At 69.1% G+C, this 111235-nt stretch carries 121 protein-coding genes, 1 pseudogene and 1 riboswitch (2 of these 123 only partly in view); of the genes and pseudogenes, 46 read left to right on the top strand and 76 right to left on the bottom strand.

Features of this window, described 5'->3' with window-relative positions; genetic code table 11:
- From SZ60_RS07725 to hisD, 3 genes are all read right to left on the bottom strand, one after another.
- Positions 1–672 carry the 5' portion of a quinone-dependent dihydroorotate dehydrogenase gene (locus tag SZ60_RS07725; RefSeq protein WP_255349706.1) on the bottom strand. It extends 381 nt beyond the left edge of the window, so the window shows 672 of its 1053 coding nt (coding positions 1–672); the start codon lies at positions 670–672; its stop codon lies off the left edge, out of view.
- Entirely contained in the window at positions 669–1151 is a 483-nt protein-coding gene (gene nrdR, locus SZ60_RS07720; protein WP_043594933.1) for a transcriptional regulator NrdR, read from the bottom strand. Before nrdR ends, SZ60_RS07725 begins: the two co-directional genes overlap by 4 nt.
- 83 nt (positions 1152–1234) lie before the next feature.
- Entirely contained in the window at positions 1235–2545 is a 1311-nt protein-coding gene (hisD, locus tag SZ60_RS07715; protein ID WP_043594932.1) for a histidinol dehydrogenase, read from the bottom strand.
- Between the two features lie 33 nt (positions 2546–2578).
- Here hisD and SZ60_RS07710 point away from each other — a divergent pair, with 33 nt between their 5' ends.
- Complete coding sequence (locus SZ60_RS07710) at positions 2579–3097, top strand: flavin reductase family protein (RefSeq protein WP_043594931.1); 519 nt, start codon at positions 2579–2581, stop codon at positions 3095–3097.
- Between the two features lie 75 nt (positions 3098–3172).
- Here the strand turns inward: SZ60_RS07710 and dnaE are convergent, their stop codons facing one another.
- The 21 genes from dnaE to SZ60_RS07605 all read right to left on the bottom strand — a co-directional run bounded on the left by dnaE (position 3173) and on the right by SZ60_RS07605 (position 27491).
- Positions 3173–6637: a DNA polymerase III subunit alpha gene (gene dnaE / locus SZ60_RS07705; protein ID WP_043595066.1), complete on the bottom strand. Its 3465-nt coding sequence runs from the start codon at positions 6635–6637 to the stop codon at positions 3173–3175.
- A gap of 98 nt (positions 6638–6735) precedes the next feature.
- Positions 6736–7659 (bottom strand): RluA family pseudouridine synthase, encoded by a 924-nt coding sequence (locus SZ60_RS07700; protein ID WP_043594930.1) that lies wholly within the window; start codon positions 7657–7659, stop codon positions 6736–6738.
- Positions 7656–8327, bottom strand: a complete 672-nt coding sequence (gene lspA / locus SZ60_RS07695) for a signal peptidase II (RefSeq protein WP_052505240.1) — start codon at positions 8325–8327, stop codon at positions 7656–7658. The genes SZ60_RS07700 and lspA overlap by 4 nt, the downstream gene beginning before the upstream one ends.
- Before the next feature lie 4 nt (positions 8328–8331).
- Positions 8332–9108, bottom strand: a complete 777-nt coding sequence (locus SZ60_RS07690) for a DivIVA domain-containing protein (protein WP_043595064.1) — start codon at positions 9106–9108, stop codon at positions 8332–8334.
- A gap of 145 nt (positions 9109–9253) precedes the next feature.
- Complete coding sequence (locus SZ60_RS07685) at positions 9254–9556, bottom strand: YggT family protein (RefSeq protein ID WP_043594929.1); 303 nt, start codon at positions 9554–9556, stop codon at positions 9254–9256.
- 93 nt (positions 9557–9649) lie between these two features.
- A complete protein-coding gene (locus SZ60_RS07680) occupies positions 9650–10177 on the bottom strand; it encodes a cell division protein SepF (RefSeq protein ID WP_043594928.1) in 528 nt (175 codons plus the stop codon).
- 37 nt (positions 10178–10214) lie between these two features.
- Complete coding sequence (locus tag SZ60_RS07675) at positions 10215–10913, bottom strand: YggS family pyridoxal phosphate-dependent enzyme (protein WP_043594927.1); 699 nt, start codon at positions 10911–10913, stop codon at positions 10215–10217.
- Positions 10914–10919: 6 nt separating this feature from the next.
- Positions 10920–12080: a cell division protein FtsZ gene (gene ftsZ / locus SZ60_RS07670; RefSeq protein ID WP_043594926.1), complete on the bottom strand. Its 1161-nt coding sequence runs from the start codon at positions 12078–12080 to the stop codon at positions 10920–10922.
- 138 nt (positions 12081–12218) lie between these two features.
- Positions 12219–13229, bottom strand: a complete 1011-nt coding sequence (locus tag SZ60_RS07665; protein WP_231567076.1) for an FtsQ-type POTRA domain-containing protein — start codon at positions 13227–13229, stop codon at positions 12219–12221.
- A 175-nt stretch (positions 13230–13404) separates the two neighbouring features.
- Positions 13405–14835 (bottom strand): UDP-N-acetylmuramate--L-alanine ligase, encoded by a 1431-nt coding sequence (gene murC / locus SZ60_RS07660; protein ID WP_043594925.1) that lies wholly within the window; start codon positions 14833–14835, stop codon positions 13405–13407.
- The gene (locus SZ60_RS07655; protein WP_043594924.1) at positions 14832–15947 is read right to left on the bottom strand and encodes a glycosyltransferase; all 1116 of its coding nucleotides are present in this window, start codon (positions 15945–15947) and stop codon (positions 14832–14834) included. Before SZ60_RS07655 ends, murC begins: the two co-directional genes overlap by 4 nt.
- Positions 15944–17251 carry a putative lipid II flippase FtsW gene (gene ftsW / locus SZ60_RS07650; RefSeq protein ID WP_043595062.1) on the bottom strand — a complete coding sequence of 436 codons (1308 nt, stop codon included), beginning with the start codon at positions 17249–17251 and terminating at the stop codon, positions 15944–15946. Before ftsW ends, SZ60_RS07655 begins: the two co-directional genes overlap by 4 nt.
- Positions 17208–18773 (bottom strand): UDP-N-acetylmuramoyl-L-alanine--D-glutamate ligase, encoded by a 1566-nt coding sequence (murD, locus tag SZ60_RS07645; RefSeq protein ID WP_043594923.1) that lies wholly within the window; start codon positions 18771–18773, stop codon positions 17208–17210. Before murD ends, ftsW begins: the two co-directional genes overlap by 44 nt.
- A complete protein-coding gene (gene mraY, locus SZ60_RS07640) occupies positions 18770–19873 on the bottom strand; it encodes a phospho-N-acetylmuramoyl-pentapeptide-transferase (protein WP_043594922.1) in 1104 nt (367 codons plus the stop codon). The genes murD and mraY overlap by 4 nt, the downstream gene beginning before the upstream one ends.
- On the bottom strand, positions 19870–21276 hold the full coding sequence (murF, locus tag SZ60_RS07635; protein WP_043594921.1) for a UDP-N-acetylmuramoyl-tripeptide--D-alanyl-D-alanine ligase: 1407 nt from the start codon (positions 21274–21276) through the stop codon (positions 19870–19872). Before murF ends, mraY begins: the two co-directional genes overlap by 4 nt.
- The gene (locus tag SZ60_RS07630; protein WP_043594920.1) at positions 21273–22823 is read right to left on the bottom strand and encodes a Mur ligase family protein; all 1551 of its coding nucleotides are present in this window, start codon (positions 22821–22823) and stop codon (positions 21273–21275) included. Before SZ60_RS07630 ends, murF begins: the two co-directional genes overlap by 4 nt.
- Before the next feature lie 14 nt (positions 22824–22837).
- Entirely contained in the window at positions 22838–24604 is a 1767-nt protein-coding gene (locus SZ60_RS07625; RefSeq protein WP_231567075.1) for a penicillin-binding protein 2, read from the bottom strand.
- Positions 24605–24678: 74 nt separating this feature from the next.
- Positions 24679–25338 carry a hypothetical protein gene (locus SZ60_RS07620; RefSeq protein ID WP_043594919.1) on the bottom strand — a complete coding sequence of 220 codons (660 nt, stop codon included), beginning with the start codon at positions 25336–25338 and terminating at the stop codon, positions 24679–24681.
- Complete coding sequence (rsmH, locus tag SZ60_RS07615) at positions 25335–26285, bottom strand: 16S rRNA (cytosine(1402)-N(4))-methyltransferase RsmH (RefSeq protein ID WP_043594918.1); 951 nt, start codon at positions 26283–26285, stop codon at positions 25335–25337. The genes SZ60_RS07620 and rsmH overlap by 4 nt, the downstream gene beginning before the upstream one ends.
- 101 nt (positions 26286–26386) lie before the next feature.
- Positions 26387–26818, bottom strand: a complete 432-nt coding sequence (mraZ, locus tag SZ60_RS07610; protein ID WP_043594917.1) for a division/cell wall cluster transcriptional repressor MraZ — start codon at positions 26816–26818, stop codon at positions 26387–26389.
- A 274-nt stretch (positions 26819–27092) separates the two neighbouring features.
- Positions 27093–27491, bottom strand: a complete 399-nt coding sequence (locus SZ60_RS07605) for a DUF3040 domain-containing protein (RefSeq protein ID WP_043595060.1) — start codon at positions 27489–27491, stop codon at positions 27093–27095.
- A 110-nt stretch (positions 27492–27601) separates the two neighbouring features.
- On the opposite strand from SZ60_RS07605, the gene SZ60_RS07600 reads away from it, so the two are divergent.
- Entirely contained in the window at positions 27602–28723 is a 1122-nt protein-coding gene (locus tag SZ60_RS07600) for a polyprenyl synthetase family protein (protein ID WP_043594916.1), read from the top strand.
- Positions 28724–28783: 60 nt separating this feature from the next.
- On the opposite strand, the gene SZ60_RS07595 is transcribed toward SZ60_RS07600, so the two are convergent.
- Positions 28784–29140 (bottom strand): Rv2175c family DNA-binding protein, encoded by a 357-nt coding sequence (locus SZ60_RS07595; protein WP_043594915.1) that lies wholly within the window; start codon positions 29138–29140, stop codon positions 28784–28786.
- 194 nt (positions 29141–29334) lie between these two features.
- Here SZ60_RS07595 and SZ60_RS07590 point away from each other — a divergent pair, with 194 nt between their 5' ends.
- Both SZ60_RS07590 and pknB read left to right on the top strand, forming a co-directional pair.
- A complete protein-coding gene (locus SZ60_RS07590) occupies positions 29335–30684 on the top strand; it encodes a LysM peptidoglycan-binding domain-containing protein (protein WP_231567074.1) in 1350 nt (449 codons plus the stop codon).
- Positions 30685–30770: 86 nt separating this feature from the next.
- Positions 30771–32729 carry a Stk1 family PASTA domain-containing Ser/Thr kinase gene (gene pknB, locus SZ60_RS07585; RefSeq protein WP_043594914.1) on the top strand — a complete coding sequence of 653 codons (1959 nt, stop codon included), beginning with the start codon at positions 30771–30773 and terminating at the stop codon, positions 32727–32729.
- A gap of 87 nt (positions 32730–32816) precedes the next feature.
- Here pknB and SZ60_RS07580 read toward each other — a convergent pair whose 3' ends face one another.
- The 3 genes from SZ60_RS07580 to SZ60_RS07570 all read right to left on the bottom strand — a co-directional run bounded on the left by SZ60_RS07580 (position 32817) and on the right by SZ60_RS07570 (position 35911).
- Entirely contained in the window at positions 32817–34145 is a 1329-nt protein-coding gene (locus SZ60_RS07580; protein ID WP_043595058.1) for a class II 3-deoxy-7-phosphoheptulonate synthase, read from the bottom strand.
- A gap of 95 nt (positions 34146–34240) precedes the next feature.
- Entirely contained in the window at positions 34241–34930 is a 690-nt protein-coding gene (locus SZ60_RS07575) for a 1-acyl-sn-glycerol-3-phosphate acyltransferase (protein ID WP_043594913.1), read from the bottom strand.
- Between the two features lie 30 nt (positions 34931–34960).
- Complete coding sequence (locus tag SZ60_RS07570) at positions 34961–35911, bottom strand: ROK family glucokinase (protein ID WP_043594912.1); 951 nt, start codon at positions 35909–35911, stop codon at positions 34961–34963.
- 102 nt (positions 35912–36013) lie between these two features.
- On the opposite strand from SZ60_RS07570, the gene SZ60_RS07565 reads away from it, so the two are divergent.
- Positions 36014–37852, top strand: coding sequence for a long-chain fatty acid--CoA ligase (locus tag SZ60_RS07565; protein WP_043594911.1), 1839 nt, complete (start codon positions 36014–36016; stop codon positions 37850–37852).
- Here SZ60_RS07565 and def read toward each other — a convergent pair whose 3' ends face one another.
- A complete protein-coding gene (gene def, locus SZ60_RS07560) occupies positions 37853–38350 on the bottom strand; it encodes a peptide deformylase (protein ID WP_043594910.1) in 498 nt (165 codons plus the stop codon).
- A gap of 160 nt (positions 38351–38510) precedes the next feature.
- Here def and SZ60_RS07555 point away from each other — a divergent pair, with 160 nt between their 5' ends.
- Positions 38511–39323, top strand: coding sequence for a ParA family protein (locus SZ60_RS07555; protein ID WP_043594909.1), 813 nt, complete (start codon positions 38511–38513; stop codon positions 39321–39323).
- A gap of 94 nt (positions 39324–39417) precedes the next feature.
- Here the strand turns inward: SZ60_RS07555 and SZ60_RS07550 are convergent, their stop codons facing one another.
- The 3 genes from SZ60_RS07550 to SZ60_RS07540 form a co-directional block, all read right to left on the bottom strand.
- Positions 39418–39966, bottom strand: coding sequence for a MerR family transcriptional regulator (locus SZ60_RS07550; protein ID WP_043595057.1), 549 nt, complete (start codon positions 39964–39966; stop codon positions 39418–39420).
- A 154-nt stretch (positions 39967–40120) separates the two neighbouring features.
- On the bottom strand, positions 40121–40819 hold the full coding sequence (locus SZ60_RS07545; protein WP_043594908.1) for a MerR family transcriptional regulator: 699 nt from the start codon (positions 40817–40819) through the stop codon (positions 40121–40123).
- A 2-nt stretch (positions 40820–40821) separates the two neighbouring features.
- Positions 40822–41310: an FHA domain-containing protein gene (locus SZ60_RS07540; protein ID WP_043594907.1), complete on the bottom strand. Its 489-nt coding sequence runs from the start codon at positions 41308–41310 to the stop codon at positions 40822–40824.
- Positions 41311–41542: 232 nt separating this feature from the next.
- On the opposite strand from SZ60_RS07540, the gene SZ60_RS07535 reads away from it, so the two are divergent.
- Positions 41543–43033 (top strand): S1C family serine protease, encoded by a 1491-nt coding sequence (locus tag SZ60_RS07535; protein WP_052505239.1) that lies wholly within the window; start codon positions 41543–41545, stop codon positions 43031–43033.
- Between the two features lie 62 nt (positions 43034–43095).
- On the opposite strand, the gene SZ60_RS07530 is transcribed toward SZ60_RS07535, so the two are convergent.
- The 4 genes from SZ60_RS07530 to SZ60_RS07515 form a co-directional block, all read right to left on the bottom strand.
- Positions 43096–44079 (bottom strand): NUDIX hydrolase, encoded by a 984-nt coding sequence (locus SZ60_RS07530; RefSeq protein ID WP_231567072.1) that lies wholly within the window; start codon positions 44077–44079, stop codon positions 43096–43098.
- Between the two features lie 209 nt (positions 44080–44288).
- A complete protein-coding gene (locus SZ60_RS07525; RefSeq protein ID WP_043594906.1) occupies positions 44289–44675 on the bottom strand; it encodes a VOC family protein in 387 nt (128 codons plus the stop codon).
- 87 nt (positions 44676–44762) lie between these two features.
- Positions 44763–45710 carry a DnaJ domain-containing protein gene (locus SZ60_RS07520; RefSeq protein WP_043594905.1) on the bottom strand — a complete coding sequence of 316 codons (948 nt, stop codon included), beginning with the start codon at positions 45708–45710 and terminating at the stop codon, positions 44763–44765.
- Between the two features lie 70 nt (positions 45711–45780).
- On the bottom strand, positions 45781–46188 hold the full coding sequence (locus SZ60_RS07515; RefSeq protein WP_052505238.1) for a TIGR02611 family protein: 408 nt from the start codon (positions 46186–46188) through the stop codon (positions 45781–45783).
- 62 nt (positions 46189–46250) lie between these two features.
- Between SZ60_RS07515 and SZ60_RS07510 the strand changes: the two genes are divergently transcribed.
- From SZ60_RS07510 to SZ60_RS07500, 3 genes are all read left to right on the top strand, one after another.
- Positions 46251–47222 (top strand): aldo/keto reductase, encoded by a 972-nt coding sequence (locus tag SZ60_RS07510; protein ID WP_043594904.1) that lies wholly within the window; start codon positions 46251–46253, stop codon positions 47220–47222.
- Positions 47223–47235: 13 nt separating this feature from the next.
- Positions 47236–48099: an aldo/keto reductase gene (locus SZ60_RS07505; RefSeq protein WP_043594903.1), complete on the top strand. Its 864-nt coding sequence runs from the start codon at positions 47236–47238 to the stop codon at positions 48097–48099.
- Positions 48100–48171: 72 nt separating this feature from the next.
- A complete protein-coding gene (locus tag SZ60_RS07500; RefSeq protein WP_043594902.1) occupies positions 48172–48720 on the top strand; it encodes a YbhB/YbcL family Raf kinase inhibitor-like protein in 549 nt (182 codons plus the stop codon).
- Between the two features lie 81 nt (positions 48721–48801).
- On the opposite strand, the gene SZ60_RS07495 is transcribed toward SZ60_RS07500, so the two are convergent.
- The 3 genes from SZ60_RS07495 to SZ60_RS17450 are packed head-to-tail and all read right to left on the bottom strand — an operon-like array spanning position 48802 to position 50757.
- Positions 48802–49806 (bottom strand): aldo/keto reductase family protein, encoded by a 1005-nt coding sequence (locus SZ60_RS07495; RefSeq protein WP_043594901.1) that lies wholly within the window; start codon positions 49804–49806, stop codon positions 48802–48804.
- Positions 49807–49854: 48 nt separating this feature from the next.
- Positions 49855–50334 carry a hypothetical protein gene (locus SZ60_RS07490; protein ID WP_043594900.1) on the bottom strand — a complete coding sequence of 160 codons (480 nt, stop codon included), beginning with the start codon at positions 50332–50334 and terminating at the stop codon, positions 49855–49857.
- Positions 50335–50337: 3 nt separating this feature from the next.
- Positions 50338–50757 (bottom strand): hypothetical protein, encoded by a 420-nt coding sequence (locus tag SZ60_RS17450; RefSeq protein WP_043594899.1) that lies wholly within the window; start codon positions 50755–50757, stop codon positions 50338–50340.
- A 165-nt stretch (positions 50758–50922) separates the two neighbouring features.
- On the opposite strand from SZ60_RS17450, the gene SZ60_RS17445 reads away from it, so the two are divergent.
- The 3 genes from SZ60_RS17445 (at position 50923) to manD (ending at position 53917) form a co-directional block, all read left to right on the top strand.
- A complete protein-coding gene (locus tag SZ60_RS17445) occupies positions 50923–51717 on the top strand; it encodes an EI24 domain-containing protein (protein ID WP_043594898.1) in 795 nt (264 codons plus the stop codon).
- On the top strand, positions 51714–52574 hold the full coding sequence (locus tag SZ60_RS07475; protein WP_043594897.1) for an aldo/keto reductase: 861 nt from the start codon (positions 51714–51716) through the stop codon (positions 52572–52574). Before SZ60_RS17445 ends, SZ60_RS07475 begins: the two co-directional genes overlap by 4 nt.
- Positions 52575–52678: 104 nt before the next feature.
- Positions 52679–53917 (top strand): D-mannonate dehydratase ManD, encoded by a 1239-nt coding sequence (gene manD / locus SZ60_RS07470; RefSeq protein ID WP_043594896.1) that lies wholly within the window; start codon positions 52679–52681, stop codon positions 53915–53917.
- Positions 53918–53948: 31 nt separating this feature from the next.
- Here manD and SZ60_RS07465 read toward each other — a convergent pair whose 3' ends face one another.
- The 4 genes from SZ60_RS07465 to SZ60_RS07450 form a co-directional block, all read right to left on the bottom strand.
- On the bottom strand, positions 53949–54431 hold the full coding sequence (locus SZ60_RS07465; protein WP_043594895.1) for a VOC family protein: 483 nt from the start codon (positions 54429–54431) through the stop codon (positions 53949–53951).
- A gap of 152 nt (positions 54432–54583) precedes the next feature.
- Entirely contained in the window at positions 54584–56053 is a 1470-nt protein-coding gene (locus tag SZ60_RS07460) for an NCS2 family permease (protein WP_171007359.1), read from the bottom strand.
- A gap of 117 nt (positions 56054–56170) precedes the next feature.
- Positions 56171–56575 carry a membrane protein gene (locus SZ60_RS07455; protein WP_043594894.1) on the bottom strand — a complete coding sequence of 135 codons (405 nt, stop codon included), beginning with the start codon at positions 56573–56575 and terminating at the stop codon, positions 56171–56173.
- Positions 56576–56653: 78 nt separating this feature from the next.
- Positions 56654–57511 (bottom strand): LysR substrate-binding domain-containing protein, encoded by an 858-nt coding sequence (locus tag SZ60_RS07450; protein WP_043594893.1) that lies wholly within the window; start codon positions 57509–57511, stop codon positions 56654–56656.
- 142 nt (positions 57512–57653) lie between these two features.
- Between SZ60_RS07450 and SZ60_RS07445 the strand changes: the two genes are divergently transcribed.
- The gene (locus SZ60_RS07445) at positions 57654–58976 is read left to right on the top strand and encodes an MFS transporter (protein WP_043594892.1); all 1323 of its coding nucleotides are present in this window, start codon (positions 57654–57656) and stop codon (positions 58974–58976) included.
- 115 nt (positions 58977–59091) lie between these two features.
- Here the strand turns inward: SZ60_RS07445 and SZ60_RS16420 are convergent, their stop codons facing one another.
- On the bottom strand, positions 59092–59709 hold the full coding sequence (locus SZ60_RS16420; RefSeq protein WP_052505237.1) for a TetR/AcrR family transcriptional regulator: 618 nt from the start codon (positions 59707–59709) through the stop codon (positions 59092–59094).
- A gap of 254 nt (positions 59710–59963) precedes the next feature.
- Entirely contained in the window at positions 59964–60365 is a 402-nt protein-coding gene (locus SZ60_RS07435) for a hypothetical protein (protein WP_043594891.1), read from the bottom strand.
- A 66-nt stretch (positions 60366–60431) separates the two neighbouring features.
- Here SZ60_RS07435 and SZ60_RS07430 point away from each other — a divergent pair, with 66 nt between their 5' ends.
- The 8 genes from SZ60_RS07430 (at position 60432) to SZ60_RS07395 (ending at position 68202) form a co-directional block, all read left to right on the top strand.
- The gene (locus SZ60_RS07430) at positions 60432–61475 is read left to right on the top strand and encodes an LLM class flavin-dependent oxidoreductase (protein ID WP_043594890.1); all 1044 of its coding nucleotides are present in this window, start codon (positions 60432–60434) and stop codon (positions 61473–61475) included.
- A gap of 61 nt (positions 61476–61536) precedes the next feature.
- The gene (locus SZ60_RS07425) at positions 61537–62499 is read left to right on the top strand and encodes an acetylxylan esterase (RefSeq protein ID WP_043594889.1); all 963 of its coding nucleotides are present in this window, start codon (positions 61537–61539) and stop codon (positions 62497–62499) included.
- Positions 62500–62623: 124 nt separating this feature from the next.
- On the top strand, positions 62624–63655 hold the full coding sequence (locus SZ60_RS07420; protein WP_043594888.1) for an NADPH:quinone reductase: 1032 nt from the start codon (positions 62624–62626) through the stop codon (positions 63653–63655).
- A 69-nt stretch (positions 63656–63724) separates the two neighbouring features.
- On the top strand, positions 63725–64774 hold the full coding sequence (locus SZ60_RS07415; RefSeq protein WP_082059952.1) for an MBL fold metallo-hydrolase: 1050 nt from the start codon (positions 63725–63727) through the stop codon (positions 64772–64774).
- 104 nt (positions 64775–64878) lie between these two features.
- The gene (locus SZ60_RS07410; protein WP_043594886.1) at positions 64879–65754 is read left to right on the top strand and encodes a patatin-like phospholipase family protein; all 876 of its coding nucleotides are present in this window, start codon (positions 64879–64881) and stop codon (positions 65752–65754) included.
- Between the two features lie 47 nt (positions 65755–65801).
- A complete protein-coding gene (locus tag SZ60_RS07405; RefSeq protein WP_043595051.1) occupies positions 65802–67025 on the top strand; it encodes a glycosyltransferase in 1224 nt (407 codons plus the stop codon).
- Positions 67026–67159: 134 nt separating this feature from the next.
- The gene (locus tag SZ60_RS07400; RefSeq protein ID WP_043594885.1) at positions 67160–67639 is read left to right on the top strand and encodes a heme-degrading domain-containing protein; all 480 of its coding nucleotides are present in this window, start codon (positions 67160–67162) and stop codon (positions 67637–67639) included.
- A gap of 20 nt (positions 67640–67659) precedes the next feature.
- Positions 67660–68202 carry a hypothetical protein gene (locus tag SZ60_RS07395; protein ID WP_156155542.1) on the top strand — a complete coding sequence of 181 codons (543 nt, stop codon included), beginning with the start codon at positions 67660–67662 and terminating at the stop codon, positions 68200–68202.
- Here the strand turns inward: SZ60_RS07395 and SZ60_RS07390 are convergent.
- The gene (locus SZ60_RS07390) at positions 68199–69788 is read right to left on the bottom strand and encodes an MFS transporter (RefSeq protein ID WP_043594884.1); all 1590 of its coding nucleotides are present in this window, start codon (positions 69786–69788) and stop codon (positions 68199–68201) included. The two genes, SZ60_RS07395 and SZ60_RS07390, sit on opposite strands and share 4 nt — an antisense overlap.
- A 287-nt stretch (positions 69789–70075) precedes the next feature.
- Here SZ60_RS07390 and SZ60_RS17180 point away from each other — a divergent pair, with 287 nt between their 5' ends.
- Positions 70076–70666, top strand: coding sequence for a hypothetical protein (locus SZ60_RS17180; RefSeq protein ID WP_052505236.1), 591 nt, complete (start codon positions 70076–70078; stop codon positions 70664–70666).
- 33 nt (positions 70667–70699) lie between these two features.
- On the opposite strand, the gene SZ60_RS07380 is transcribed toward SZ60_RS17180, so the two are convergent.
- From SZ60_RS07380 to SZ60_RS07355, 6 genes are all read right to left on the bottom strand, one after another.
- Entirely contained in the window at positions 70700–71140 is a 441-nt protein-coding gene (locus SZ60_RS07380; protein WP_043594883.1) for a membrane protein, read from the bottom strand.
- 33 nt (positions 71141–71173) lie between these two features.
- A complete protein-coding gene (locus tag SZ60_RS07375) occupies positions 71174–71698 on the bottom strand; it encodes a DUF427 domain-containing protein (RefSeq protein ID WP_043594882.1) in 525 nt (174 codons plus the stop codon).
- 191 nt (positions 71699–71889) lie between these two features.
- Positions 71890–72450, bottom strand: a complete 561-nt coding sequence (locus SZ60_RS07370; protein ID WP_043594881.1) for a GNAT family N-acetyltransferase — start codon at positions 72448–72450, stop codon at positions 71890–71892.
- A gap of 53 nt (positions 72451–72503) precedes the next feature.
- Positions 72504–73001: a helix-turn-helix transcriptional regulator gene (locus SZ60_RS07365; protein WP_043594880.1), complete on the bottom strand. Its 498-nt coding sequence runs from the start codon at positions 72999–73001 to the stop codon at positions 72504–72506.
- Between the two features lie 201 nt (positions 73002–73202).
- Positions 73203–73421: a hypothetical protein gene (locus SZ60_RS07360; RefSeq protein ID WP_043594879.1), complete on the bottom strand. Its 219-nt coding sequence runs from the start codon at positions 73419–73421 to the stop codon at positions 73203–73205.
- A gap of 93 nt (positions 73422–73514) precedes the next feature.
- Positions 73515–73847 carry a hypothetical protein gene (locus SZ60_RS07355; protein WP_156155541.1) on the bottom strand — a complete coding sequence of 111 codons (333 nt, stop codon included), beginning with the start codon at positions 73845–73847 and terminating at the stop codon, positions 73515–73517.
- 682 nt (positions 73848–74529) lie between these two features.
- On the opposite strand from SZ60_RS07355, the gene SZ60_RS07345 reads away from it, so the two are divergent.
- Positions 74530–75219: a hypothetical protein gene (locus tag SZ60_RS07345; protein ID WP_043594876.1), complete on the top strand. Its 690-nt coding sequence runs from the start codon at positions 74530–74532 to the stop codon at positions 75217–75219.
- Between the two features lie 58 nt (positions 75220–75277).
- On the opposite strand, the gene SZ60_RS07340 is transcribed toward SZ60_RS07345, so the two are convergent.
- A complete protein-coding gene (locus tag SZ60_RS07340; protein ID WP_156155540.1) occupies positions 75278–75736 on the bottom strand; it encodes a hypothetical protein in 459 nt (152 codons plus the stop codon).
- A gap of 569 nt (positions 75737–76305) precedes the next feature.
- Entirely contained in the window at positions 76306–76800 is a 495-nt protein-coding gene (locus SZ60_RS07335; protein WP_043594874.1) for a MarR family winged helix-turn-helix transcriptional regulator, read from the bottom strand.
- Positions 76801–76890: 90 nt separating this feature from the next.
- Between SZ60_RS07335 and SZ60_RS07330 the strand changes: the two genes are divergently transcribed.
- Complete coding sequence (locus tag SZ60_RS07330; RefSeq protein ID WP_197073522.1) at positions 76891–77820, top strand: NADP-dependent oxidoreductase; 930 nt, start codon at positions 76891–76893, stop codon at positions 77818–77820.
- A 99-nt stretch (positions 77821–77919) separates the two neighbouring features.
- Here the strand turns inward: SZ60_RS07330 and SZ60_RS07325 are convergent, their stop codons facing one another.
- Positions 77920–78705: an alpha/beta fold hydrolase gene (locus SZ60_RS07325; RefSeq protein ID WP_043595047.1), complete on the bottom strand. Its 786-nt coding sequence runs from the start codon at positions 78703–78705 to the stop codon at positions 77920–77922.
- Positions 78706–78827: 122 nt separating this feature from the next.
- Here SZ60_RS07325 and SZ60_RS07320 point away from each other — a divergent pair, with 122 nt between their 5' ends.
- Complete coding sequence (locus tag SZ60_RS07320) at positions 78828–79529, top strand: hypothetical protein (protein ID WP_156155539.1); 702 nt, start codon at positions 78828–78830, stop codon at positions 79527–79529.
- A 373-nt stretch (positions 79530–79902) separates the two neighbouring features.
- Here SZ60_RS07320 and SZ60_RS17440 read toward each other — a convergent pair whose 3' ends face one another.
- Positions 79903–80400, bottom strand: coding sequence for a VanZ family protein (locus SZ60_RS17440; RefSeq protein WP_043594872.1), 498 nt, complete (start codon positions 80398–80400; stop codon positions 79903–79905).
- Positions 80397–81113, bottom strand: coding sequence for a TetR/AcrR family transcriptional regulator (locus SZ60_RS07310; RefSeq protein ID WP_043594871.1), 717 nt, complete (start codon positions 81111–81113; stop codon positions 80397–80399). The genes SZ60_RS17440 and SZ60_RS07310 overlap by 4 nt, the downstream gene beginning before the upstream one ends.
- A 96-nt stretch (positions 81114–81209) precedes the next feature.
- Between SZ60_RS07310 and SZ60_RS07305 the strand changes: the two genes are divergently transcribed.
- From SZ60_RS07305 to SZ60_RS07295, 3 genes are read left to right on the top strand one after another with little or no spacing between them, the layout of a single operon-like run.
- Entirely contained in the window at positions 81210–81950 is a 741-nt protein-coding gene (locus SZ60_RS07305; protein WP_156155537.1) for an SDR family oxidoreductase, read from the top strand.
- A complete protein-coding gene (locus SZ60_RS07300; protein ID WP_043594870.1) occupies positions 81950–82852 on the top strand; it encodes an SDR family oxidoreductase in 903 nt (300 codons plus the stop codon). Before SZ60_RS07305 ends, SZ60_RS07300 begins: the two co-directional genes overlap by 1 nt.
- Positions 82853–82890: 38 nt before the next feature.
- Positions 82891–83097: a tautomerase family protein gene (locus tag SZ60_RS07295; protein WP_043594869.1), complete on the top strand. Its 207-nt coding sequence runs from the start codon at positions 82891–82893 to the stop codon at positions 83095–83097.
- Positions 83098–83192: 95 nt separating this feature from the next.
- Here the strand turns inward: SZ60_RS07295 and SZ60_RS16415 are convergent, their stop codons facing one another.
- Positions 83193–83819, bottom strand: a complete 627-nt coding sequence (locus tag SZ60_RS16415; RefSeq protein ID WP_052505235.1) for a TetR/AcrR family transcriptional regulator — start codon at positions 83817–83819, stop codon at positions 83193–83195.
- Between SZ60_RS16415 and SZ60_RS07285 the strand changes: the two genes are divergently transcribed.
- Positions 83808–84749 (top strand): SDR family NAD(P)-dependent oxidoreductase, encoded by a 942-nt coding sequence (locus SZ60_RS07285; protein WP_231567070.1) that lies wholly within the window; start codon positions 83808–83810, stop codon positions 84747–84749. The two genes, SZ60_RS16415 and SZ60_RS07285, sit on opposite strands and share 12 nt — an antisense overlap.
- A 134-nt stretch (positions 84750–84883) precedes the next feature.
- On the top strand, positions 84884–85690 hold the full coding sequence (locus tag SZ60_RS07280) for a hypothetical protein (RefSeq protein ID WP_156155536.1): 807 nt from the start codon (positions 84884–84886) through the stop codon (positions 85688–85690).
- Between the two features lie 154 nt (positions 85691–85844).
- Here SZ60_RS07280 and SZ60_RS07275 read toward each other — a convergent pair whose 3' ends face one another.
- The 3 genes from SZ60_RS07275 to SZ60_RS07265 form a co-directional block, all read right to left on the bottom strand.
- Complete coding sequence (locus tag SZ60_RS07275; protein WP_043594867.1) at positions 85845–86426, bottom strand: TetR/AcrR family transcriptional regulator; 582 nt, start codon at positions 86424–86426, stop codon at positions 85845–85847.
- 77 nt (positions 86427–86503) lie between these two features.
- Complete coding sequence (locus SZ60_RS07270; protein WP_043594866.1) at positions 86504–86854, bottom strand: putative quinol monooxygenase; 351 nt, start codon at positions 86852–86854, stop codon at positions 86504–86506.
- 335 nt (positions 86855–87189) lie between these two features.
- Positions 87190–87690, bottom strand: coding sequence for a hypothetical protein (locus SZ60_RS07265; protein WP_156155535.1), 501 nt, complete (start codon positions 87688–87690; stop codon positions 87190–87192).
- A gap of 73 nt (positions 87691–87763) precedes the next feature.
- On the opposite strand from SZ60_RS07265, the gene SZ60_RS07260 reads away from it, so the two are divergent.
- Positions 87764–88363: a hypothetical protein gene (locus SZ60_RS07260; protein ID WP_156155534.1), complete on the top strand. Its 600-nt coding sequence runs from the start codon at positions 87764–87766 to the stop codon at positions 88361–88363.
- 27 nt (positions 88364–88390) lie between these two features.
- Here SZ60_RS07260 and SZ60_RS07255 read toward each other — a convergent pair whose 3' ends face one another.
- Entirely contained in the window at positions 88391–89023 is a 633-nt protein-coding gene (locus tag SZ60_RS07255) for a TetR/AcrR family transcriptional regulator (protein ID WP_043594864.1), read from the bottom strand.
- Positions 89024–89283: 260 nt separating this feature from the next.
- Positions 89284–89381: riboswitch (TPP riboswitch) on the top strand.
- Between SZ60_RS07255 and thiM the strand changes: the two genes are divergently transcribed.
- The 4 genes from thiM (at position 89372) to SZ60_RS07235 (ending at position 92981) form a co-directional block, all read left to right on the top strand.
- Positions 89372–90229, top strand: a complete 858-nt coding sequence (thiM, locus tag SZ60_RS07250; RefSeq protein ID WP_043595042.1) for a hydroxyethylthiazole kinase — start codon at positions 89372–89374, stop codon at positions 90227–90229. It overlaps the preceding riboswitch by 10 nt.
- A 23-nt stretch (positions 90230–90252) precedes the next feature.
- Positions 90253–90891 carry a thiamine phosphate synthase gene (thiE, locus tag SZ60_RS17175; protein ID WP_043594863.1) on the top strand — a complete coding sequence of 213 codons (639 nt, stop codon included), beginning with the start codon at positions 90253–90255 and terminating at the stop codon, positions 90889–90891.
- Positions 90888–92432 (top strand): bifunctional hydroxymethylpyrimidine kinase/phosphomethylpyrimidine kinase, encoded by a 1545-nt coding sequence (locus SZ60_RS07240; protein WP_052505245.1) that lies wholly within the window; start codon positions 90888–90890, stop codon positions 92430–92432. The genes thiE and SZ60_RS07240 overlap by 4 nt, the downstream gene beginning before the upstream one ends.
- A gap of 360 nt (positions 92433–92792) precedes the next feature.
- The gene (locus SZ60_RS07235; protein ID WP_156155533.1) at positions 92793–92981 is read left to right on the top strand and encodes a hypothetical protein; all 189 of its coding nucleotides are present in this window, start codon (positions 92793–92795) and stop codon (positions 92979–92981) included.
- A 115-nt stretch (positions 92982–93096) separates the two neighbouring features.
- On the opposite strand, the gene SZ60_RS07230 is transcribed toward SZ60_RS07235, so the two are convergent.
- The 3 genes from SZ60_RS07230 to SZ60_RS07220 form a co-directional block, all read right to left on the bottom strand.
- Positions 93097–93471, bottom strand: coding sequence for a VOC family protein (locus SZ60_RS07230; RefSeq protein ID WP_043594861.1), 375 nt, complete (start codon positions 93469–93471; stop codon positions 93097–93099).
- 98 nt (positions 93472–93569) lie between these two features.
- Entirely contained in the window at positions 93570–94265 is a 696-nt protein-coding gene (locus tag SZ60_RS07225; protein WP_043595040.1) for a YafY family protein, read from the bottom strand.
- A gap of 75 nt (positions 94266–94340) precedes the next feature.
- Positions 94341–94964 (bottom strand): TetR/AcrR family transcriptional regulator, encoded by a 624-nt coding sequence (locus tag SZ60_RS07220; RefSeq protein WP_043594860.1) that lies wholly within the window; start codon positions 94962–94964, stop codon positions 94341–94343.
- 36 nt (positions 94965–95000) lie between these two features.
- Here SZ60_RS07220 and SZ60_RS07215 point away from each other — a divergent pair, with 36 nt between their 5' ends.
- Complete coding sequence (locus SZ60_RS07215; protein WP_043595039.1) at positions 95001–95795, top strand: alpha/beta fold hydrolase; 795 nt, start codon at positions 95001–95003, stop codon at positions 95793–95795.
- A gap of 196 nt (positions 95796–95991) precedes the next feature.
- On the opposite strand, the gene SZ60_RS07210 is transcribed toward SZ60_RS07215, so the two are convergent.
- The 4 genes from SZ60_RS07210 to SZ60_RS07195 form a co-directional block, all read right to left on the bottom strand.
- Positions 95992–96396: a hypothetical protein gene (locus SZ60_RS07210; protein WP_043594859.1), complete on the bottom strand. Its 405-nt coding sequence runs from the start codon at positions 96394–96396 to the stop codon at positions 95992–95994.
- Between the two features lie 131 nt (positions 96397–96527).
- Positions 96528–97673 (bottom strand): serine/threonine-protein kinase, encoded by a 1146-nt coding sequence (locus tag SZ60_RS07205; protein WP_043594858.1) that lies wholly within the window; start codon positions 97671–97673, stop codon positions 96528–96530.
- 34 nt (positions 97674–97707) lie between these two features.
- Positions 97708–98616 carry a hypothetical protein gene (locus SZ60_RS07200; RefSeq protein WP_156155532.1) on the bottom strand — a complete coding sequence of 303 codons (909 nt, stop codon included), beginning with the start codon at positions 98614–98616 and terminating at the stop codon, positions 97708–97710.
- Between the two features lie 152 nt (positions 98617–98768).
- A complete protein-coding gene (locus SZ60_RS07195; RefSeq protein WP_052505230.1) occupies positions 98769–99290 on the bottom strand; it encodes a GNAT family N-acetyltransferase in 522 nt (173 codons plus the stop codon).
- A 101-nt stretch (positions 99291–99391) separates the two neighbouring features.
- On the opposite strand from SZ60_RS07195, the gene SZ60_RS07190 reads away from it, so the two are divergent.
- On the top strand, positions 99392–99832 hold the full coding sequence (locus SZ60_RS07190) for a cytidine deaminase (protein WP_043594856.1): 441 nt from the start codon (positions 99392–99394) through the stop codon (positions 99830–99832).
- 114 nt (positions 99833–99946) lie between these two features.
- Here the strand turns inward: SZ60_RS07190 and SZ60_RS07185 are convergent, their stop codons facing one another.
- Positions 99947–100870, bottom strand: a complete 924-nt coding sequence (locus SZ60_RS07185; RefSeq protein ID WP_043594855.1) for a ketopantoate reductase family protein — start codon at positions 100868–100870, stop codon at positions 99947–99949.
- Positions 100871–100888: 18 nt separating this feature from the next.
- Here SZ60_RS07185 and SZ60_RS07180 point away from each other — a divergent pair, with 18 nt between their 5' ends.
- Positions 100889–101503: a TetR/AcrR family transcriptional regulator gene (locus tag SZ60_RS07180; RefSeq protein WP_082059948.1), complete on the top strand. Its 615-nt coding sequence runs from the start codon at positions 100889–100891 to the stop codon at positions 101501–101503.
- Positions 101504–101682: 179 nt separating this feature from the next.
- Here SZ60_RS07180 and SZ60_RS07175 read toward each other — a convergent pair whose 3' ends face one another.
- On the bottom strand, positions 101683–102126 hold the full coding sequence (locus SZ60_RS07175) for an endonuclease/exonuclease/phosphatase family protein (RefSeq protein WP_369700700.1): 444 nt from the start codon (positions 102124–102126) through the stop codon (positions 101683–101685).
- Positions 102127–103840: 1714 nt separating this feature from the next.
- Between SZ60_RS07175 and SZ60_RS07165 the strand changes: the two genes are divergently transcribed.
- Positions 103841–104104: a hypothetical protein gene (locus SZ60_RS07165; RefSeq protein ID WP_156155530.1), complete on the top strand. Its 264-nt coding sequence runs from the start codon at positions 103841–103843 to the stop codon at positions 104102–104104.
- Between the two features lie 955 nt (positions 104105–105059).
- On the opposite strand, the gene SZ60_RS17785 is transcribed toward SZ60_RS07165, so the two are convergent.
- Positions 105060–105185, bottom strand: coding sequence for a hypothetical protein (locus tag SZ60_RS17785; protein ID WP_255349704.1), 126 nt, complete (start codon positions 105183–105185; stop codon positions 105060–105062).
- 79 nt (positions 105186–105264) lie between these two features.
- Between SZ60_RS17785 and SZ60_RS07150 the strand changes: the two genes are divergently transcribed.
- From SZ60_RS07150 to SZ60_RS17170, 3 genes are all read left to right on the top strand, one after another.
- Positions 105265–105708 (top strand): hypothetical protein, encoded by a 444-nt coding sequence (locus SZ60_RS07150; RefSeq protein ID WP_156155529.1) that lies wholly within the window; start codon positions 105265–105267, stop codon positions 105706–105708.
- Between the two features lie 161 nt (positions 105709–105869).
- The gene (locus SZ60_RS07145) at positions 105870–106379 is read left to right on the top strand and encodes a hypothetical protein (RefSeq protein ID WP_043594849.1); all 510 of its coding nucleotides are present in this window, start codon (positions 105870–105872) and stop codon (positions 106377–106379) included.
- Between the two features lie 91 nt (positions 106380–106470).
- Positions 106471–106917: a hypothetical protein gene (locus SZ60_RS17170; RefSeq protein ID WP_156155528.1), complete on the top strand. Its 447-nt coding sequence runs from the start codon at positions 106471–106473 to the stop codon at positions 106915–106917.
- Positions 106918–106973: 56 nt separating this feature from the next.
- On the opposite strand, the gene SZ60_RS07140 is transcribed toward SZ60_RS17170, so the two are convergent.
- Entirely contained in the window at positions 106974–107360 is a 387-nt protein-coding gene (locus tag SZ60_RS07140) for a hypothetical protein (RefSeq protein ID WP_043594848.1), read from the bottom strand.
- Positions 107357–107896 (bottom strand): annotated as a pseudogene (locus SZ60_RS07135) (recombinase family protein); the annotation flags it as partial. The pseudogene SZ60_RS07135 and the gene SZ60_RS07140, both read right to left, overlap by 4 nt.
- A gap of 214 nt (positions 107897–108110) precedes the next feature.
- On the opposite strand from SZ60_RS07135, the gene SZ60_RS07130 reads away from it, so the two are divergent.
- On the top strand, positions 108111–108575 hold the full coding sequence (locus SZ60_RS07130; RefSeq protein WP_043594847.1) for a DIP1984 family protein: 465 nt from the start codon (positions 108111–108113) through the stop codon (positions 108573–108575).
- Between the two features lie 316 nt (positions 108576–108891).
- Positions 108892–109548: a dTMP kinase gene (gene tmk, locus SZ60_RS07125; RefSeq protein ID WP_043594846.1), complete on the top strand. Its 657-nt coding sequence runs from the start codon at positions 108892–108894 to the stop codon at positions 109546–109548.
- Positions 109549–109623: 75 nt separating this feature from the next.
- Here tmk and SZ60_RS07120 read toward each other — a convergent pair whose 3' ends face one another.
- Complete coding sequence (locus tag SZ60_RS07120; protein ID WP_043594845.1) at positions 109624–109923, bottom strand: helix-turn-helix transcriptional regulator; 300 nt, start codon at positions 109921–109923, stop codon at positions 109624–109626.
- Positions 109924–110003: 80 nt separating this feature from the next.
- Between SZ60_RS07120 and map the strand changes: the two genes are divergently transcribed.
- Complete coding sequence (gene map / locus SZ60_RS07115) at positions 110004–110780, top strand: type I methionyl aminopeptidase (protein WP_043594844.1); 777 nt, start codon at positions 110004–110006, stop codon at positions 110778–110780.
- A gap of 31 nt (positions 110781–110811) precedes the next feature.
- On the opposite strand, the gene SZ60_RS07110 is transcribed toward map, so the two are convergent.
- Positions 110812–111235, bottom strand: the 3' portion of a protein-coding gene (locus tag SZ60_RS07110; protein WP_043594843.1) for a TM0106 family RecB-like putative nuclease. 3092 nt of this gene lie beyond the right edge of the window; the window shows 424 of its 3516 coding nt (coding positions 3093–3516); the start codon falls outside the window, past its right edge — the gene reads right to left on this strand; its stop codon occupies positions 110812–110814.

Raw genomic sequence — 111235 nt, 5'->3', positions numbered from 1 at the left:
GTCGAGGTCGGGTGCGATCTTGACCAGCACGGGGGTGTTCCCCGCGGCGTCGCGGACGGCCTCGAGGAGCGGGGCGAGCCTGTCGAGCTCTTGCAGCCCCCGGAGTCCGGGTGTGTTGGGCGAACTGACGTTCACCGCGAGGTAATCGGCGAGAGGAGCCAGGAGGCGCGTGCTGGCCAGGTAGTCGTCGATCGCGTCGTCGACGTCCACGACGCGACTCTTCCCGATGTTCACGCCGATGACGGGCCGTGACGGAGCCGATCGTGCCCGGCTGAGTTCGAGGGCCGCCGCGTGGGCGCCGGAGTTGTTGAACCCCATGCGATTCACGACGGCGAGGTCGGGGACGAGCCGGAAGAGCCGAGGGCGGTCGTTGCCGGACTGTGGCCGAGCCGTCACCGTGCCCACCTCGACGTGCCCGAACCCGAGGGCGCCGAGACCGGCGATGCCCTTGGCGTCCTTGTCGAAGCCTGCCGCGACGCCGAAGGGGGAGGCGAAGTGGAGTCCGAGCGCCTCGACGGCGAGGGACGGCGCCGGGGCCGTCAGGCGTCCGACGACGCCGGCCAGGCCCACCTTGGGGATCGCCTTGATGACCCGGAAGGCGAGATGGTGGGCGTCCTCGGGGTCCATCTTGGCGAAGACGACGTCGAAGAGGACGCGGTACGGGGTCCTCACTCGTCGGCCGACCGGGTGGGGAGGGGACGGGACGCGTGCTCTTCGCGCAGTTGACCGATCGAGGCCTCGAAGTCCTCGAGCGAGTCGAAGGCCTGGTAGACGCTGGCGAAACGCAGGTAAGCCACCTCGTCGAGGTCGCGGAGCGGAGGCAGGATGGCCAGACCGATGTCGTTGGCCTCGATCTGCGACGCACCGCTCGCCCGGACGGCCTCCTCGACCTTCTGCGCCAGGACGGCGAGGTCCCCGTCGGTCACCGGGCGCCCCTGGCAGGCCTTGCGAACGCCCGAGATGATCTTGTCGCGACTGAACGGTTCGAGGACGCCGTTGCGCTTCACCACGTTGAGGCTCGCGGTCTCGGTCGTGCTGAACCGACGACCGCAGTTCGGGCACTGCCTGCGACGACGGATCGACGTGCCGTCGTCACTGGTGCGGGAATCGACGACTCGGGAGTCGGGGTGGCGGCAGAAGGGGCAGAACATGGTGCGGCCAGATTATCGGACGCCGGGGGCGACGTCGGACGCCCGGGCCACCCGGGTGCCCGCCCGCGGGGACCGTGCCCGGTTCAGGGGCGCGACAGCCTGGCCGCGACGGCCTCGCCGTGGGCGGGCAGCAGCTCGGCGTTCGAGAGCGCCACGAGCCGCTCAGCCACGACACCGAGGGCTTCGGCGTCGTATCGGACGATCTGCTGGGGTCGGAGGAACGTGAACGCGCCGAGCCCGGACGAGAAGCGTGATTGCCCGCTGGTGGGCAGGACGTGGTTCGAACCGGCGAGGTAGTCACCCAGGCTGACGGGCGTGTCCGGCCCCACGAAGATCGCGCCGGCGTCGGTGATGTCGGCCAGGATGGCGTCGTCGTCGCGGGTCTGCACCTCGAGATGCTCCGGCCCGTAGGCGTTGCTGAACGCGGCGGCCTGCCGGAGGTCGTCGACCAGGACCACCGCCGACTGGCGACCGGAGAGGGCGGTCCGGACTCGCGCGGCGCTCAGGGTGCGGGGCACGAGCCGGGTCAGTTCGGCGACGACGGCCTCGCCGAAGGCGGCCGAGTCCGTCACGAGGACGGCCGAGGCCTCCTCGTCGTGCTCGGCCTGGCTGATGAGGTCGACGGCGACCAACGTGGCGTCCGCCGAATCGTCGGCGATGACGAGGATCTCGGTCGCGCCGGCCACCGAATCGATGCCGACCCGACCGCGCACGAGCTGCTTCGCAGCGGCGACGAAGTTGTTGCCGGGGCCCGTGATGACCTGGACCGGCTCGAGCTCGAGCTCGGGCACGCCGTAGGCGAGCGCACCGATCGCCCCGGCACCACCGATGGCGTACACCTCGTTGACTCCCAGCAGGCCGGCGGCACCCAGGATGACGGGGTGGACTCCCCCGCCGTGTTCGCGCTGCGCGGGCGACACGAGGGCGATCGACGACACCCCCGCCACCTGTGCGGGGACGACGTTCATGACGACGCTGGAGGGATACACGGCCTTGCCGCCGGGGACGTAGACCCCGGCGCGTGTGACGGGCTGCCACCGCTGCTCGATGACCGCGCCCGGCGCGGGTCGGGTCGTGGTCGGCGACGGGACCTGGGCGCGGCTGGCCTGCGTGACGCGCGCGATCGACTCGACCAGCGCCTCCTTGACCAGGGGGTCGAGGGCCGCGACGGCGTCGTCGATGGTCTGCGTCGCGACGCGGAGGGTGTCGGGGCGGACGCCGTCGAAACGTGCCGCCTGATCACGAAGGGCAGCGGCACCCCGCTCGCGGACGTCGTCGACGAGACGCCGGGCGGCGTCCGTCGCGGCCCCGACGTCGGCGTGGGACCGCGGGACGAGGTCGAGCAGCTGGGCGTGGGTCGGCGCGAGACCGCGCAGATCTGTGGTCTGGATCATGGCCCGTCCAGCCTAGTCAGTAGGGTCGGGAGCATGACGGACGACAACGCGACGACTTCGCGGCCCGACGGCTCCCTCGAGGCGTTCAAGGACGCCTTCCGACGCCACGCCGCCGGCGTCGCGATCGTGACGGCGCGTGACGGCGAAGGCACCCCGGTCGGGTTCACGGCCACGTCGCTGGCGTCCCTGGCCGCCGTGCCGCCGCTCGCGACCTTCAACATGGCCAGGACGGCGAGTTCATGGCCTGCCCTCACGGAGACGGACCAGGTGATCGTGCACCTGCTCGGCCTACGGAACCGGGACCTCGCCCACCGCATGGCGGGTCCCGCCGCCGAGCGCTTCGCCGGTGACCACTGGACCGACGGGCCGAACGGGGTGCCGCTGCTGACGGGCGTCACCGCGTGGATGACCGGGACGATCATCGAGCGGCTACCCGTCCACGGCAACGCCGTCGTGGTCGTGCGCATCGGGACGGGCGGCGTGGGCGAGGACGACGACGCCTTGCTGTACCACGACCGCCGCTACCTGAGACCCGTGCACCTCGAGGGCTGACACCGGGCTCACCTCGCGTCGACAGGTGGGTGCCGAACACCTGACCCGACTCAGCCGGGCCGGGTGCCGGCCACCTCAGACGAGGCAGCCGGGACCCAACAGACTCTTCAGTTCGCCGAACAGGTCGGCCGTGACGTCGACCGGCATGGGGATCTCGAACACGCGGGCGGCCTCGCCCTTGACGAGTCGGAGGCGGACCTCGGTGCCGCCGGAGTGACGGCCGAGCACCGCCGCCAGCTCGGTGACCGTGTCGTGCGTGGCCCGATGCTCGGGCATCTGCAGGAGCAACGGCCCGTGGTTCACGCCGACGCCCAGGTCGGGCATGAACATGCTCGCGGCGTGCATGTTCATGCCGTCGTCGCGGACGCTCACCCGGCCCTTGAGCACGACGATGGAGTCACCGACGAGCGACGGACCGAACTCTTGGTAGGTCTTGCCGAGGAACATGGCCGAGATCTCGCCCCCGAAGTCCTCGACGGTGATGATGCCGTAGGGATTGCCCGAGTTGCGAGCCACGCGGTGCTGCACGCTGGTGATGAGGCCTGCGATCGTCACCGTCTCGCCGTCGATCGTCGCGGGGTCGCTCGCCAGGATGTCGGTGACCGTCGTCTGCGCGTGCTTCGCCAGGGGTAGCTCGAGGCCCGCGAGCGGGTGGTCGGAGACGTAGAGGCCCAGCATGTCGCGCTCGAACGCCAGTTTGTCTCGCTTCGACCACTCGGGACGTTCGGGCACGTGCTGGACGTCCTGCGGCTCGTCCCACAAGGAGTCGAAGTCGAAGCCGACCTGCCCGTTCGCCTCGGCCCGCTTCTCGCTGACCGCGGCCTCGACGGCGGACTCGTGGATCTCGACGAGAGCACGCCGTGTGGACCCCAGCGAGTCGAATGCTCCTGCCTTGACGAGCGACTCGACCGTCCGCTTGTTCGCCACGGGGAGCGGCACCTTGCGCAGGAAGTCGTGGAACGAGGTGAACGCACCCTCTTTCTTGCGCGCCGCGATCACGTGATCGACCACGTTGAAGCCGACGTTGCGCACGGCACCCATGCCGAAACGGATGTCGTCGCCGACGGCCGCGAAGAACCCGATCGATTCGTTGACGTCGGGCGGCAGCACCTTGATTCCCATGCGGCGGCACTCGTTGAGGTAGAGGCCCAGCTTGTCGCGGGAGTCCCCGGTGCTGGTGAGCAGGGCGGCCATGTACTCGGCCGGGTAGTGGGCCTTGAGGTAGGCCGTCCAGTACGACACCACGCCGTACGCCGCCGAGTGCGCCTTGTTGAAGGCGTAGTCGGAGAAGGGCAACAGGATGTCCCAGAGCATCTTCACGGCATCGGGCGAGAAACCATTGTCGAACATGCCCTTCTCGAACCCGGCGTACTGCTTGTCGAGCTCGGACTTCTTCTTCTTGCCCATGGCGCGTCGGAGGATGTCGGCCTGGCCCAACGAGAAGCCGGCCACCTTCTGCGCGATGGCCATGACCTGCTCTTGGTAGATGATCAGGCCGTAGCTGGTCGACAGGATCTCTTTGAGCGGCTCTTCCAGCTCGGGATGGATCGGGGTGATGTCTTGCGCGCCGTTCTTCCGCAAGGCGTAGTTCGTGTGCGAGTTGGCGCCCATGGGGCCCGGTCGGTAGAGCGCGATGACGGCGGAGATGTCTTCGAAGTTGTCGGGCTTCATCAGCCGGAGGAGCCCACGCATGGGCCCGCCGTCGAGTTGGAACACCCCGAGGGTGTCGCCGCGCCCGAGCAGTTCGTACGCGCCCCGGTCGTCGAGCTCGAGGTCTTCGAGCACGAGGTCGAAGCCTCGGTTCGTCTTGATGTTGTCGAGGGCGTCGTTGATGATCGTGAGGTTTCGCAACCCCAGGAAGTCCATCTTGATGAGGCCCAGGGACTCGCAGGCCGGGTAGTCGAACTGCGTGACGATCTGACCGTCTTGCTCGCGCTTCATGATCGGGATGATGTCGATGAGCGGATCGCTCGACATGATGACGCCGGCGGCGTGCACACCCCACTGGCGTTTCAGCCCCTCGAGGCCGAGCGCCGTGTCGAAGACGGTCTTGGCCTCGGGGTCGGACTCGACGACGGTCCGGATGTCGCCGGCCTCTTTGTAGCGCTCGTGCTGCTTGTCGAAGATGCCCGTGAGAGGGATGTCCTTGCCCATCACGGCCGGGGGCATGGCCTTGGTGAGCTTCTCACCCATGCCGAAGGGGAACCCGAGCACTCGAGAGCTGTCTTTCAAGGCCTGCTTCGCCTTGATGGTGCCGTACGTGACGATCTGCGCGACACGCTCGTCGCCGTACTTCTCGGTGACGTACTGGATCACCTCGCCGCGACGACGGTCGTCGAAGTCGACGTCGAAGTCGGGCATGGAGACGCGGTCGGGGTTGAGGAACCGCTCGAAGATGAGACCGTGGCGCAGCGGATCGAGGTCGGTGATCCGCATGGCGTAGGCGGCCATCGAGCCCGCACCGGAGCCACGGCCCGGCCCGACCCGGATGCCGTTCTCCTTCGACCAGTTGATGAAGTCTGCGACCACGAGGAAGTAGCCGGGGAAACCCATGCCGGTGATGACGCCGATCTCGTACTCGGCCTGCTTGCGCACCTCGTCGGGGATTCCCGCCGGGTAGCGGTACACGAGTCCCTTCTCGACCTCTTTGATGAACCAGGTCTCTTCGGTCTCGCCTTCGGGCACCGGGTACCGGGGCATGTAGTTGGCCGAGGTGTTGAACTGCACGTCGCACCGCTCGGCGATGAGCAGGGTGTTGTCGCACGCCTCAGGATGGTCGCGGAACAGGTGTCGCATCTGCTGTGCCGACTTCAGGTAGAACTCGTCGGCGTCGAACTTGAAGCGGTTCGGGTCGTTCAGCGTCGAGCCGGACTGGACGCAGAGGAGCGCCGCGTGGCTGGTGGCGTCGTGCTCGTGCGTGTAGTGGAGGTCGTTCGTCGCGACCAGCGGAAGGTCGAGGTCTTTCGCCAGGCGCAGCAGGTCACCCATGATCTGCCGCTCGATGCCCAGCCCGTGGTCCATGATCTCGGCGAAGTAGTTCTCGCGGCCGAAGATGTCACGGAAGTCGGAAGCCGCCTTGAGCGCCTCGTCGTACTGGCCGAGCCGCAGGCGGGTCTGCACCTCGCCGCTCGGGCAGCCGGTCGTGGCGATGAGGCCCTCGGAGTACTGCGACAGCAGCTCGCGGTCCATGCGGGGCTTGAAGTAGTAGCCCTCGAGCGATGCCCGGGACGAGAGGCGGAACAGGTTGTGCATGCCCGTGGTGTTCTCGGACAGCAGCGTCATGTGCGTGTACGCACCGGAGCCCGACACGTCGTCGCGTCCGCCGTCACCCCACCGCACGCGCGTCTTGTCACCCCGGTGCGTCCCCGGTGTGATGTAGGCCTCGGTGCCGATGATGGGCTTGACGCCCGCCTCGGTCGCGGTCTTCCAGAAGTCGTACGCGCCGAACACGTTGCCGTGGTCGGTGACCGCCACCGCGGGCATTCCCTGCGCCGCCGCCTCGGTGACCAGCGGTTTGACCCGAGCCGCACCGTCGAGCATCGAGTACTCGCTGTGCACGTGCAGATGGACGAATGAGTCTTTGCTCGAGGCCACGGGGCTCCTCGTCTGGTGGTGGATCTGGCGACTAGGGGAACAGCCTAACTCCGACGGAGGACATCGAGAGCGTGCTGCAGGTCGGCGGGGTAGGTCGACCGGTAGACCACCGGCTCACCCGTCCCGGGGTGTCGGAAACCGAGCTGCACCGCATGCAGCCACTGACGTGTGAGACCGAGGGTCGCCGAGAGAGTGGGGTCGGCGCCGTAGGTCGCGTCACCGACGCAGGGGTGTCGCTGGGCCGCCATGTGGACGCGGATCTGGTGGGTCCGCCCCGTCTCGAGGTGGATCTCGAGCAAGGAGGCCGACGGGAACGCCTCGACCGTCTCGTAGTGCGTGACCGACGGTTTGCCGTCGACGACCACCGCGAACTTCCAATCGGACGACGGGTGGCGCCCGATGGGCGCATCGACCGTTCCGGTCAACGGGTCGGGGTGGCCCTGTACCACCGCGTTGTAGATCTTCTCGACGGTCCGCTCACGGAACGCCTGCTTGAGCAGCGTGTAGGCCCGCTCGGTCTTGGCCACGACCATGAGTCCACTGGTGCCGACGTCGAGGCGGTGCACGATGCCGGCACGTTCGGAGGCACCCGACGTCGACACGGTGAAGCCCGCGGCGGCGAGCCCGCCGAGCACGGTCGGGCCGGTCCACCCCACCGATGGGTGAGCAGCGACGCCGACGGGCTTGTCGACGACCACGATCTCGTCGTCGTCGTGCACGACCGCCATGCCCGGTACGTCGACGGCGACCACGGCGGGGGCCTCGCGCGGTGACCACGTGACGTCGAGCCACGCACCGGCCTCGAGCCGGTCCGACTTGCCGACGGTGCGACCGTCGAGCGTCACCCCGCCCGAGGCCGCGACCTCGGCCGCGAAGGTGCGGCTGAATCCGAGCAACTTCGCCAGGGCCGCGTCGACACGTTCGCCGGCGAGCCCGTCGGGCACCGGGAGGGCACGCGACTCGCTCACGAGGTGCCCCGGCGGTCGGCAGGAGGCGCGGTGTCGGCAGGAGCGCTCGGCTCACCGTCGGCAGCCGCCGGCCGGCCGTCCGGCGCCGGATCGGCCACCGACGAACCCGAGTCGTGCCCGTCCTCGGCCGAACGCCGAGCCTTCGTCGAGCTCGGCGTGCGCGTCCCGTCGAGTCCGATGCCCAGCACCGTGAGCAGGAGGAGCAACCCCATGCTCGAGACGATGAAGACGTCCGCCACGTTGAAGATGGCCGGCAGCAGGGACGGGAAGTAGATGAAGTCGATCACGTGCCCCTGCCCGAAGGAGGGCTCTCGGAGCAGGCGATCGGTCAGGTTGCCGAGGGTGCCGCCGAGCAGCATGCCCAGCATGATCGACCAGGCCAGGGACCGGATGCGCCGGGCCACGATCAGGATCGCGACGGCGACACCGGCAGCCGCGATCGAGAAGATCCACGTCGAGCCGCTGGCGAACGAGAAGGCGGCACCGGGGTTCTTGACGAAGTGCAGTTGGAAGAACTCGCCGACGACGTCGACGGAACCGCCTTCGACGAGGGTGCGGGTGACCAGTAGTTTGGTGCCCTGGTCGAGGCCGTAGGCCACGACCGCGACGAAGGCCAGCGTCGCGAGAACGCGGACGCTGGCCTTCGTGGTGGGCTTGTCGCTCGACAAGACCTTAGTTCGAGCCGAAGCCCTGGGCGCTGGCGGGAGTGGGGCGCGAGGCCTCGCCGGTGCCTTCGCCGTCGAGCTCGTGCAGCTGACCCTCGATGTAGCTCTTGAGCTTCGAGCGGTAGTCACGCTCGAACGACCGCAGGTCGTCGATGCGACGCTCGACGCTCGAGCGCTCGGTGTTCAGTCGGTCGAGGATCTCGCGCTGCTGGGTCTCGGCGGCACCGACGATGTCACGCGACTTCGTCTCGGCCTCGGCGACGACCTCGCGCTGACGAGCCTCGGCCTCTGACACGAGACGTGCGGCGGTGGCGTGGCCTTCGGCGATGAGAGCGTCACGCTTCTCGACACCCTCGCGGACGTGCTCTTCGTGCAGACGGCGAGCGAGCTGCAGCAAGCTGTTGGTGCTGCTGGTCTCGTCGGCCTCGGACACGGCCGGGGCGGAGTAGGCGGGGGCGGACGCCACCGCGGCGGGGGCCGCGACGACGGGCTCGGGCTCGACGACCGGCTCGGGCTCGACGGCCTCGGGAGCCGAGGCGGGCGCCGGTGCCGACGCGGGAGCCGGTGCGCTGGCCACCGGGGCCGACACGGGGGCCGCCTGCGTCGCGGGGGCGGACTCGCCCGACGAGAGGCGCTGACGCAACTCGTCGTTCTCCTGGTTGAGACGTCGCAGCTCGGCGACGACCTCGTCGAGGAAGTCGTCGACCTCGTCCTGGTCGTATCCCTCGCGGAACTTCGTCGGCTGGAACCGCTTGTTGACTACGTCTTCCGGCGTCAAAGCCATTGCCGTCACCTCGTGCATCTGTTGGATCGTGTGATCGTGGTCTGTGTCGTTCTTCTACACCGTAGAGGAACGGGACCCGGTCGGGCCGGGGTCGTGCCGTTCAGGCGCTGCAGTGAGCCTACCCTGTCACTCGCCGACGGCGTGGTCAGCCGAATGTGCGGAGCCCGGAGGCGACGCTCATCAGGATGATCACGGCCAGCATGATGATGCTCCAGCCGAAGTCGAGTGCGACCGAGCCGAGTCGTACGGGCGGCAGGATCTTGCGTACGCGACGGATGGGTGGGTCGGTCACGGTGTACGCCACCTCGGCCAACACGAGGACGGGCCCCTTGGGTCGCCAGCCACGGCTGAACGACTGCGCCAGGTCGAGCACGAAGCGTGCCCACATGAGCAAGAAGAAGATCAGCAGTACGTAGTAGGCGATCGTGGCGATCAGGTAAGTGATCATCGGGGGGTCATCAGCTCACACGAGTCGGCGCGAGGGGACTCGCGGACGGGCAGGTCGTCACGTCGACGCGGAGGAGCCGCGACGACGGACTCGTCACGACTGGGCGAAGAACGACGCTTCGATGTCGGACTCTACCTCAGCCTGCTCGCCGCTCACCGCGATGTGCGCGGGGGACAACAAGAAGACCTTGTTGGTCACGCGCTCGATCTTGCCGTACAGCCCCTGCGAGAGTCCGCTCGCGAAGTCGACCAGACGACGGGCGTCCGCCTCGGTCATCTGGGACAGGTTGATGATCACGGGGATGCCGTCGCGGAAGCTCTCGGCGATCGCCTGGGCGTCCTTGTACTCGCGGGGGTGGACCGTCAGGATCTCGTTCATGTCGTGGGGCACCGTGTTCTTGGGGGGCGAGGAGCGACGCAGGGGCGTCACGGGGGCGCGGGTGGGCGCGGGGGCGGCAGTGGGAGCCGAATGGACCGGGGCGACGGGGGTCGGAGCCTGTGCGGCCGCCTGCGGTCGCGACGACTGCTGGGGCTGCGCTCGCTCGTGGGGCTGCTCGTCGTACTCGAGCTCTTCGTCGGCGAGGCCCAGGTAGACCATCGTCTTGCGCAGCGGGTTGGCCATGGTGTTCCTCCGAGTCAGTGGTTCGTCGTGTCCGACATTAACGAGCATCGGGGCGAGAACCCGTGATTGCCGTGCCGATCCGTAGGTGTGTCGCGCCCTCGGCGACGGCCTCGGCGAAGTCGGGCGACATGCCGGCCGAGATCGCGTCGGCCGTGGCCTCGAGGGACCGCACCCGCTCGGATACCGCACGGAGGCGCGCGAAGGCGGGCCGCGCCTCCTCGTCCAAGGGGGCGACGGCCATGACGCCCCGCAGCCGCAGCCCCGGGGTCGAGAGCACCTTCTCGGCCAGCGTCTCGACGTCGCGCTCGGCGACTCCCCCGCGGCCGGGGTCGTCGGTCAGGTTGACCTGGACGAACCCGTCGACGACGGAACCGGAGTCGTCGGACAGGGCGTCGACCACGGAGTCACGGTCGAGCGAGTGCACGGCGTGTGCGTAGCGCCGGGCCTGCCGCGCCTTCTTCGACTGCAACTGACCGACGAAGTGCCATCGGAGCCCCTCGAGGTCGTCCAGCTCGACGGCTTTGGCCTGGGCCTCTTGATGTCGGTTCTCGCCGACGTCGCGGACCCCCAGGGCGTACAACGCCCGGATGAGGCCGGGTGGGTGGAACTTCGTGACGACGATCGTCGTGAGCTCGCCCGGTGACCGCCCCACGGCGGCGCAGGCATCGTCGACGGCCGCGGCGACCCGGGCGAGACGCTCGCCCAGGTCGCCGTCGACACTCGTCGGATCGGTCACTCGTCGTTACTTGAGGAAGTCCGGGACGTCGAGGTCGTCGTCACCGTCGTCGAAGGCCGGGTCGACGGCCTGGGTCGCGGGCTCTTCGGGCCGCTTCCACGCCGCGGGCTCGTGCGTCGCACCGCTGTCGGCGATGGCCGAGACACCGGCGACCGAGGTCGCCGTGGGGCCGTCGGAGTCGACGAAGCTCGAGCGGCGGTCCTTCACCTTGGTCGAGGGCTCGCCACCGTCGAAGCCGGCCGCGATGACCGTCACGCGCACCTCGTCACCGAGGGTGTCGTCGATCACGGCACCGAAGATGATGTTGGCCTCGGCGTGGACGGCCTCTTGGACCAGACGGGCTGCGTCGTTGATCTCGAAGATGCCCAGGTTCGAACCGCCCTGGATGGACAGCAGCACGCCATGCGCACCGTCGATGCTCGCCTCGAGCAGCGGGGACGCCACGGCCAGCTCTGCCGCCTTGATGGCGCGGTCGGCACCCCGCGACGAACCGATGCCCATGAGGGCCGAACCCGCGCCCTGCATGACCGACTTGACGTCGGCGAAGTCGAGGTTGATCAGACCGGGCGTGGTGATCAGGTCGGTGATGCCCTGGACACCGGCGAGGAGCACCTGGTCGGCCGTGCCGAAGGCCTCCACCATGCTGATGCCGCGTTCGCTGATCTCGAGCAGACGGTCGTTGGGCACGACGATGAGGGTGTCGACCTCGTCCTTCAGGGCGGCGACCCCGGCCTCGGCCTGAGCCTGACGGCGCTTGCCCTCGAAGCCGAAGGGCTTCGTGACGACGCCGATGGTCAGGGCGCCGATCGACTTGGCGATGCGGGCGACGACCGGGGCGCCGCCCGTGCCGGTGCCACCGCCTTCGCCGGCCGTGACGAAGACCATGTCGGCCCCCGCGAGGGCCTCTTCGATCTCTTCGGCGTGGTCCTCGGCCGCACGGCGCCCGACCTCGGGGTCGGCACCGGCGCCGAGGCCCCGGGTGAGCTCGCGACCGACGTCGAGCTTGACGTCGGCATCGCTCAACAGCAGCGCCTGTGCGTCGGTGTTGATGGCGATGAACTCCACCCCGCGGAGCCCGAGTTCGATCATGCGGTTGACGGCGTTGACGCCACCGCCGCCGACACCGACGACCTTGATCACGGCTAGGTAGTTATGGTTCGTTGTCACGTCCGGGCCTCCGCTTGAACCTTAACTCTGCAGTTGAAGGTTAAAGTTGTACATGGTATGCAAGTTCTGCAGTCACAAGGTATGGGTGCGCTGCAGGCGCTGTCGCCAGGGCGTCCAGCGTGTCGCGAACACACCCTCTCATCTCGTCCTGATGATCCCGTTGTCGGGAGCGGACACGTCGTACTCGACGCTCGCGCCCGGGTCGCGGCGGGCCTGGTCAGCGATCAGACCCGCGAGCACCTGTGCTTTCTTCGCCGACTCGTCGGCACTGCCCCACACGACCCGTTCACCGGAGGTGAGCTGCAGGGTCACGTCGTCGGCCGTCGATGCGGTCACGGTGTCGACGGTGGACCGCAGCGTGACCGGCAGCGCCAACAGCACCTCGGCGACCGAGCGGTACGCGGGGCCGTCCAGGGCCGCTCCCCCGACGTCGACGAGGGGCACCCCCTCTTGCCGGGCGTCGAGTTCTTGCACGACGACGCCGGCCGGGTCGACGAGTTCGAAGCCCTCCCCCGCGGCGACCGTGGCGACGGGCTGGCGCTCCTGGATGCGGACGACGAGCGTGTGCGGCGGAGCCGTCTCGGTCACGTAGCTGGCGATGAGGGGGAAGGCCGCGAGCTCGCGGGTGACCTCGTCGAAGTCGATCATGGCGAGGGGCGTCCCGAGCTGTCCGTCCAGTGCCGCCCGGACGGCCGAGGCGTCGACGCGTTCGGTCCCTTCGACGCGGATGGTCTGCAACGACAGGAGCGGGGAGAACACAGCGACCGCGACGGACGCGACGAGGAGGAGCACGACGGCCCCGAGCGACACCAGGGTCGCCCGACGGTGTCGACTGCGACGTGTGAAGCGACGGACCTCGACACGTTCGACGCGCCTCCGGTCGCTCGACGCCCGACGTGCCTGCTTGCGAGCCGCGGCGGCTCGTGCCTTGGCCTCGGCGGCCGTGCCGTCGGGTGCCACGATGCGCGGCGGCTCGGAGCCGCCGAGGGTGCCCGACGCCCGGGAGCCGGTCTCGTCCGTCGACGCAGGCTTCGTGAGGCGGTCACGCCAGGCGGCGGAGGCTCCGGCGACCGTCTCGAGACGGCCCCTCAGCGTGGACGGAGTCGAGCCGGTGCCCTCGTCGCCCCGTACCGTCGAGCCATCCGTCACCCCGCGTGGAGGACGCGAATCACCCACGACGGGGAGGGGCCCCGTGGCGTCCGAGTCCCGGCCGCGCCGGCGTCGGGTCGGAGCCACCGGCGGGGTCGCGGCGGGTTCCGGCTCGTCGAATCCGTCGGGCCGCTTCATCGGAGGGCCCCCGACGCCACGGTCCTGCTGTGACGAGTCACTCCGCGGAGTCCTCCGCGACGGCGACGACGGGTTCGTGTGCCGCGTCGAGGGAGCCGAGCAGCTGCGGCACGATGCGGTAGACGTCGCCGCAGCCGAGCGTGATGACGAAGTCCCCGTCGCGCGCGACCTCGGCCGTGCGGTCGGCCGCGGCCTGCCAGTCGGACACGAAGTCGACGCGGTCGGGGTCGGTGAAGCGTTCGGACACGAGCGCGCCGGTGACCCCGGGCTCGGGGTCCTCGCGCGCACCGTAGACGTCGAGCACGATCGTGTGGTCCGCGAGGCGCTCGTAGGTCTCGGCGAACTCGCCGGCCATCATGCGCGTCCGGCTGTAGAGATGGGGTTGGTGCACGGCGATGAGGCGCCCGTCGCCCACCACGGAGCGCGCGGCCTGCAGGGCGGCGGCTACCTCGGTGGGGTGGTGGGCGTAGTCGTCGTAGACACTGACACCCCGGACGACACCGTGGAGCTCGAACCGTCGCTCGGTGCCCCCGAAGGTCTCGAGGCCCGCGATGGCGGCCTCGGGGTCGACCCCCAGACCCACGAGTACGGCGAAGGCACCCGCGGCGTTGACGGCGTTGTGTCGCCCGGGCACTCGCAACTGCACGGGCCACGAACGGCCCTCGGCGTGCAGGGTGAACGAGACGGGACCGGTCGAGGCGATGTCGCTCAGGCGCACGTCGGCATCGGCGGCCTCGCCGAAGGTCACGACGTGTGGGTGGTCGAGACGCCCGGTGACACGGACGGCACCGGCGTCGTCGCTCGAGACCACGACGAACTCGCGCGCGGCCGACGCGAACCGGACGAAGGCGTCGTCGAACGCCTCGTGGGAGCCGTAGTGGTCGAGGTGGTCGGCGTCGACGTTGGTGATCAGGGCGACCGAGGTGTCGTAGAGCAGGAACGACCCGTCGGACTCGTCGGCCTCGACGACGAACAGGTCGTCGTCGCCACCACGAGCGCTGACACCCAGCGACTGGATGACCCCGCCGTTCACGAAACTCGGGTCGTGCCCGGCGGCGAGCAGGGCGGTGACGATCATGCCGGTCGACGTGGTCTTCCCGTGCGCACCGGCCACCGAGACGAGGCGCTGCTGCCCGACGAGCCAGGCGAGTGCCTGCGAGCGATGCAGGACGGGCAGGCCCTTCGCCAGCGCGAGCTGGTACTCGGGGTTGTCCTGCCAGAGGGCCCCGGTCACCACGAGCGTGTCGGCGTCGCCGACGTTGGCCGCGTCGTGACCGATCGCGATCTCGGCGCCCAGCGACCGGAGCGACTCGACGGCTGCGCTGTCGCGGGCGTCCGATCCGGTGACCCGGTGTCCGGCGGCGAGGAACACGCGGGCGATGCCGCTCATGCCGGAACCGCCGATGCCGACGAAGTGGACGGCGCCGAGTTCGGCGGGGATCGGCTGGTCGAGGTCGGGCTTGATCATGATGTCTCGCTGAGGTCGGAGTTCTGGGAGGACGAGGAGGCGCGGCCCACGGCGTCGAGGACGAGGTCGACCGTGCGGTCGGTGCCGTCGCGCACCCCGACCGAGGCGGCACGGACCGCCATGTCGGCCACGACGGCCCGGTCGAGCAGCAGTGGGACGAGCGTGCGCTCGACCCATGCGGGTGTGAAGTCGGCGTCGGCGACGAGCAGTGCTCCCCCGGCACCGACGACGTCGGTGGCGTTGTGACGCTGCTCTCCGTTGCCCACCGGGTAGGGCACGAGCACCGAGGGCAGGCCGAGCGCGGTCAGCTCGCTCACCGTGGCCGAGCCGGCCCGGGAGACGACGAAGTCGGCCGCCGAGAGCGCGAGGTCCATGCGGTCGCAGTACCGGACCAGGTGGTGGCCCTCGAGATCGGTCGAGGTGAGGTCGGACTTCTCGCCCGTGATGTGCAGGATCTGCCATCCGGCGCCGAGCACGCCGACGGCTGCCTTCGACATGGTCTCGTTGAGGCGCCGGGCACCGGTCGAGCCGCCCGTGACGAGCAGCGTCGGCCGCGACGGGTCGAGATCGAACGTCGCGACGGCCTCGTCCCGGTGGGCCCGGCGGTCCAGGGACTCGATCTCGTCGCGCAACGGCATGCCGACCTGCCGTCCGCCCCGCAGGCGGGTGGAGCGGAAGACGACGCCGACGTGGGACGAGAGGAACGAGCCGAGGACGTTCGCCATGCCGGGCTTCGCATTGGCCTCGTGGACGACCACGGGCACCTTCGACCGCCATGCGGCGACGTAGGCGGGGGCGGCTGCGTAGCCGCCGAAACCCACGACGACGTCGACGTCGTGCTGTGCGAGCAAGGACCGGATGCCGTCGATCGCACCCGCGAGCCGCCCCGGGAAGCGCAGGGCCGCCGCGGAGGGCTTCCGGGGGAAGGGGAGCCGGGGCACGGTCAACAGCTCGTACCCGCGTTGCGGGACGAGCCGGGCCTCGAGCCCCTCGGCCGTACCGAGCACGAGGACGATCGCGTCGGGCTCGCGCCGTCGGAGCCGATCGGCCACGGCGAGGAGGGGGTTCACGTGCCCGGCGGTGCCACCGCCGGCGAGGAGATACGTCGTCACCGCAGAGACCCTACCCGCTGTCGCGGGAGCCCCTGCGGCACGTCGGTCTCCTCGGGCACCCGGGCGAACGAGAGCACCACGCCGATGGCCACGAGGGTGACGATCAAGGCCGACCCACCCGCCGAGATCAGCGGCAAGGGAACACCCAGGACGGGCAGCAGCCCCAGCACGACCGCGATGTTGACGAGCGCCTGGCCGATGATCCACGCCGTGATGGCGCCGGTCGTCACGCGCACGAAGGGGTCGTTGGTGCGACGGATGATCTTGACGAAGCCCACGGCGAGGACGATGAACAGCGCCAACACGACCATCGCACCGATCAAGCCGAGCTCTTCGCCGACGATGGCGAAGATGAAGTCGTTGTCGGCCTCGGGCAGCCAGGACCACTTCGACTTCGAGTTGCCGAGGCCGACGCCGAAGAGTCCGCCCGAGGCCAACGCCCAGGTGCCGTGCAGGGTCTGCCAGCACTCGGCTTGGTACTGGCTCGAGTCGGTGCAGCCCGACAGCCAGGCGGCGATGCGGGAGTTCCGGGAGCTCGAACCCTGGGCGATCAGGGGCACGACGACCGCGAGGAACGCGAGCGGCGCGAGCAGGTAGCGCAACCGGACCCCGGCGAACCAGACGGCGGCGAAGACGAGCAGGAGCATGATCATGGTCGTCCCGAGGTCGCCGCCGAGCACGACGAGACCGATCGCCACGCCGGCCACGGGAACGAGCGGGATCGCCAGGTGCTTCCAGTCGTCGAGCAGGTCGCGCTTGACCGAGAGGATCATGCCGAGCCAGATGGCCAACGCGAGCTTCACGGCCTCGGAGGGCTGCGCCGTGAACGAACCGAGGTCGATCCAGTTCCGGTTGCCGCCGATCTCGTAGCCGAGGGGCGAGAAGACGAGGAGTTGGAGGACGATCGTCGCGCCCAGGACGTGCCACGCCCAACGCTTCAGGAACGAGACGGGCAGCCGCGACACGATGAGCATGAGCGGGATGCCCACGGCCGCGTACGTGCTCTGTCGGATGAACGCCCCGAAGAACGACGTGTGTCGCGACGAGATGTACTGCTCGACCGACGACGACGAGAGCACCATGACGAGCCCGAGCACGACCATGAACAACGTCGTGCCGAGGATCACGAAGTACGAACCGGTCTCGGCGGCGAAGAGCTTCTTGACCCGGACGACCGCACCGGCCGTGCGCTTCGAGGACCCCAGGCCACTCGACGCCTCCTCGGTCGACTGGACGGGCCCGCGGCGCGTACGACTCGACTCAGTCGGCCGACGGCGCGGGAGGCTGGACGGCGGGTTGGCCATCGACGTCACCCCTCAAGTGTTCGTGTACGGCCTGGGAGAAGGATCTCCCGCGGGCCGTGTAGTCGGTGAACTGGTCCATGGACGCCGCCGCCGGGGCGAGGAGCACGGTGTCTCCGGGTCGGGCCACGCTCGCGGCGAGGCGCACGGCCGTCGGCATCACCTGCCCAGTGTCGGTGGCGTCGACCTCGAAGACGGGGATGCCGGGCGCGTGTCGGGAGAAGGCCTGCCGGAGGGGCTCACGGTCGACGCCCACGAACACGGCTGCCCGGACGGCGCCCGTCGACTCGAGGACGAGCGGCTCGACGTCGACGCCCTTGAAGAGCCCGCCGACGATCCACACGACCGACGGGAAGGCCGTCAAGGAGGCGCGCGCGGCGTGGGGGTTGGTCGCCTTCGAGTCGTCCACCCACGTCACTCCACCGGACTCGGCCACGACCTCGGTGCGGTGGTGGTCCACGGCGAAGCCGGCGAGGGCGTCGCGGATCGAGACGGGGGCGACACCCACCGCACGCACGAGCGCGGCGGCCGCGAGCACGTCCTCGAGGAGGTGGTCGGCGCCGAGGCCGACGCCCTCGAGGGCCTCCCGGGTGGTCAGTTCGAGCGCTCGCGTGTGGCGCTCGTCGAGGAAGGCGCGGTCGGCCAGGACGGAGACCCCGTCGCCGGTCACGATGCCGACCTCGCTGGGCCCCGGGGCGTCGAGGCCGAAGCCGACGGCCCGGCAGCCCTCTTCGACGTCGGCGTCCTCGACCATTCGGAGGGTGGCCTCGTCGGCCTTGTTGTAGACACAGGCCACTGTCGTGTTCTCGTACACCTTGGCCTTGGCGTCGCGGTAGGCGTCCACGCCGCCGTGCCATTCGAGGTGGTCCGCCTCGAGGTTGAGACAGACGGAGGCGCGGGGCCGGAGGGCACCGGGCCCCTCGGTCGGCAGGTAGTGGAGTTGATGGCTCGAGAGCTCGACGACGAACAGGTCGAAGCCGTCGGGATCACGCACCGCGTCGAGGACGGGGACGCCGATGTTGCCGCAGGGCGCCACGCGGCGGCCGTCCGCGGCGGCCATCGCCGCCGCCAGTTGCGTCGTCGTGGTCTTCCCGTTGGTCCCCGTGACGAGCACCCAGTCGGCCACGCGCTCGACCTTGTCGCGGACGCGCCAGGCGAGCTCGACGTCGCCCCAGACGGCCAGCTCCGACCCGACGGCCCACCTGATCAGAGGGTGATGAGGAGCGAACCCCGGGCTGGCGACGACGAGCTGCGCGTCGAAGGCCGTGAGCGTGGACGAGGGTGCCTCCAGGGACTCGACCTCGTCGAGACGGGCTCCGATCAACTGCAGCAGTTCGGCCTTGTCCGGGTCGACGGCGGGGGCCACGACGAGGACGTCGGCACCCAGCTCGGCCAGGGTGTCGGCCACCGAGAAGCCGGTCGTGCCCAGCCCGAGGACGGCCACGCGAAGGCCCGACCAGTCGGCGTGCCAGCTGTCGAGCCCGGCCAGTCGCTCGGCGAGGGGGGTGGTGCGGCCGTCGCTCATGAGGTGCGGAGGATCCATTCGAGGTAGAAGGTGCCCACGCCGGCGGCGACGAAGAGCCCGGCGATGATCCAGAAGCGGACGACGACGGTCACCTCGGCCCAGCCCTTCAACTCGAAGTGGTGGTGCAACGGACTCATCAGGAAGATGCGCTTGCCCTTCGTGATCTTGAAGTACGCACGCTGAAGGATGACCGACCCCGTGACCACGATGAAGAGGCCACCGATCAGGACGAGCAGCAGCTCGGTGCGGCTGAGGATCGCCAGGGCGGCCAGCGCCCCGCCGAGGCCCAGCGACCCGGTGTCGCCCAGGAAGATCTGTGCTGGCGAGGTGTTCCACCAGAGGAACCCGATGAGACCGCCGCAGATGCAGGCGGCGACCACGGCCAGGTCGAGCGGGTCGGCCACCTGGTAGCAGGCCGCCCGCGTGGCCTCGTCGAGGCGCACGCTCGTGCAGAGCTGGTTGTTCTGCCAGAAGCCGATGAAGATGTACGACGCGATCGCGAGGATGGAGGCGCCCGTGGCGAGACCGTCCAGGCCGTCCGCGACGTTCACGCCGTTGGAGGTGCTGACGGTGATCAGGACGACCCAGATCAGGAACAGACCACCCCCGACGATGGTGCCGAAGAACATGAAGTCGAGCCAGGGGATGTCGCGCAGGCCCGAGATCATCGTCGACGCGGGGGCGAGCCCGCGATCGTTCGTGAAGGAGAGCGCCAGGACGGCGAACACCGCCCCCACGACGACCTGCCCGGCGATCTTCGCCCACCCGCCGAGCCCGAGGCTGCGCTGGTTGCGCACCTTGAGGAAGTCGTCGAGGAACCCGACCACGCCGAGGCCGACCATCATGAACAGCACGAGCATGCCGCTGAGGGTGAGCTCGTCCCCGCCGACCAGGTGACCGATGAAGTAGCCGAGCACGGTGCCGATGATCAGGACAATGCCGCCCATGGTCGCCGTGCCGCGCTTGGTGTGGTGCGACTGCGGGCCGTCGTCACGGATGAACTGGCCCCACCCGAGACGGTGGAAGAGCTTGATGAACGCCGGCGTCATCAGCAGCGTGAAGGCGAGGGAGAACCCACCGCCGATCAGCAGCGCGATCATGCGGTCACCCCGGCCAGGCGGTCACCGAGGAGGCGCAGGCCGGCCGATTTGGACGACTTCACGAGGACGACGTCCCCGGCTCGCAGGGTGCCCCGCAAGAAGTCGTACGCCTCGTCGATCGTGTCGACCAGCACGCTTTCTCCGTCCCACGAGCCTTCGAGGCCCGCCGCCATGTGGATGTGTCGTGCCTCGTGGCCGACGACCACGAGTTGGCCCACGTTGAGCCGGACGACGAGGCGGCCGACGCGGTCGTGCTCGTCACGCGCGTACTCGCCGAGCTCGGCCATCTCGCCGAGCACGGCCACCGAGCGGTGGTCGGGGCCGGTGATCTGGGCGAGGGTCTTCAACGCCGCGGCGACCGAGTCGGGACTCGCATTGTAGGCGTCGTTCACGACCGTCACGCCGCCGGGGGCGTCCAGGACCTCCATGCGCCAGCGCTCGGCCCGCGTCACGCCCTCGAGGACCGTCACGGCCCGATCGAGGTCGACGCCCCATTCGCCGACGACGCTGAGGGCCGCCAAGGCGTTCATCACGTGGTGCTCGCCCAGGATGCGCAGCGACACCCGGCGGCTCGCGTCGCCGTGCTGGAAGGTGAAGGAGGTGCCCGACGCCGAGACGTCGATGTCGGACGCCCGGTAGTCGGCCGAGGCACCCTGACCGAAGGTCACGACCCGGGCGGCGGTCACGGACGCCATGCCGGCGACGCGGTCGTCGTCGGCGTTGAGGACGGCCGTCCCCGTGGCGGGCAGGTCGGTCACCATCTCGGCCTTGGCCGCACGGGTGCCCTCGATTCCGCCGAAGCCACCCGCGTGGGCGAGGCCGACCTTGAGCACGACCCCGGTGTCGGGACGGGCGATGTCGACGAGCCGGGCGATCTCGCCCGGTCCGCTCGCACCCATCTCGACCACCAGGTACTCGGTGTCCTCGTCGATGCGCAGCATCGAGATCGGGGCGCCGACGTGGTTGTTGAACGAGCCCTGTGGGGCGACGGTGGGCGCGACGTCGCTCAGGACGGCGCGCAGCATGTTCTTGGTGCTCGTCTTGCCGTTGGAACCCGTGACGCCGACCACCTTCAACCGGCCGAGGCGACGGACGTGCTCGACGACGGCGGCCGCCAGGCGCGACAGCGCGACGACTCCGTCCTCCACGACGAGGAGCGGTGCGGTGGTCTCGACCTCGCGCTCGGCGACCACGAGGGCCGCGCCGTTCGCGGTGGCGGCCTCGACGAAGAGGTGGCCGTCGGTGACCTCACCACGGAGGGCGAAGAAGATCGATCCCGGGGTGACCAGACGCGAGTCGGTCTCGACCGTGCCGTCGACCGGGGTCGCGACCCGCGCCTCCTCGGGGTGGACCAGGCGCCCGCCGGTGATGTCGGCGATCTGGCGAGGCGTGAGCGCGATCACTCGGACCACCCGGCCTCGCGCAGGGCGGCACGGGCCTCGTCGCGAGCGGAGTACGGGGTGCGCTCACCACGGATGTCTCGGTAGTCCTGGTGGCCGGGACCGGCCCAGAGGATCGAGTCGCCTTCTCGGGCCAGGGCCACGGCCGCCCGGATGGCCGCCTCGGGCGGGCTCACCTCGTGGATCTCGTGCTCGGGGTACGCCTCGCGGGCGGCGTCGACGAGCGTCTTGCGGATGGAGGCCGGGTCTTCGAAACGGGGGTGGTGGTCGGTCACGACGAGGATGTCGGAACCGGCGGCGGCCACCCGGGCCATCTCGCCGCGTTTCGTCGTGTCGCGGTCGCCGTCCGCACCGAACAGCATGATGACCTTGCCGGGCGTGAAGGTGCGCACCGCGGCCAGGGTGGTCAGGAACGCGTCGGGGCTGTGGCCGAAGTCGACGTAGACGCTCGGGCCGGTGTCGCCGGACACCCGCTCGGTGCGCCCGGGCAGGTACGCGACGATGCCGCCGTCGGCGTCGAGCGCCTGGCCGATGGCCTCGAGCTCGAAGCCCGCCTCGACCAGCATGACGATCGCCAGGGCCGCGTTCGCGACCATGTGCCACCCGATCAGCGGGACGCGCGTCACGAGCGAACGCTGCTCGGGGCCCGACAGACGGAACTCGGTGTAGGCGGCCTGCTCGTCCAGGATCTCGACCGTCCAGTCGGCCTCGACGTCGGGGAGGATCGTGATCGTCGTCAGGGGGATGCGGGCGTTGTCCACGACGCGCTGGCCGTAGGGCGAGTCGAGCGAGACCACGGCACGACGGGCACGGTCGGGCTGGAAGAGTGGCAACTTGGCCTGGAAGTACTCCTCCATGTCGGCGTAGTCGTCGAGGTGGTCGTGGCTGAGGTTGGTGAAGGCGGCGACGTCGAAGACGAGACCGTCCACGCGGTTGCGACTGAGTGCCTGAGCACTGACCTCGACGGCCACCGCACGCACCTCGCTCTCGCGCATGCGGGCCAGCAGGGCGTGCATCTCGCTGGCTTCGGGGGTCGTGAGGCGGCTGACGACGGTCAGGTCGCCGATGTGGCGCTCGGCCGTGCTGCTGAGACCGGTGACGAGGCCCAGCTGTCGCAGGACGCCCTCGAGCAGGTACGACGTGCTGGTCTTCCCGTTGGTGCCGGTGACCGCGAGGAGCAGGGGCGCGTCGTCGCTGTCCGTGCGGTAGATCCAGGCCGAGAGCTCGCCGAGGGCAGCTCGGGGTGAGTCGACGAGGACGACGGGCAGACCGCTGGACCGGGCCAGCTCGGCACCCGCGGCGTCGGTCAGCAGGGCCACGGCACCACCGTCACGTGCCTGGTCGGCGAACTCGGCTCCGTGCCGATGCGCGCCGGGCACGCCCACGTACAGGTCGCCGGGGTGGAGGTCCGCCGTGCTCAGCGTGATGCCGGTGATCTCGATGCCGTCGAGGGAACCCTCGTGCTCGAGTCCGAACTCGCTGACCAGTTGGGCGAGTGACCTCGCCGACGGATGTTCCGGTCGAAGGACCGGGGGGATCCGGGCGCTCAAAGAATCCTCTTCTCTCACCAGGTCTCGGGCAGGCTGGGTGCCGGCTCCGTCGACGGAGGGACCCGATACATCTCGAGGACCTGGGACATGATCTTGTTGAAGGTCGGCGCCGCAGCGGCCGACGTCTTGATGGTACTGGGCTTGGTGAAGGTCACGACGACGACGTATTGCGGGTTCTCGGCCGGAGCGATGCCCGCCACCGAGACGATGCGGTCAGAACCGTAGCCGGTTCCGTCAGAGCGCGCGACCTCGGCGGTGCCGGTCTTGGCGGCGACGCGGTACCCGGGGATCGTCAGGACGTCCTTGAGATCGCCGTCGCTGACGACCTTCTCGAGCATGTTGACGGTCGTGTCGGCGGCCCACGGGGAGACGACGCTCGTGCCCTCGGCCGAGGGGGTCTCGGTGACGGTGCCGTCGGGAGCCGTGCACCCGGCGACGAGGTTGACCGGCAGACGGGTGCCGTGATTGGCCAGCGTCTGGTAGATGCTCGCGATGTGGATGGCGGTCGTCGAGACACCCTGTCCGAACATCGTGTTGATGCTCGTCTGCTGGTCCCACTGCGAGGCCGGCCGGATGCCCGTCGTGGGCTCGCCGAGGAAGGCCACGCCGGTCGGGTCGTTCAGACCGAACTTCACCATGTAGTCGTGACGTTGCTGGGCCGACAGCGACTGGCCGAGCAGCGAGATGCCGACGTTCGACGAGTCGCGCAGGATGCCGGTCAGAGTGAGGTTCTCGGTCGGGTGGAAGGTCGCGTCGTGGATCTCGCCACCCCACGGGAACGTGCGGGAGTACGGCACCGTCGCCCGCGTCGCGGGATCGGCCTTGCCCGAGTCGAGCAGCATGGCCGCGGTCATCGCCTTGAAGGTCGACCCCGGCTCGTACGAGTAGGTGAAGGCCTTGCTGCCGAGGTCGTCGACGGCGGTCCCGTTGACGTCGTTGGGGTCGACGGCCGGGTAGTCGGCGACTGCGAGCAGCGAGGCGTCGCTCGCCTTCATGACGACGGCCGTGGCCGACTCGGCTCCGATGGCCTCGGCCTGCTCGCCCAGCGCCTGCTGGGTCATGTACTGGAGGTCGCTGTCGACGGTGAGGCGGAGCGTGCCGCCGGCGACGGCTTTCTTGGTCGTGACGGTGCTGCCGGGCAACTGGACGCCGTCGGCACCGCGCTCGTAGGTCTCGGAGCCGTCGGTGCCGGCCAGGCACGCGTCCTGGCTCAGCTCGAGTCCGGCCTGCGGCCCGTCGGTGCCGATGAAGCCCGTCAGGTTGCCCGCCACCGCGCCGTTGGGGTAGGTGCGCGCGGCCTGGCGCTGGAAGTACACCCACGACACGTTCATCTCGCGGACCTCGCGGAAGGCGTCGACGTCGACGCCCTTGACCAGGTAGGCGAAGTTCGCCTCGGGGTCGGTGGTCAGCGCCTTCGTCATCGTCACCGCGTCGCCCCCGGTGATCTTCGCGATGCGCTCGACCACCTGGTCGACGGTCAGTTCGGTGGTCTTGCCGTCGTCGCCCTTCACCTTCGCCGTCGTGGCGAACGCCGGAGCGGCCGTGATGTTGTACCGGGTGACGCTGCCGGCGAGCACGGTGCCGTCCACGTCGGTGATGTCGCCGCGATCGCCGTAGGTCGTCTGCACGATCTCGCGCTTGTTCTGGGACTGCTCGTTCAACTCGGCCGCCTGGACGAGCTGGATGTCCGCCAGGCGCACCACGAACACGCCGACGAGCGCGATGATCAGCGCCATCGCCAGCGTCACGCGGAGACGGCGGCTTCGGGGAGCTGCTTTCACGAGAGGTTCCTCACCGCGGCCGGGCGCCTGCCCGACCCGCTGTCGTCGATCGATGTACCGGTGACGGCACGTCGCTAGCGGGTCTGAGGAGCCGCCAGCTCGTTCGCGCCCGACGCTACCGACTCGTCGGCCGATCCCCCGTCCGCCGCGCCTGTCTCGGTCGGAACCGCCGCGGCACCCGCCGTCGTCGGAGCACCGATGGACGTGGCGCCGGGGTCGCTGCCGGCAGGGGCGTCGTCCGCGGAGGAGGTCGCGGGGGCCTTGGTCGTGAGCGGCACGCCCTCGAGGAGCGTGTTCGGGATCAGGTTGCCGGAGGTCGCCTCGTCGGCACCCGCCGCGGGGGCGGGTGACCCGTGGACCGCACCCGTGGCGAGATCGAGGTAGACGGGGTTCGAGTTGCGGACCATGCCGAGTTCGTCGGCGTTGGCGGCGAGGTTCTGCGGCGAGGACAGGACGTCGCGTTGCTCGCTGTACTTCTGCTGGTCCCGGACGAGCTCGGTCTTGGCGGCCTGCAGGTCGGAGATCTTGTAGGCGCCGTCGCTGAGGGCGATGCTGATGGCCAGTTGGGCCAGCAACAGGACGAACAGGGCCGCCGTGGCGATGAGCGCGTAGGCGATCTTCGGTCGGGCCCGTCGCTGTGATCGACTCGTCACGATCTCGACCGGACGCGCTGCCGGGGCGGACGACGGCTGCGGACGGGTCGACGGGGTCGCGATGGCCAGGTTGCTGCTCATGCTGTTCTCCGGATTCGTTCGGCGGCGCGCAGTCTCACGGGCTTGGCTCGAGGGTTCAGGTCGCGTTCGGCGTCGGAGGCCAGTTCGGCCCCCCGGACGAGCAGGCGGAAGTCGGGGCGGTGCTCGGGCAGTTCGACCGGAAGTCCCTGCGGTGCCGTGGACGTCGTGCGGGCCGCCAGCTCGCGCTTGACGAAGCGGTCCTCGAGGGACTGGTAGGCGAGCACGACGATCCGTCCCTGGACGGCGAGACGGTCGAGGGCCACCGGGACGGCGGCCTCGAGCGAGGCCAGCTCACCGTTGACCTCGATGCGCAAGGCCTGGAACACGCGTTTGGCCGGGTGACCGGCGCGTTGCAACGCCATGGGAGTCGCCGCGATGAGGAGGTCGACGAGCTCGCCGCTGCGGGTGAGAGGCGAGTCGGCCCGGTGCTCGACGATGCGCCGGGCGTAGCGCGGAGCCAGCTTCTCCTCGCCGTACTGGTAGAAGATGCGACGCAGTTCGCTCTCGGGGTACTCGGCGAGGACGCGCTCCGCCGTGACGGGCGAGGTGGGGTCCATGCGCATGTCGAGCGGCGCGTCCTTCGAGTACGAGAAACCGCGCTCGACCCGGTCGAGCTGCAGCGACGACACACCGAGGTCGAAGAGCACCCCGTCGACCGTGTCGAGGGCGAGGTCGTCGAGGGCCTCGGCGATGCCGTCGTACGTCGTGTGCACGAGGCGGGCTCGCTCGCCGAAGGGCGCGAGTCGCTCACCCGCCAGGGCGAGGGCCTCGGTGTCGCGGTCGAGCCCGACGACGGTGAGCTCGGGGAAGGCCTGCAGCATCGCTTCGCTGTGGCCCCCCATGCCGAGGGTGCAGTCGACGACGACGGCGCCGGGACGCGAGACGGCCGGGGCGAGGAGCTCGAGGGTGCGTTCGAGGAGGACGGGGGTGTGGATCTGATCGGCCATGACGACACGGGCTCTGCTCGTCGGCCCTGATCCCCATCCGTCGGGACCTGGCACCGGGGAAGGTGCGCCAGGGCAGACGGCTGAGGGTCGGGGCCCACGGGCTAGAAGAGCCCGGGGATCACCTCCTCGGTGGTGTTGGCGAACTCGGCCTCTTGGGCCTCGTAGTAGGTGTTCCACGCGTCGGTCGCCCAGATCTCGGCACGGTTGCCCGCGCCGATCACGGTGAGGTCTCGACCGAGGCCGGCGTACTCGCGCAGCGTCGCCGGGATGGTGACCCGGTGCTGCTTGTCGGGGATCTCGTCGCTTGCGCCCGAGAGGAAGAGGCGCATGTAGTCGCGGGCCTGCTTGCTCGTGACCGGCGCCTGACGGATGCGCGAGTGCATGTCTTCGAACTCGCGCTGGCTGAAGACGTAGACGCACCGCTCTTGCCCACGGGTCATGACGAGGCCCGGGGCCAGTTCGTCACGAAATTTCGCGGGGAGGATGATGCGCCCTTTCTCGTCGAGCTTGGGCGAATAGGTGCCGAGGAACATGCGCCCGTCTCCCCTCGCCCCGCACCCCGTCTGTGGCACGTACCTCCACTTTACTCCACAACCCACCACCAGACAATGAAACGGCGGGTCCTCTGCCGCGTGTCCGGCCTGCGATCCGCTCCAGTTCGGGGGGCACACGGGTGGAGGACGGTGGAGGAGAACCGCGACGAGGAGGCGCGCCCTGCGTGTCGCGCGCCTCCCGCGGGGTGGACGGGCGCACGAAAAAAGGGGCCGGCCCGAAGGCCGACCCCTGAGGTCGTGGTGCTGGTGGCGCCTAGGAGCGCTCGTCGCCGTCCTGGCGGCGATCCCAGCGGTCGTTGAGCCGATCCATCAGGCCCCCCTTGGCGGGGTGCGCGGGGCGGGAGGTGGAGGAACGGGGAGCCGACGGCATCGAGGCCGTCGAGGACCCCTTCCGCTTGGGGGGCGCGATGGCGAACAGCACGCCGGCGAGCATGACCACGAACCCCGCCACACCGATCAAGGGCTGACGGAAGATGACGCCTGCGACGATGACGGCGATGCCGACGAGCGCACCGAGGACCCCGACCACGACGAGCGTGTAGTTCGGTCGACCACCCCGGTTGCCGACCGTCGCCACGAAGTCGGAGTCGTTGTTGTAGAGACTCCGCTCCATCTCTTCGAGGAGCCGCTGCTCCTGTTCGGAAAGTGGCATCTTGGTGTTCCCTTCGAGCACGGGCTCTCAAGCGCGAGGCGGGAGCCTCGGGATCGACGCGATGAGTAGCTGCGAGTGTATGCCCGACAGCTATCGCTAGGCTAGGCAGCGTGGCTGAGAGTACGCGGTTAGTGGACGTCGTTCAAGAGCGCATCGACCGGTTCCTCGAGCGGCAGCGACCGGCCCTGGCGGGCATCGCTCCCGACCTCGACTCCTTCTCCCTCTACTCGAGCGATCTGCTCCGCGGCGGGAAGCGTTTCCGGGCCCTCTTCTGCTACTGGGGCTGGCAGTCGATCGCCGGGCTCGACACGGGCTTCGACCCGCTCGGGGAGTCCCGCGACGAACGCGAGATCGACGCGGTCATGACCGCCTCGGCCGGGCTCGAGTTCTTCCACGCGGCGGCGCTCGTGCACGACGACATCATGGACAACTCCGATACGCGGCGAGGGCTGCCGGCGGCGCATCGGCGCTTCGAGGCCCTGCACCGCGAGGGGGCGTGGCTCGGGTCTCCCGAGGCGTTCGGCCGATCGGGTGCCCTTCTCATGGGTGACCTGCTGCTGGCATGGAGCGACGAGCTGCTGAGCGAGGCCCTCGACTCCCTCCCGTCCCGCGAGGCCGCCCGCTCGGCACGCCTCGAGCTCAACCGCATGCGGACCGAGGTCACGGTGGGCCAGTACCTCGACATCCTCGAGGAGAACGCCTGGCAGACCGTCGACGAGCTGCAGCTCCTGCCGCGTGCCCAGCGCGTGATCGTGTACAAGTCTGCGAAGTACAGCGTCGAGGCCCCGCTGACCGTGGGGGCGGCGATGGCCGGCGCCGACCGGTCCGCCCTCGAGTCCCTGCGGCACTTCGGACTGCCCCTCGGCATCGCCTACCAACTGCGCGACGATCTCCTCGGTGTCTTCGGCGACCCGTCGGTCACGGGCAAGCCCGCGGGCGACGACCTGAGAGAGGGCAAGCGCACGGTCCTCGTGGCGACCGCTCGTCGGGCCCTGCCCCCGGGTGCCGTCCGCCTTCTCGACGAACTCCTCGGCGACCCCGAACTCGACGACGACCAGATCAGCATGTTGCAGGCGACGCTCCGAGACAGCGGGGCCGTCGACGCCGTCGAGCAGACGATCACCGATCAGGTCGAGCGTGCCGTCCACGCACTCGAGAGGTCCGGCCTCGCGCCGTCGGCACGGACCCAGTTGACGCGACTCGCCGAGACCGTCACACGCCGCGCCTCCTGAACCCGGCGACGGCTCGACGCCTCTCGTCCGACGGTCTGCAGGGCCGGTACGGCGTCGAGGCTAGAGGAGACTCTGCGCGATGCGCCGGACCTCGGCCTTGCGCCCGGCCTGGAGGGCTGCGACGGGACTCGTGCCGAGCGCCTCGTCGTGGGACAGCATCCAGTCGATCGCCTCGTCGTCGTCGAATCCGTTGTCCGAGAGGACGGTGAGGGTGCCTCGGAGGTCGTGCCTCGGCTCGGAGCCGTCGAGGAAGACGGCGGGCACCTTCGTGACGCCGTCCACGCGGGTCCCGACGAGGACGTGCTCCTCGAGGAGCCGACGCACGCGGCTCACCCCGAGGCCGAGCCGATCGACGAGGTCGGGCACGGTGAGCCATTCGGTGTCGGCGAACCAGGGGCGTTGAGAGAGATCGGTCACGCGACAACCTTGCCACGGGTTCGTGAGCCCTCGCCGCGCCTCCTCGTCCTCCTCCCCCAATGCGAGTCACATCGGCAACATGCGCCCCACTGATTGACTTGGATATCCACGTGTGCCAACTTGGGACGACGTGGCACCGCGGCTCACCGATCACCCAGCGACCGTGTCCCCGCCCCCGAACCGAGGATCAGCCCATGAACGACGTCACTCCCGCCCGCCCCGACTCCGAGTCCGCGACGACCCCGATCGTTCGAGCGACCAGTGCATTCGGCCCCCTCGGTGGCGACGACGAGCGCAAGCCGCTCTCGCGCATGGCGCGGTCGATGCTCAACACGGTCCCCATCGTCCTGGCGGGCTCGATGGCCCTGAGCATGGGCGTCACCGGTCCTGTGTTCGCCCTCGACCAGGGCCCGACGAAGAAGCCCGACGCGTCTCCGCGTCCCGTGCTGCCCCCTCGACTCTCGGCGCCCGAGCAGAAGACCGCGGGCACCGTCGAGACCGCCGCGAGCTCGGCCCGCGTCTTCGGCGCCGCCCCGGCCACCTACACCGTCAAGTCCGGCGACACGGTCGCGAGCATCGCCGGATCGTTCGGCCTGAGCACCGCGTCGGTGCTCGCCCTCAACGGCCTCAGCTGGAAGTCCACCATCTTCCCGGGCCAGACCCTGAGCCTGAGCGCCGCCACGAGTGCCGCGGCCAAACCATCGTCCGCGCCCGCGCCGGTCAAGGCGACCGGCGGCCGGTACGTCATCGTCCGTGGGGACACGCTGAGCTCCATCGCGCGAGCCCACGGGGTCACGACGAGCGCACTCATCCAGGCGAACGGGCTGGGACTGTCGAGCATCATCTACCCGGGCCAGACTCTGACCGTCCCGACGGGCTCGTCCGCGTCCACCGCCACGACGCCGGCCCCTGCCGCAGGACCCGCCGTGGGCAGCTACGTCATCCAGCGGGGCGACACCATCGCCTCCATCGCCTCCAAGTCGGGCACGAGCGTCAAGGCCCTCCTCGCCGCGAACGGGCTCTCGTTCACCAGCACGATCTACGCCGGCAAGACCCTCACCCTGCCCGGTGTCGCGGCTCCGACAGCCACGACCGTGGTCGCGTCGACGTCGGCCGCGCCGCTCGGAGTCAGTGCCACGCTGACGGCGGAGCAGGCCGGGAACGCCCGGACCATCATCTCGGTGGGACGCCAGCTCGGGGTCGGAGATCGGGCGATCGTCATCGCCCTGGCTGCGGCCGCACAGGAGAGCAGCCTGCGCAACCTCGACCACGGCGACCGGGACTCCCTCGGCCTGTTCCAGCAGCGCCCGAGCACGGGTTGGGGAACGCCCGCCCAGCTGCGCGACCCCGTGCACGCGACCAAGCTCTTCTTCGGCGGCGCGAGCAACCCGAACACGGGCAAGACGCGAGGCCTGCTCGACGTCAAGGGGTGGCAGTCGATGTCCCTGACGAAGGCGGCGCAGGCCGTTCAGTACTCGGCGTTCCCGGACGCCTACGCCAAGTGGGAGGCTCCCGCCACGACCTGGCTCGCGACCCTCCGCTGACCCACGGACGACCTGTGGGCGGGCGGTTTGCCGCCGTGCGGTGAGTTGAGGCACCGGCACGGCCCTCGGTCCGTAAAATCACGAGGGTGAGCGTGAACCAGACTGACCCGATGATCGGCCGTCTCATCGAGGGCCGGTACGAGGTCCGTTCACGCATCGCCCGAGGCGGCATGGCCACCGTGTACCTGGCCACCGACCTGCGTCTCGAACGTCGCGTGGCCATCAAGATCATGCACGGCCACCTCGCCGACGACGCGTCGTTCAAGGAGCGCTTCATCCAGGAGGCGCGCTCGGCCGCCCGCTTGGCCCACCCCAACGTCGTCAACGTCTTCGACCAAGGCCAGGACGACGACTCGGCGTACCTCGTCATGGAGTACCTGCCCGGCATCACGTTGCGAGAACTCCTGCAGGACCACAAGGTGCTGACGGCCGAACAGGCGATGGACATCCTCGAAGCGGTCCTCGCCGGCCTCGCCGCCGCCCACCGCGCCGGCATCGTTCATCGCGACCTCAAGCCCGAGAACGTCCTCCTCGCCGACGACGGACGCATCAAGATCGGCGACTTCGGCCTGGCGCGGGCCGCGACGGCCAACACGGCCACGGGCGCCGCGCTGTTGGGAACGATCGCCTACCTCTCCCCCGAACTCGTGACCCGGGGCATCGCCGACACCCGCAGCGACATCTACGCGCTGGGCATCATGATGTACGAGATGCTCACGGGCGAACAGCCCTACAAGGGCGACCAGCCCATGCAGATCGCTTACCAGCACGCGAACGACACGGTCCCCACCCCCAGCTCGGCGAACCCCCGCGTCCCGGTCGAGCTGGACGAGCTCGTCCTCTGGGCCACCGCACGCGACCCCGAGCAGCGACCGCGGGACGCCCGGGCGCTGCTCGACCAGCTGCTCGACGTGCAGCGGGTGCTCGCCGATCCGTCGGGACCGCCCGCCAACAGGACGATGGTGCTCCCGGCCGCCGGCGCGACCTCCGTGCTGTTGGCCGGTGGCACGGGTGAGACGCAGGTCCTGCCCAAGGCACGACACCGGACCGGACCGGTCCAGGCCGAACCCGACGACGCAGCCACGACGCTCGCCGCCGTCGCCGACCGACGTCGGCGACGGGGTCGGGTGCTCATGGCCCTGGTCGTCGTGGTGGCCCTGCTCGCAGGAGGGGCGGGCTGGTGGTTCGGTTCGGGGCCCGGTGCGCAGACGTCCGTCCCCGACGTGTCGGGACAGGACCCCGCCGCGGCATCGGCCGCACTCACGTCGGCCGGGTTCGTAGTCGCACCCGACACCCAGTCGGACTTCTCCCCGGTGGTACCCACGGGCCAGGTCACACGCACGGATCCCGACGCCACGACCCGGGTGCAGAAGGGTTCCACGATCACCCTCGTGGTCTCCCAAGGACCCCGGCAGCTGCCGGTGCCCACGGTCGTCGGCGAGACCGAGGACGCTGCCACGGACGCGCTCTCGGACTTCACCCTGCAGCCGACGGCGAGCCAGTTCGACGCGTCGGCCGCGGGTACCGTCCTCGCGATCAGCGGCGTGGACGAGGCCGGCACCCCGGTCGATCTCGCCGGGGCCGCCCAGTACGGCGAACAGCAGCCGGTGACGCTCACCGTCTCGCTCGGACCCGTTCCGGACGTGGCCGGCCTCTCCGTGGCGGATGCCCAGAATGCCCTGACCGGGGTCCAGTTGACGGGCGTCGAGAGCGGAACGGAGTTCAGCGACTCGGTCGCCTCCGGCGAGGTCATCCGCTACGAGCAGCAGGCCGAGGGGGCGCTCCACCAGGGCGACACGGTAGACCTCGTCGTGTCGAAGGGCCCGCCGCCCATTACGATCCCCGACGTCCGGGGCAAGACCATCGACGCGGCCACGTCGCAGTTGCAGGGTCTCGGCTTCCGGGTGAGCTACCCGAACTGCACGGCTTTCACGTGTGCGTTCTACGACTGGGAGGCCCGTCTGCCGGTCACCGCGACCGATCCCGAGGCCGGCCTGACCGCGACCAAGGGTACGACTATCGCCCTCACGTACCGGGTGGAGTGAGTCCCGGCCACCTCGGAGGCCGAGGGCACCGACAGTGCGACGGCCCCGGGACCGAAGGTCCCGGGGCCGTCGCCGTCACGGTGGGACTCAGTCGGCCGCGAGCTCCTCGGACACCAGGAAGGCCAGTTCTAGCGACTGCATGTGGTTGAGTCGGGGGTCGCAGAGGGACTCGTAGCGGGTGGCGAGCGTCGCCTCGTCGATGTGCTCGGAACCACCCAGGCACTCGGTGACGTCGTCGCCGGTCAGCTCGATGTGGATTCCGCCCGGGTGGGTGCCTGCGGCACGGTGTGCCTCGAAGAACCCCTTGACCTCGTCCATGATCTCTTCGAAGCGCCGGGTCTTGTAGCCCGTGGGCGTCGTGAGACCGTTGCCGTGCATCGGGTCGCTCACCCACAGGGGCGTCGCATCCGCCTTCTTGATGGCCTCGAGGAGGGGAGGCAGGGCATCCCGGATCGTACCGGCGCCCATGCGGGTGATGAAGGTGAGACGCCCGGGTTCACGCTCGGGGTCGAGCTTGTCGATGAGACGCAGCATGTCGTCGGCCGTCGTCGTCGGGCCGAGCTTCACTCCGATGGGGTTGCGCACCCGAGAGAGGAAGTCGACGTGGGCGCCGTCGAGGTCGCGGGTCCGCTCGCCGATCCACACGAAGTGGGACGAGAGAACGTACGGAGTGCCCGTGCGCGAGTCGATGCGGGTCAGGGGGCGCTCGTAGTCCATGAGCAGGCCCTCGTGGCTGGTGTAGAACTCGACGCGCTTGAGCTCGTCGAAATCCGCGCCGGCCGCCTCCATGAAACGGATCGCCTTGTCGATCTCTCGGGCGAGGTGTTCGTACTGGGCGTTGGCCGGGTTGGTGGCGAAGCCCTTGTTCCAGCTGTGCACCTGACGGAGGTCGGCGAACCCGCCTTGGGTGAACGCCCGGATCAGGTTGATCGTCGAGGCCGAGGTGTGGTACCCCTTCACCAGACGAGCCGCATCCGCGCGTCGGGATTCCGGGGTGAAGTCGTAGCCGTTCACGATGTCACCGCGGTAGGCCGGCAGCGTGACGCCGTCACGGGTCTCGGTGTCACTGGAGCGCGGCTTGGCGAACTGGCCGGCCATGCGGCCCATCTTGATGACGGGGACGGACGCGCCGTAGGTGAGGACGACCGCCATCTGCAGGATGGTCTTGACCCGGTCACGGATCTGGTCGGCGGTCGCACCCGCGAAGGTCTCGGCGCAGTCGCCGCCCTGGAGCAGGAACGCCTCACCCCGGGCCGCCGACGCCAGCCGCGTGCGGAGGGTGTCGACCTCGCCGGCGAAGACGAGCGGAGGAAGGGTGGACAACTCGGCCGAGGCGGCCTCGACGGCCGCGCCGTCGTGCCAGGTGGGTTGCTGCTTGATGGGGAGCGTGCGCCAATGGTCGAGACCGTCGATCACGTCGGGATCGGTGACGACGAACGGTTCGGTGAGCTGGGCCACGGTCTTCCTTGCCACTTGACGGTCTCGAGGCCGAACGACCTCGACAGGCGAGCCTACCGTGAAAGGGTCGAGCGCTTCTCCTTGACGCTGGTCGCGTAGACGTCGCTGTACTGCTGCCCACTGAGGGCGTTGAGCTCGTACATGATCTCGTCCGTGATGGACCGCAGGATGAACCGGTCGCCCTCCATGCCCTCGAAGCGGCTGAAGTCGAGCGGCTCGCCGAAGACGATGCCGACACGGTGCAGGCGCGGGATCTTCGTCCCGGTCTTCATGACCTTCTCGGTTCCGATCATGGCGACGGGGATCACGGGCACGTGACCCTCGAGGATCATCCGCGCCACCCCTGTCCGGCCGCGGTAGAGCTTGCCGTCGGGGCTCCGGGTGCCCTCGGGGTAGATGCCGAGTTGCTCACCGCGGCCCAGGACGGACAGGCCCGTCGCCAACGATGCCTCGGACGCCTTGCCCCCGGACCGGTCGATGGACAGCTGCCCCGTGGCCGTGAAGAACAGCCGGCTGGCCCAGCCCTTGATGCCCTTGCCGGTGAAGTAGTCGCTCTTGGCGAGGAAGGAGATGCGCCGGTCGAGGACGAGTGGCAGGAAGATCGAGTCGACGAACGAGAGGTGGTTGCTCGCGAAGATGACGGCACCCGACGCGGGGACGTGCTCGCGACCACTGACCCACGGTCGGAAGATCGACAGGACGAGCGGACTCGCGACCATCGTCTTCAGGAACCAGTAGAGCATCGGTGCTCCTCTCGTCGGGGCGTCGGGAGTCTAGCGGTCGCCGGCGTGGAGGCGTGCGAGGTCGGCGGCACCCACGACCCCCGCGTCGTTCACCAGCTCGGCGATCACGAACTCGGGCTCGGGGTGGTAGCCGCGAGCCGGCAGGTGCTCGAGGTACGCCGCCCGGACAGGTGCGAGCAGCAGCTCGCCGGACTGCGCCACGCCGCCGCCGAAGACGAAGACCTGCGGGTCGAGGATCGCGCTCAGCGACGCGGCCGCCTGACCGAGCCAGGTGCCGAGGCGACGCAGGGCCTCGACGGCGCCCGCGTCGCCGGACTGGAGCAACAGGCTGACGTCGTGGCCCGAGAGCTCGCCGCTCTCGGCGCGCAGATCGGCGAGGACGCGGCCGGCGCCACCCTCGTCGGCGACCTCACCCGCGATCCGCAGCAGGGCGCGACCCGAGCCGTACTGTTCGATGCACCCACGGGCCCCGCAGCCGCACGGAAGACCGTCGGGCACGATGCGCATGTGGCCGAGCTCGCCACCCGTGCCGAAGCCCCCGCGCAGGAGGCGGTCCTGCGCCACGATGGCACCGCCCACCCCCGTGCCGATGGTGAGCATCGTCATGTCGCTGGCGAGACGGCCCGCCCCGAACCGGAACTCGGCCCAGCCGGCGGCGTTCGCGTCGTTGTCGATCGTGATGTGCAGGTCGAGTCGCTCGGACAGCCGCGCCCGGAGGGGTTCGTTCCGCCACGCGATGTTGGGCGTGTAGTAGACGGTCGACTGCGCGGCGTCGATGAAGCCGGGGGCGGCCACTCCCGCGGCGGTGACGTCGGGGTGACGTGCCTGCAGCGACGTGACCATGTCGACGACCGCCTCGACGATCGCCCCCGCGTCGCCCGCGGGCGTCGCGACGCGCTCTTCGTCGACGATCTCGCCGAATTCGGTGACCACGCCGCCCGCGATCTTCGTCCCACCGATGTCGATTCCGATTGCCTGCACGAGGATCGAGTCTATCCTCGACGCCCGTTCACCTTCAGCACCGTCCCCCGGCGAGGTCGCGTTAGGGTTGTGGAACCATCGTTCGGTACCGAAGGAGCTGCCGTGAACGAACACATCGTCCCATCCGCCGTACCCGCCGACCCGTCCGCCAACGCGACCGACCTGTTGCTCGCCCGGGCCGCCGCCACGCCCGACGAGCCCCTGTTCTCCGTGCCGGACGGAACGGGCGGGTGGCGCGACGTCACGGCCGCCCGGTTCCTCGAGCAGGTGCGAGCGCTCGCGAAGGGACTCATCGCAGCAGGCGTCGGACCAGGCGACAAGATCGGCCTCATGTGCCGCACGCGCTACGAGTGGACCCTCATCGATTTCGCGACCTGGTTCGCGGGTGCCCTGCTCGTCCCCGTCTACGAGACGTCCTCGCCCGCACAGGTCCACTGGAACCTCAGCGACTCGGAGGCCGTGGCCGTCATCGTCGAGACCGCGGACCACTTCTCGCGGTTCGACGAGGTGCACCCCGAGTTGCCGTCCGTGACGCGCGTCTGGCAGGTCGACCTGGGCGATCTCGACAAGCTCGCCGCATCGGGTGTCGACGTGTCCGACGACGAACTCGAAGCCCGTCGCAGCGCCGCCGTCGCCGACGACGTCGCCACCATCATCTACACCTCGGGCACCACCGGCCGCCCCAAGGGATGCGTGCTGACCCACGCCAACTTCGTCGAGACGAGCCGCAACGCCGCCGTCGCCATGAGCGACGTCGTGGCGCCCGGCTCGTCCACCCTCTTGTTCGTGACGACCGCGCACGTCTTTGCGCGCTTCATCGCGGTGATGTCGGTCCACGCCGGGGTCAAGGTCGGCCACCAGGCCGACACGAAGCAGTTGCTGCCGTCGCTGGCCTCGTTCAAGCCGAGCTTCCTGCTCGCGGTTCCCCGCGTCTTCGAGAAGGTCTACAACTCGGCCGAGCAGAAAGCCGAGGCCGGGGGCAGAGGCGGCATCTTCCGGCAGGCCGTCGCCGTCGCCATCGCCCACAGCAAGGCACTAGACGAGGGCACCGTGCCCCTGGGCCTCAAGCTCCGCTTCGCACTGTTCGACCGGCTCGTGTACCGCAAGCTCAAGAAGGCCATGGGCGGCAACATCCGCTACGCGGTCTCGGGCTCGGCCCCACTCGGCACGCGGCTCGGCCACTTCTTCCGCAGTCTCGACATCCGCATCCTCGAGGGCTACGGGTTGACCGAGACGACGGCTCCCGCAGCCGTCAACCTCGTCTCGAAGTTCAAGATCGGCACGGTCGGGCCGGCGTTGCCCGGGGTCGGCATCAGGATCGCGGACGACGGAGAAGTTCTCGTCAAGGGCGTCAACGTCTTCGCGGGGTACTGGAAGGACGACGAGGCCACGGCCGACGTCCTGAAGGACGGGTGGTTCCGCACCGGCGACCTCGGCACGCTCGACGCCGACGGCTATCTCACCATCACCGGCCGGAAGAAAGAGATCATCGTGACCGCCGGAGGCAAGAACGTCTCCCCCGCGGCTCTCGAGGACCCGATCAGGGCGAACCCCCTGGTCGGGCAGGTCGTCGTCGTGGGCGACCAGCGCCCGTTCGTCGCGGCCCTGATCACCCTCGACACGGAGATGCTGCCCGTGTGGTTGAACAACGCCGGCGAGGCGGCCGACATGCCCCTCGCCGAGGCCGCCCGGCACCCGAAGGTACGCGCCGAGGTCCAACGGGCCGTCGACGACGCGAACGCCGCGGTCTCGAGGGCCGAGTCGATCCGCAAGTTCGAGATCCTGCCGGTCGAGTTCACCGAGGCCGGAGGTCACCTCACCCCGAAGATGAGCGTCAAGCGTGCCGTCGTGGTGGACGACTTCGCCCAGCACATCGCCGACATCTACACGGCCCACCCCGACACCGAGTCGGTGCGGACCATCACCTCACGAGGACGGTGATCAGGCCCGCCACCAGTCGGCGGAACGGATCTCGCGCATGGCCTCGCGCTTCGTCTCGGGCTCGAGGGTGAGCACGTAGAGCGTGCCGTCGAGATGGTCCGTCTCGTGTTGAAGGGCCTGGGCCATGAGCCCGGTGCCCTCGAGCACGATCTTGCGGCCCTCGAGGTCGACCCCCTCGACCCGGGCGTACTCGTGGCGCGGGGTCGGGAACCAGAACCCGGGCACCGAGAGACAGCCTTCGTCGACCAGGGTCTTCTCGCCCGAGATCTCGACGACGACGGGGTTCAGGACGTAACCGACCTGCCCGTCGACGTTGTAGCTGAAGGCCCGGAGCGACACCCCGATCTGGGCGGCCGCGACCCCGGCCCGCCCCGGCTCGCGAACGGTGTCGAGGAGATCTTCGACCAGGGACGCGAGGCGCGGGTCACCGATGGTCACGGGGTCGGACGTCGATCGAAGGACGGGATCGCCGAACAGGCGGATGGGTCTCACGCTCACGGCGCGCCTCCTGGGGTGGGTCTGGATGTGGTGCGGACGACGCGTCGCGACACCACGACGTCGACGGCCGGGCTGGCGCGGACGTTTCGCGGAAGCGGACGCACACCGCATCGACGTGGCTGTTGGGTGATTCAACAGTAGTGAAGGTATCGTCTGTGTCGTGCATGTACTCAGCGTCAGCTCTCTCAAAGGGGGCGTCGGCAAGACGACGGTGACGCTCGGACTCACGTCGGCCGCCTTCGCCAAGGGTCTCAGGACCCTCGTCGTCGACCTCGATCCCCAGTCCGACGTCTCGACCGGCCTCGACATCACCGTCTCGGGTCACCTCAACGTCGCGGACGTCCTCGCGTCGCCGAAAGAGAAGACGGTCCGTGCGGCGATCGCTCCCAGCGGCTGGACGAAGGGCCGTCAGGGCAAGGTCGACGTCATGATCGGCAGCCCCTCGGCCATCAACTTCGACGGTCCGCACCCGTCGATCCGTGACATCTGGAAGCTCGAAGAGGCCCTGGCCAACGTCGAGGCCGACTACGACCTCGTCCTGATCGACTGCGCCCCGTCCCTCAACGCCCTCACCCGTACCGCCTGGGCGGCCTCCGATCGCGTGACGGTCGTCACCGAACCGGGTCTGTTCAGCGTGGCCGCCGCCGACCGGGCCCTCCGTGCGATCGAGGAGATCCGACGGGGCCTCTCACCGCGCCTCCAGCCCCTCGGCATCATCGTCAACCGCGCCCGCGTGCAGTCCTTGGAGCACCAGTTCCGCATCAAGGAGCTACGCGACATGTTCGGCCCCCTGGTCCTGTCGCCCCAGCTGCCCGAGCGCACGTCGCTGCAGCAGGCCCAGGGCGCGGCCAAGCCTCTCCACGCCTGGCCCGGCGAGAGCGCACAAGAGATGGCCCGCAACTTCGACCAGCTGCTCGAGCGCATCATGCGGACGGCCAAGATCGGCGACTACGCCGAGCCTGCTGCCCACTGAACCGGCACCCGTCCCTGACGCGACGACGAAGGCCCCGCACGACATCGTGCGGGGCCTTCGTCGTCCACGACCGCGTCTCACGGTCGGGGGCTGATCAGCTGGCGCGGGTGCCGCGTCGCGCGGCGAGCTCGTCGGAGGGATCGGCGGCGGGCGTGCTGTCGATCTCGACGAGACTCGACTCCACCTCGCGGAGGACCTTGCCGACGGCGATGCCGAACACACCCTGACCGCGGCTGACGAGGTCGATGACCTCGTCGTCCGACGTGCACAGATACACACTGGCTCCGTCGCTCATCAGGGTCGTCTGGGCGAGGTCGTTCACCCCGGCCTCGCGGAGTTGGTTGACGGCCGTCCGGATCTGCTGGAGCGAGATGCCCGTGTCGAGGAGGCGCTTGACGAGCTTGAGGACGAGGATGTCGCGGAAACCGTAGAGGCGTTGCGAGCCGGAGCCCGCGGCGCCGCGGATGGTCGGCTCGACCAGCTCGGTGCGCGCCCAGTAGTCGAGCTGGCGGTAGCTGATGCCGGCCGCCTTGGCCGCGACGGTGCCGCGGTAGCCACTGTCGGCGTCGTGTTCGGGCAGGCCGTCGGTGAAGAGCAGACCCAGCTCGTAGCGGGATTCCTCGGGGGAACCTGACTCACTCATGCTGTTGCCTTCCACGTTCTTCTTCCGGAGCTCAACGTTCAACATCGGGTTGATGGTTGTACAAGACTCACGGTACCCACAACGGGGAGCTGCCTGGGCGACATTCGCTCCGACGGGTCGGCGTGTCGAGGATATTCGCCCGGAGCGAGGACGTCTAGGCGTCGAGACGCCCCAGAGCCGATCGGACGAGCCCCGACCGGACGACGTCGATCTGCGCCGCGAGCTCGCGGGAGAGCTCGGCGACCCGGGCCCGGGACGCCGCGTCGTGCTTGCGCGCCAACGGCGCGAGTGCCGTCTCGATGAGGCCGAGTTCGCGGTCGACCGACGCACGGACCGTCCGCAGGTGTCGAGGTTCGATGCCCGACCTGCCCAGTTCGACCAGGGCCGACAGCACCGAGACCGATTCGTCACCGTAACGACCCGCAGGCGGCAGGAGCGACGCCGAGACGGCCTCGTCGAGCAGGGCGGGCGACGCCCCGGTCTCGCGGAGCAACTCGTCGCGACCGAGCCGACGACCGTGCGTCAGGATCGAGACGGGCGCCGCCCCGGACGGGAGCGCTGCCGGGCGACCGGCGTCGAGGTCGGCGAGATGCTGACGGATGACCTTGAGCGGCAGGTAGTGGTCGCGCTGGAGCCCGAGGATGAAACGGAGCCGCTCGACGTCTGCCGGCGAGAACTTGCGGTAGCCGGACGGGGTGCGCACCGGGGTGACCAACTCGCGCTCTTCGAGGAAGCGCAGCTTGCTGTTCGACAGGTCGGGGAACTCGGGCTTGAGCCGTGAGAGGACCTGCCCGATCGTCAACAGGTCGGACGGCCCGGTCTGCGACGACCGGGCGACGGCGGTGCGGGGCACGACTACTTGATCGCCAGGTTCGCGAGATCGACCCGCGATGCGTAGAACGTGAGGCGGAACTTGCCGACCTGGACCTCGGCCCCGTCGGAGAGCCGGGCCTCGTCGATGCGGACACCGTCGAAGTAGGTGCCGTTCAGCGACCCGAGATCGCGCACGCTGAAACTGATGCCCTCGCGGCGGAACTCGGCGTGCTTGCGGCTGACCGTCACGTCGTCGAGGAAGATGCCGGCCTCGGGGTGACGCCCGGCGATGGTGACGTCGGAGTCGAGGAGGAATCGTGCGCCGATGTTGGGGCCGCGGCGGACCACGAGCAGCGCAGAACCCGAAGGCAGGGCGGCGACGGCGTCACGCTCGTCGGTGGACACGCCTCCCTCGAGGGCAGCCAGTTGCGCCTGGAACTCTTCATTGAAGCTGAGGGTCGTGTCGACCTCGCGAGGGGCGCCGGGAGCGCGGTCCTGCTCGCCGGGTGCCGGGTTGGCGGGCTCTGCCATCGTGGACCTCCTTTGGCGTCCCAGCGTATCGGAACTCCGACCCTCGTCGGGAACCGATTTCGGCGACCGCCCGCGCGGATGGCGGTGCCGATGGTGGTGAGACGATCTCGACATCGTTCACCGCGCCTCCTCATGGGACTCCCCACCGCCTCAGGGTCTGGTCATAGGCATCTCTTGGGGTCGCACCGTTCCATGGACCCATCGTCACCACCACCGCCACAGGAGGCACACCATGAACGACCGAGACGGCGACACCACGACCGGCACCCCGAACGACGCCACGCCCGTGACGCCCTCCGCGTCGACCGAGCAGCAGGCCGGGGAGAACGCCGAGAAGGCCACCGCGCAGCCCGCCGAGGCGCGCACCCTCCCCCACGTCACCGGCGCGTCCGACGCGCGCTACGTGTCGGCGGCACCGACCTGGATGGCCCAGGACGACTCGCACCAGTCGTACGACGCCACGTCGGGCTCCTCGACGGCGGCCGGTGGCGACGGCGCGCGGGGCACGGTGCCCCCGGCCTTCGGTGGCGCCCCCAAGCCCCGTCGCTCGAAGAAGTGGCTCGCCCTCACCGGTGCGGCGGCGGCCGTCGTCATCGTCGCGGGTGCAGCGGGTGGCGGCGCCTACGCCGCCGGTCGCTCGGCCGGAACCGCGGCGGCACAGGCCGCGAGCGAGCGCCAGGCCCTCGAGCTGCTGCCACAGCTGACGCAGCCGGGCAGCGGGTCGAGCGGCTCGACGTCCCCGTTCGGCGGCTCGACCCCGCAGGACGGATCGTCACAGCAGGGCACCTCGACCCAGACCAGCGCGACGGCGGCGACCGACGAGGAGAAGGCCGGCGTCGTCACCATCGTCTCGACCCTGAACTACGACGCCTCGTACAAGTCCGCGGGCACGGGCATGATCCTGACCTCGGGCGGACTCATCCTGACGAACAACCACGTCGTCCAGGGCGCCACCAGCATCCAGGTCACCGTCGAGTCGACGGGCGAGACGTACACGGCCGACGTCGTGGGGACGGACGCCACGAACGACGTGGCGGTGCTGAAGCTGCAGGACGCGACCGGCCTCACCCCGGTGAGCTTCGACGCGTCCGGCGACGTCGCCACGGGGGACGTCGTCCACTCGACGGGCAACGCCGAGGGCACGGGCGACCTGGTCACCGCCCAGGGCACGGTCCTCGGCACGGACCAGTCGATCACGGTCCAGAGCGAGTCCGGCTCGGGCACCGAGTCGCTGTCGGGCCTCATCGAGGTCGACGCCGACGTGGTCTCGGGTGACTCCGGCGGCCCGCTCCGCGACGGCGACGGCGACGTCGTCGGCATCGTGACGGCGGCCTCACAGGGCTCGTCGACCATCACCGGGTACGCCATCCCGATCGACCACGCTCTGTCGATCGCCAAGCAGATCCAGTCGGGAACGGGCAGCTCCACCGTGCAGATCGGCCTGCCTGCCTTCCTCGGCGCCCAGATCTCGAGCACGGCGACCGGCACCGCGGGCGGGGTCACGATCGCCGGCACCGTCCAGGGCAGCGCGGCAGCCTCGGCCGGACTCGTCGCCGGCGACGTGATCACCGCGATCGACGGGACGGCCGTGGCGGACTCGTCCGCACTCACGGCCGCGATCCAGGCGCACGACTCGGGTGACCAGGTCTCGGTCACCTGGACCGACACGGCTGGCACGTCCCACACCGCGACCGTCACGCTGGGCGACGGCCCCGCCGCCTGAACCGAGAGCCAGGACGGACGGGCCCGTTCCACCGGTCGGTGGGGCGGACCCGTCCGTCGGTGTCAGTCGAGGCCGACGGCCCGGCGGAAGACGCCCGGACGCACGACGGTCGCCCCGACGGCGGCGACCCGGTCGGTGAGGCCTCGGTCGGCGGTGACGACGACGATGCGGGGCGCCGGGCCGGACACGTCGCGCAGGGAGCGCACCCGGGCCACGATCGCCGAATCACCGTCGGCCTCGGCACGGACGACGGTCAGGCCGGGGAACGTGTCGCCGACGGCCCGAGCATCGCCCTCGACGACGGCGGTCGTCTCCGGCCATCGCCAGGTGGGCGCCCCGGGAGGCTCGGCGGCGGACTCGCTCGCGAACGCCGCGACGTCCGTCGGGGACGCGCTCCGGTCCGGTCCACTCGCGACGACCGGCGGGTCGTCCCCTCTGCCGTCGGGCGAGACGAGCGACTCGGCCACGCCGTCACGGGTGCCCCGCGAGAGGGCGTCAAGGAACCGGTTCGTGGCACCGACGCGGTCGCGCCACCAGCCGTCGGGTCGGGAGCCGAGGACGTTCGCGACGTCCACGACGACGTGCACCTCGCTCTCGAGCTCGGCTCGGAGCCTCGGCCACGAGGCGGCGAACCCGGGGTGAAGCGGGAGACCGGCCACCTCGTCGGCCGGCACCCAACCCAGGGCGATGCTCTCGGCGTCCGAGACCACGGGGTCGAACGGACGCACGGCGCGGGCGACGACGGTCGTGTACGACCAGAAGCCGAGGTCGAGCTCGGCGGCGAACAGCAACCGCAACGCGTCGCGCGGCACGGCGGCCTCTTCACCGCTCTCGCGCAGGGCGCCGTCGACCGCGCTCTCGCCGTGATGGCGGGCTCCGCCGGGAAGCCCCCAGGTGCCGCCGAAGTGGCTCCAGTCGGCCCGGTGCTGCAGCAGCACCCGGTCGTCGGGGTCGACGACGAGCAGACCCGCGGCCCCGGCGCGGCCCCAGAACCGACGTCCGTCGGGGGCCTCGACCCAGCCGTCCGCGGGCTCCTGCGTGTTCACACGGTCGAGCTTGCCACAGGGACGAGGAGGCGGTGCCCGCGTCGAGCACAGGACGTCACGTCGACCGTTCGGCCCGGTGGCGGGCGACCAAACCGACGAGGCGGGAGCTCCGAAGGCATGCATGGGGCTGGCCCGCGACCCGATGTCGGGCCAGCCCTCCCCCGGTACCGGCACCGCGCCTCCTCGGGTCCCGTGTCGGGTCGAGCGGGTCAGGGCTGCTGCACGGAGAAGACGTTGCCGGCCGGGTCCGTGAACCAGGCGATGTCCGGGCCCCGCCCCACGCTGCGCCCGCGCATCACACCACGCTCGTCGGAGTGGCCGCCGAGGTGCTGCGGTTCGAGACCGAGCTCGGCCAGTTCGTCGAGGGCGGCGTCGACGTCGTCGACGACGAGGTTGAGGACGGTGTACGACGCGGGGACGTGGTCGGGCTTGCCGTAGACGAAGACCCACGCCGCGCCTCCCGGCAGACGCAGGCGGAACATCTGACCGTCGACGAGGACCTCGGTCTCGAGGCCGAGGACGTCGCGGTAGAAAGACTCGGCGGCCGGCACGTCGTCGACGCTGAACCCCGAGTAGCCGGACTGCGGACGGAACACGGGTGGCCCCTCTCTGGCACGGGACGGCCGACGGACGCCGGCGTCCTGCCCAGCGTGGACCCTGACGGCCCCGGGCACCAGCCCCCGTCAGACGAACCGGATGGCCTGCTGCAACCGCGCCCGCACCTCGAAGACGTCCGAGATGCTCGTGCGGTCGCCGAGTTCGGGCCCGTGCCGCAGGACCTGCGGCAGCAGGGACCGGCGCACGACCCAGGTGCCCCCGGCACGTCGGCCCACCTTGTCGAGGGCCGGGGCGAAGTCGTCGTCGGGCACCACGATCAGCTGGGCCGTGAACGACACGCGGGTCTCGCGCCGGACGGCCCGGGCCTGTCGGGTGAGGTCGCGGACGGGCTCTTCGTCGGCGGGGACGCCCCGACCGACGAGCTCGCCCCGGGACACCTGCACCTCGCTGCCCCAGTCGGAGGACTGGACGGCGAACAGGCCCGATGGTCCGAGCACGACGTGATCGAGCTTGCCCTCGGCACCCGCGTCGACGTCGCTCCAGATGGTGAAGCCGATGCCGAGTTCGGTCACGGCGGCGACGGTGGCTTCTTCGGCCATCGCGTCGGCCAGCACGTGACGGATCTCGGGGGGCGCGCTCCGGACGAGGCGCTCGTCGTACGGATCGTCGAGCGGCACGCCCCGACCGACCCACTCACGCATCAGGCCGAGGTACCGCTCGCGGTTCGCACCGCCGGGGTGACCGTGGACCCGGGCCTTGGGCTGGGAATCGGTCCGAGCCGGCTCACGGGGCGGCGGTGACCAGCCGGGGGAACTCGACCCCGCGGACCGCGCGCTGCCCGAGGGAGCGGTGCTCGGTGAGCCCGACCCGCGGTCGTAGGCGGAACGGGCCTCGGGCGTGCCCACCTGTTGCCAGGCGTGCTGCAGGTCGCGGAAGGCCTGCGCGGTGCCCCCGAGATCGGGGTGGGTCTGGCGAGCCAAGCGTCGGTAGGCGCGGCGCAGGTCGTCGGTCGACGCCGTCGACGGCACGCCGAGCACCTCGTAGGGCGTGGCGGAGGCGGGACTGGGCGTCACGACGGCGACTTTACCGAACGTCCGCTGGACGTCCGATGACGGCCGTCGGGGACGCGGTCGACCCCGTGGCTCACCGCGACGGGGCGGCCGAGGGGTCCACGGACGACGATCGGCGCACCGACCGGGCGACCCGCCACGCGCGCCACCGGAGACGAGCACGCCGCGCGAGGCGACGCACCCACTGGGTGATGCGATGGGCGGCCGGGAACTCGGTGCCGAGCACGGCGACGCCGACGAAGACGATGAGCCAACCGGGCCCGGGCAGCGGGACGAGGATGAGGCCCACGACGACGATCAGGGCCCCGAGCACCCCGACGCCGATCTTGTAGAGCAACCGGAGGCGCGGATGCGCGTCGAGCCGGAGTCGCATCTTCGCGTGACCGTCGCGCAGGGCACGGCGACGCCGGCCGCGATGCGGGCCGGCCCCGCGGTGCTCGACCGGGAGCTCGCCGTGCGGGGTCTCGGGCTGCTCGTCCATGACGGTGACGTTAGGGGGCGTTCCTGTGAGCACCACGCCCCACGAGGGGGTAGCCAGGGAACATGGATTACACACACCTCGGACGCACAGGGTTGTCCGTCTCCCGGGCCGTGCTCGGCACGATGAACTTCGGGCCGCAGACCACGGAGGACGACTCCCACGCGATCATGGACCGGGCGCACGAACTCGGCGTCAACTTCTTCGACACGGCGAACGTGTACGGCTGGGAGAAGGGCGAAGGCATCACCGAACAGATCATCGGTCGGTGGTTCGCCCGCGGGGGTGGGCGACGGGAGAAGACCGTCCTCGCCACCAAGCTCTACGGCGACATGGGCGACTGGCCCAACGACGGCAAGCTCAGTGCGCTGAACATCCGACGTGCACTCGACGCGAGCCTGACGCGACTCCAGACGGATCACATCGACCTGTACCAGTTCCACCACGTGGACCGTGAGACCCCGTGGGACGAGATCTGGCAGGCGATGGAGGTCGCCGTCCAACAGGGCAAGGTGCTCTACGTCGGGAGCAGCAACTTCGCGGGCTGGCACATCGCACAGGCCCAGGAGGCCGCGAAGACCCGGCACTTCACCGGTCTCGTGAGCGAGCAGTCGATCTACAACCTCATCGTCCGCGACGTCGAGCGCGAGACCCTGCCGGCCGCCCGGCACTACGGTCTCGGCATGATCCCGTGGTCGCCGCTCAACGGTGGCCTGCTCGGCGGCGTGATCGAGAAGACCGAGGAGGGTTCGCGACGCCTCGAGGGGCGAAGCGCCGAGTACGTCGCAGAACACCGCGACCAGCTCGAAGCCTACGAGTCGTTCGCCCGGGAGTTGGGCCACGCCCCGGGCGAGGTCGCCCTCGCATGGCTGCTGCACCAGCCGGGCGTCACGGGACCCATCACGGGGCCGCGGACCATGGCACAACTGGAGTCGGCGGTCGCCGCCGTCGACGTGACGCTGGACGAGGCCGCGCTGGCGCGGCTGGACGAGATCTTCCCCGGGCACAAGACGTCGCCCGAGGACTACGCGTGGTGAACCGGAGGACGACATGAAGACCAGGACCATCGGAGACGTGACGGTCAGCGCGATCGGCCTGGGCGGCATGCCCTTGTCGATCGAGGGCCGTCCCGACGAGAAGCAGGGCATCGCCACCATCCACGCCGCGCTCGAGCAGGGCATCACCCTGATCGACACGGCCGACGCCTACCACCAGGCCGGCAAGGACGAGGTCGGGCACAACGAGCTGCTCATCGCCAAGGCGCTCAAGAGCTACCACGCCGACACCGACCAGGTGCTCGTCGCGACGAAGGGCGGGCACCTTCGTCCCGAGGCGGGCTCTTGGGCGCAGAACGGCGACCCGGCCTACCTCAAGGAGGCGGCCAAGGCCTCCGCGAAGCGGCTCGGCGTCGAGACCATCGGGCTGTACCAGTTCCACCGCCCGGACCCGGCGGTGCCCTACGCCGACTCGATCGGCGCCCTGGCGGAGCTGCTCGACGAGGGCGTCATCCGCATGGCGGGCATCTCGAACGCCACCCCGGACCAGATCCGCGAGGCCAACGCGGTCCTCGACGAACGCCTGGTCTCCGTCCAGAACCAGTACTCGCCCGCGTTCCGGTCGAGCGAGGCCGAGCTCGTGCTGTGCGACGAGATGGGCATTGCCTTCCTGCCGTGGAGCCCCCTCGGCGGGATCACGAACGCGGGTGAGCTCGGAGCGAAGCACGCCGTGTTCGCCGAGATCGCCAACGCCCGACGGGTCACCCCTCAGGTCTTGACGCTCGCCTGGGAGCTCGCCAAGTCCGAGCTCGTCATCCCGATCCCGGGATCGACCCGACCGCAGACGATCATGAACTCGGCCACGGCGACGTCGATCAAGCTCTCGGCCGACGAGATCCAGCGGCTCGACGCCGCCTGACCGAACACCGGTGCGCCCGCCCCTCGGGGCGGGCGCACCGTCACGACCATCCCGAACGAACAGGAGACAGCCATGGCCGACGCCAACCTGACCCGCCCCTACGACATCATCGGCATCGTGCCCGAGTTCGAGCTCTCGAGCACGGACCTCACCGACGGAGGCGAGCTGCAGCGAGCCCAGGTGAGCGGCATCATGGGCCCCGGCGGCGACGACGCCAGCCCCCAGCTGAGCTGGTCCGGCGCCCCCGAGGGCACCAAGAGCTTCGCGGTCACCATCTACGACCCCTACGCTCCGACGGGTTCGGGCTTCTGGCACTGGGCCGTGGCCGACCTTCCCGCCGACACGACGTCGCTGCCCTCCGGTGCAGGTGACGACCAGGGCTCGGGTCTGCCCGAGGGTGCGATCCAGCTGCAGAACGACGGCGGGCTCGCCCGCTACGTCGGCGCCGCTCCGCCCGAGGGTCACGGACCGCACACCTACTTCGTCGCGGTGCACGCCCTCGACGTCGAGAAGATCGGGGTCGACGAGACCGCCAGCCCGGCGTACCTCGGCTTCAACCTGCACTTCCACACGCTGGCCCGCGCCGTGATCTCGGCGACCTTCGAGGTCCCGGCGGCCTGATCCGTCACGCTCGACGTCGACACGACGACGCCCCGCCACGATCTCGTGGCGGGGCGTCGTCGTGTCGTGTCGACCGCGCGATCAGGCTTCGCGGCCGCTCGGCATCTGCGTCTTGCGCGGGTCCGTCTCGGCGAGGCCGTCGAAGATCGACTCGATGCGCGTCAGGACGTCGGCCTCGAGGGTCACTCCCGAGGCCTTGGCGTTCGACTCGACCTGCTCGGGACGCGAGGCCCCGATGATCGCCGAGGCGACGTTCTCGTTCGACAGCACCCATGCCAACGAGAGCTGGGCCTGTGTGAGGCCCAGGTCGGCCGCGATCGGCTCCAGCTGGGCCACGGCGTCGAGGACGTCATCGCGCAGCCAGCGCTCGATCATGCCCGCGCCGCCCTTCTGGTCGGTCGCCCGGCTACCCGCCGGCAGCTCGGCGCCGACGGTGTACTTCCCGGTCAGGACGCCCTGGGCGACGGGTGACCAGACGATCTGCGAGATGCCGAGCTCGGCCGACGCCGGGACGACCTCGTCCTCGATGACCCGCCAGAGCAGCGAGTACTCGGGCTGGTTCGAGACCAGTTGGATCTTCAGCTCGCGAGCCAGGGCGTGCGCCTCGCGGAGCTGCTCGGCGTTCCACTCCGAGACGCCGATGTAGAGCACCTTGCCCTGGCGGACGAGGTCGGCGAAGGTCTCCATCGTCTCGTCGAGGGGCGTCTCGACGTCGTACCGATGTGCCTGGTAGAGGTCGACGTAGTCGGTCTGCAGGCGCGTGAGCGACCCGTTGATCGACTCGGTGATGTGCTTCCGGCTGAGCCCGGTGTCGTTGTGGCCCTTGGGCCCGGTGGGACCGTAGACCTTGGTGAAGATCTCGAGCGACTCGCGACGCTCACCCTTCAGCGCCTCGCCGAGGACCGTCTCGGCCTGCGTGTTGGCGTAGACGTCGGCCGTGTCGAACGAACTGATGCCGACGTCGAGGGCCGCGCGGACGCAGCGCGTCGCCGTGTCGTTCTCGACCTGGGACCCGTGGGTGAGCCAGTTGCCGTAGGTGAGCTCGCTGACCTTGAGCCCGCTGTTGCCGAGGTACCTGAACTTCATGGACGACCCTTCTCGGTGGTGCCGCGTCGATGCGGCACCCCGTCGACGCTAGTCACCGTCTGCCCCGCCCGCCCGGTCGCCGAACCGTCCGGGCACGGTGAACCCCGACGGCGTGCGATGCCAGAACGCCCGCAACCGGAGGGGGCCGGCTCCGAGCGACCGGGCGAGGCCGGAGGCCCAGGCGTCGACCGCGACCCGATCGAGCTCGTCGTCGTCCACCGTCTGCCAGACGCACACCACCTGGCGCGCTCTCGCCCGGAGTCCTTGATGCCGGAACAGGTCGACCAGTTCGTCGACGTCACGTCGCCGCGGCAGTCGCGGCACGTCGTGCAGACGACCGGCGGGGGCCACCTGCCGACCGTCGGCGTCGAGGAAGGCGAAGTGGACGACCTCGCGATCGCAGCCCTCGGCGCACAGCTCGATCGCGTGGTCGAGCAACGCCCGATCATCGGCGTCGGGCCCGAGGACGGGAAGCCGGAGGAGGTCGGGATCGGGGTCGAAGGGCAGGGAACCTCCGCGGACGCGCATGCGTCAAGCCACCGGGAGGAGGGGACGGACGTCGGACGGGGTGCGACGCATCGGCGGATGGACCGTGAGGTCGCCGGGTTCGATCACCGCCAGGATCGCCGCGGCCCACCGCTGGTCGTCACACGCCGCCGAGAGCGACTCGTCGGTGCTCTGCCACACGAGCAGGACGGATGTGGCATCGACCCAGCCCGCCACCTCGACGATGCGCAGGGCCAGGACCTCGACCCCGTCGCGGGTGGGCTCGACCGGCGAGCCGGCGAGGGCGACGGGTGGCGCGACGGGCAGGCCGTCGTCCCCCAGGTAGATCCAGAGCAGGGCGCGTTCGTCGCACGGCTCGAGGCAGAACTCGTCGACGAAGTCCTCGAGCTGCTCGTCGGTGGGGTCGGGGGCGAGTACGGGTGGGTACGTGTCGATCGTCGTCATGGTCCGAGGCTGGCTGGCCGAGCCGCGGTGAGGACCTGCGAACGCCCGGCCTGTGGAGGAAGCCGTTTCTCGTCGAACTGGGGAGGAGGCGACCAGACGGGGACCGACGGACGCGACGTCGCGCGCGACCGCACCCGCGCCTCCTGCACCGGATACGCTCGTCCGGTGGCCGTGATCGGGGAGTTCTTCGGCGGGGTGGCGCTGCTCGGGCGGGGGCTGCGACTGTGGGCGACGTCCCCGCGGCTGATGCTGCTGGGCGCGGTGCCCGCCCTCGTCGTGGGCGCGGTCTTGGTGGCCGGGCTCGTCGTCGTCGGTCTCGCGGCAGACGACATCGCCCGCGCCGTGACGCCGTTCGCCGACGAGTGGCCCGAATGGTCCCGCACGCTCGTTCGTCTCGGTGGTGGTCTGGCCGTGGCCGCCCTGGCCGTGCTGCTCGCGGTCGTCGCGTTCACCGCCGTCACGCTGCTCGTCGGCGATCCCTTCTACGAGCGCATCTGGCGCCGCGTCGAAGAGCACGAGGGCGACGCACCGGCCGACGTGGATCGGGGCTTCTGGCGCGGGCTCGCCCGGAGTGCCGGCGACTCGCTCCGACTGCTGCTGGCCACGGCCGGGGTGGGCGTCCTCTTGTTCGTCGGCGGATTCGTGCCGGTCGTCGGCCAGACCGTCGTGCCGGTCGTGGGCGCGCTGGTCGGCGGATGGTTCCTGGCGGTCGAGCTCACCGGGTACGCCTTCGACGCCCGGGGCCGCTCGCTCGCCGAGCGCCGCCGCGGGCTCGCCGTCAACCGGGCACGCACCCTGGGGCTGGGCACCGCGACCTACCTGCTGTTCTTCGTCCCGCTCGGGGCGGTGCTCGTCATGCCGGCGGCCGTCGCCGCGGCCACCCTGCTGGCCCGCGAGGTGGCCGCCGGGCCGACCGTCGGACCGGCCTCGCCGGCCGACGACTACCATCCCCCGGCATGACCACCCCCGCGACGCCGACCAACCCCGCCGTCTCCCTGCCCGACGGGCGCGTCGTCCCGGCCCTCGGCCAGGGCACCTGGAACATCGGCGACGACCCACGCCGCCGAGCCGACGAGGTCGCCGCGCTGCGGGCCGGCCTCGACGCCGGCCTGACCATGATCGACACAGCCGAGATGTACGGCGGCGGGCGGTCCGAGTCGCTGGTCGGCGAGGCGATCGCGGGCCGACGCGACGAGGTGTTCCTGGTCGGCAAGGTCCTGCCGGGCAACGCCTCGCGGCAGGGCACCGTCGACGCCTGTCACGCCAGCCTCCGGCGCCTGGGTACCGACCGCCTCGACCTCTACCTGCTGCACTGGCGGGGGCGGCACCCGCTCGCCGAGACCGTCGAGGCCCTGGAGGCGCTGGTCGCCGAGGGCGCCATCGGCGGCTGGGGCGTCAGCAACTTCGACGTCGACGACCTGCACGAGCTGCTCTCGGTACCCGGTGGCGAGAACGTCCAGACGAACCAGGTCCTGTACAACCTGGCCCGTCGCGGACCCGAGTTCGACCTGCTGCCCTGGGCGCGCGAGCACGGCGTGCCCCTCACCTCGTACTCCCCCGTCGACGGCGGCGAGCTGCTCGGACACCCCGTCCTCGAGCAGGTGGCGAGCGATCTCGGCGTCTCGTCGGCGCAGCTCGCCCTCGCCTGGGTGCTGCGCCTCGTGCCCGACCTCATGGTCGCCGTCAAGGCGGGCACGGCCGAGCACACGCTCGAGAACGCGGCGGCCCTGGCGGTCGACCTCGACGACCAGGCGTTCGTGCAGCTCGAGCGGGCGTTCCCGGCGCCGACGACCGCGGTGCCCCTCGAGATGCGTTGACCCGCGCCTCCCGGGCTCGCCTCCCACCCACGCATGCGCCAGAGTGGAGGGACCAGCCCGGGTGACATCGACGTCGCCTGGACGCGAGCTCCAGAGGACACCGCATGATCATCGACAGAGCCGACGTGATCGTCACCAGCCCCGACCGCAACTTCGTGACGCTGAAGATCACGACCTCCGACGGCGTCACCGGCCTCGGCGACGCCACCTTGAACGGGCGCGAACTCGCCGTCGTCGCCTACCTGACCGAGCACGTCGTGCCCCTGTTGATCGGGCGGGACCCGGCCCGCATCGAGGACACCTGGCAGTTCCTGTACCGCAGCGCCTACTGGCGGCGTGGCCCGGTCACGATGGCCGCCGTCGCCGCCGTCGACGTCGCCCTCTGGGACATCAAGGCCAAGGTCGCCGGCCTGCCCCTCTACCAGCTGCTCGGCGGCGCCTCGCGCACCGGGCTGCTGACCTACGGCCACGCCTCGGGGAAGGACCTCGAGGAACTGTTCGACAGCGTCCGCGACCACCAGGAGCAGGGCTACCAGGCGATCCGCATCCAGACCGGGGTGCCGGGCCTGGAGTCGATCTACGGGATCGCCTCGAACGCCACGTTCGACGCCAACAGCGGCGTGCGCTACGACCACGAACCCGCCCAACGCGGAGCCCTGCCGAACGAAGAGGACTGGGACACCCGTTCGTACCTGCGGCACGTGCCCTCCGTGTTCGAGGCGGTGCGGAACGAGTTCGGCCCCGAGATCCCCCTGCTGCACGACGGCCACCACCGCATGACGCCGATCCAGGCGGCGAGGCTGGGCAAGAGCCTCGAACCCTACGACCTGTTCTGGCTCGAGGACGTCACCCCGGCCGAGAACCCCGAGGCGCTACGACTCGTGAGGCAGCACACGACCACTCCCCTGGCCATCGGCGAGATCTTCAACACCGTCTGGGACTACCAGCAGATCATCCGCGAGCAGCTGATCGACTACGTCCGCAGCGCCGTCACGCACACGGGTGGAATCACGCACCTCAAGAAGGTGCTCGACTACGCCTCCCAGTACCAGATCAAGTCGGGCATGCACGGGCCGACCGACATCTCGCCCGTCGGGATGGCCGCCGCGATGCACCTCGGGCTCGCCATCCACAACTTCGGCATCCAGGAGTACATGAAGCACGGTGCGAGGACCGACGAGGTCTTCGAGCAGAGCTTCACCTTCGAGGGCGGCATGCTGCACCCGGGCGAGCAGCCCGGGATCGGGGTCGAGCTGGACGAGCGGGCCGCCGCGGCGTACCCGTACGCGCAGGCCTACCTGCCCTACAACCGGCTGGCGGACGGGACCGTCCACGACTGGTGACGAGGAGGCGCGGCGCGGGCGAGCGCGTCGCTCACCCCTCGTAGGCCGCCGCCAGCTCGGCGATGACCAGGCGGTGCATGCCCATCATCGCCGTCATGGCCCGGGCGGCGCCTTCGGGGTCGGGCCCGCCGAGGTATCGGTCCATCACCGACGGGACGACCTGCCAGGAGAAGCCCCAGCGGTCCGTCACCCAGCCGCACCGCCCCTCCTGGCCGCCGTCGGCCGCGAAGGCGTCCCAGTAGTGGTCGAGCTCGTCCTGGGTCTCGACCGAGATCGAGAACGACGTGGCCTCGGTCGGCCTCGGCCCTCCGTCGCCGCCGTTCAGCAGGCGGTAGGGCTGGCCGTCGAGCTCGAGGTCGACGACGAGGGCCTGACCGGCCATGGCTGCGTCGGGGAAGTCGTCGGGATAGCGCGACACGTCGGTGACGCGCGACGACGGGAACAGGGTGACGTAGAAGTCCGCTGCGGTCTCGATGTCACGACCGAACCAGAGCGTGGGGGTGATGCGGGGCATGGTGCGCCTCCTCGGCGTGGGCCGGCGGCACCGTCGCCGCCTGGCGCTCAGGGTAGCCGGGCCGGGCGTCGAGGTCGACGAGACACGACATGCCGCTCACCCACGAGGGCGAGCGGCACGTCGTGACGTCTCGGGAAGGCGGGCCGACCGGGTCAGCCCAGCAGCGCCTCGATCGGACCGCGCACGAAGTAGACCAGGAAGCCCGCGGCCACGATCCACAGCAGCGGGCTGATCGAACGGGCCTTGCCCGCGAACGCGCGGACGACGACCCAGCTGACGAAGCCGACGCCGATGCCGTTCGCGATCGAGTACGTCAGCGGCATGGTGATGATCGTCAGGAACACCGGCAGCGCGACCGAGAAGTCGGTCCAGTCGATCTGGCTGATCTGGGACACCATGAGCGCACCGACGATCACGAGCGCCGAGGCGGCGACCTCGAGCGGCACGACCTGGGTCAACGGGGTGAAGAACATGGCGAGCAGGAACAGGGCGCCGGTGACGACCGAGGCGAAACCCGTCCGCGCACCCTCGCCGATGCCCGAGGCCGACTCGACGAACACGGTGTTCGACGACGAGCTCGTCGCACCACCGGCGACCGCGCCGACGCCCTCGACGATCAGGGCCGAGCGGAGGCGGGGGAAGGTGCCGTTCGCGTCGGCGACGTCGCCGGCCTTGGCCAGGCCGGTCATCGTGCCCATGGCGTCGAAGAAGTTGGTGAAGACGAGGGTGAAGACCAGCATGACCGCCGACAGCACGCCGATGCGGGCGAAGGCACCGAAGCTGAACTGGCCGACGAGCGACAGGTCGGGCAGGGCGACGATCTGGGTGGGCAGCACCGGGGCGTTGAGGTTCCAGTCGTCGAGGTTCTGCCCGTTCGACGGCGGCACCTGGAAGATCGCCTGCAGGGCGATGGCGATGACGGTGGTGGCGACGATGCCGATGAAGATCGCCCCGCGCACCTTGCGGGCCATCAGCACGCCGATGACGAGCAGGCCGATGACGAAGGTGATCGTCGGCAGCGTCGCCACCGAGCCGGCGTCGCCGAGTTGGACGGGCGGCGACGACGTGCCGCTGGTGCGGACGAAGCCCGAGTCGACCAGGCCGATGAACGCGATGAACAAACCGATGCCGACGGTGATCGCGGTCTTGAGCGCGGCCGGCACGGCGGTGAAGATCATGCTGCGCAGACCGGTCACGGCGAGGATCGTGATGACGAGCCCGTTGATGACGACGAGGCCCATGGCCTCGGGCCAGGTGACGTCCTGCACGACGTTGACGGCCAGGAACGAGTTGATGCCGAGCCCGGCGGCGAACGCGAACGGGAGGCGCGCGACGGTTCCGAAGAGGATCGTCATGACGCCCGCGGTGAGGGCGGTGACCGCGCCCACCTGGCCGTTCTGCAGCCAGTTGCCGGCCACGTCCTTGGCCGCCTGGTCGGCGCTGAAGCCGCCGAGGATCAACGGGTTCAGGATGACGATGTAGGCCATCGTGACGAACGTGACGACACCGCCCCGGATCTCGCGGGCCCAGGTCGAGCCGCGGTGGGTGATCTCGAAGAACCGGTCGAGGGTGCCCCCGACTCCGGGTCTCGGCGGCGTGGTGACGGGGGCGTTCGTGGCCATGGCGATGCGTCTCCGGTGAGATCGGATGTCGAGGGGGAAGAGAACAGGATAGGGCGTGCCGGGGGTGCGCCATGCAACGCCGCCCACCTCCCCTCGACCGCCGAGGCGCTCGGGAGGCTAAGAGGCGCGGTGCACGCCGAGCGCCCGCGTCACCAGGGGCACCTGCAAGGGCAGCCGCACGAGGGTGACGGCCCGGCGCACGGTCGTGGCCCGCTCGCTCGTCAGGGCGCGCAGCGCCATCGAGACGTTCGCCGGGAAGACGGCCACGAAGAGGGCGGCGGCGGCGAGCCCGCCCGCCGGACGCGTCCTCGGCACGAGGAGGGCGGCGGCGATGCCGACCTCGGCGAGACCCGAGCCGATCGTCCAGAACCGGGCCGGGCCGGGGACGCTCCTCGGGACGACGGCGTCGTAGGCCGCGGGCTTGGCGAGGTGCAGGAGGCCGGAACCACCCAGGATCGCGGCGAGGACGCGGGCGTCCCGACGAGCGGCGGACTTCTGGCGGCGTGTGGGGCGGTGACTCATGCGACCATCTTGCGCGCGCCTCCCGGGGTGGGGCGGGGGCGGCGCGCCGGAGCGGCCGGACGACGCGGCCGCCCCGGATCAGACGGCGCGGCTGACGCCTCGACTGGTGATGGCCGACATGAGGGCGTCGACGGGCTCGCGGGCGGCACCCGGGTTGGCGACGAGCACGTAGTCGACGTCGCCGAGGGTGGGCAGCGAGAACCGGTCGCTGACCTTGACGAGGTCGGTGGGGATGAGCGAGAACGGGAACACCGCGACGCCCATGCCGGCGCGGACCGCGGCGAGGACGCCGTTGACGTCGCGGGTGTTGCAGGTGATGCGCCAGGTGCGGCCGGCGCGCTCGAGGGCGTCGATGGCCATCTGCCTGCTGAGGCTGGGCGCCTGGTACGCGATGAGCGGCACGGGCTGGCCGGGCTCGACGACGAGCTTCTCCTGGCCGATCCAGACCATGGCGTCGCCCGCGACGCGCGTGCCCTCGTCGGACTCGCCCGCGGTCTGCTTCACGAAGATCAGGTCGAGGTGGCCCGCGGCGAGTCGGCGGCGCAGCGGAGCGGACTGGTTGACGGTGAGCTCGAGGTTGATCTGTGGGTAGAGCTGGCGGAAGTGTCGCAGGATGCGTGGCAGCTGGGTGATGGCGAGGTCGTCGGCGGCGCCGAAGCGCAGGCGACCCCGCATGGCCGAGCCGCTGAAGTAGCTCTCGGCGGCGGCGTGAGCGGCGAGGATGGTCCGCGCGAAGCCTGCCATGGCGTCGCCGTTGTCGGTCAGGCGGACGTCCCGGGTGTCGCGGGCGACGAGCGTGCGGCCCGCGGCCTTCTCGAGCCGGCCGACCTGCTGGCTGACCGTCGGCTGGCTGATGCCGAGCCGTTGCGCGGCCCGGGTGAAGCTGCGGGTCTCGGCCACGACGAGGAACGTCGCGAGCAGCGTGGGGTCGTACACCGCGCCTCCTTCGACGTGTCGGCTCGTGGCCTCGTCATTCACGAAGCCAATGCGACTGATCATCCCCCACCGGGGTCCGAATGACCAGGCCGGCCCTACCGTTGATGCAGACCGTGAACCGAACCACCAGCGCAGGAACGTGATGTCCGCCCCGCCCCGCACCGACTTCCCCCCGACCGCCCCTCTTCCCATCAGCACCGCCCGCCCGCCGTGGCGGCACACCTTCATCGCCCTCAGCGTGCCCAACTTCCGCCTCTGGACGGCCGGCAACGTCGTGGCGATGACCGCCGGGTGGATGCAGCGCATCGCCCAGGACTGGCTCGTGCTCGAGCTGACCGGCAGCGCCACGGCCGTGGGCATCACGGTGGCGATGCAGTTCGCCCCGATGCTCTTCTTCGGCCTGCTCGGCGGGGTGATCGTCGACCGCTTCTCGAAGCGCGCCCTCATGCTCGCCACTCAGAGCGTCTTCGCCGTGCTCAGCCTGGGACTCGCGGCCCTGACGCTCGCGGGCGTGGTCGAGGCCTGGCATGTCTTCGCCATCGCCTTCGCCACGGGCCTGGTGACCGTCGTCGACAACCCGGCCCGCCAGGTCATCGTCACCGAACTCGTCGGCCACACCCACCTCCGCAACGCGATCAGCGTCAACTCGAGCGTGTTCCAGCTCGGCGGCATGGTCGGCCCCGCGATCGCCGGCGTGCTGCTGCTGGCGGTCGGCGCGGGCTGGGCGTTCGTCGTCAACGGCGTCGCCTGCCTCGTGGTCGTCGTGATGCTGACGATGCTGCGGACGGCACAGATGACGCGTGTCACCTCGTCCGCCCGAGGGCGGGGTCAGCTGCGGCAGGGCCTCGCCTACGCCCGCTCGAAGCCGACCATCGTCGTGCCCGTGCTGCTCGTCGGCGTCTACGCCGTGTTCGGCCTCACGATGCCCGTGCTGCTGGCGTCGTTCGCGGCGGACGTGTACGACGTGGGGCCGGGTGGCTACGGCCTCTTCAACTCGATGATCGCCGTCGGGGCGTTGACCGGCGCCCTGCTGTCGACGCGGCGCGCCACGATCCGGCTGCGGACCATCGTCCTCGGCGTGCTCGTCACCGGTGTGCTGCAGGCCGTGGCCGGGTCGATGCCGTCGCTCGTGCCGTTCGCCGTCGTGCTCGTCGGGGTCGGGCTCGCGTCGCTGCTGTTCCTGACGGCCGCGAACCAGCTGGTGCAGATGTCGAGCAACATCGCGATCCGGGGACGCGTCATGTCGCTGTACATCCTCGTGCTGCTCGGCGGGCAGGCGATCGGCGGACCGCTGATGGGCGTGATCGTCGAAACCTTCGGCACGCACGTCGGCATGATCGTCTCGGGCGGCGTGCCGGCCGTCGCCGCCGCCGGCACGGCACTGGTGCTCGCCCGTCGGGGGCAGCTGACGCTGCAGGTGCGCACCCGCTGGCACGTGCCCGTCGTCACGATCGAGCAGCGCTAGGCACGGACGGCGCGCCGGGTCGCCGAGGCGGGCGTGTTCGTCGGTCCCGGTCGTGCACGAGCGCCCGTCCGGCACGGACTCGCCCCTGTGCGGCGGGCGTCAGACCGTCAGACCGTCAGGCCGTCACGCCCCGGGTGAGGGCCGCGACGACGTCGCCCATGAGCTCGCCGGCCGCCTGCTCACCCGTGGCGGGCCAGTCGAAGGCCACGCCCAGCGTGATGCAGATGAGGACGCGAGCGAGGGCGCGCGGCTCGAGCCCGGTCACGTGGACGGCCTGCCCCTGGAAGACCTCCTCGACGAGGCCGTGCAGGGCGTCGAGCACCTCCCGGCGCTGGCGGACGAAGTCGGCCATCACCTCGGGGTGCGTGAGGGCGTGGGCCCGGAACTCGCTCATCAGTGCGAAGTCCTCGACCTGGCCGGGGCCGTAGGGCGCGAACGCCGTGCCGATCTTCTCGGGCAGCTGGTCGAGCGAGGTGCCGGGGAAGAACATGCCCTCGAGGGCCCCGAGCGCACCGTCGGTCTCGCGACGCATGAGGCTGCGGACCAGGTCGTCCTTCGAGGAGAAGTTCGAATAGACGGCGCCCTTGCTGAACCCGGCGGCCCGGGCCACGTCGTCCAGCGTGGTCGCGTGCACCCCGCGCCGCGAGAACAGCTCGGCCGCCGCGTCGAGCAGCCGCTGCTTGACCTCGGCTCGAGGGATGCGGGGAACCGGAGCCCCGGCGGTGGTGGCCATGCAGCGACCCTAACGGGTGCGGGTGATCCTCAGAAGTCACCCGCGCCGCCACCGAAGAAGTCGCATACCGGCGGGTATCCAGGCGCTACCATCGTGTTCGCCTGGTGAACCCGAAGCATCAGGAGACCGCGCGGGTGCGCGCCCGCCCGACCCTCACCACGTCGTCAGGTCGGGCGCGCACCCCGCACCCCACGCGTCGTCAGAGGTGTCCCCAGGACTCGACCCGCGCCTCATCGTGTCGCCGACGACCCGCGTCAGATCGCGGTGCGTCGCCCCGACCCGCCGAAGCCGATCGAGACGTCGAGGCGCCACGCCTTCGGCTCGCCCGAGACGTGGGTCGTACCCACGAAACGCAGCCGGTCGCCGGCACCGAGGCTGAGCACACCGTGCACGTCGAGGTTCTCGCCGAGCCGGAAGACGATCTCGTGCTCGTCGAGCAGGTCGTCGTCGACCGTGGCGCCGAAGGTGGCGCCGTCGAACTTCACGGGGACGTCACGGAACACCAGCGACGGCGGTTCGTCGGACCAGTCCGCCACCTCGGGCACCCGCCCCGCGACGATGCGGGCGTCCACGACGCCGTCGTCTCCGAGCGTGACCGAGGAGGCGCGCAGGTCGATGCCGAGGTCGTCACCGTCGATGCGAAAGCGGTTCTCCACGGCCCCACGTTACCGAGCACGGGCCCCCGGCGGAATGGCCTCGTGACGCCGGACGTTCGCCCGGTCATGAAGAAGCGCATGGGGTTCTTGTCGTTCGGCCACTACCAGGACGTGCGCGGGTCGGCGACACCGACCGCCCGGGAGGCGCTGGTCCAGTCGATCGAGCTGGCCGAGGCCGCGGAGGAGATCGGCGTCGACGTGGCCGCCGTGCGCGTGCACCACTACGTGCGCCAGGCCGCCAACCCGTTCCCGCTGCTCGCGGCGATGGCCGCGCGCACGAGCCGCATCGAGCTCGGCACCGGAGTCATCGACATGCGCTACGAGAACCCGCTCTCGATGGCCGAGCAGGCCGCGGCCGCCGACCTGATCAGCGCCGGCCGACTGCAGCTCGGCGTCAGCCGTGGATCACCCGAGCCCGCCCTGCGCGGCTGGGAGGCGTTCGGCCACGTCCCCCTCGAGGGTGAGAGCGACGCCGACCTCGCCCGCCGGCACACCGAGCTGTTCCGTGCGGCGATCGAGGGCGCCGACGTCGCCGAGTCCGACCCGAAGATGACCGGCTGGTCGCACGGCCTCTCGGTCGAGCCGCACTCCCCCGGCCTCGGCGAGCGCATCTGGTGGGGGTCGGGCAGCCGCTCGACGGCCGTCTGGACCGGTGAGCAGGGGATGAACCTGATGAGCAGCACCCTGCTGACCGAGGACACCGGGGTGCCGTTCGACGAGCTGCAGGCCGAGCAGATCGCGCTGTACCGGGAGGCCTACCGCGCCGCCGGGCACGCCCGTGAGCCGAGGGTCTCCGTCAGCCGCAGCGTGATCCCGATCACGACCGACGAGGACCGTCGCTACTTCGGCGTCCGCGCCCAGGCCGACTCGCAGGACCAGGTCGGTCTGCTCGACGGCGTGCAGTCACGCTTCGGCAAGAGCTACGTGGGCGAACCCGACGTCATCGCCGAGCAGTTGGCCGCCGACGTCGCGGTCCGGGACGCCGACACGATCCTGCTGACGGTCCCCAACCAGTTGGGGGTCGCCTACAACGCCCGTCTGCTGCAGACGGTGGCCGACCACGTCGCCCCGGCGTTCGGCTGGGTGCCGAACCTTTCCCGCGTGAGCTGAGCCGCGCCTCCTGCACCGCGCCTCCTCGGCTGTCGTCGGAGGCTGCGGTAGACAAGGGGGCATGTTCACCGACCTGCCCGAACCCGCCCTGCGGGAGTACCGCAGCACCCAGACCGACCCCGACGACTTCGACGAGTTCTGGGCGACGACGCTCGCCGAGACGCGGGCGCATCCGCTCGACCTGAGGGTCGACCGGGTCGACACGGGGCTGACGACGGTCGACGTGTACGACGTGACCTTCGCCGGGTGGGCGGGTCAACCCGTCCGGGCCTGGCTGCGTGTACCCGCCGCAGCGAAGGGTCCGTTGCCGGCGGTCGTCCAGTTCGTCGGCTACGGCGGCGGACGCGGGGCCGCCGTCGAGAACCTCTTCTGGTCGTCGGCCGGGTTCGCCCACCTGCAGATGGACACCCGCGGCCAGGGTTCGGGGTGGAGCCTCGGCGCCACCCCCGACCCGGACGGTTCGGGCCCGGCCCACCCCGGCGTCATGACGCGGGGCATCGACTCGCGCGAGACCTACTACTACCGGCGGGTGTTCGCCGACGCCGTCCGCGCCGTCGAGGCCGCGCGCGAGCTCGACGTCGTCGACGCCTCCCGGGTGTCAGTCGTCGGCGGCAGCCAGGGCGGGGGCATTGCCCTCGCCGTCGCGGGACTCGTCCCCGACCTCGCCGCCGTCGCGGCGTACGTGCCGTTCCTCTGCGACTTCCGGCGCGCCACCGTCGTCACCGACGCCGACCCGTACAAGGAGATCGGACGCTACCTGGCGGTCCACCGGCATCGCGCCTCCTCGGTGCACGACGTGCTCGCGTACTTCGACGGCGTCAACTTCGCGAGGCGGGCCACGGCCCCCGCCCTGTTCACGACGGCGCTGATGGACCCGACCTGCCCACCGTCGACGGTGTTCGGCGCGTTCCACGCGTACGCCGGGGCGGCCGACGTCACGGTCTGGCCGTACAACGGGCACGAGGGCGGCGGGTTCGAGGACGACCTGCTGGCGCTCGCCCTGTTCCGCGGCGCCGGGGCCTGAGCCGGCCCGCGCACCACACGACGCCGTCGAGTCGGCACGACACCGTGACGTGCAGCGGTGCCGTGTCCACTGGGTGGCGTCCCGGGCGGGAACACGGCGGCGCCGGGTCTGGTTGGCTCCGGGCATGAAGTCGATCGTGTACTCCGAGACCGGATCCGCCCCCACCGTGCTGCAGCTCGTCGACCGCGACCTGCCCGAACCCGCCGTCGGCGAGGTGCGGGTGCGCGTCGTGTTCTCGGGCGTCAACCCCACCGACTGGAAGTCCCGCGCAGGCGGTGGCCCCGGCGAGTCGCTGCCGTTCCCCGAGGTGACGCCGAACCAGGACGGCTCGGGCGTCGTCGACGCCGTCGGCGAGGGCGTCACCGGCCTGTCGGTCGGCGACCGCGTCTGGACCTACCTCTCGGCCCACCAGCGCCCCACCGGCACCGCGCAGGAGTTCACCGTGCTGCCCGCCTCACGCGTCGTCCCGTTGCCCGACGGCGTCGGCCTCGACGTCGGTGCGAGCCTCGGCGTCCCCGCCATGACCGCCCACCGTGCGCTCACGGTGTGGGAGGACGGCCCGAGCCGCCTGACCCCCGGCAGCCTCGACGGCGCCGTCGTCCTCGTCGCGGGAGGCGCGGGTGCGGTCGGTCACGCCGCCATCCAGCTCGCCCGCTGGGCCGGGGCCACCGTCGTCACGACGATCAGCAGCGACGAGAAGGCCGCCCTCGCCACGGCCGCCGGTGCCCACCACGTCGTCAACTACCGCACGGACGATGCCGCCACCCGGATCCGCGAGATCGCCCCCGACGGCGTCGACGTCGTCGTCGAGGTCGCCATCTCGCAGAACGCCGACCTGTTGGCCGAGGTCGTCGCACACCGCGCCTCCGTGGCCATCTACGCCGACAACGGCGGCGACACGACGACCATCCCGATCCGCGCGAACATGATCACCAACACCCGGTTCCAGTTCGTCCTGCTCTACACCGTGGGCGAGGAGGCGCTGCAGGCGGCCGTCGAGGACGTCACCGCAGCCCTGCGTGACGGCGTCCTGCCGGTCGGCGAGGCCGCCGGCCTGCCGCTGCACACCTTCCCGCTCGCCGAGACCGCTGCGGCACACGAGGCCGTCGAGGGCGACGTGGTCGGCAAGGTGCTGATCGAGGTCTCCGCCGAGTAGTCGACCAGTCGACCGGCGCCGTCTCGGCGGACGCGGGGCGGGGCGGGCGGTGCTGGCTAGGCTCGCGGGGTGACCGACGCCGCCCGCCGACCCGCGCCTCCTGCCCCACCCGTCCCGCTCAGCCCGGTGCAGGCCGAGGCCGTCCGCCGTGGCGAGCTGCCGCCCGTCGAGGAGGTCAGGCACGGCGTCTGGTCGGTCGCGTTCGAGTTCGGCGACGGCATCGACGACCACTCGTTGGGCTACGTCGTCGAGGGTTCCGACGGTGCGCTGACGGTCATCGACCCCGGGTGGGGAGTCGAGGCCAACCTCGACCGTCTCGAGAGCGCCCTCGCCGACGTCGACCACTCGCTCGCCGACGTCGACCTCATCGCCGTCACCCATCTGCACGCCGACCACCTGGGCGGAGCGGAGGCCCTGCGTCGGGCCTCCGGCGCCCGGATCGCCCTGCACGCCGCCGAGCAGCGCGCGCTGGGCGAGCGCACGTCCGACGCCGCGGCCGCCGACGCCGACATCGCCCGGTGGGGCGCACCCCGGGACGACCAGGAGGCGCTGGTCGCGTCGTGGGGGTCGGGTCGCCACCTGCCCGCGCTGACCGCCGACCTGTTGCTCGGCGACGGCGACGTGCTGCCCATCGCGGGACGACTGCTGCGTGCTGTGCACACCCCGGGTCACACCGCGGGCCACCTCTGCTTCGTCGAACCCGAGCAGCGGCTCGTCTTCACGGGCGATCACGTCCTGCCGCGCATCAACCCCGGGATCGGCCTCGGCGGACGCACCGGGACGAACCCGCTGACGGACTACCTCGCGTCACTCGACCGCATGGTGGCGCTCGACGTCGCCGGACCCGACGCCCTCGAGGTCTGCCCCGGGCACGAGTACCGCTTCGTCGGCCTCCGCGGGCGGGCCGAGGCCCTGATCGAGCACCGCGCCGACCGCAGCCGTGACGCGGCCGCCGCCCTGGACGCGCTCGACCGGCCGACGGTGTGGCAGGTCGCCGAGCGGATGTCGTGGAGCGGCGGCATCGCCTCGTTGCACGGCTACCGGCTCGGCTCGGCGCTCGCCCAGACCGAGTGGCACGTCCAGGACCTCGGCCGCGCCGACGAGTTGCGCGCCGCCTGACACCCGCCCGAGGACGTGGCGAGGTGACCGGCCTAGTGTCGAGCGCGGCCCCGGGGGACGCACCGCGCCTCCTGCCGGGACCGCCATCACGACCGAGGAGAGACATGAGCACGACCACGACCCCCACCCGCACCGCCCTCGTCCTGGGCGGTGGCGGCATCACCGGCATCGCCTGGGAACTCGGCGTGCTGTCGAGGTTGCTCGAGGCGGGCGTGCCGGTGGACGAGGCCGACCTCGTCGTCGGCACCTCGGCCGGATCGGTCGTCGGGACGATGGTGCGACTCGGCCGGGTCGACGAGGGCCTGCGAGAGCAGTTCGAGGCCGTGACCGAGCTGCCCTCGGGCTCGATCGACCCCGAGGTGTTCCAGCAGACCCTCGGGCAGGCACTCGCGGGGGCGACCGACCAGCAGGAGGCGCGGGCCCGCATCGGCGCCCTGGCGCGCGAGACGCCTGTGGTCGCGGACGAACCCGAACTCGTCACGACGATGCGGGACCGCTTCGGAGGCGCCGCCTGGCCCGACGCCGCCCTGACCGTCTGCACCGTGGACGCCACCGACGGCACGTTCCGCCCGCTGGACGCCGGCTCGGGCGTCGACCTCTACCGCGCCGTGGCCGCGAGCTGTTCGGTGCCCGTCGTCTGGCCCACCGTCGAGGTCGACGGCCGTCCGACCATGGACGGCGGGGTCCGCTCGGGCACCAACGCCGACCTGGCCGACGACTACGACCGCGTGCTGGTGCTGTCGTGCGGCCCCGAGCTCGACGTCTCGCCGCTCGGCCCGACCCTGCCGCAGGTCGTCGCCGCCCGACGCACCGCCGGTCGGGACGTGCTGGTCGTCGAGGCCGACGCCGAGTCCCTGCAGGCGTTCGGCACCGACGTGCTCGCCACGAGCACCCGGCGCCCGGCCGCCGAGGCCGGTCGTCGGCAGGCCGAGGCCGTCCTCGACGACGTCCGCGCCTTCTGGTCGGGCGGGGTCGCCTGACCCACGCCGCGCAGACCGCGGGGGCGGTGGGCCGGTACCCTCGGGACGTGACCACCGCCTCCCCCACGCTCCGCATCGCCCTCGTGTCGCTGCACACGTCCCCCGGTGCCGAGCCCGGGTCCGGGGACGTCGGCGGCATGAACGTCGTCGTCCGCAACCAGGCCGAGGCGCTCGGCGCCGCGGGTCACGAGGTCGAGATCCTGACCCGCCGGTCCTCGTCCGACGAGCCCGCGAGCCTCACCCTCGCCCCGGGCGTCACGCTGCGATTCCTCGACGCCGGCCCGGCCGAGCCGGTCACGAAGGGCCGCAACGAGCTCTACGTCGACGAGTTCCGCGACCGGCTCGCCGAACTCGGCCCGTGGGACGTCGTCCACTCGCACCACTGGTTCTCGGGCATGGCCGCGCTTCCCGTGGCCCGCGCCCTCGGCGTGCCCCACCTGCAGAGCTTCCACTCGATCGCCGCCCACGACTCGACCCCCCTCTCGCACGGCGAACGCGCCGAGTCCCCGGGCAGGATCGCCGGAGAAGAACGGCTCGCCCGCGAGTCCGACGCCGTCGTCGCGATCAGCCACGCCGAGGCCGAGACCGTCACCTCCCGTCTCGGCGGCTCGCCCGACCGCGTCCACGTCGTCCTGCCGGGCGTCGACGGAGAGCTCTTCCACCCGGCGGCAGCGGGCCGGACCGCCCCGGGCCGCCCGTACGTCGTCGTGGCGGGGCGACTCGAACCGCTCAAGGCCCCCGACCTCGCCCTGCGCGCGGTGGCGGCCGTCCCCGCCGAGGTGCGTCCCGACCTCGTCATCGCCGGAGGTGCCTCGACCGAGTTCGCCGGGTACGAGTCCGAGCTGAGCGCCCTGAGCGACGACCTCGACCTCACCGTGCACTTCCTGGGCCCGCGATCACGCCCCGGCCTCGCGGCCCTGCTGCGGGACGCCGCCCTCGTGCTCGTGCCCTCCCACTCCGAGACCTACGGGCTCATCGCGCTCGAGGCGGCGGCCAGCGGGGTCCCGGTGATCGCCGCGGCGTCGGGCGGCCTCCGCGAATCGGTCGTCGACGGCGTCACGGGCATCGTGCTGTCGCAGCGCGACCCGCAGGCCTGGGCCCGGGCGATGACGCAGGTGCTCGCGGACGCGGGGCTGCGCGACCGGCTCTCGCGCGCCTCCCGGTCCCACGCCCTCGACCACCCGTGGTCACGTTCGGCGGACGACCTCGTCGGCGTCTACTGCGGGTCGCTGGCGCGACAGGGGTCGCCCTGCGTCGCGGCCTCGGCCTGACCCCTCGCCGCTCACGCTCCGTCACCAGCCCGTTGACGGGGGTCGGGCCTAGGCTCGGGTCGTCCCGCGGTGGCGCGCCGCCGCGCCCCCGTGCCGACCCACCAGATCGCCCGACCACCCCCAGGAGGCCACCGATGACCGACGACACCTTGCTGCAGACCCTCATCGAGCAAGAAGAGCGTCTCGTCTTCCGGCGGTTCACCCTCGACGTCGCCCTCGACCTGGGCGCCCACCTCCTGGCCGAGGCCCGGCGCCGTGACCTGGCCGTCGCCGTCACCGTGCGGCACGGTCGGCAGCGCGCCTTCCACGCGGCCCTGCCCGGCAGCAGCCTCGACAACGACGAATGGCTCGACCGCAAGGCCCGTGTCGTCGAGCGGTACGGGCAGAGTTCCTATCGGGTGGGCGAGTCGTTCCGGGTGCAGGGTGGCACGTTCGACGAGAAGTCGCGCCTCGACACCGACCTCTACGCCGCGCACGGCGGGCTGTTCCCCGTTCGGGTCGCGGGCGTCGGCGTCGTCGGCTCGGCCGGCGTCTCGGGCCTGCCGCAGGCCGACGACCACGCGTTCGTCGTCGACGTGATCGAGGACTTCCTCGACCACGGCTACGACGCCTGATCCCACCGCCCGAGCACCACGTGGACGACCCGACCCCAGGAGGCGTGGTGCCGGCCTCGGAGTCCCCATCGGACGATCAGGCGGCCGCGTCGCTCCGAGCCCTCGTCGAGCAGGCGGCCGCCGACCTGGCCGCACGCGAGGCGCGCACCGAGGCCCTCGCCCGCTACAAGCCCGCCCGGCGCATCGTCGTGGTGAAGACCGCCGAGTCCCTCGAGCCCGCCGGGCGCGCCTGGCGACTCGGCGTGCTGCTGCTCGGCACCGACGGCCGGGTCTTCGAGACCGGTCGCATCACGCGGGCGGTGACGCCGACCCGTTCACAGCACCTGTCCGCCCAGGTCGAACAGCGCAAGGCCGAACGGCGGGCAGCCGTGCGCGGCCACTTCGCCGAGGGCGAGGTCGTCAACTACGCATACGAGCCGGTGGACCTGTCGACCGCGGCGTTGCAGGGCGGCGAGCAGCGCCTCCTCGTCCGCGACGGGCACGCCCTCGTGCGGTGGGGCACGGCGACCGGCGAGGTCCGCGACCTCGCCGCCTACCTCGCCGATCGGGCCGAACTGCTCTAGCTCGCGGTCCCCTGTGAGGGCGGCGCGGCGGGTGCGGTCGTCGCGGCGGGCTCGGCGGGCTCGGCGGGCTCGGCGGGCTCGGCGTCGAGGAAGGGCAGGTCGCCGAGGTCGATGTGGGGATTGGCGTCCTGCGTCTCGACCAGCTCGTGCGCCTCGGCCTCGGTGGCCACGCTCGGCATCGAGCCGGGAAGCGGGCGCTGCGACGACTCCTTCATGAACCACACCGCGACGGCACCGATCAGCGAGGTCGCCATCAGGAAGAACGCCGGCACGAGCTCGTTGCCGGTCGCCTGCAGCAGCGCCTGGATGATCAGGGGTGTCGTCCCGCCGAACACGGCGATCGCGACGTTGTACGACACGCCCATCGCGCCGTAGCGGCTCGCCGTCGGGAAGAGCGCGGGCAGCGACGACGCCTGGCTCGACACCCAGAGCGCGACGCTCACGGCGAGCAGCGACAGCCCGGCGAGGGTCGTCGCGGTGCTGCCGACGCCGATCAGGAGGAACGCGGGCAGGGCGAGCAGCAGCACCGATGCGGCACCGAGCCACATGACGGGACGTCGGCCGATGCGGTCGCTCAGGCGCCCGGCGACGGGCAGCAGCAGGGCGAGCAGCACCAGCACCGGGATGGTCAGCAGCGTGCCGTGCAGCGGGTCGTAGCCGAGCGAGTCGGTCAGGTAGGTCGGCATGTAGCTGGTCAGCGCGTAGCCGACGGTGTTGGAGGCGGCGACGAGGCCGATCGCGATGACGATCGGACGCCAGTGCTGCCGGACGAGGGCGAGGGTGTTGCGCGGACGGCCCTGCGCGTCGGCGATCTCGCCGACCTTGTTCTCTTGCGCGTCCTGCGTCGCCTGGAACGCGGGCGACTCCTCGATCTTCAGGCGGAAGTAGATCGCGACGACGCCGAGCACGCCGGCCAGCAGGAAGGGCAGGCGCCAGGCCCAGTCGAGCATCTGCTGCTCGGTGGTCAGCAGCTGGAGCACCGACACGACCGCGGCGCCGAGCGCGAAGCCCAGGTAGCTGCCGAGGTCGAGGATGCTCGCGAAGAAGCCGCGCCGTTTGTCGGGTGCGTACTCGCTGACGAACGTCGTCGCCCCGGCGTACTCCCCACCGGTCGAGAAGCCCTGCAGCAGCTTGAGCACGACGAGGGCGATCGGGGCGAGGGCGCCGATCGCGGCGAAGTCGGGCAGCACGCCGATCAGGAAGGTCGCGCCCGCCATCATGATGAGCGTGGTCGCGAGCACCTTCTGACGTCCGACCCGGTCACCGAGGCGGCCGAAGACGACCCCGCCGAGCGGGCGAGCGACGTAGGTCGAGGCGAAGACGCCGAGGCTGAAGAGGATCTGCAGCGACGGGTCGGCCTCGGGCAGGAAGACCCGGCCCATCGTGACGGCGAGGTAGCCGTAGACGCCGACGTCGTACCACTCCATGGTGTTGCCGACGACGGTGCCGCCGATGGCGCGCTTCATCATCGCCGGGTCGACGACGGTGACGTCGTCGACGCGCAGACGCCGCGGGCGCCTCCGTCCGGAGGCGCGGGTCGGGCGGTCGGGACGGGTCTCGCGGGCAGGGGTGGGTGGGGTTCCCATGAACGACGTTCCTCTGGATCTCGGGCGCCGGTCGGTCGGACGGGCGCCTCGGCGATCGAGCTGCGGAGGGGCGGTGCCCGGCTGCCGCGGCCCGAGTGGTCGGGTCGACGGGCGGCAACGTTACCGGCATGTCGATGGCGGATTGCCAGGGCATTCGGAGGGAGGCCCATCGATCGCCCAGCCGACGTGGGACGAACTGTCGAGCGGATCGCCTATCCTCGACGACGACTTCCGTGCCGGTCGCCGCCCGCTGATCGCCACGCCACCCGACCCTCAGGAGGCCCGCCGTGCGCCGCGTGCTGATCGCCGTCTCCGTCGTGTTCGGCGTCGGGCTCGTCGCCTTCGTCGTCGCGATCGCCATGGTCGTCTCGGCCCTCACGGCGCCCCGCGACGAGGAGGTCACGGCGATCACGTCGACGCCCGTGCCCGCGTGCCCCGAGGTCGACCCGGTGATGGTCGGCGACATCGAGGTGCCGGCCGGGCCGGTCGCCGGCTACTGCCAGGACCGTCTCGTGAACGCCGCCTACATCATGCTGGCGGCCCGGGCTCAGGGCATCGGAGAACACACCCAGGCGATCGGCGTCATGACCGCGATGGGTGAGTCGAGCCTGCGGAACATCGACTACGGCGACGCCGTCGGGCCCGACAGCCGAGGGCTCTTCCAGCAACGCGACAACGGCCAGTGGGGCACCTACGAGCAGCGCATGGACCCCTACACGGCGGCGACGAGCTTCTTCACGAAGCTCGTGGCGATCCCGGGCTGGAAGGACCTGACGCCGACCCAGGCGGCGCACGCCGTGCAGGTCAACGCCGACCCCGACCACTACACGAGGTGGTTCCCCGACGCCGAGGTGGTCGTGGCGGCGCTGTCGAGCTGAGCCGCGCCTCCTCGGGTCGGGGAGCGGTCGCGTCTACTTGGCGCGACGGCCGATGCTGCGACGGTCGCGCCAGGCGCCCGTCGACCAGAGCGAGAGCAGGACGAGCAGCGGCTGGAAGATCAAGCGGAAGGCGCGCTTGCCGTCGGTGTCGAGGCCGAATGCGTCGGTGTGCGTGACGAGCTGCGAGATGTTACCGGGGAAGATCGCGGTGAAGAACGCCGCGGCGACCCAGCCGACCGTCACGCGGTGCTTGGGGGCGACGACGAGGGCCGCGCCGATGCCGATCTCGACGACGCCGGAGGCGAGCACGACGAAGTCGTCGTCGAGCGGCAACCATTCGGGCACCTGGGCCTGGAACGGCTCACGGGCGAACGTGAGGTGGCTCGTGCCGGCGAAGACCAGGGCGCCACCGAGGGCGATGCGGCCCAAGGTGCGGGCGAGGGACGTGGGGCGGGGGCGGGGTCGTCTGGACATCCGTCCAGTCTCCTCCTGTTGGGGCCCTCGTCCCTACCAGCCCATCGTGCCGGGCGCGCCCTTGAACGGGCCGACCAGGTTCGCGGTGGTCCAGCCGCCGTAGAAGTCGCCCTCCTGCGCCTGGACCACCTCGCCGTCGATCTCGCACGAGTCCATGGCACCCGGGTAGATCGCGACGTGGTTGACGAGGGACTCGTAGCCGGGCCAGGGGGCGGCGTAGGTCCAGCCGGCGCGGCGCGCGACGACTCCCCCACCGGTCACGTCGAGGTAGCCGGCCTGGCCCTTGAACTCGCAGAGGCTGCGCCCCTCGGCGCGCGACAGGGCTCCTGCGGTGAAGTCCGAGCGGGGCAGGTAGTAGACGGGCGGGTGGCTCGTCTCGAGCACGCGGATCGCGGCCGTCGTGTCGGCCACCACGACGCCGCCGAGACGGACGACGACGCGCTCGGTGCGGGGTTCGACGCGTGGCGGGCGGGGGTAGTCCCAGACGGACTCCTGCCCGGGGCCGGGCTCGACGCGGACGGGGTGGGACGGACGGGAGGGGCGGCGGAAGGCGGGCATGGCCTCATGATGCGCCGCGGGGCTGAGACGTCGCACCGGGTGGCCCGAGAACGCACGGCACTGCCGTCCGGCGACCGATGGCGATGGTCGGACGAGCCCCGACTCCACCACGAGGCTGATCCCCGACCGACGAACCGCACGTACCGTCGAAGCATGCAGCGACCGGCCCCTGATCCTCCCGAGAGGCCCCGCTAGACGATCGGCTGACGGACGCCCTCGTGCCGCTGTGCCATGGGAGCGATGACGGCTTCCCAGAGGGTCTCGTCGTCGACGACTGTCGACGTGGGGACGAGCCCGAGCCGTTCGGCCACCCGGGCTGACGCCGCGTGGTCGGGGTGGACGTAGGCCTGAAGACGTCCGACACCCATCGAGGTCAGCCACGTCACGACAGCTGTCGCCGCCTCCACAGCGAGACCGCGACCCTGTTCCGAGGCCGTGACCAGCCACGCGAGATCAGCAACGAGGTCAGCGCCCTCGCGGGTGAGCGTCGCCTGGACGAATCCGACGGCCGGCCCACCGCCAGCAGATCGGATGATCCAGTTGAGCCACCCGGCACGTCCCTCTTCGGACTGACCCGTCGACTGACGGCGGTAACGCGCTTCGAGTTCCTCGAGCGTCGGAGGCTCCCCACCCGTGAACCGGTACAGATCCTGTGGCGCCAGAGCGACCACCATCTCGCTCGCGTGCTCCACGGCGAGCGGCTCCAGAGAGAGACGATCCGTTCGGAGGGCTTCAGCCCGGGGCCACGACATGACCCGAGCTTCGCAGGTCGACAGGACACCCGTGTCCCGGCGAAACGATGTGCCTACCTGCTCGTCGCCTCGTCCGTGGCGGCACGGGAGAGAGGATAGGCGCGGTCCAGACGCGGACTGAGGACGACGAGGAATACGAACATCGACAGCAACCACCCGGCGACCCAGTAGGCGGGAATCGAGAAGATCACGACGTTCGGCACGACGTCGGTGGCGACTGCGACGACCACGGCGATCGTGAAGAGCACACCCACCCCGTAGTACAGGGCTCGGAAGCCCTCCTCGACGCGGCCTCGGCGTTCCTGCTGGCGAGTCGTCCGTTCGTCGAGCGCCGTCACCGAGCGGCCGTAGTCGTCCTCGGCGACCGTGACGAAGAGATCACGAACCGGGACACCGAACGCCTTCGCCACCCGCGACAGCGTGTCCAGGCTCCCCTCGTTGCCCGCCTCGAGCCTCTGGACGGTGCGGACGGTCACGCCGCTCTCGTCCGCGAGGCGTTCCTGGGTCCAACCCGACTGGGTCCTGAGATCGACGATGCGTGTCTCGTTCATGCACCTCACACTAAGAACGACCAGCCCCGAGGTCCACGACACGGACCCGACAGACACCCGACATCTTCACGACCGAGCACCTCGGGGCCCCCAGTCCCGATCATCACCTCTACCGCAGCAGTCCTCGGTCTCAGATGGTGTCCGATGAACGACCGTCCATCCGGACGGCTGGCTGCCCGGTCAGAGCTGCACGTGAGCCAGTCAGCTGTCGAGCACGAGGACCCAGAGGGCCAGGACGACACCGGTCACGACGAGCAACCCGATTCCGGACCAGAACCACGGAGCGCTCGGACCGCGCTCCGCCCTGGCCCGCGCGATGCCGTCTCGGCGAACGGCCATCACACAAGCGCGTCCGATCAGCCCAAGTCCCCCGAGGGCGACGATCACGAGCCCCGACCAGGTCCACCACGAGAACTCCATGTGATGAGGATGCCGGATACGACGAACTACTGCGCGCGGGCCGCTGACCGGCAGCCACTGTCTCACCGACCGATCCCCTATCGGGACGCCTCGTCAAGGCTTGCGGCGCACACCCTGTCGGTAGCCGAGCCATGCTGCCAGCACGAGCAAGCTGATGACGACGATGGCCGCGCCCACAAGGCTTGCGGTCGAGAACATGTGCACACCCTCGGCTGTGAACGTCGTAGCCGACAGGGGCGCATAGGCGAACCACCCGAAGGACACCGGCTGCGCCGCCGCGATGGCAAGGACGACGATGCCCACAACCAACGCGGCCAGGCCGGCAACCAGAACGAGGCGGGAAGTCAGACCAGCACGACGCGTCATGCCTGGACCATAGCGCGCCGGTTCGCGCACCAGGATGCCCGCGACATGCCCGTCGTCCAACAGACTGATGGATGTGACCGGTGGCCGATCGGCTATCGGGCACCTGCGCAGTGGAACACGTGCGCGCAATGAAGGCCGATTTGTTGCACACTGAGCCCTGCAAACTCCTGCGGCGCAGCGGAGGAAGCGGCTGGCCCCCGGACTGATCATCACGGCAATCCTGCTCGTCGCCGGTCCCCTCGTAGCCGACCTGGTCGCCCCTGACCGTCCTTGGCTGCTTCACCTGGCCGGCGCCCTGCCCGTGGTGGTCTTCACGATCGGGATTCAGGTCTGGCACCGAGCCGACAAAGTCTTTGACCGCGGCTTCGAGCCTGAGGACGAAGGCGACAAGCCCATGGACACGCCGAGTCAGTGAACGATCCCCTAGCGGGCAGAACGAGTGGACCTATCGCGTGAAAACATCTGTCATGACTTCACAGCAAAGGGCTATCTGGAGGCGCGTCATCGTCGCCTGCACGGTCGTCGCCGGGGGCCTCGTGATCGCCAGTCTCCTTGCACGGGAAGCACTGCCAATTCTCGTGCCTGTTGCTGTGGTTCTGGGCGCTTTCGCGCTCCTGATGGGGTTGCTCGTTCGACGCCAGTCGCGAGAGTGACTGCCCGGCCAGCGATCGTCAGCTGAGACGGGCCCACCGTCTTAGCTTCACGTCTTGGCGCTGGAACGATCTGCGGGCATCATCAACGGATGAGCAAGGGTGCGATCCGCGGTGGTTGGCGTGTCTACCGAGAGCAGCGCCTAGAGTTCCTGGACTTGGCCAAGGTCCGCAGGAGAACACGGGTGGGCGCCCTCGTGGTTTTGGCGGCCGCCGCTCTCCTTGTTTTTAGTGCCGTCCACTGGGACATCTTCGACGGGCCACCAGCACGAGACGCCGTCGCCATCGTGTTCTTCTCGGCCGCCGTGGCTTGTCTCGTCATGGCTTTCATCCCCGTGGCCGACCCCAGCACTGCACCCAACTCAAGAAGGATGCTCGGAAACTGGCGACGAAGCGAACGCATCGATCGTCAATTCGCTAAGAACCCGCCCGAGATCATGCCAGAAGACCGAGACGAGGTCATCGCCGGCTCAAAGGGGCTGCTTGCGGCGTCAGTCGTTGCCGTTGACCGATCCATCTGGGTCCCGTGCGGGTATGTCCTGGTCTGGGTCGCCCTTGTCGTTGCTGGCCTCGCCTCTGCTGAACACTTGAACCTCTTGCTTCTGCCCCTCATCTTCGCTGCCCTTCAAGGCGCCACCGTCTTGACGTCGGTGGTGGCGGCTGGCCGTGCCGACACTGCGCACGACCGTGCTCTGGCACTTCCACCGGCACCCGTTGATAGCTCACCCGTCAAACCCAAGAGCCGTCCGACCGGCTCGATGCTTGCTCTTCCCGAGGAGTAACAGCAGAGCCAGGAACACCCATGCGTCTTCGTCGGGTAGGCACAAAACACGATGCCCTCTAGATCGCGCCCTCGACGTTGGCCCAGTTCCGGAGTGTGGCTATGGCCTCGCGCCAGGGACGTTGAAGACGAGCAAGGACGAACCGTTCGTCGTCGTCGACTGCCCGCATCAGCCACGTGATGTGCACGGTCATCGAGTAGCCGCGTGGGTCTTTGTACTCGACTTCACCGACGTCGGAGATGTACGTGATTCGGTCACGGGGAACGTGCCGGGACCAGAACGTGCCGTGGATGTGCATGTCCGTGTCGTCGAGGAGGACGTGGATGCCGTAGCTGCGGATGGCGGCCCAGATTGAGACCGCCAGGCTGGTCATGCCCATCAACCCGATTGGCCACGACCGGATCTCGGGATCGATGGCTGCACCCAGGAAGGCAAGACTTGTCCCGATCCCGATGAGGCAAGCGGCAAAGTTCACGTGCTGCGCCCACCGGGGTGGCGCGAGCCGGATGGGACTCATCGAAAGAGCATCGCATGGGTAGGAGATGTCAGGGCCACTAAGCTTGCTCGGCTCTCTAGATCGCCCGGTAAACCGCCGTATCTTGGACAGAGCTGGGTCGCTTCAACCTAGGTGTCGGAGTTGCGAGCGGGCCACCGCTAGTCGCGGGGAGTCCCATCAATCCCTGCCGTTGTTTGCCGGCATTCGCGCTGCGGCAGGTACTGCCCGCTACTTCCAGCCGGTTCGCACTCCCAAGACGACGATGAAGACCGCGATTGTGGCAGCGCCGATCCACACGCACCACTTGAACACCTGACGGCCGCGTTCACTGTCGGGGAGCCATTTTCCATCGCTAGTTCTCACACCGCAGACGGTACCCGGCTAAAGCCCACACGCTGCGGCCGGGTGGCACCAAGCAGGAGACCCGGTGACCGATCACTCACCGGGTAACGGCGGGGGCTACCCACTCCCCAGCAGCTACAGGGCGTTGGCTGCCTCATTAGGCCAGTCCGATACGTATCTCGGTGAACGATCGGCTAGTGGGACACCGTGGACTGCAAGCAGCGTGCGTTGCGTGACCAAGCTGCGACTCAGGCCGATGTGCGCTTCCGCGCCGAACGGGGTGGTGCCGCCCGGAGGTGTTCGCTCACGCGTCCGAGGATGCGGGCGAGCTGCTCGGCGTCGTTGTCCGTCACAGGGGCGAAGAGGAGGTCTCGGACGGTCTCGATGTGTCCCGGGAACACTGCCGCCAAGACGTTGCGACCCGCTTCGGTGATGGCGACCACGGTGCTGCGCTCGTCGTCCGGCGACGGAGAGCGCGAGAGCAGGCCGCGCTGCTCGAGCAGCTGCGCCTGGTAGGTCAGGCCGCTGCGACTGTGGACCACCCCGTCCGCGAGGTCGGTCATCCGTTGCCGCCCGTCCGGGTCGTCGCCTAAGCGGGCGAGAAGCTGGAACTGGACGTAACTCAACCCACCCGCCTCCCGCAGCTGCTTCTCGACCGACGGTCGCAGGAGCGCACTGACCTCGGTGAAGGCGAAGTAAGCGGCGAGCTGAGCCGGCGTGAGGGCAGGAGGCGAATCGGACATGATCAGAGCCTACCTGTTGCTTCCATTTCGAAGCAGTGCTACGTTCGCGGTGTTGCTTCGAACTCGAAGCACGTGACGAAGGGGATCATCATGAAAGCAGTGCGTTTCGAGCAGACCGGTGGACCCGAGGTCCTTCAGCACGTCGAGGTCGAGCAGCCCGCTCCCGGGGCGGGTGAGGCGCTCGTCCGGGTGGCAGCGTCCGCCTACAACGCCGCCGACGCGGGCATGCGGGGCGGCTTCCTCCCCATCCCGGTCGCACTCCCCCACGTGCCGGGCTACGACGTCTCCGGGACGGTCGAAGCGCTCGGTGACGGCGTCGAGAGCCTGAGCATCGGCGACGAGGTCGTCGGCTTCCTGCCGATGGAAAGTGACGGAGGCGCGGCGGAGTTCGTCATCGCCCCAGCCGGCGCGCTCGTCACCGCCCCGACGAGCATCCCACTCACCGACGCGGCGGCCCTGCCGTCGGTGGCCCTGACGGCCTGGCAGGCCCTCGTCGACGACGGCGGTCTGCAGGCCGGCCAGCGCCTCCTCGTCGTCGGGGCGGGCGGCGTCGTCGGCAAGTACGCGATCCAGCTCGCGAAGCGCCTCGGCGCCCACGTCGTTGCGACGGCGAGCCCGCGCAGCGCGGACGCCGTCCGGGCCGCCGGCGCGGACCAGGTCATCGACCACACCGAGAGCGACGTCCTGGGAGCCCTCGACGGGCAGGTGGACGTGCTGCTCAACCTGGCACCGCTCGACACCGCGCAGTTCGAGGCCGACGTCGCCGCCGTCCGCGACGGCGGCATCGTCGTCAGCACGACCGCCTTCATCGCCACGCCCGGCGACGAGTCGCGTGACGTCCGCGCCGCAACGGTGTTCGTGCGGCCCGACCGCGACCGCCTCGAGCAGCTCGTCGCCCTCGTCGACGGTGGTGAGCTCACGGTCGAGGTGACCAGGCGCATCTCCCTGTCCGACCTGCCCGCGCTGCACGCCGAGGCAGAAGCAGGCCGCATCGCGGGCAAAGTGGTCGTGCTCCCCTGACAGTCACGAGGATGTGGGAATTGCCATGGATCATCGGGCCTCACCGGCCCGGCGATCCACCCCTCCCCGGACACGAATCGGAAAGAGGCTACGCGGCCGTCAGTAGCCGCGACGGACTCGAGCCAGCAAGTCCTCGATCAGGAGGGCACAGAGGGCGGACCGCTCGAAGAGCAGTTTGTGGCCGGCGCCGTCGAGCACGGCGAACGACGCCCTCGGGTAGTGCTCGACCCTGTCCCAGGCGCCGGCGTATCCGACGACATGGTCCTGGCGAACTGTGATGAGGAGGGTGGGCTGGGTGAAGGGCTCCGGGTGGCGGTCCTCGGGCTCGTGTTCGAGCGAGTAGCTCCTGGCGATCCGCTCCAGCGCGGCGGCGTCGGCACCGACGACGCCAGGCAGAACGTGCTGCAAGAAGGCTCGCGCGTCGGAGACGGACTCGACCACGGCGTCCTCGCGGTAGTGCTTGAGTGCGGTTCCGAGGATGGACACGACCTCCGGCTCGTCATGCAGGACTGTGCGCGTCGGCACGGTCCTCTCCGCATGGGGCGCCACGAAGACGCCGGCGATGGTGGCGAGGCCCAACACCCGCGACCGTGACTTGTGCGCCACGTATCGCGCGATCATTCCACCGAACGAGTTGCCCAAGACCGCGAATGACTCGTCGCCGACGTGCGCTGAGATCTCCTCGACCACGGCGTCAGCGACCCCCTGCGAACTGGCGATACCACCCGCGGAACATTGGGTCGCCCCGGGGAGGTCGAGGTAGATGCGACGCCATCCCGACGACTTCTCGAAGATCGGCTCCAACGGCAGCAGGGACTGGTGATCCAAGCCGAAGCCATGCAACAGCACCACCGGCGTCCCGGAGCCGATCTCATACGCGAACACGGAGTGAGGCTCCCGGCGAGCCACCTGTCGCCCGTACCGCGAGAGAATACGGCAGACCGTCTCAACAGCCGATCCCCCATCGGGCGCTATCGAGAACATAAGTCGTCTGCCAAGATCACAAAGTGGATGCACTCGACCCGGCTGAACGCGCCGCAGGGAAGCGTGTTCGAGGACAGCTACGGCAGCGACTGCACTGTGACCCGGGCAACCTCCCTGCCCGCGCGGAACTCGCGAGCCTACACAGGGCTATGGGACAGCTGGACCAGGCAGGACGGTGGGGGCTCCTCGTGCCCGGCCTTGCCACCTCAGCCGAGAAACAAGCCTTCGCCGTCTGGATGGCCCGGACCCAAGAGCCGGGCGAACCAGAGCATGACCGGTTGCTCAGGCTCCTGTTCGTTCCAAGGACCTTTTCAGCCTTAGTGATCGACCCCGCCGACGCGATCCTGCAGTTTGAGGCACAGCTCCAACGCGAGATACGACGACACGGGAGAGCATCGACCACGAACCTCGTCACCTGGTTCGGCAACACCCTCATGGGTATCCTCGGCGCGATACTTATCGGCACACTCCTAGGCGGCGCCTTGGCTGCGACTCACGCACTCGGGATCGCAACCGAATCACCCCTGCTCCGCATGAGCTTCTGGCCCAAGACTCGGACAGAACTGTGGGTCAAGACAGCCTTCCTCACCCTCGGTCTGATCGCGATGGTGATCGTCGGTTCAATGATCACACTGACAGTCCGCCTCCCCGGCGTGATCCGGTATCGCACACGGCAAGCCCGGCGCCTGAAGAAAAGGAACGAGCGCCTCGACCGCGTGGCCTGATGACGATCCTCCATCGGACATCTTCATGGAGCCGTACCAGGTCCTTGCTGCCGTGAGCACCCACGAGCGCAAGGACATTGAGGCCGGCGATGAGCGCCCACGCTTGCAGCGGGAACGTGATGCGTTCAGGGACCCGATCCCCGTGGGATCGGTGGGAACCGATGGCGACCGTCGCCATCGCATAGTCAAGGAGGCCCCAGATGTCGTGTACGAGAGCCGAGCGGCGGACGGGTGGTTGGTCTGGGGTCGGCGGTCAGACAGCCGAGGTGTTCATCATCCTCAGCATGGCCGGTGAGCACGCGCACATCGCGCCCTGATCGCTGGTAGGCACACTGACCGCGGGCCGGGCGCACCGCTGGTGGTCAGTGACTCGTCAGGAGACCGCGGTGCTCCTGCGGCGCCGGGTGATCGCGCAGATGGCCAGAGCGATGATCGCCCCAAAGACCGCTCCGACAGTGTTCATGAACCAGTCGTTCGTGTCGCACCGGCGACCGAGGACAGGTGCGAGGGCCTGTACGACTTCGATGACGGCGGAGAGGGCGACCGCACCGGTGAGGACTGTGAGCGGCCGGTTCGTCGCCGTCCCGAGGAAGAGCACGAGCGGTAGCAGCATCGCGACGTTGGCGAGCGTGTCGATGCCCTGGAACGGGACGCTGAACTGTGTGGTGCAGGTGACACCGCCGGGCCGAGCTCCGTCGGGAAGCAGGGTCAGGACGAGCACCGCGATGAGTGCGACAGACGAGAGACCGAGGAGGACACGCCGAAGCCAAAACCGGTGCAGGACCCAGGCGAGCAGGGTCGCGGCCGCGACGGCGACCCAGAAGCCGATGCGGACGAGGGGCGCGTGTTCGACGAGGAACGTGGAGATCACCGGGGGCCGTCGCTTTCTCGGTCGAGGCGCGTGAGCCAGACGTTCATGAGCGCGGACTCCTCGGGGAGGAGGGCGCCAGGCCCGCCCTCGGCGAGCTGCGCACGGAGCTGCCGCCGGGCGGCTGTGGCGGCGTCGAACGACGCCGACGGGGAACCCGCGACGAGGACGGCACCGAGGACGGCGTCGCGGAGGGCGTCGGCGACTGCATTCGCCCGTCGCGCGGGACGCACGGTCGTCATCTCGTCGAGGGCGAGCCCGACGTTGGCCGCCAAGATCATCCCCGATGCGACGTCGACTTCGAGACGGAGAAGCCCCGCGGCCGCGCACCGAGAGAGCGTCCGCTCGAGCAGCGCCCTCACACCGTCCGCTGCGCGACCGCCCGCCCAGGGTCGCGGCGCGAACATCAGGCGATAGAGGGCGGGGTTCTCCCTCGCGAAGTCGAGGTGGTCACCCCACCCGCGGCGCAGGTCCGCCGCCGGGTCGTCGGTGGCCTCGAGCTCGGCCTTGCGGGCGGCGTAGCGCTGGAGGCCCGTCTCGGCCAGGGCGTCGAGGAGTCCCCGCTTGTCGCCGAACAGCCGATACAGCACCGGCTGGGTCACACCGACGGCCTCGCATACCGCTCGTGTGGCGATCTCGCCGTCGGACGCGGCGACCAGTTGTTCCTCGGCCGCCGCGAGCAGCGCGCTCCGGAGGTCGTCGTCGGATCGGATCATGGCCCCCAGCCTAGGGCACTTGCTATCGCGTGTCGTATCTGTGATAGTTCTTGCGTATCGGCGAAACTGCCGACCAATAGCAACGAAAGGCAGATCATGAGCACTGATCCCCAGCGCATCGCCGTCGTCACGGGTGGCTCCCGCGGCATCGGCCGCGCCATCTCCACCCGACTCTCCCGTGACGGGTTCACCGTCGTCGTCGCATCAGCCAGCGGGGGTGCCGCGGCCGCCGCGACCCTCGACGAGATCACGAGCGCCGGCGGCCATGCCATCGCCGTGCAGGCCGACGTCGCCGACGAGCACGCCGTGGCGGCGATCTTCGACAGGGTCGCGAACGACTTCGGGGGCGTCGACGTCGTGGTGCACTCGGCCGGACGCCTCGGCTTGTCGACCATCGCCGAGCAAGACCTCGACGCCCTCGACGACCTGCACAGGACGAACGTCCGCGGCACCTTCGTCGTCGCACAGCAGGCAGCACGTCGACTGCGCTCCGGGGGTGCCTTCGTCGGCATGTCGACATCCGTCGTCGGAACGCAGTTCCCCACCTACGGCGCCTACGTCGCGAGCAAGAGCGCGGTCGAGGGCATGGCGCTGATCCTGGCGAAGGAGCTCCGTGGCCGGGACGTCACGGTGAACGTCGTCGCTCCGGGCCCGACCGCGACGGAGCTGTTCCTCGACGGCAAGACGCAGGAGCAGATCGACGCCCTGGCCAAGGTCCCGCCGATCGAGCGCCTCGGGACCCCGGAGGACATCGCCGGCGTGGTGGCGTTCCTTGCAGGGCCGGACGGGCGCTGGGTGAACGGCCAGACCATCCGTGTCAACGGCGGCATGGTCTGATGACGGTGCCACTGGTCATCCTCGTCACCGGCGCCTCCACAGGATTCGGTCGACTCACGGCAGAATCGCTGGCACGCGCAGGCCACGTCGTCGCGGCGGGCATGCGCGCCGTCGACGGGAGGAACGCGGCTCATCGCGACGCCCTGGCCGACCTCGCCTCTCGTGAGGGGCTGAGTCTCGGCGCCGTCGAGCTCGACGTCCAGTCGCAGGAATCCGTGGACGCTGCGGTCGACACCGTCATCAGGGCGTACGGCCGCATCGACGCTGTCGTGCAGAACGCCGGCCACATGGCCTTCGGTGCCGCTGAGGCTTTCACGCCTGAACAGTTCGCGTACCTGTACGACGTCAACGTGGTCGGCGGCCACCGAGTAGCCCGCGCCGTCTTGCCGCACATGCGCTCCCAGGGCTCGGGCTTCGTCGCGTGGGTGGGCAGTTCCTCCACCCGCGGCGGGCACCCTCCGTTCCTCGCCCCGTACTTCGCCGCCAAGGCCGGCATGGACGCCCTCGCCGAGAGCTACGCGGCCGAGACGATCCGCTTCGGCATCGACAGCTCGATCGTCGTCCCCGGGGCGTTCACCTCGGGCACGAACCACTTCACCAACGCCACCACCCCGGCGGACGAGGCGCGGGTGACCGACCACGACGCCGAGTACGGCACGCTCCGCCGCGAACTGACCCGCCGCCTCGCCGCGATCGTGCCGCCCGAGGCCGACGCGCAGGACGTCGCCGACGAGATCGTGCGCCTGGTCGGCCTGCCCCAGGGGACGCGCCCGTTCCGGTCGCACGTCGACCCGTCCCGCGACGGCAGCGAAGTCGTGTCCGCGGTCACCGACCGCATCCGTGCCGAGTTCTACCGCCGCATCGGCATCGAGGATCTCCTGCCCTCGAACGCCGCCCTCTGACCCCCGGAACGTCCGGGCCACCACCGAAAGGAACCACCATGCCCTTCGCCAACCTCAAGGTCCCCGCGGACACCCTCACGCCTGAGTCCAAGAAGAAGCTGCAGGACGCCGTCACGGACGCCATCGTCGACGTCTACGGAGAACGAGCACGCCCGACGACCCTCGTCATCCTCGACGAGGTCGCCGACGGCGGCTGGATGCTCGGCGGCACCATCCTCAACGAAGCGATGCTCGGCCGCGTCTAGTACCGCATGTCACAGGATGAGGGGCCCGGGCGACCGGGCCCCTCATCGCGTTCGCGGCACCGAGCCTGCCGCGACTCGAGCGCGCCGGTCCCGGTTCACCCGCCGGGGGCGGTGACCGGTCCCTGGGCAGCCGTTCCGAGCTGCTGCTCGATCTGCGGCAGGAGCGCCCGCACCGCGGCGACGACGACTTCGTCCACGCGATCCTCGGGGAGCCGGCCGGTGGCGGCCAAGGCACTGATGCCTTCTGTCGTCGCCGCGACCAGGAACGGCATCGGGCCCATCGACTCCGGACTGCTCTCCCCGAGCAGCTCCGCGCCCACTGCGAAGAAGCGCTCGGCCGAGGACTGCGCCTCGGGGTCGCGCCCCGCATTCGTGCCGTCGTCGGTCGACGAGAACATCAGCTGCATCAGGGGGCCGTTGTGCTGCGCGAAGCGAGCATGAGCGCGGATGTACTCCGTGAGCCGGCGCTCGAGGGCGCCCTCTCCCCGCGCGGCCTCGAGATAGCCGCGCAGCTCGTCAAAGCCGTCCGCGGCGATCGCGGCGAGGACGGCGTCCCGGTCACGGAAGTGACGGAGCGGCGCACCATGGCTGACGCCGACGCGGCGCGCGAGCTCTCGCACCGTCACCGCCTGTTGCCCCTCCTCGATCAGGAGCGCGCGCCCCTCCCGGACGAGCTCTTCACGCAGCGACCCGTGGTGGTAGGAGCGTGCTTGCTGTGCCATCCGAACAGTGTAGACGTTGACAACAATGTGGCCAGTGTCTACATTGGGGGCATGGACGACACCAGAGCAGGCCAGGCACCGACCAACGAGACCGTCATCATCACCGGCGGCACCAGCGGCATCGGCCAAGCGACCGCGGTCGCCCTGGCCGAGTCCGGATCACGCATCATCCTCGCTGTCCGGAACCAGGAGAAGGGGCAAGCCGTGGCAGCGACCCTCCCCGGCACTCCGGGAACGCACCGCGTCCTGCCACTCGACCTGGCGCGGCTCGAGACGGTGCCGGACTTCGCAGACCGTATCGACGAACCGATCGCCATCCTCGTCAACAACGCAGGCGTCGAGTCGAAGGACCTCCAGCGGACGGCCGACGGTCACGAGCTCCAGTTCGGCACGAACCACCTGGGGCACTTCCTCCTGACGACGCTGCTCCTGCCGCACATCACCGACCGCGTCGTCACCGTCGCGTCCCAGGCGGAACGGATGGCTCGTCTCGACCTCGACGACCTCGATTGGCACCGACGCCCGTACCAGGCGAGCCGGGCGTACGCGGACTCCAAGCTCGCCAACCTGCTGTTCACGTCGGAGCTGGACCGGCGGCTGCAGACGTCGGGCTCTCGAGTGCGGGCGCTGGCCGCCCACCCGGGGTTGGTCAAGACAGCCATCTACGACCGGCCGGCCGGTCAGCGCCCCAACCTCTGGGACCGGCTCGTCCCGATCTTGGGGCAGGAGCCGGAGGACGGTGCGCTGCCGTCGCTGCTCGCCGCCTCCGCCGACCTCCCCGGCGGCACCTTCGTCGGACCCCAGCGGATGATGCACATGCGAGGCGGGGCCGAGGTGATCAGCCAGTCGAAGCAGGCACGGAACCCGGAGACCGCAGCGAGACTCTGGTCGATCTCCGAGCGGATGACGGCAGCGGGCACCCGCCCGTGAGCCTCGTCCAGGACCGTCCCCGCGCACTCTGGACCGCTGTACGCGGATGGCACCGACCTCTCGTCGCCTTCACCACAGTGATGTGCCTCTGGGCTGTGGTGTGCCTCGTCGGGCTGATCCTCGATCCGCGGACATTGGCAGACGACCCGATCTGGGCCAAACCTCTCAAGTTCTCGATCTCCCTCGCGCTCTACGCGATCACCCTTGCGTGGATGCTCTCGATGGTGCAGCGGCCTGTCCTGCGTCGGATCGGTTGGTGGGCCGGAACCGTCGGCGCAGCGGCGTCCCTCCTGGAGATCGTCGTCATCTCGATCCAAGTGGTTCGCGGCGTGGGAAGCCACTTCAACGTCTCGACTCCGACGAACCAGCTCTTCTACCAGCTCATGGCCGGTGGGGTCACCCTCATGTACTGCGCGACACTGGTCATCGGAGCCTTCCTGGCCATGTTCTCCCGGATCGAGGACAGGGCGCTGGCGTGGTCCCTGAGGCTCGGACTGATCATCGCCCTGGTCGGCCTGTCCGTGGGCTTCCTCATGGTGATCCCCACCGCGGCCCAGCTGGCCGACCCGACATCGTCGACCTACGGCTCCCACTCCGTGGGCGGTGACGACGCGACCGGCGGCATCTTCTTCCTCGGCTGGAACACCGCCCACGGAGATCTCCGCGTGTCCCACTTCATCGGCATGCACGCACTGCAGGTGCTGCCGATCCTCGCGATCACGCTCCCCCGGGCGCTCAGTGAGGCCGATCGGCTCCGTATCGTCGTCGCAGCCGGAGCGACGTACGCTGCCGTCACCGCGATCGCCCTGTGGCAGGCGTTGCGGGGACAATCGGTCATCCACCCCGACGCCATCACCGTCGCGGCAGTTTGGGTCACCATCGTCCTGGCTGCGATGAGCTTCATGACCACCGCCGCGCAGAGACGCCACCAGCACAGGTAGCTCCAGAGCCTGGCCTGACGGCACACCGATGGACGAAGTCGAGGTCGCGCACGACGAGCGCCCTGGTTTCCCGTCGAGTCTCGGCCCACCTCCTGTCGGTCACCCCCAGCGTGGTCGCTACAAGCACTTGACCGGGTCTGGGTTGCCTCGCGCTTCAAGTGAGCAGGGTGAACGCCGCTCGGCCGACACCGAGGAGCACCGACCGGTCGGCGCCGGCAGTGCCGAGGACCTCCATGCCGCGAGTGACCGCCACGAAGTACGTCGCCAGGGCCCGGGCGTCGAGAGTCGCGTCCACTTCCCCGGCTGTCTGCGCTTGCTCGATGCACCCGGCGTACTCGTCCTCGAGGCGCCGATAGGCGCAACGAGCGGCTTCAGCGACCTCCGGATCGCGGTCGGCCAGCTCCACCGTGGCCTTCGTGAACAGCGAATCCAACGGCCCTTCCAAGGTGAAAGTGATGGCGAGTGCATCCAGGTGCGCTCTGATCCGCTCGAGCGGAGAGGCCGTCCCCGATGTGAGCTCGACAGTCAGGCGATCAACCTGCGTGGAGGTGCTCCGCTCGAGTGCGCGCAGAAAAAGGTCTCGCTTGCCCCCAAAGGTGTTGTAGATGCTCTGCTTACCGAGCCCGGTGGCGCGGCTCAGCTCCTCCATCGTCGTGCCGCCGTAGCCAACGGCAGCGAAGACACCGGCGGCTTTTTCGACGACGGTGTCCTCGTCGAATTTGCGAGGTCGGGGCATGGCGCGATCCTATGCGGGGCCAAGGCGGGCTCGAAGGCAGGCTCGGCCTACGTTCCGCAGGTCGCTCAGTGGTGCTGTCAACTCACGCTGGGGAGGGCGCCAGCTGTCTGGGCGGCCACGTCGTAGTACTCGGCCTGGTAGTCGAGGATGCGGATGCCCCCGAGGACGGCTGTAGCCGCCTCAAGGAAGTTCTCATCAGCCATATGGGCGTCGATGGCGGCTTGGTCACGCCAGCCCTCGGTGAGGTGGATCGTGTTGGGGTCCGTGAGATCCTCTGCGAAGACGTAGTACGTGCATCCGTCTTGGTGCGCAGTGGTGGTCAGGTGAGGGATCACGGCGTCGCTGAATGCCTGTCGATCGTCGGGGTGGACCGTGTAGTACGCGCTGATGACCTTGCTGGTCGGGCTGTGCTTGGTGTGCGAGATCATGGTGCCTTCTCCTCCGTGACCGCGGACCGTCCGGGCCAGCAGGCCACTGTACCTCGATAATTGTCTAGTTAGTCAATAACTCGGTCTTTGCGCCAGACCTACTCGCTCCCGTGACCGTCGAGAAAGGGTTAGCACACCGTCCTGTTCTTCAAGGTCGCAACCGTCGCCGACACAATCATCGACACCATCTGAATCCCTGGCGACCGGGGCGCATGCACGCCGGCGCGACTCCTCCCTTGACGCAGCCGCACTAAACCGGCCCCACGCACACGCCGGACCGGACGAATAACGCCGAGAACCACGAATGTCGCTGAGCGATCCCCTATCGGGCGCGTTCACGGCCGATTGACGGTGTCCCCGCGCGAGGAAAGATCATCGTCGTGGCGCACCTCGAAGGCCTCGAAGCGCCCGTCGGCAAGAATCGCGTCGACGAGGACACGGCCGCCCGCAACGATCGTCGAGTCCCAGTCAATCTCGGTTGCCAGTACCCACGCGTGTTCCTCGGGCCAGAGCAGCTGCAGCGACGGCGTCCGCTGTCCGTTCCTCCAGCCCAGGCGCAGCGTGTGCCCCCAGTCGGGGTCGCCGACTTCGGCCAGACTCGTCTGCACGAGCACGTGCGCCCGGTCAGGCAGCTCTAGGACGGCCGAGGTCGGGAGCTTCTGCCCGCTGCCTCCTTCCCAGAACCCCGCGACAGCGTCGTCCGGCGTAGTCGTGGCCGCGGCGAGGAGAGGCGCGAGCTCGGCGAGCACGAGCGGATCGAGCCAGCCGACGTCGCTCGAGTGGCGCGACTCGTTGACCTCGAGGAGCCGCTCCCACTGCACCAGGGGGTGCATCACGCGCCCCCGTCGGGTAGCGATGTCAGACCAGCGGCGGCTGGACCACCGTCCCTATCTGCCCTGGGCGACGCGCGTGCCTGACCTCCTGACCGCCCCCGTGAAAACCTCAGGCATTCTCGAGGCGCTCTATCGTGACGATAGCGACTACGTCCGCCGCTCGGTCGCCAACCACCTCAACGATCTGAGCCGTGACCACCCAGAGATGGTGATGGACAACGCCTTTCGCTGGTACTCAGCCGGGGACGACAAGACGCCTCACCTGCTGAGCCGCGGATTGCGGACCCTGGTCAAGAAAGGCCACGCAGGAGCCCTCGGCGTTCTCGGGTTCGGTGCGTCCGACCTCACCGTCATCGACTTGACCGTCCAACGCGAGCACATCGAGCTCGGTGATGATCTGGGTTTCTCAGTCACCGTCCGGAACGACGCAGACACAGACGCCCGAGTGAACCTCGACTACATCATGGACTACGTCAAAGCCAACGGCTCCCTGTCTCCAAAGGCTTTCAAACTCGCAACCTCGAACATCCCCGCACGAAGCGAAAAGGTGTTCACGAGAAAACATTCCTTCCGCGTTATGACGACGCGACGCCTACACCCAGGCACCCACAGCGTGAGCATCGTGACCAACGGCGTTCCTTCTGACAAGCGTGACTTCCGCCTTGCGATGTCATGAACACGTTGCCGTCTCCCCGGGCGCGCCTTACGCTCCCTCAGCAGACCCCTCGCTGCCGGCCGACTCGATGAGCCGAGCAATCCAGCTGAGGCTGGCGGCCATGTCCACCCGCTCTGGGTCGAGCAGCCACTGCATCTGGATGCCATCGAACGCGGCCAGTACCAGGGCTGCGAGCTGAGCGCACTCCGCCGGATCGAGACTTGTCGACCGCTTAAGCTCCTCGACCAGGTACGCGCGTGAGCGCTCATAACGATCGACGAAGAAAGACCTGGCTGCAGTGCTGCCCGGGTCGACAGCGGAGCCGAGAAGCGTCGAGTGGAGGGCAAGAATGCCTGGCATCGAGACGTTGTCCACCGCGGCAGCCATGATCCGTTGAGGTAACGGGATCGGATTCGGGTCTGAAATCGCTCGCTGATCCCGACGCTCGAGCACTTCCAGCATGAGAGCCGTGGGAGTCGGGAAGTAATGCTTCAGGCCGGCATGTGATAACCCCACCTCTTCCCCGACTGCCCGAAAAGACGTCTGAGTCATTCCTCGTTCGGTGAAAACTTCGTAGGCCGTCTCAATGATCTCTTCCCGCTGAGCCCGACCCTTGGCGTATTTCCCCGGCGAACCGCCAGCTGTGCGCAAGTTGGAGACGTCTTCGCTCACAGCATCCATGCGGTCAATTTACTCAAACCCGAGAAACACCGTCTTGTGAGGGTTCCTTCACGATGCGTGGCGCCGCATCGCCGCGGTACTGCCGATCGGGGTCACCGGTCAGAGCGAAGGACGCGCTTCGACCGACGCCCTTGGCTGGTCATGCCGAGCCGGGCGGATATCTGCGGAGCAACGATCGTGCAGCACTGCTGCTTGCCGAGCACCGCGTCCTCCCCGCTTGCGCGCACAGGTGGCGGCGAGCCGGATGCGCGGTACCGTTGCACCGTGACACGGGGTGCCGCGCCCACGCGCGGCTGAGAACACACCCGTCGAACCTGATCTAGCTCGTACTAGCGAAGGGATGTCGTGATGAAAACTCGCGCGCCGGAAGACCGTCCGTCCACCCGCCGAGAGGCCGAACCGTACGTCGAGGCGAGCGCCGAGTTGCTCGGCCGTCTCCGGTCGTCGGCTCCGCTCGTGCAGTGCTTGACCAATGCCGTCGTCACGGGCTTCACCGCCAATGTGCTGCTGGCCGTCGGCGCTTCGCCGGCGATGGTCGACCTTCCCGGTGAGGCCGGCCCCTTTGCCTGGGTCGCCTCGGGGGTGCTGGTCAACCTGGGCACGCCCCACGCGGACCACCGAGAGGCCATGAAGGAAGCAGTGGTCGCAGCTGCCGACGCCGGCACACCCTGGGTGCTCGACCCGGTCGCGATCGGCACCCTGCCCGTGCGAACACCTTTCGCCGACGAGCTGCTCACACACTCACCCGACATCATTCGAGGCAATGCGTCCGAGATCCTGGCCCTTGCTGGCCTCGGAACGGGTGGCCGGGGAACAGATTCGTCCGACGACCCAGAGGCCGCCCTCATGGCGGCCCGACGCCTCACCGACCGCACCGGGTCCGTGGTCGCTGTCTCGGGCCCCATCGACCTCATCACGGACGGCACAACGGTGCTGCGTGTGCACACTGGCAGCGAGATGCTGACTCGAGTGACCGGGGGCGGCTGCGCGTTGGGCGCCGTCATGGCCGCCTTCGCGTCGCTCTCGGATGACCGCCTGACGACCACGGTCGCAGCAACCACGGTCTACACGGTGGCCGCTGAGCTCGCGGCCGCCGACTCCGACTGGCCGGGGTCCTTCGCCGTGGCCCTCCTGGACCGTCTGGCGTCTCTGACCTCATCCGACCTGCGCGAGCGGGCGATCATCACGGCAGGGCGGGCCTCGTGAACCGCTCTGAGGCTGTCAGCGGCGTGCACTTCGTCACCGATCCCACCCTCACGCGTCGACACGGCCTCCTGCCCACCGTCGATGCTGCCGTCCGCGCCGGTGTTTCTGTCGTGCAGTTGCGTGACAAACACGCGACAGCTCGCGAACTCCTGTCCACGGCGATCGCCGTGGCGGACGTGGTCCGAGGCAGGTGCCTCCTGCTGCTCGACGATCGCGCTGACATTGTCCTCGCAGCCCGACAAGCCGACGTCACGGTCGACGGGGTCCACCTCGGCCAGGACGACCTCCCCGTTCGCGCTGCCCGCCGGATGCTGGGCCCGGACGCTGTCATCGGCCTCACAGCGAACACCCGGGAGCACCTCACCGAACTGGCTACGCTGCCCGAGAGCATCGTCAACTACCTCGGAGTCGGCGTGATCCGCCCCACGAGCACGAAGGCCGATCATCCCGAACCGCTCGGCATCGACGGATTTGGGGCCCTCGCGGCCAGGACCGAACTGCCGTGCATCGCCATCGGCGGCGTGGGTCGTGACGATGTCGACGACGTAGCCCGTGTCGGCGGGGCCGGCGTGGCAGTCGTGTCCACGATCTGTACAGCGGACGACCCGGAACAAACGGCCCGCGACCTCGTCGCGTGCTGGGCTGCAGGGGTGACCGCATGACCGCCGTGCCTGACTGCGATGTGTCAGCCCGCGCCTCCTCGGGACCTGCTCCGGTGATCGTCAAGGTGCCCAGAGTGCTCAGCATCGCAGGCACTGATCCGACCGGCGGGGCCGGCATCCAAGCTGACCTCAAATCGATCGCCGCGAACGGCGGATACGGCATGGCCGTCGTCACCGCCCTGGTCGCACAGAACACGTGCGGCGTCCGTTCGGTGCACATTCCCCCCGCATCGTTCCTCCGCGCCCAGCTCGACGCGGTGAGCGACGACGTCGACATCGATGCGATCAAGATCGGCATGCTCGGAGACATCGCAACGATCACGGTGGTGTCCACCTGGCTCGACGAGACGTGGCCTCAGGACGGCGCAGGCAGACCCCCTGTCGTGCTCGACCCGGTGATGGTCGCCACGAGTGGAGACCGCCTGCTCGCGCTCGAAGCGGAACAAGCTTTACGCGACCTGGTCACCCGCGTCGACGTCGTCACGCCGAACCTCCCCGAACTGGCGGTGCTCGCCGACACGTCGATCGCCACCACCTGGGCCGAAGCGCTGGACCAGGGGCGGCGCGTGTCGACGTCGACGGGTGCCCTGGTCCTGGTCAAAGGCGGGCACCTGGAGGGTGCCCGTTCGCCCGATGCCCTCGTTCGCGTCTCACGCGAGAGCGACGCTCCTGATGTGGTCGAGGTGCCGGGGCGACGGATCGCCACCTCGAACACGCACGGGACTGGTTGCTCGCTCTCGAGCGCCATGGCGACACAATATGCACTCTTGCTCGACTGGTCACGGGCACTCAAGGCCTCGAAGCGATGGCTCCAAGGCGCCCTCGAACGAGCCGACGAGTTAGACGTCGGACGGGGTGCAGGGCCGATCAACCATTTCGCCGAGCTGTGGGCCTCGGCCGGGACCGTGAGCGTCACCCCATGCGCCACCGACATCTGGTGGGATGAGATCGCGTCGGCGCGAGCGGCGCTGGAAGATCTTGACTTCCTCAATCAGCTCCGCGACGGCAAGCTAGACAAGGCTCGCTTCGAGCATTACCTCACCCAGGACTCTCTCTATCTGACGAAGTATGCCCGCGCCCTCTCGCGGGCAAGTCAACTCGCCCCGACCGCGGACGAGCAGGTGTTCTGGGCGCGGAACTCTGCCGCCTGTCTCGACGTCGAGCGCGAACTTCACCACGAACGCCTCGGCGGGGCTGTGAGCGAGGCCACCAGAGAGCACGCAGTGACGACCGCCTACACCGATCACCTACTCGCCGCAGCCGGCGGGTCCTCGTACGGTGTGCTCGTCGCGGCCGTGCTGCCCTGCTTCTGGCTCTACAGCGATCTAGGCGAACGACTCCTCGCCGCCCGCCGACCGAACCATCCGTACAGCGAGTGGCTGGACACCTATTCGGATCCTGCGTTCGCTGAATCGACGCAGCGAGCCTGCGAGATCACCGACCAAGCGGCTGCCCGGGCCTACGCCGACGAACGAGAAGCGATGCGGCGGGCGTTCCACATCTCGTCCTGGCATGAAGTGGCGTTCTTCGACATGCAGTGAAGAACCCCATCGCGCCACGGACGAAAAGCAGAGCCCCCGGCGATTCTCAAACTGACAAGAAATGGCCCTCGCTGCACGATGGCTCGGAAGGCGATCTGGGGCACAGTCGGGACATGATCTGTACAGACATCATTCCCTAGGAGGACTCGGGCACTGCCCTGACACTGAGAAAGTCACGGCAGAAGCAACGACCAGTTGCTGAACGGAGGCACCGTCGTGACAGCGACCAGAGGAGCAGTAGAGCCGCGATCATGGGCTTGGACACTTGGATGGCTAAGTCTTTCCGGCCCGCTTCTGCTGACAGCCGCCAATCTCCCATCCCTGTTTGATGCACCGCTACTGCCCTGGGCAAGCATGCTCTTGGATCTGTGGGCCTTCACCTCGGTGTTTCTCGGCGTCGCCGCGATCATCTTCGCCCGCGACGATCTGGCCTCGCCTCCGGAGGGCCGACCGGGCTTCGCCTCTGCCGGAATGATGCTGGGCATAGCCGGAGTAGCGGTCAGTGCTGCTCTGCTGGTGCTTTGGTTACTGACTCCCATGCCCTTTTGACCTGGCCTCGTCTGACAGCAGATACCAAACGGGAGCGACCGGGCCCGGTAGCGATCGGATCAGATTCACGAACTCAATCGCCGCGTCCTGCAATGGTCGCCACGGGGCTCGCTGCCTAGACGGTGGTCGGTTTGCTGAACAGGTTGACGACGTTGCCGTCGGGATCACGGACCAGTGCGGAGCGGTTGCCCCAGGGCATCGTGGTTGGTTCGAGGACGATGTCCTCGCTCTTGAGCTCCAGTTTGGCAAAATCGACATCGACATCGATGACTTCGAACTCGATGCACACTGATCGGTTAGTCGCGGCAGTGAGAGCGCCGCCCAGCATGGCAACGGTCGCGGTGCTGGCGATCGCGAGGTTCGCACCGGGGCCGCCGAACTGGGCGAAGACCGGGGCAGGGCGCTCGGCCTGCCGCCCGGTGAGCTGCTCGTAGAACGCGATGAGACCTTCGAGGTTTTCTGTGACGATGCGGATGGATGCGAACGACATGGGGCTCCTCAGGTGGCGCTAGTTAGGTAAGAGCATCAGCGTCACTGGTCGTCGCGACACCGTCCTGTCGGTGTTTCACGAAAGACGTCGGCTCGCCATCAGTCGTCGACGACGGACCTGAGCTGTCCGTACTGGATGGCGAGGTCCTCAGCGTGGAGCTTGCGCGTTGGAGGCCGTTCGTCGGTGACCCTGACCGAGAGCATCCGATCTCCGCGGAACGCCCGCACACCCTGTCGGAGTCGGCACCACGCGATCAGGTACCACCGCCCTTCGTTCTCGATCGATCCCAATGGCTCGACGTCTCGACTGGACTCCGCACCGCCAGCGTCCTGGTAGCGCAGCTGCACGACACGGTCCGCACGCAAAGCCTCAGCGAACTCGACCGGCACGAGCGTGTCCTCTTCGATCTCAAGGAAGTGCACCCGAGATGCGAAGGCGCTGGCACGGGCCGCGTCCCGGTCCGACATGACCGCGAGCACCTTCCGCGCGGCAGTCTGAGCAGACTGCCGAAACGGGCTGCGGCGAAGCGCGCCGAGCCCGATGAGCACTGCGAGGGCCTCATCCAGCGTGAAGCCCGCCGGGCCAAGCGTCGCTGACGCGTCGATGACGTACCCACCGGTTCGGCCAGGCTCCGCCCAGATCGGCAGACCTGACTGCTGCAAGGCGGCAAGATCTCGCTCGATGGTCCGCACGGACACCCCGAAGCGCTCGGCAAGACGACGTGCGCTCCGGGGACGCGGTGACACAGCTCGTAGTTCTTCCACGAGGCCGTAGAGACGATCGGTCCGGTTCACCGACCCATCATGCGACACGTCGCGTCCTGGCCTCGAAAGCCACTCCAGCTTCCAACGCGTCCAATAGTCGATCGTCTACTGAGACACATCCCCGGGGCGCTCGAGAGAAAGAAGGGCGATGGCGAGCTCGGCCGTCGAGGTGAGCTCCGTGACGCCGGCACCGAGGTCGGCTCGCGTGGCGAGGCCGTGCCACAACGTCTGCAGGAGGCTCGACAGCGTGGCGGCATCGGTTCCCGACGGGACATCGCCAACAAGGGCTGAGCGCTCGATGCGGTTACGCAAGCGCTCTTCGTCACGCCGCTGGAGATCGGTGACGAACGTGCGGACATCGAGGGTGGCGGAGGTGTCGACCATGACGGCACTGCTGGTCAGGCACCCGGGGTGGCCGTCATCGGCCCGCACGAACTCGCTGATGGAACCTGCGAACAGTCGAGAGATGACCTGAGCGAGAGTGGGTTCGGCAATGGCGACGTCGTATACCGCGCTGTACCGCAGCGCGTAGGTCCGGACGGCTTCGTCGAAGAGGTCGGCCTTGCTCCCGAACGCTGCATACAGGCTCGAGCTTGAGATCCCGAGCGACGTCGCAAGAGCCCTGGTTGACGTACCCGAAAAGCCGTGCTGCCAGAACAAGGTCGCGGCGGCACGGAGGGCGTCGTCTCGGTCGAACTCGCGGGGGCGCCCTGGGGACTTGTCGGCCATGTGGAGATTCTAGGGCAAATGCCCCATAATACGATTATGGAGCAGTTGACTCAGAATATTGTGCCCGTCCGGAGCAGCGAGATTGCAGTGGACATCTACGGCGACGCGGAGGGTCCTACCATCCTTCTCATCCCAGGTGTCATGGCCGATGCGGCCGCGTGGGCTGCCGTCGCGCGGGGACTGGAGGGGTGGTCAGCTGTGGCCGTGCTAAACCGCCGGGGCCGGCACCCTTCGGGTCCTCTGACGGAGGCTTACTCGTTGGAGCTGGAGGTGGAGGATGCTCTGACGGTCCTCCGACACCTTCCCGATGTACGGACGCTCTTCGGGTGGAGCTATGGCGCCCTGATCGCGATGCACGCGGCGAACGAGCACACCGTGCCACACCTGATCGGGTACGAGCCGATCATGGCTCCCTTTGGTGCCGCCGCCCTCCCGGGACTGCAGCGGGCACACGATGCCGGCGACCTGGACGCGAGCGTCGAGGTCGCGCTCCGCGAAGTCACGGGCATGCCCGATGACGTCGTCGAGAGCCTGCGGGCTGACGACGCAGTCTGGCCGGAGCTCCAACGGCTGAGTACCCCCATCCATGCAGAGACCCGGGCAATCAATAACGCGCCTCGGCCTGCCGGACTAGCCGAGCAAGCGCAGCGCGTCGACCTGATCGTCGGGGAGCGAAACCGCGGTCAGGCACCCTACGGCACGACGTTTCAGGATGTCGCCGACCTCGTCCCGGACGCCGTCGTGCATGTCCTTGGTGGCCAGGGTCACCTTGCACACCTGGAAGCACCGTCGGAGCTCGCCACGTTCGTCAGTATCCTCGGCCGACACTGAAGCTAACACTGTGAGGTCGGCTTCCCGGTGCACTCGAAGTGTCCACCGGCCGGAATTGGTCAACGACGACTCTCGGAACAGCTACCCCGCGCAGAGGCAGGGCCCGGGAGTCTCGATGGGTGCCCGAGGCTGCTCTCGGTGAGGGATCCCCTATCGGGCGGCTGCCGGACCGTTGAACGACGCATGCCGCTTCGGTCTACGTGAAGAGCGCGAGGGGAAGCGACACCACGAAACACACGGGCGGCACGATGGCGACGCCGCCACAGATTCCTGCCCACCGGCCAGCGCGGCCGCCCAGCGCTCCGGCGATGAGTGCGAACACGATCGACGCAACCAGGAGGAGCGGCACGGCGAACCACAACACGGTGGTCCAGTCTGCGGCTGAGAACCACAGCAACGAACTTTCGGCGCAGGCCGTGACGAAGCAGAGGATGAGGGTCAGCGGGGCGAGCAGCCGAGCCCGACCAGCCGGCTCGGCCTCGGGCTCGGGGGCGGGGCCGCCGCCCAGACGGGGTGGCGGGTCGATGAGGGGGTCGCGGTGGGGCAGCGCTGCCACTTCGGCCTCGGCCCGACGGAGCAGTTCTCGGTCGGCCTCGTCCATGTCCTGACCCCAGCGATGGCACGACCACTTCAGGGCACGAGCACCCTTCGAATGGGCTCGCATTCTCGGTGATCCGAGTTGAGAGCGCGTCCGGTGCCCGATGGGTTGGCGAGACTCGCTAGGAGCAGCGACTATTCAGTTGCCAGCTCTAGATCGGCAATGACTTCGGAAATGTCCTGGTACCGCTGGGTGGGGTCGTTATGCACGCACTTGTCGACAATGGCTTGGATCGCCGGTGGGCACCCGGCTATGGAACTGCGACCCGTGAACATAAAGGCGAGGATGTGCCCGACGGCGTGAATGTCGTTGACCTTGGCAAATTCTTTGAGACTCGCAAGGGTGGGATCGCGGATCGACCCTTTCATTTCTGTGTCGGACTTGGTGAACTCCGACCCCTCTGCCTTATGCAATCCGAAGTCGCTGAGCTTGACCAGGAAGGCCTCTTCGTACTCTTTGATCAGCACGTTTCCAGTGCTGAGATCCCGATGGAGGATGCCTCTTCGATGGAGGTAGCCCATGGCGTAGAGGAATTGGAGTGCCAGTCTCTTGCGCGTCGCAAACTGAAGCGTGCCGTTGTATTTGTGCATGAAGTTGCGGAGGTCGTAGTCGCAGAATTCCATCGTGAATGAAGTGTGGCTTTCGTCGAACTGGTACGCCTGCACGATGTAGGGGTAGTTCAGTTCCTTCATCTTCTGAAACTCGGCCTTGAATCGGCTCAGCTCACGCTCGTCGAGGTTCTTCTTACCCACCTTCACGGCAACCGGAAAACCGTACGTCTCGTCCGTGTACTTGTAGACGATCGCGTAAGACCCCTCCCCCACCATGGTCTTCTTTGGCGGAGTGGAAGTCTTGGTCGGTGGCTGCCAAGCGTTCGAGACGAAAACAGGATCGAACCGGTCGATATCGATTTTGGCGAACGATTCCGGAATGGGGCTCCCTCCCGAAACTACGAGGAAGGCGCTGCATTCATTAAGGACACGTTGATAGTCCTCACGCACGCGAATATCTATTCCGATTTTGCCGAGGCTGCCTCTGACCTCGCGGATTTCCTCGATGAGGTCGATTAGGTCACGGCTCTGCTCCGCATTGAAGTGCCGGCCCCGGTCCATCTTCGAGTTCATGAAGAGGAAAAGCGCATTTAGGCGTTCGTGGAGAGCGCCGAAGACGATAGGCAGTGGGGGCTGCATTGCCGTGTACAAGCCCGCGTACGCCTCCGATGGTGGCAGCGCCGAATATTGGTCAGAGAGGTGTCGGAAGACGGCAGTCTGGTCGGGCATGCTCGAAGGCTAACGCGGGTCCTCCACGCTGTGGCTAGTTGTGGCCTCGTGCACGATCGTTCCAAAGCTGGTGGGCCTTGGATATGAGCTGGAGGGCCACTTTCAGATGACGGTAGATGCTGACGGCGCTGGGCTCGACGTGCGCCACGGGTCTGTTGCGGTGGTCGACGCCAATCAGTTTCATGTCCGAAAGGCCCCGCAAATTGCTGGGCTCACCGTGGGCGAGTGAGCTGGCCGTCGACCAGTACCAATAAGTCAAAGGTCCACCTAGCTCCGGCACAAAGGCTCCACCCTCATTGGCTATTGCGCTCGGAGTTAAGCTCTTCTGGACCGTCGACCAAGGCACCTTGGCGTCGGCCGCGACGGTCTCTAGGTCGGTGATTTGAGCTTTCACAAACCGCTCTTGCGCACGGTATTCCTCTCCACCCAGCGTGCCGGCGAAAGTCGAATAATTCTTCGCCAAATGCAGAGAGTGGATCAATTCGTCGTGGCGAAGACGAAGGGCCCGGGCGACGCGGGTGTCACTGTCCTGTGGGCCGAGCAGCCAGAGCGCCGTGGTCGCTGCCTCAATGAGAGCACGGATCATGACAAACTCCGCGGTTAGGTGAAGCAGTAGCTCATCGCGGGCGTCGTTGATCATCATGGCGTCGAGGCCATTCATGAGGTTGTGAAAAGCCACGATTGCATGGTCTGCCTGATCTGGCACCGTCAAAAATTCAAGGGGCTGACCTTGGGTCTCGGCGCTGCGGCGGCTGTTGTTCAACTCGGGCGTTCGAAGCTCGTCACCGCGAAGGTCTGACCCGTCCTCTCTGGACATAACGCCTGATCGGTTGGCCATGGTCGTTCGCCAGTTTTCGAGTAGCCCGGCGATTTGACCCTGGGCCTTTTCCTCTGCGTCTGGGTCGCCCTGTCGTTGAAAGTAGTCGCCCTTGGGTACAGTCACCGGCCCTCCTCATGGTCGCTGTTGGGACTCTATTGGCCGTCCGATAGCCGATCGGTCACCGACCACCGGCGGACGCTAGCCACTCCCCCGCAGCTACGGGGCGCCGGCTGTCTCGATAGGTCAGTCCGAAACTGATCTCGGTGAACGATCGTCTAACGAGACGGGAGGACTCGCGCCATTTCCAGCGTCTGCCCGTCGACGAATGTGAGTGGGCGCGTTCGTCCTGTCGCAATGAATCCGTGACGGTCGTAGAACTTTCGAGCTGGGACGGCATGCTCGTAAACGTAAAGACGGAGACGCGCGCCCCGACCAGTGGCCCAGCCGATGATTGCGTCCAGGAGCGCGTCGCTCACGCCGTGCTTGCGACCGCGGAAGTCGGGAGTGACGTAGACGCCGGTCAGTACGGGGTCCGGCCCGTCCTCGTCTCCAAGCTGAGCGCTCATCATCCCGACCCATCGCCCCGTGACAGTGTTCCAGGCGACCAGACAGGTCGCGTCGTCGGCTTCCCCGCGACGGGCACGAAGACGCCAGTCGTCCTCCGACATGGCTTGAGTTATCTCAAGTGTCGCGCCGTAAGAGATCGGGTTGTCGGTCGCGTTCTCGATACGCAGCTCCCGGACACGAGGCCAATCAGCCTCAGACGTGGTGCGAATCGCGATGGAGGAGTCGGGCACCTGATCACGCTACACATGGCCCGCCGACCACACGACCCAGGGGTAGCTGCCCCGCAGGACCATCGGCTACTGGGACACCCTGCGAGTCTTAGAGTCGAGAGATGTCCATCACGCTTCCGCCTTCGGCCACGCCTCTCACCGATGAAGACCAAGCCCTCATCGAGGCAGCTCGTCGAACCATTGACGCCGTCACCGACGCAGGCCCGGATGAGGACGGCGTCCACACCATGGGTGCAGCCGTGCGCGCCGCCGACGGTCGGATCTTCACCGGGGTAAACATCTACCACTTCACAGGCGGCCCCTGCGCCGAACTCGTAGCACTCGGCGCAGCTCGAGCCGGGGGTGCCACCGATCTGAGCCACGTGGTGGCCGTGGGAAACCATGGCCGAGGAGTCAAGAGCCCATGCGGTCGCGACCGCCAGATCCTCGCGGACTACCACCCTCACGTTCGCGTCATCTTGCCCGGACCCGATGGGCTCATCAGCGCCCGGGCAACCGACCTCCTGCCGTTTGCCTTCGACCACAGTGCGGAACAGATCTAAGGGCGTATTCGCTAGGCGATCGGCTATCGGGCACGCGGAGGGCTCTCCTCGAGCAGCACCGCGAGCCGGTGAGGATCACTGCGTACGGCGTCAGCGTCTGATCGCAGTCGCGATTCACGTCTCCAGGCGCGGGGCGGGGATGTGGAGCTGTCGAGCTTTTCTTAGGGTGTCGCTGAGGACGGCGCGCCCCTCGACCATGTCCGTGTCCGTGTGTGCCCCGAGGGCACGGCGCGCGATCGGGACCAGCGCCGTCGCCCATCCCGTCACAGCGCCCATCAGGAGCGGGAAACGGTAAGGAAGCATCGCGCGGCGATGCTCTCCGAGATCCACACCCCGTGCCCGGAGAAGCGGCAGCAGCTCGCGGGTCGTTGCGAACGCCTCCCGGAGGGCCTGCCGGTCACCGACCAGCGCCGACAGCGAACCCTTGCTCACCGCCTGGGCGTACATGCCGGCATCGGCGATGAAATGGAGCCACAGCCACCCCCGGATGTCCCTCTCCTCCCGGGCAGTGATGCCGGCCTGCCCGAATGCCGCCAGGACCTCTCCCTCGCGCCGGCTCGTCGGAGCGTGAGCGGTGCCGACGACGACCGACGGCATGATGGCGGCCACCAAGAGGCCGTCCTCCTGGAACTGACCACCCCCGCCCGGGAAGCCGAAGACGACCTGGTCGGCCGGTAACGGCGCGACGGCCTCGAGCGGTTCCCCCCAGACGTTGCCGAACACCAGGACGGTCGCCGATTCCAGCCGGGGCGCCAGGAACTCCGCTGCCTCAGCGAGTCGATGATGCCCGACGCTGAGCACGACGAGGTCGAACCCGTCGTCTGGATCGATGCTCTCGCGGAACCTGGCCGGGTAGTTCTCACGGACTCGTCGGCCGAGCAGCGCACGACGCCCGTCGACCCAGTCCATGCGCACCTCGTCTCCGTATTCCGCGGCACGCCCTGGGCGTACGTAGAACTCGACGTCGTGACCAGCGGCGGCCAGGACGCGACCGTAAATCGTCGCGATCGCTCCCCGCCCGAACATCAGGATGCGCATGAGTGACCCCTCGCTAAAATGGAGAAAGTCTCCGATTGCAACTATACGGAGACAATCTCCATTTTGCACGAGAAGGGTGCCTCCGTGGCCGAGGAACGCGCGATGCGGGCGGACGCCCGTCGGAACCGAGAAGCCATCGTCGCCGCCGCGCGGGTCGTGTTCGACCAAGACCAGCAGGTGCGGTTCGACGACTTCGCTGCCCTCGCCGGAGTAGGGGTGGGGACGCTGTACCGGCACTTCCCCACACGGGACGCTCTCGCGGCGGCGGTATACGAGGGCGAAGTGGCACTGCTCTGCGAGAACGCTGTCGACCCGGCGCGGCCACCCGTCGAGAACCTAGAGTCGTTCCTCCGCGGCTTCGTCGAGTACGTCCTGGAGCACACCGGCTTGGCCCGCACGCTCGCGGCAGCCGAAGACCCAACCGTGTTCACCGACGGCGGGATCCAGATCGAACGCACGGTGACCGACCTCATGAACCAGGCAGCCCAGGACGGCGACGTCCGAGACGACGTACCCGTCGGAGCGGTGATGATCGTGCTGCACGGCATCGGCACCGCGACGGGACGACCACTCTGGGCCCCAGAAGCGCGCGCAGCGGTGGAGCTCTTGATCGCCGGCCTTCAGGCCGTTTGAAGGCACGCCCCGTTCAGCCGGACACTCCAGGCAGGGGCTGGCCCAACACCCGTCGTGAATATCCAGCGGTCACCGACTACCGGCGGATGCTAGCCACTCCCCCGCAGCTACGGGGCGCCGGCAGTCTCGATAGGTCAGTCCGAAACTGATCCCGGTGGACGATCCCCTATTGAGACGGGTTACGAGCTGTTCGGATTGAGCACGGTGACGATGGGGCGGTGGTCTGAGCCTCGGGTGGCCTGAGAGTCGAGCACCGCAACGGCGACGGGCTCCCAACCTGGGCCGAAAAAGGTGTGGTCGATCGGGGCGCCCAGAGACGCTGGCAAAGCGGAGGGCCAGGTGCCTGTCGATTCAAGGCCCAGAGCAGAGGCCGCATCCTGACAGGGGCCGAGCTGGTCGCCGCCGAGATTTGCCAGGGTGGCGTTGAAGTCACCGACGGCGACGATGTTCCGTCGGTCCGCGCACTGTTGCCGCGCCCAGTCGACGTGGCTCTGCCAGATGCTTGAGTCGACCAATGAAGGACGCTGCAAATGCGCCACGAGCAAGGCGGGGCGCGGGGATTGTCTGAGGTCGCGACGAACCCAGCCCATGCCGGTGTCGTTTCTTGGTCGGCAAGCGAATATGTGCCGAGGTGCTTCGAGATCAGCAACGTCGCCGAGGATGAATCGGTCCCGATGATCTGCATGTCGTGCTCTTGGGCGAGCCCGGCGAGAGTTCCATCGGCCACGGCCGTGAAGTACTCAGGCAGAGCAACGACGTTCGCTTGCTCGGTTTCGATCAACGCGCCCAACTGCTCGGTTGAGACGTCTTGTTGGTTGGTGTTCCACGACAGGATTCGTAGCTGCCCCGCCGACGAGGATGCGCTGGGCACCGTTGTCGATGGTGCCGGCCTTCCCGCCGTCAAAACGATTCCGAGGCCAGCACTAACGACGAGGACAACTAGTCCTGCGGCCGTGGCGAGTCGGAGGCGGCCCCTGATCGCCGCGATGACCACCGCCATGGAAACGAGGGCCACCGCGAAGAACGCAAGCTGCGGGAATGCTGCCGCGACGAACACCAACGGTGCCGCAGACGCGGTCCGCGTCGCCAAGAACACCGCAGCCGTAGCTCCGGCAGCAGCCACCACCATCACCCACACCAAGACTCGCCGCACATCGCCCCCGTCGTCATCGACAGCTTCCCAGACGCCACGCGTCAAGCAGAAGCGACATGTGCCCGCCGATCGATCCCTTACCGGACAGCACCGTTTCCCCCTCGTGCGACCGTCCCCCTAAAGTGACCGTGACAACGATGGTCGATCAAAAGCATCTGTAAGGGGCTGGGTGTGAACAAGTACAGACGCATTGCGGCTTGGATTCTTGGTCCGATAGCCGCGTTGTTCCTAGGGTTCACTGTCTTCGCCGCCATCACGGACTTCGTTGCCTGGTTGCCTCCTTTGGTGGCAACCGTCTTCGTTCTCGTCAGTGGCACGGTCGTTTGGGTGAATCTCGGCAAAGCTCCTCGTTGAGGAGCCTTGCCGCCGAAGAAAGTAAGAGGTCGTCTCTTTTGGGCGCGTGGCCTGCAGGCCGAGCGTCCAGTCACCGATCGTCTATCGGGCACCCTGAAGAAGCGGACGACGCTGAATGAGCGTGCTTGCTTCGTCCACCTAGTCCGAAACAAGCATCGAATGAACCCGCTCGAGTGAATCGCCAAATGGCTCGAGCCACCCCGGCACTTCCTCGGGGTAGACCGTCACCCAAGCCGTTTCGCTTGCGCCAGCTCCTGTGTGCTGCCCGAGGTGCCCAATGACATGCACATCGAGGACTTCCTTTGGGACGAGCCACGCATGCACGGACTGAGGTGACAGCCCGAGGAATAGACAGAAGTCGAAATCTCGATCTCGAATCTGCTGAAAGCGATAGAACCCGTTCCGCCAAAGGGTCGAAAGCTTGACCTGTACTTGAGCGCCGTTTGCGACCACAAAGATTTGCCGGTCTGGCGATGTGTGTGTCTCAGCCTGCAGACCCTGGTTACGTGCCCACTGCTGGAATAGCTGGCGCCCAACGGCTCCGCGCCGCCCTGGCGGAAGTGATTGCACCCACTTAAATGGGCTACCTCGCCAGGCGGGACTTGGACGGTACATGTCCGCCAGCCCACTCGCCACTGCCGATAGCTCCGTAAAACCGTCGTCACTCATGCCGCACCCCATCGTCAAGCCAGGACAGCATTCAATACGATGAGGGCTTGTCATGAAATCCCCCAACCGGGGACCGGCGCCCGCCTCTTCTCTCCCCGCCTACCGATCGCCTATTGGGACGATATTCGATGCCGGATCACGTCGTGGGGCATGCTCGTCCTATGAGCAACGAAGAAGGACTGCCGCATGCTCGCCCCGTCGACGCAACTGCAGTGACTGAGCGCCCGACACCGTGGCTGCCGGCAAGAACCGTTCTCCACAACGTCGTCTTGATCTTCGTCGGCGGTGGCCTCTTTTGGTTCCTCATCGACCGCATCCAAGCGCCCATGTGGGTTGCCTTCGTCGCCTACGCCGTCATCTTCATAGTGGGATCACTCGCCATGCGCTTCATTCGAAGCGCCCGAGCTGATCGCATCGATACGTGACGTTGATGGCCGAGCAACACGATCCGGCGAGCGATCCCCTATCGGGACAGCTTTTGCCCGGCCGGTTAGAGCTGTCAGTGAGCCAGTCAGCTGTCGAGCGCGAGGACCCAGAGGGCCAGTAGGACACCGGTCGCAACGAGCAACGCGATTCCGGACCAGAACCACGGAGCGCTCGGACCGCGCTCCGCCCTGGCACGCGCGATGCCGTCTTTACGAACGGCCATCACACAAGCGCGTCCGATCAGCCCAAGTCCCCCGAGGGCGACAATTACGAGCCCCGACCAGGTCCACCACGAGAACTCCATGTGATGAGGATGCCGGATACGACAAACTCCTGCACGCGGGCCACTGACCAGCAGCCACTGTCGCACCGACCGATCCCCTATCGGGCGGCGCGTGTGAAACGAAACGTTGATCGGTGGGCGTGACCGTGTCACTCTCTGAGAGATGGACGGAGGTCGCCATGAAGGCAAGAGTGTTCGCAGCGGTCGGCCTCATCGTGAGCGCCGCGACTGTGCTCATCCTCGGGGCCTACCTCGAGGCCGGTGGCTGTGGCGACATGTGGGGCGGAGCTGTCGCTGATGCCACGCCTCGGTCCGTCGGCACGTCCGCAACCCCCGAAGAGGACACCGCCGCCTACTGGACCGAGGAGCGCATGGAGTCAGCTGTCGCCGCACCAATGCCCACCTGTTGATCTGCGGAGCACGTTGACGCGCTGCCCCGCTGATCGATCGTCTATCGGGCAGTGGGCCGTAAATCTACTTGCGCCGACGAGACCGCTGCTCTCCGCGCCGAACAAAGCAGAGCCCCACGAACGATGCCCCGAGCACCAAGGGTGCGACGTAATAGATCACCGCCTCAGTGTGCTCCTACCCCGTGCCTTGGCCAAGCGTCTCGTTTCCCAATCCGCTACCGGGTGCGTTCGGGACTGAGATACCGGGGAACGCGAGCTGACTCAGAGCGCGCTGATCCCACCGGTCGAATTGACGAACCAAACTAAAATAGCGGCCCCGGCCGCGAGGACGACGAGAGCCGCAACAAGGGGCACGTTGCCTTGTCGTCGCTCTCTCTCGGGTCGCATGCGTCCCACCCTAGGAGTCCGGCAGCCCATCGTCTATCGGGCGCTGGTCAAGGCGCCCGTCTCAGACGACACTCTAGAGATGCGCCACGAGACAGCACCGGTCGTGTTCCATCTCATGGCGCCATCGACGACGGCTCTCTTGGTCGCGGTAGGGATGACAGCGTGCGCCAGCCCCCCTCCAGTTGCGTGCGCGTCTTGGCCGGACTACACGACGAGCGCCGAGATGCAGGAAGCCGCCACCGACGTGGTCGTGAGCGACTCCGTGCGGACCAGTGGCACCGAGGTGATGCTCGGAGTCGAAGCCACTGCCTACGACATCAGGGTCGCCGAGGTGGAAAAGGGTTCGGTCGCGCCGGGTACGACGATCCGAGTCATCTCCACCCCAGACTCCTGCGGCGCGACCTTCTACCCAGAAGGTGACCAAATCGATAGGGAGGGGCCCCTCCGCCTGTACCTGATCGAGGACGATGATGGGACGTTCCAAACGCTCTCGCCCTTCGATGGCGTTGAGACTGCCCCGTAGGCGAAGCTCCGCGTGTGGGTTGCTGCTGCTCCGCTGACCGATCCCCTATCGAGACAACGACACTCTGCGGAAGCCGAGGCGCTCCTTCTCCCTCTACGAAGATGCGCGAACACCCCCTGCAGCATTCGGCAGCGCTGCCTCAACACCTGTAGACCAAGGACATGCGCATAGATGACGGGCGGCCTGTCCGGGTCGATCTCGGCCCTCGCCCCCACTTCATCTGGTGGGGACAGGACGTCGACGACGAGACACGTGATGCCATCGCGACCCAGGGCACCCTCGTCGAGACCTTTCCCACCGAAGACGCGGCACGTCGCCATGCGGAGCAGCAGTCCTGGCCGAGCGGCCCGCCGGAGGCCCTCAGCATCGTCGACGTGCGTGGGGTCAAGGACTACCTCGATCGCAAGGTGAACACGCTCGACGAGGAGGCAGCCCTCACCTGCGTGAACTTGGCCGACGATGTCCGCCACTCACTGCACCTCCCCCGGTCGCGATCCAGAGCCGCCCAAGCCGTCTACGACAAATTGGTCGAACGACAGTTCCCGTACCTCACCGATGACAGCCGCTCGGACGCGCTGAACAGATGGAGCTCGCAGGAACTCGGCCAGCTCCAGAAAATGCTGCGTTCGTCGCTGCGCTGTTTGGAAACAGGCCTCGCTGAGCCCTGGTAAGCCATCGCTTATCGGGCGGATGGCACCGCTCGACAGATGCCGATCCAGCTAACGTCTGCCTCAACGGAACAACGACTCTGGAGGCAACACCATGTGGGATGCCTGGCGAGACCGGCTCGACGATACGAGATTGCCGCCGGCGGCAGCCCTGTGGGTTGCGCAAAATGGTACCTACGAGGCGCGCTGGGAGCTCGCGTCACGTCAGGGTCTTGACAAAGGCACATTCGGTGCGTTGCTCGAGGTCGACGATCACCGAATACACGACATCCTGGCCCTGAACAGAGACCTGCCACGAGCCTTTCTCGACCAGCTTGCGATCGCCGGACTCGCTAACGAGGAGTACATCAGTGGGCATCAGAACGCCCCTGCTGAGCGTAAGCGAGCACTTCCGTTCAAGTACGTGACAGGACGAAGCCTGGAGCTTTTCCTTGATGAAGTCCAGGCCACCGAATCCGAACGGAACGCCGTCTGGCGGACATCAGCAGCGAAGGCCAGCAGGTCTCTTGGCGAGGTATGGGACGCCATCAGGACTGACTAGACGTCGATCTCGGAAGCGTGCCGCCCTCCAGACGATCCCCTACCGGGTCAGGCCTGTCACCTGGGCACGGCGTAGGCCTTTATGAGACGGGCTTGGAGGCTGCGAAGGGTGCAGAGGGTTTTGCAATCGTCCAAGCTGGTGACCGTCTCCCATTCGTAGCCGGCGCCCACGACGTCGGACATGAACACGATCTCTGTGGCGAGGAGAACCCGTTTCCAGTCGATTCGGCGCAACGGAGCCTTTTGCTCCAAACGAGCCTGTAGCTCCTGGGCTTCAGCGAAGAAGTCGGCCTTGCTTGAGAAACCCATCGCGATGGCCATCGGGTCTTTCAGACTCGCCGGGCCGCCCCACTGGAAGAGCCCTTGCTGGAGCACACGCCGCTCGTAGTCCGTCAGCTCGACATGGACTAAGTCGGAATCAGCCCGGCCTTGATACTCGTTCATGATTGTTCCCCTCGTTGGATCGCACGATAAACCGTCGAGCGAGCGACGCCGAAGAGTTCGGCGATCTCGCTCGTGGTGTGGGCACCCGTGCGGTACAGCTGCACGAGGTGCTTCTCCTGCGAGGCGGTGAGCTTGGGCTTGCGGCCGCGGAGCTTGCCGGCAGCCTTCGCGATGGCCATGCCCTCGCGCGTTCGGGCGCGAATGAGGTCGGCTTCGAATTCGGCGACCATGCCGAGGATATTGAATAGGAGCCGGCCGACGGGATTGGTGGGGTCGTAGACCGCTCCCCCGAGGTTCAGGGCAACGCCCTTCTTTGTCAGCTCGTCCGCGATGTCGGTCGCGTCACGCAGCGAGCGGGCGAGACGGTCGAGCTTCGTGACCACGAGGACGTCGCTGGCACGGCACGCAGCCAGCGCCTCGCGGAGGCCAGGCCGCGCTCGAGTCGTCCCCGTCAAGCCGTGGTCAACACGCACGTGTTGATCGTCAACACAGAACGCTGCCAGACCGTCACGTTGTGCTGCGAGATCTTGCCCCGAGGGCGCATCCGATAAGCCCGAACGGCTGTAGCGTTCAGACCCCCGTCACCGGGCATTTTTGCGGGACAGGCATACGCGAATCCGCAGGCCAGGCCCTACTTGGCCTCAGCAGGGCAAGACGGGCCAGAAAAGGTGTCCCGATGAACGACCGGCGACCGGGCGCCGGCGACTCGCAAGACGCCCGACTCACCCGGCCTGCGTAGGATCGCTCACCATGAAGCTCGCCGAAGCCCTCCTGCAACGGTCCGACGCCCAGCGCCGGGTCGACCAGCTGCGTGATCGCGTCACCGCGAACGCCCGCTACCAGGAGGGCGAGGAGCCCACCGAGGACGCCGCCGAGCTGCTGCGCCAGGCGGTCGACACCCTCGCCGCCCTCGAGTCGCTCGTCGTGCGCATCAACCTCACCAACGCGCGCACGACCCTCGCCGACGGCAGCACGATGACCGCTGCCCTGGCCCGCCGCGAGACCCTGCGCGCCACCCACGCCCTGCTCGCGAACGCCTCCGACGCGGCCCGCGGCGCCTCCGGCGGCTACCGCCAGCTGCGCAGCGAGCTGCGGATGTTCTCGGCCCTTCCGGTCGCCGAGCTGCGGGACCGTGCCGACGCCGTCGCCAAGGACCTCCGCGAGCTCGACGTCGAGATCCAGAAGACCAACTGGGAGGCCGAGCTGCAGAACTGACCTGCGCGGTGAGTCGGTAGACGTCACCGGGGCGAGCACGAACCGAGACCGGCGGTCATCCCGGTCACCCTGCAGGCGCGGAGGGCAGCGCCACGACTCACGTCGTCACCACTCAGCCCCGCACCGATCACCGGTGACCGCGCACCCTGCATCGTTCACCACCGTGTGCTGACCGGAGACGTCGAGGGCGGGATCGGGGACCTCACCGCGCCTCCTGGGGTGTCGCCCGTCGGGCGGACGCACCGAACCGCAGCACGACCTCGTCGTGCGACGCGGCCGTCGCCTCGGCCGGTCCGGCGATCGGTAGGCTCGTCGGGTGACGGAACAGGCAGCCCGTGGGGCGTTCATCGTGTTCGAGGGCATCGACGGGTCGGGCAAGTCGACGCAGGCACGCCTGCTCGCCGCCCGCCTCCAGGACGCCGGGGTGCCCGTGCACCAGACGGCCGAGCCGACCAACGGCCCCGTCGGCACGTTGATCCGCAACGGCTTCAACCGCCGGATCGACCTCGACGACCGCGTCATCGCGTCGCTCTTCGTCGCCGACCGCCTCGACCACATCACCAACGCCCACGACGGCATGCTCGGCATCGTCGAGCGGGGCACGACCGTCCTCTGCGACCGGTACCACCTGTCGTCACAGGCCTACCAGGCGTCCGACGTGGGCAGCGAGTGGATCGCCTCGTCGAACTCCATCAGCACCGACCTGATGCTGCCCGACCTGACGATCTACCTCGACGTCTCGCCCGAGGTCGCCCTCGAGCGCCTCGCCAGCGGACGCACGACGACCGACCGGTTCGAGGTCGACGAGCGGCTCCGGGCAGCCCGCGAACGCTACGCCGAGGCGATCGAGCGGGCCGACGAGGTCGTCGTCACGGTCGACGCCGACCGGTCGACCGACGAACTCGCCGAGGCCGTCTGGCACGAGGTGTCGACCCGGCTCGACCTCGGGTCGCTGGCGCGTCCGCAGGGCTGACACCGCGCCTCCTCGGGTGACCGAGGCGTCACGACGTGCCTGTCGCCCCGACAGGTGAGCGACACCTCGACGGGGTCAGGAGGCGCGGGCCGCGTCGACGACGGACGGTGCGTCCGCTGCTCCCCCGGCCCCGTCGCGCGTGATCTCGGCCCAGACGTCGTCGAGCGAGACGCCGACGACGGCGGCGATCGCGGCGATGGTCGGAAAGGCCGGCGTCGCGACTCGACCGGTCTCGATCTTGCGCAGGGTCTCGGGCGACAGCCCGGCGTCGAGGGCGACCTGCAGCATCGGCCGGGAGCCCCTGGCCCGCCTCAGCAGCACCCCGAGGCGGCGACCGCGTTCGATCTCGGCGGGCGTGAGCGGCAGACGGACCATGCCCCGAGCGTAGTGCGCCGGAGGCCCGAGTGGGATACCTTTACCGGGATGATCTTCGGCACGCGAACGGCAGGACACCCATGATCGAGATCTTGAACCCCTCCGAGATCGAGCGGGCCCGGGCGACGGGCGCACTCGTCGGCACCATCCTGCAGACGCTGCGCGACCGGGTGACCGTCGGCACGAACCTGCTCGACGTCGACTCGTGGACCAAGACGATGATCGACGAGGCCGGGGCGGTCTCGTGCTACGTCGACTACGCACCGTCCTTCGGCCGAGGCCCGTTCGGCCACTACGTCTGCACGGCCGTGAACGACGCCGTGCTGCACGGGCTGCCGCACGACCGACGACTCGTCGACGGCGACCTGCTGACGCTCGACCTCGCCGTCGTGCTCGACGGGGTGGCCGCCGACTCGGCCGTGAGCTTCGTCGTGGGCGACTCGCGTCCGGCCGAGAGCGTCCGTCTGATCGAGACGACCGAGCGGGCGCTCGAGGCCGGCATCGCGGCGGCCGGGCCCGGGGCCCGCATCGGCGACCTGTCGCACGCGATCGGCTCGGTGCTGTCGGACGCGGGCTACCCGATCAACGTCGAGTTCGGCGGCCACGGCATCGGCTCGACCATGCACCAGGACCCGCACGTGTCGAACACCGGGCGCCCGGGGCGGGGCTACCGGCTGCGGCCCGGGTTGTTGCTCGCGCTCGAACCGTGGGTGATGACCGACACCGACGAGCTCGTCACGGACGCCGACGGGTGGACGCTGCGCAGCGCGACGGGCTGCCGCACGGCCCACAGCGAGCACACGATCGCCATCACCGAGGACGGCGCCGAGGTGTTGACGCGGCGCCCCGTCCGCTAGCTCGACCGCTAGCTCGACCGCACGGACCGGCTCAGCCCTCGACGGCCGGTTGGCCCTGCCCGGTCAGCCGCAAGAATCCGCTCAGCAGCCCGAGCCCCGCGATCGAGGTGGGCAACCCCGTCGCGAGCAGCGGGGAGTGCACCAGGAAGGCCGCCCACTTCGCCCGCGACAAGGCCACGTTCAACCGGTTCGGCATCAGCAGGAAGTCCAGCCCGCGCGGGATGTCGGCGGCACTCGACGCCGCCAGCGAGACGACGGCCACGACGGCCTCTTGACCCTGGAACAGGTCGACCGTGCCGACGGGCGTCTCGTCGAAGCCGGCCGCGTCGAGGTGCTCGCGCAGCACGGCCCCGTGGGCGTTGTACGGCGCGACGACGATGACGTCGGCCGCGGTCAGGGGCCGGATGCCGTCGGCGTCCGACCAGTCGAGCCCGACGACCGACCGCACGATCTCG

Source organism: Frigoribacterium sp. MEB024, from assembly GCF_000878135.1.
In the GTDB taxonomy this organism is placed as follows: Bacteria; Actinomycetota; Actinomycetes; order Actinomycetales; family Microbacteriaceae; genus Frigoribacterium.
This window is presented reverse-complemented; position numbering and strand designations above follow the sequence as displayed.

Bases quoted from the DNA above. Each gene is read 5' to 3' on its own strand.
- nrdR (WP_043594933.1), bottom strand. From the start codon at position 1,151: ATGTTCTGCCCCTTCTGCCGCCACCCCGACTCCCGAGTCGTCGATTCC.
- SZ60_RS07300 (WP_043594870.1), top strand. From the start codon at position 81,950: ATGACGGTGCCACTGGTCATCCTCGTCACCGGCGCCTCCACAGGATTC.
- map (WP_043594844.1), top strand. From the start codon at position 110,004: ATGATCGAGATCTTGAACCCCTCCGAGATCGAGCGGGCCCGGGCGACG.
- rsmH (WP_043594918.1), bottom strand. From the start codon at position 26,285: ATGGCCGATCAGATCCACACCCCCGTCCTCCTCGAACGCACCCTCGAG.
- SZ60_RS07360 (WP_043594879.1), bottom strand. From the start codon at position 73,421: ATGGAGTTCTCGTGGTGGACCTGGTCGGGGCTCGTGATCGTCGCCCTC.
- SZ60_RS07540 (WP_043594907.1), bottom strand. From the start codon at position 41,310: ATGGCAGAGCCCGCCAACCCGGCACCCGGCGAGCAGGACCGCGCTCCC.
- SZ60_RS07190 (WP_043594856.1), top strand. From the start codon at position 99,392: ATGTCCATCACGCTTCCGCCTTCGGCCACGCCTCTCACCGATGAAGAC.
- SZ60_RS07510 (WP_043594904.1), top strand. From the start codon at position 46,251: ATGGATTACACACACCTCGGACGCACAGGGTTGTCCGTCTCCCGGGCC.
- SZ60_RS07430 (WP_043594890.1), top strand. From the start codon at position 60,432: ATGAAGAAGCGCATGGGGTTCTTGTCGTTCGGCCACTACCAGGACGTG.
- SZ60_RS07270 (WP_043594866.1), bottom strand. From the start codon at position 86,854: ATGATCTCGCACACCAAGCACAGCCCGACCAGCAAGGTCATCAGCGCG.
- dnaE (WP_043595066.1), bottom strand. From the start codon at position 6,637: ATGCTCGACGGTGCGGCTCGGGTCAAACCGCTGGTCACCGAGGCGGCG.
- SZ60_RS07380 (WP_043594883.1), bottom strand. From the start codon at position 71,140: ATGTCCAGACGACCCCGCCCCCGCCCCACGTCCCTCGCCCGCACCTTG.
- SZ60_RS07215 (WP_043595039.1), top strand. From the start codon at position 95,001: ATGGAGCAGTTGACTCAGAATATTGTGCCCGTCCGGAGCAGCGAGATT.
- SZ60_RS07465 (WP_043594895.1), bottom strand. From the start codon at position 54,431: ATGCCCCGCATCACCCCCACGCTCTGGTTCGGTCGTGACATCGAGACC.
- hisD (WP_043594932.1), bottom strand. From the start codon at position 2,545: ATGATCCAGACCACAGATCTGCGCGGTCTCGCGCCGACCCACGCCCAG.
- SZ60_RS16420 (WP_052505237.1), bottom strand. From the start codon at position 59,709: ATGGCCACCACCGCCGGGGCTCCGGTTCCCCGCATCCCTCGAGCCGAG.
- SZ60_RS07345 (WP_043594876.1), top strand. From the start codon at position 74,530: ATGAGCAAGGGTGCGATCCGCGGTGGTTGGCGTGTCTACCGAGAGCAG.
- murD (WP_043594923.1), bottom strand. From the start codon at position 18,773: ATGAGCGACGGCCGCACCACCCCCCTCGCCGAGCGACTGGCCGGGCTC.
- thiM (WP_043595042.1), top strand. From the start codon at position 89,372: ATGAAAACTCGCGCGCCGGAAGACCGTCCGTCCACCCGCCGAGAGGCC.
- SZ60_RS07505 (WP_043594903.1), top strand. From the start codon at position 47,236: ATGAAGACCAGGACCATCGGAGACGTGACGGTCAGCGCGATCGGCCTG.
- SZ60_RS07140 (WP_043594848.1), bottom strand. From the start codon at position 107,360: ATGAACGAGTATCAAGGCCGGGCTGATTCCGACTTAGTCCATGTCGAG.
- SZ60_RS07575 (WP_043594913.1), bottom strand. From the start codon at position 34,930: ATGCTCTACTGGTTCCTGAAGACGATGGTCGCGAGTCCGCTCGTCCTG.
- SZ60_RS17785 (WP_255349704.1), bottom strand. From the start codon at position 105,185: ATGCGACCCGAGAGAGAGCGACGACAAGGCAACGTGCCCCTTGTTGCG.
- SZ60_RS07690 (WP_043595064.1), bottom strand. From the start codon at position 9,108: ATGGCTTTGACGCCGGAAGACGTAGTCAACAAGCGGTTCCAGCCGACG.
- SZ60_RS07410 (WP_043594886.1), top strand. From the start codon at position 64,879: ATGAGCACGACCACGACCCCCACCCGCACCGCCCTCGTCCTGGGCGGT.
- SZ60_RS07330 (WP_197073522.1), top strand. From the start codon at position 76,891: ATGAAAGCAGTGCGTTTCGAGCAGACCGGTGGACCCGAGGTCCTTCAG.
- SZ60_RS17450 (WP_043594899.1), bottom strand. From the start codon at position 50,757: ATGACGACGATCGACACGTACCCACCCGTACTCGCCCCCGACCCCACC.
- SZ60_RS07150 (WP_156155529.1), top strand. From the start codon at position 105,265: ATGCGCCACGAGACAGCACCGGTCGTGTTCCATCTCATGGCGCCATCG.
- SZ60_RS07685 (WP_043594929.1), bottom strand. From the start codon at position 9,556: ATGATCACTTACCTGATCGCCACGATCGCCTACTACGTACTGCTGATC.
- SZ60_RS07210 (WP_043594859.1), bottom strand. From the start codon at position 96,396: ATGGACGAGGCCGACCGAGAACTGCTCCGTCGGGCCGAGGCCGAAGTG.
- SZ60_RS07205 (WP_043594858.1), bottom strand. From the start codon at position 97,673: ATGCCCGACCAGACTGCCGTCTTCCGACACCTCTCTGACCAATATTCG.
- SZ60_RS07515 (WP_052505238.1), bottom strand. From the start codon at position 46,188: ATGGACGAGCAGCCCGAGACCCCGCACGGCGAGCTCCCGGTCGAGCAC.
- SZ60_RS07710 (WP_043594931.1), top strand. From the start codon at position 2,579: ATGACGGACGACAACGCGACGACTTCGCGGCCCGACGGCTCCCTCGAG.
- SZ60_RS07550 (WP_043595057.1), bottom strand. From the start codon at position 39,966: ATGAGTGAGTCAGGTTCCCCCGAGGAATCCCGCTACGAGCTGGGTCTG.
- SZ60_RS07400 (WP_043594885.1), top strand. From the start codon at position 67,160: ATGACCGACGACACCTTGCTGCAGACCCTCATCGAGCAAGAAGAGCGT.
- SZ60_RS07500 (WP_043594902.1), top strand. From the start codon at position 48,172: ATGGCCGACGCCAACCTGACCCGCCCCTACGACATCATCGGCATCGTG.
- SZ60_RS07455 (WP_043594894.1), bottom strand. From the start codon at position 56,575: ATGAGTCACCGCCCCACACGCCGCCAGAAGTCCGCCGCTCGTCGGGAC.
- mraY (WP_043594922.1), bottom strand. From the start codon at position 19,873: ATGATCGCGCTGCTGATCGGCGGTGGGTTCTCCCTCGCCTTCACGCTG.
- SZ60_RS07420 (WP_043594888.1), top strand. From the start codon at position 62,624: ATGAAGTCGATCGTGTACTCCGAGACCGGATCCGCCCCCACCGTGCTG.
- SZ60_RS07145 (WP_043594849.1), top strand. From the start codon at position 105,870: ATGCGCATAGATGACGGGCGGCCTGTCCGGGTCGATCTCGGCCCTCGC.
- manD (WP_043594896.1), top strand. From the start codon at position 52,679: ATGATCATCGACAGAGCCGACGTGATCGTCACCAGCCCCGACCGCAAC.
- SZ60_RS07590 (WP_231567074.1), top strand. From the start codon at position 29,335: ATGAACGACGTCACTCCCGCCCGCCCCGACTCCGAGTCCGCGACGACC.
- SZ60_RS07460 (WP_171007359.1), bottom strand. From the start codon at position 56,053: ATGGCCACGAACGCCCCCGTCACCACGCCGCCGAGACCCGGAGTCGGG.
- SZ60_RS07220 (WP_043594860.1), bottom strand. From the start codon at position 94,964: ATGGCCGACAAGTCCCCAGGGCGCCCCCGCGAGTTCGACCGAGACGAC.
- SZ60_RS07680 (WP_043594928.1), bottom strand. From the start codon at position 10,177: ATGGCCAACCCGCTGCGCAAGACGATGGTCTACCTGGGCCTCGCCGAC.
- SZ60_RS07295 (WP_043594869.1), top strand. From the start codon at position 82,891: ATGCCCTTCGCCAACCTCAAGGTCCCCGCGGACACCCTCACGCCTGAG.
- SZ60_RS07535 (WP_052505239.1), top strand. From the start codon at position 41,543: ATGAACGACCGAGACGGCGACACCACGACCGGCACCCCGAACGACGCC.
- SZ60_RS07620 (WP_043594919.1), bottom strand. From the start codon at position 25,338: ATGAGCAGCAACCTGGCCATCGCGACCCCGTCGACCCGTCCGCAGCCG.
- SZ60_RS07375 (WP_043594882.1), bottom strand. From the start codon at position 71,698: ATGCCCGCCTTCCGCCGCCCCTCCCGTCCGTCCCACCCCGTCCGCGTC.
- SZ60_RS07180 (WP_082059948.1), top strand. From the start codon at position 100,889: ATGGAGAAAGTCTCCGATTGCAACTATACGGAGACAATCTCCATTTTG.
- SZ60_RS07445 (WP_043594892.1), top strand. From the start codon at position 57,654: ATGTCCGCCCCGCCCCGCACCGACTTCCCCCCGACCGCCCCTCTTCCC.
- SZ60_RS07370 (WP_043594881.1), bottom strand. From the start codon at position 72,450: ATGTCGTGGCCCCGGGCTGAAGCCCTCCGAACGGATCGTCTCTCTCTG.
- SZ60_RS07130 (WP_043594847.1), top strand. From the start codon at position 108,111: ATGAAGCTCGCCGAAGCCCTCCTGCAACGGTCCGACGCCCAGCGCCGG.
- SZ60_RS07340 (WP_156155540.1), bottom strand. From the start codon at position 75,736: ATGAGTCCCATCCGGCTCGCGCCACCCCGGTGGGCGCAGCACGTGAAC.
- SZ60_RS07165 (WP_156155530.1), top strand. From the start codon at position 103,841: ATGAGCAACGAAGAAGGACTGCCGCATGCTCGCCCCGTCGACGCAACT.
- SZ60_RS07490 (WP_043594900.1), bottom strand. From the start codon at position 50,334: ATGCGCGTCCGCGGAGGTTCCCTGCCCTTCGACCCCGATCCCGACCTC.
- SZ60_RS17170 (WP_156155528.1), top strand. From the start codon at position 106,471: ATGTGGGATGCCTGGCGAGACCGGCTCGACGATACGAGATTGCCGCCG.
- SZ60_RS07275 (WP_043594867.1), bottom strand. From the start codon at position 86,426: ATGCCCCGACCTCGCAAATTCGACGAGGACACCGTCGTCGAAAAAGCC.
- ftsW (WP_043595062.1), bottom strand. From the start codon at position 17,251: ATGGCCAACCCGCCGTCCAGCCTCCCGCGCCGTCGGCCGACTGAGTCG.
- SZ60_RS07335 (WP_043594874.1), bottom strand. From the start codon at position 76,800: ATGTCCGATTCGCCTCCTGCCCTCACGCCGGCTCAGCTCGCCGCTTAC.
- SZ60_RS16415 (WP_052505235.1), bottom strand. From the start codon at position 83,819: ATGGCACAGCAAGCACGCTCCTACCACCACGGGTCGCTGCGTGAAGAG.
- mraZ (WP_043594917.1), bottom strand. From the start codon at position 26,818: ATGTTCCTCGGCACCTATTCGCCCAAGCTCGACGAGAAAGGGCGCATC.
- murC (WP_043594925.1), bottom strand. From the start codon at position 14,835: ATGATCAAGCCCGACCTCGACCAGCCGATCCCCGCCGAACTCGGCGCC.
- SZ60_RS07240 (WP_052505245.1), top strand. From the start codon at position 90,888: ATGACCGCCGTGCCTGACTGCGATGTGTCAGCCCGCGCCTCCTCGGGA.
- SZ60_RS07185 (WP_043594855.1), bottom strand. From the start codon at position 100,870: ATGCGCATCCTGATGTTCGGGCGGGGAGCGATCGCGACGATTTACGGT.
- SZ60_RS07605 (WP_043595060.1), bottom strand. From the start codon at position 27,491: ATGCCACTTTCCGAACAGGAGCAGCGGCTCCTCGAAGAGATGGAGCGG.
- SZ60_RS07495 (WP_043594901.1), bottom strand. From the start codon at position 49,806: ATGAAGTTCAGGTACCTCGGCAACAGCGGGCTCAAGGTCAGCGAGCTC.
- SZ60_RS07310 (WP_043594871.1), bottom strand. From the start codon at position 81,113: ATGATCCGATCCGACGACGACCTCCGGAGCGCGCTGCTCGCGGCGGCC.
- SZ60_RS07120 (WP_043594845.1), bottom strand. From the start codon at position 109,923: ATGGTCCGTCTGCCGCTCACGCCCGCCGAGATCGAACGCGGTCGCCGC.
- SZ60_RS07365 (WP_043594880.1), bottom strand. From the start codon at position 73,001: ATGAACGAGACACGCATCGTCGATCTCAGGACCCAGTCGGGTTGGACC.
- SZ60_RS07255 (WP_043594864.1), bottom strand. From the start codon at position 89,023: ATGGATGCTGTGAGCGAAGACGTCTCCAACTTGCGCACAGCTGGCGGT.
- SZ60_RS07230 (WP_043594861.1), bottom strand. From the start codon at position 93,471: ATGTCGTTCGCATCCATCCGCATCGTCACAGAAAACCTCGAAGGTCTC.
- SZ60_RS07475 (WP_043594897.1), top strand. From the start codon at position 51,714: ATGACCACCCCCGCGACGCCGACCAACCCCGCCGTCTCCCTGCCCGAC.
- SZ60_RS07425 (WP_043594889.1), top strand. From the start codon at position 61,537: ATGTTCACCGACCTGCCCGAACCCGCCCTGCGGGAGTACCGCAGCACC.
- SZ60_RS07390 (WP_043594884.1), bottom strand. From the start codon at position 69,788: ATGGGAACCCCACCCACCCCTGCCCGCGAGACCCGTCCCGACCGCCCG.
- SZ60_RS07305 (WP_156155537.1), top strand. From the start codon at position 81,210: ATGAGCACTGATCCCCAGCGCATCGCCGTCGTCACGGGTGGCTCCCGC.